Below are 115,343 nucleotides of genomic sequence, written 5' to 3'. Positions count from 1 at the left end.
CTGTATTTTCTGAAACAGGTGAACAACTTGGAGCGGTGGCCGTTGGTATTTCAGCAGATAATGTAAAAGAGAGAGTTAAGGAAAGTAGACATATCATTTACATTGGTGTCGGAGTTGGAGTACTAGTCGGAATTATAGGAGCAATATTGCTAGCTAGACATATAAAGAGGAGTTTATTCGGTCTTGAACCTCACAGGATAGCGAAAATTCTTGAAGAAAGAAATACGATGCTACAATCTGTAAAGGAAGGTATTATCGCTGTAGATAAAGAAGCCAATGTAACTTTAATAAATAATGAGGCAAAACGATTGTTTAAGAAAAGTGGTCTTGAAGAAGATTTTATCGGTAAAGATGTTGAGTTGTATATGCCTAATTCACGTATAAAAGAAGTATTACAAACGGGAGAGGTACAATTAAACGAAGAACAAAATATTTATGGAATTACGATTGTGACGAATCGTGTTCCTTTATATGTAAAAGGAGAAATAGTTGGTGCAATTGCAACATTTCGTGATAAAACAGAGATTAGAAAATTAGCAGAAGAATTAACTGGTATTAGGCTATATGCGGAAGCATTACGGGCACAATCGCATGAATTTATGAATAAAATGCATGTCGTATTAGGGCTTACACATATGAAGCAGTATGAAGAATTACAGAAGTATATAAGCGGTATGGTATCAGAGCATCAATATGAAATTGGTGGGATTATGAAAAGAATAAAAAGTCCAGTATTTGCTGGCTTTTTACTTGGAAAGCTTAGCTATGCTAGAGAGAAAAATATAAAATTAATCATAAGTGAAGATTCTTACATGCCAGAAATGGATGATGAAAGTATTACTCATGAACTGATTACGATTGTCGGAAATTTAATTGATAATGCATTAGAGGCAGTGATGAATTGTGAAAAGAAGCAAGTTGAAGTTGAGATACAATATGGGGATACATTAACTATTACAGTACAAGATACGGGAAAAGGTATACAAGAAGAAATAGGGGTATTATTTACGAAAGGTTATTCCACAAAGGGAGATAACCGCGGTTATGGTTTGTATCTTGTAAAAGAAAGTATACAGCGAATAAATGGGAAAATTCATATGCATTCATTAGTAGGAAAGGGAACAACGATAACAATTGAAATACCTAGAGGTAGGGATGAGAGGCAAATATGATTAAAGTTTTAATTGTAGAAGATGACCCGATGGTAGCAATGTTAAATACGCATTATTTAGAGCAAGTAGGAGGGTTTGAACTTGTTCAAGCAGTTAACTCCGTTAAAGAAGCGATAGAAGTATTAGAGGAATCACGAGTAGATTTAGTATTACTTGATATTTTTATGCCTGAAGAAACTGGATTTGAGCTTTTAATGTATATTCGCAACCAAGAAAAAGAAATCGATATTATGATGATTTCAGCTGTACATGATATGGGGAGTATTAAAAAAGCATTACAATATGGTGTAGTAGATTATTTAATTAAACCATTTACATTTGAACGATTTAAAAAGGCATTAACTATATATCGAGAAAAACTTACTTTCATGAAAGAACAAAAAAAAATTAGTCAATCGGAATTAGATTCGTTAATTTTGCAAAAAGAAAAAAGAGAGCCTACTGTCACTAAAGAGCTTCCGAAAGGATTAACAAAACAAACGATGCAATTAATTTGGCAAAAGATCGAGTCGCTGAATGGACGAGCGTTTACAACAGATGAAATGGCGCAATTAGTTGGAGTTTCAAGAGTTTCTATTCGAAAGTATGTAATGTTTTTGACTGAAGTTGGAGTATTAGAAAACGAAATGGTGTATCAACACGTAGGAAGACCAGTGAGTAAATTAAGATGTATTGACAAAAATAAAATAGAGTTTTACGTATAAGCGACTTATTATAAGTCGCTTATACTTTTTTTAATTACAAAATCAATTACAAAACTTACAAAAACTATTTTTACTATTGAAAGCGTTTTAATATTGTTATTAAGAAAACAAGGGGGTGCCATATGGGAATTCAAAAGAATGTGGAAGCGGTATCATTTTCTGAAGGAAATGAAGTACAAAGAGAATCTTTCGCTTCTAAAATTATGAATGTAAAAATCGGTGTTATACCTTTACCGTTATATGTAGTATTGGCTGCTATTATTTATGGGGCATCTGTATATAATAAATTGCCAGCAGATATGATTGGTGGATTTGCAGTTATTATGATCATGGGTATTTTCTTAGGCGACATTGGAATGAGAATTCCAATTTTAAAAAATATCGGCGGTCCGGCAATACTTTCGTTATTTATTCCATCATTACTTGTATTTTTTAACTGGATGAATCCAGCTTCAATGGAAGCTGCGACTATGTTAATGAAAAAATCGAACTTTTTATATTTATATATTTCTTGTTTAGTAGTCGGAAGTATTTTAGGAATGAATCGTAAAGTATTAGTACAAGGTTTTGTTCGTATGTTTATACCTTTAGTAGTAGGGACGTTAGCTTCTGTAGCAGTAGGATTATTGGTCGGTTCACTATTTGGGTTTGAAATGAAGCAAACATTTTTCTTTATCATCGTACCAATTGTGAGTGGTGGTATTGGGGAAGGGATTTTACCATTGTCGCTAGCGTATAGTGATATTTTAAATGAATCATCAGCAACGTTTGTATCACAGCTTATTCCAGCGGCTATTATTGGAAATATGTTCGCAATCGTGAGTGCAGGGTATATGAAGCGTTTAGGTGAGAAGAAACCGGAACTTAGTGGTAACGGTGTATTAGTGAAAACAGACAATCAAGCAGAGTTATTAAAAGAACAAAATACAGAGAAGCCAATTGACTTCTCATTAATGGGAGCAGGTTTATTAATTGCGTGTACGTTCTTCATCTTCGGAGGATTTGCTTCTAAGTTCATCGGTATTCCTGGGGCAATCATTATGATTTTCTCAGCAGCACTTGTGAAATACTTTAAATTAATGCCAGCAAAAATGGAGCAAGGAGTATTCCATTTATATAAATTCATTTCGAAGAATTTAACTTGGCCGTTAATGGTTGGACTAGGATTGCTATATATTCCGCTAAAAGACGTAGCAGCAGTTCTTTCAGTAGGATATGTTGTTGTGTGCGCATCAGTTGTTCTTACAATGGTAGCATCAGGTTTTCTTGTAGGGAAAGTGATGAAAATGTATCCAGTTGAATCAGCAATTGTAACGGGATGTCATAGTGGTTTAGGTGGAACTGGAGATGTTGCTATTTTATCAGCTTCAAATCGTATGGAATTAATGCCGTTTGCGCAAATTTCAACACGTTTAGGCGGGGCAGCAATGGTTGTAACAGCGACAATTTTATTAAAAATGTTTTCATGATCAAACAAGCTAGCTATATTCATATAGCTAGCTTGTCAAATTAAGGGGAGAATATAAGTATGTTAGAAAATCAAATTAATGAAAGATCATTGTTATTGCATAAAGAATTAGTAGGGAAAATTGAAATTACAAGTAAAGTAGAAGTAAATTCAGCGGATGATTTAAGCCTGACATATACACCAGGTGTAGCGGAGTCTTGCAAAGCAATTGCAGCAGATGAAGAAACAGTGTATGACTATACAGCACGTGGTAATATGGTGGCAGTTGTCTCAGATGGAACAGCGGTACTTGGTTTAGGGAACATTGGACCGAAAGCAGCTATGCCTGTTATGGAAGGGAAGAGTATTTTATTTAAGAAATTTGCGAATGTAGATGCTTTTCCGTTATGTTTAGGTACGACTGATGTGGATGAAATCGTTACCCTTGTGAAAAATTTAGAGCCTACGTTTGCAGGAATTAACTTAGAAGATATTGCGGCACCACGTTGTTTTGAAATTGAAAAGCGATTAAAAGCAGAAACAAATATTCCTGTATTCCATGATGATCAACATGGGACCGCTATTGTCGTCTTAGCAGCTGTTATTAATGCATTAAAAGTTGTTAGCAAACAAATGGATAATGTGAAAATTGTTATTAACGGTGCGGGTTCGGCAGGAATTGCAATTGGAAAATTATTATTAAAAGCTGGTGCAAAGCGCATTACGTTAGTTAGCTTAGAAGGTATTGTTTGTGAAGGTGAATCATGGATGAACGAAGCACAAATTGAAGTTTCCAAAAAGACAAATCGAGAATATGTGCGTGGAACGTTAAAAGAAGCGATTCATCAAGCTGATATTTTTATTGGCGTATCTGCTCCTAACGTATTAACGAAAGAACTTGTACAAACGATGAATGAGAAAGCAATTGTGTTTGCTATGGCGAATCCAATTCCAGAAATCTTCCCAGAGGATGCATTAAAGGCTGGGGCAGCTGTAGTAGGAACCGGGCGCTCAGATTATGCGAATCAAGTAAATAATGTATTGGCGTTCCCAGGGATATTCCGTGGTGCGTTAGATGTGCGCGCGACTGATATTACAGAAGAGATGAAATTAGCGGCAGCATATGGGATCGCTAACATCATTACGGACGAAGAACGTAATGTGAATTATGTAATCCCGAATCCGTTAGATAAAAGAGTTGTTCCAAGTGTTGCGGAAGCTGTAGCGAAAGCAGCCATTGATTCAGGTGTGGCGCAAATTATGAAAATACCAAGTTATTAATAGCTAAAAGCAGTGCCTAAAAAGGCACTGCTTTTTTGAGATAAGGAATTAAAATAAGGAGAGTGTGTTTTAGTTTTGTCACTTTACTCAGCAGTAATTACAAACTGATCATAATATTTTTCATTCACATATATATTTAAAACCCATAATCCAGAGGAAGGTAGCGACATAGTAAGCGGGAGTTCGTCTGTAGTAGAATCAATTGTATTTGAAGTAGTCCAAGTTGTTTTGGAAGTTTCTTGTTGAAAGAGTACTGGTGTTGGAGTTACTGATCCTTGTTTTAGTGCGATGATAGATAGTTTTCCAGTTGGTATTTCTGGATCTAAAAAGTACCACATTATTTCATTTTTTTCGTTTGCGATAATAGGCCTATCAGCCATTGCAATTTTTTCTTCAATTCCTTTTAAAGGTATTTTTTCTTGTATGAAGGAGGGTGTTTCTTCCCAATTTACATCTTTTAAAACGCTAAGGTGAAAGAATGAAGGTGCATTAACTTGAGTGGATGACGTTGCGATAGCTTCTTTTTTAGGTTTTTTTAAATCAGGTTGCGCTTGTGTACATCCAGCGATGAGAATGGAGAAAAGTAACATAGTTCCGATTTTTTTCATGGTGTCACACTCCTAATTTTGATTGTTAGTGTAATTGTATTTGCTAGAAAGCGGGACAATTCCTTTAAAGTATAAAAAGAGGTCGTAAGTTTTGTACGACCTCTTTTGACATTTTTTATATTTGTTCAGTTGTAAAGGTTGGTTCTCGCCCTTTTTGGGGCATCGTTAAGAAAATAACAGAAAGAACGATACATACGCCGCCTAATAGTTGATATGCTCCAAAGGATTCATTCAGCCAAGTGATTGAAACGATGGCAGCTACAAGTGGTTCAATGCTAGATAAAATGCTCGTTTCTGTTGCTGCTAAATATTTCAGACTACCGATATAAAGGAGGAAAGAAAGAGTGCCACTTAGGATGATAAGAATAAGCATAGAAAAAGTTTTTGGTGTAAAGGTTTGTGAAAGCTGATTCCATTCAAACGAGCGATTACAAATAAGCAGGGCAATGCCACCGATTAACATCCCCCAGCCAATTACTACAGTTGTTCCGCATTCTTTAATAAGAGAAGCTGGATGAAGGGTATAAAATGCAAAGCCAATTGCTGTTAATAGGCCGAAAATAATGGCTTCTTTCGATAAAACAATATTTTCAATTGAACCGTTTGTAATAATAAAGTACGTTCCCGTTAGGGCAGTTATAATTGCAAGTAGTTGCATAGAAGCAGGGAATTTTCTTTGTCCAAATGCGACATAAATGGTAATAAGAACAGGACCTAGAAATTGAAATAATGTCGCTGTGACCGCATTACTAATATGAACTGTTTCGATAAAGGCATATTGCGCACCGAGCATGCCGAGAATAGAGAAAATAATAAGTTGTATAGAATGTCTAGGATGTTTCCAAATTTGAAATATGTTTTGTTTCTTTATAAGCAAGAAAGATAAAATAAATATTCCCGCAAGCAACAAGCGAATTGTTAAAAAATCAATTGATGATACGTTAGTATGTTGAAATAGCCACTGAATCATCGGGCCAGATAATCCCCATAAGGTAGCTCCTGAAATAATCATAATGAGTCCAATCCGTCTATTGTTGTTCATAATCATGCATCCCCTCTCGAGTATTTGATTTTTTATGTGTGACATGATACAAGGAATTATATATAACTTCTGGTACTGTAAAAAGTATCAGATTTTAGTTTTTTTAAGGGGTCAGATATTATGTTAGAATTAACGCCTAATTTAAATACGAAAAGTAAAATAGCATTGTATGTGCAATTGTATGAGTATATAAAAAAAGAGATTAAAGATGGAACGATTCCGGCTTTTACAAAATTACCTGCTAAAAGAAAGCTGGCGAGCTATTTACAAGTGAGTAAGAATACAGTAGAAGCGGCTTACGAGCAATTACTTGCAGAAGGTTATATTGAATCGGCATCGAGAAAAGGTTATTTCGTATGTAAAATTGAACAAATGATTTATGTAGAAGGAAGCGAAGCGAAAGTAGAAGAAGTATCGTTTCGGGAGGAGAACTATACATTTGATTTCACCCAAACAGGGGTTGATATGGATACTTTTCCGTTCACTATGTACCGCAAGCTTATAAATGATGTATGGCAGCCACATAATAATGAGTTACTTTTTCTTGGACACCCTCAAGGGGAATTGAGCTTAAGGGAGGAAATTGCGAACTATTTGTATGAATCTAGAGGTGTGCGTTGTTCAGCTAGCCAGATCGTATTAGGAGCGGGTACACAAATATTAGTAAAGCTACTGTTTCAATTGTTAAAGGGAAGCAATTATGCAGTTGAAAACCCAGGTTATCATAGGAAAATGGTTGTTTTTGAACAGGGAGAAAAGAAGGTTCAAATATTGTCTTTAGATAGGGACGGAATTTGTATGGCAGATTTAGAAAATAGTGATGCAAATGTTGTATTTGTAACTCCTTCTCATCAGTTCCCATATGGAATGATTATGCCTATTACGAGAAGGACGCAGCTTTTACAATGGGCAAAGAAAGAAGAAGACAGGTATATTATTGAAGATGATTACGATAGTGAATTTCGCTATTCAGGAAAGCCAATTCCGGCACTACAAGGATTAGATACAGACGGGAAAGTTATTTATATGGGGACACTATCAAAAGCTTTGTTACCCTCATTACGGATGAGTTATATCGTATTACCGAAGAATGTAATTAAAAAATATCAAAAGGAATATTTATTTTATACGCAAAGTGTTTCAAGAATGGACCAAGAAGTGATAAGAAGGTTTTTAAATGAAGGATATTGGGAAAAACATATTCATAAAATGCGTGTCGTTTACCGAAAAAAGAGGGATCGACTTGTTTTTGAAATAGAGAAATATTTCTCTAATCGTGTTGAAGTGATAGGAGAAGATTCTGGATTACACATTTTATTACAAGTGCATAATGGAATGCGAGAAGAAGAGCTAATTAAAGAAGCAGCAAAATATAGTATTAAAATATATCCTGTTTCTACGTACTATAAAGACGGTACTGCGCCTGAAAATGTAGTTTTACTTGGGTTTGCGATTTTATCAGAAGAAGAAATTGCGAAAGCGATTCAATTATTACATAAGGCATGGTGTACAAGAAAGTAAAAAAAAACATCCTCCAAGCATGAGGATGTTTTTTATTATTTATTTTCATCTAAGAATAAGACCATATGCTCTTCGTCCCAATATTGTCCGTTATATTTTAATGAACGTTCTTGTACACCGAATGTTTTAAATCCTAATGATTCATAAAGTTTTTTTGCTCCATCGTTGCCAACAACAACATCAAGCATAACTTGTTCTACTTCTAAAGATTTAGCAAGTTCAAGACATTCTTTAATAAGTGCTTTTCCTGCTCCAAGTCCGCGTGCTTTTGGAGAAACATATACAGAACCGATTTTAGCTTTATGTTCTTGTTTTACATATGGTTTCGTTTCCAGTGTTGCAACCCCGATTAATTGTCCATCTTTAAATGCACCTAGCGTATAGTTTTCATCTTGTGCTAATTTTTGTGCTTTATATTCAATCGCACACTCTTTATTAATAATATCTTCATAAGAAGAGCTGAAAGCTTCAGGGTTTTGCTTTAATCCTTCTACACGAAGTTCTAAGTAAATTTCCGCTTCGTCTTTTGTTAATACATGGATATCCAATTGTATCACCCTCCAAATCTTTGCAAATGTACCTTTATTTTATATTGAAATAAGAATAATTTCAAAACCTTAGCTTATATGAGCTGATTTTATGAACAAAATAACACCAGTAGTGTTTACTACTACTGGTGTTTTCACACGCATCTTATTCAAAAGGTAGCTCGATTCTAAAGTTTGTTCCTACTCCTAATTGGCTTGTTACTACAATGGAGCCGTTATGCAATTCTACAATTTCTTTTGCAACAGCTAGCCCGATACCTTTTCCTCCAGTAGCTCTCGTTCTCGATTTATCAACACGATAAAAACGATCAAAAATATGCGGGATATCTTCTTCAGGAATACCTTCTCCTTCATCGGCTACACTTATTGTAAAAGAATCTGTTTCTGTGAGTACGCGTATCGTAATAGTAGTGTTTTCTGGCGAATGTTGATAAGCGTTGTGTAATAAATTTAACATAACTTGTTCCATACGTCTTTCGTCTATGCAAACTTCTAAATTATCTTTGCAATATACATGGAGTTGCATTTGTTTATTTGTTAATGTTGTTTTTGTTTTTTCAACCATTCGTTCTAAAAAAGGCCTAAGAATCACTTTTTGTTTTTTTATAACAAACTGGTGTTGTTCTAATTGCACCAGCATAAATAAATCTTGGACGAGATCGGTTACACTATCTGTTTCATCCTCAATGATTTGTAAGTATTCTTCACGTTCTTCTTTCGTTAAAGAGTCTCTCTTTGCTACCTTCGCATAACCTTTCATATAGGTTAATGGAGTTAATAGTTCATGGGCAACACTAGCGAGAAATTCATTGCGTTCTTTTTTCATATAAGCCAGTTCACTAGATAAATCTTCAATCGTTTTTGCTAAACTTCCAAGTTCATCATTCCGTTTAATACCTAATTGAATTGGCTTATTTAACTTTGACATTTTTTCTGTTGCCTTCTTCATTTTTATAAGCGGTTCTGTAATAACACGAGAAAAAACAAAGACAGAAATAGTCGTTAAAATAATTGTCAAAACACTAATGATAAGAAATTGATTCATGAGTTTAAGTAACATATTTTCTAAGAAAGATGTCTTTAATAACATATACAACTTACCTTGAAATCCTTGAAGTTCCAGCGGGCTTACCGTTGTGATGAATTTTGATTTTTTCCAGTTCTTTTCGACGATTAATCCACCTTCTGGGATAGTCTCTGTTTTACAAGTAAGTTGTTTTTGCATTTCTTTTGTTACAGGTTCTGAGGTAGAAATAATTTTGCCGTTATTGTCCGTTATAATGATGGCTATATCAGAGTTAGCAATTAATTCTGATTCTACTAAGTGTTCAGCTTCATCCGCGATATCGAACTCTGGATACACAGGACGGTTAGGATTTTTATTGTATTCAGCGCGTTCGAGGTATTTCTTTTCTTTAGCAATGGCACTCCACTTTGTGCGGTTTTTAATTTTGTTACTATAGCGATTACCTTTTTCTAAAAGAGCAAGTGTTTCTTCCTCAATGCGCATTGTTGAAATGCTTTTGTAAAAAGATACAAAAGCAATTGTTTCAATACATAAAGCTAATATTAAAAAGTATGTCCCAATTTTAAGTGAAAGTTTACTCATTTCCTCACCATACCTTATTTCATATAAAGGGTCAGTGGTATACTATTGTCCGCTGACCGAAGTAATTATTCACTTTTCCATTTATACCCGACTTTATAGACAGTTTCTAAGTAATCTTCAACAGGAAATCCTTTTTTACGTAATTTATCGCGGATATTACGAATATGTGAATCGATTGTTCTATATTCAATGTCTGTTTCATAACCCCAAATTTTTTCGATTAAATCATCTCGGCTATAAGCACGGTTTGTATTTTGTAAAAATAGTCCAAGTAACGAAAACTCGATAGGTGTCAGGGAGATTTTGTCATTATAAACTGTGACAGTATGTTTCGTTTTATCCCACTCGATACCATTGAAGCTAACAAATCCATCTTTCTTTGTACGACGTAATATAGCTTCGATTCTTGCGACTAATACATGCTCATCAAATGGTTTTGTAATATAGTCATCCGCGCCCATAGTGAGGCCTTTCACCATATCGTAATTTTGATTACGAGCTGTTAGCATAATGATTGGAACGTTGGAAATTTGACGGATTTGATAGCAAGTATCCCATCCATCCATATTCGGCATCATAACATCTAACAAAATAATATCGAAGTCTTTTTGTTCTATTAACTTTAGTGCTTCAAGGCCAGAAGTAGCTTTCATACAAAAATAGCCGCGAGGGCTTAAGAAAAGATCTAATAATCGTAACATACGTTCTTCATCGTCTACTAATAAAATTTTTACCATTATCTTGTGCACCCCAAACTGTTCATTCTACTTGTATAGTTTACATGAAAATAATAAAAAACTCTTTTTATGTGATTGAGTGGAAGAGTAATTTTTCGCTCAGAGTAATTGACATAAAAAATGCACTAGTTTTGCACAACTATTTTTTATAATAGAAAACGTAGCGACACAAAATACCCTATGTTGCGACATAACGTCATGTCATTTTATTTATAAAATGACAATTCCATTCTATTGTGTATGTGAGATAGAGAGGGTTTTCGTATTCACCTCGCATCGGATAAGAAAAATTTCCTATCTCACACTTTTTTTAAAAGGAGATCATACACATGAATCCAAATGAAGAAATTTCAAAAAAAGAAAAGCAAGATCGTAATACGGTTGTCATGTGCATTGCCGTATCTATGGTTATTATTATAAGTTGTGTAAATAAAATTTTGGGGATTTTATAATATAGAAAAAGCTTATTGCTTCTTAAGAAGCAATAAGCTTTTTTTCGTTATTAGGGGAATAGTTTTATATAATAAACCAAGGTAAAATTGCTAACCCAGAAGTTACAATTGCTGTAGTAAATATTAAAAGCATAGCTCGTTTGTTTTGTTTCATGTCACATTCTCCTCTACATATCAAGTACATGCGATCAGCGTGGGATGTAGTTCCCCACTGAGTAAAGTTTCACTTTATACTTTTAGTATAATGAATGGAAAGGTTTGGTACGATCGATAAAGGTGACATGAAGATTACATTGTTGTAATGAAAAAAGCACCTTTTTTAATCAAAAGGTGCTTTTGGAAAACTCCCCCGCATTAACGGGCAGTAACTCCCACCTTAAAATTCAGCAAATGCGAGGGAGTTACGTGGGCGATAACTGCCCGTAAAAGCCCGATTGGTTCAACTAATACTCAGTGGGGCATGAAAAACTCCCCCACTGAGTAAAGTTTCACTTTATATTGAAGTATTAATCATTTAAGAACAGAACCATATGTTCTTCGTCCCAATATTGACCGTTATGTTTTAAAGAACGTTCTTGTACGCCGTAAGTTTGGAAACCTAATGATTCATATAATTTTTTTGCAGCATCGTTACCAACTACAACATCGAGCATAAGTTGTTCTACATGTAGTTTATCGGCATTTTCAATAATTGCTTTAATGAGAGCTCGTCCTGCTCCAAGGCCACGCGCTTTTGGGGAAACAAAAACGGAACCGATTTTTGCTTTATGTTCTTGTTTAATGAAAGGCTTTGTTTCTAAAGTAGAAATGCCGATTAAATCGTTATCTTTGAAGACCCCTAGAGTATACTTATCCGGATTGCTTAATCGTTTTGCCATAGCAGCTACAGGATCCTCATGTTTAAGAACATCTTCATAAGAAGAGCTAAAAGCTTCTGGGTTCTTCGTTAAACCTTCCATACAAACTTTTAAATATATTTCTGCGTCCTCTGTCGTTAATAAGCGAATTTCCATAGTTATAACCTCCTTGGTCGAAATAAATCCATTACTTCTATAAGATTGTGTATGCGTTTTGTTAGCAGTCTCTTTTAATTTGTAAAAGAATGAAAAGATATATGCTACAATGTTTTGTTTTTAATATGTAATGAAATTATATATTAACTTTATTAACTATTCAAGTCTTTAATATATTACATTTTTATAACTAAAATAACTCCTCAACCGAGGAGTTATTTTAGTTATTCGATTGATAACCATCAATTCGATGTGGATGTGTGTAAATATTGCAAGATTCGTTTCTAATAAATCCTACGACTGTAATGCCTAAATCATGAGCGAGTTGTAATGCTAATTTTGTTGGAGCGGATTTAGATAGAACCATTTCACATCCGATTTTTGAAACTTTGAGTAAAATTTCGGATGAAATACGCCCACTAAATGCAATGATTTTTCCTTTAACAGATATATCGTTGCGCAAACAATGGCCATATATTTTATCTAATGCATTATGTCTTCCGATATCCATTCTTGATAGGAGGATATTATTTCGATCACATAGCGCGGTATTGTGAACCCCGCCGGTTTGGCGAAAGGTAGTGGACGATTGTTGTAAAGTATTCATTAAGTAAAAGCATTCTTCAGGAGTAATTTTTACATGTATATCATGTAAATCTTTTGCTTTTGCTGCATCGTTAACGAAAATGAAACCTTGTCTACCTTTTCCGCAGCAAGAAGTGATGTATCGTTTATTATATAAAGTTTGATAGAGTGGATTTACTTTTGATGATGTTACATGGACAATTCCGTTATCTTTTTGCACCCATAGTTCTTCAACATCTTTATAGGAAGCAATAATTCCTTCAGAAATTAAAAAACCAATTACCATATCTTCAATATAATTTGGTGTGCATACAACTGTTACATATTCTTCACCATTTAATTTAATAGTAATAGGAGATTCTGTAACAATCTCATCCAGTTGTTTTGAAAATGTACCAGATTGATAGCGTACAATTGTATAAGTCTCTTGCGTAGGCCCCATATTAAATTCCCCTTTTATATGTATTTCTCTCCCATATTTATCATAAAACAATGGGGAAATAAAAACACCTATTAGCAAGGAAATCACAGATTATTTTGGTTATTATTGTATATGTACGATATAATAGAACCGTAGAATAGTGATATTTTCAAGCTTTCGTAGTTATACCTTATAACATCTAGAATCGACTTCATAAGAAAAGTATTCGGGCAGAGCGTTTCAAAAATATGTACAGTAATGCGATTTTGAAAACGGATTCATAATTGTGTTGTACAGTTGGTTGTAAGGAGAGGGGAAACTATGGCAGAACAGACAGTCCGTGTAACCGTGGATGGTAAAGAATTTTCCACATCGGGTGAAAAGACGATACTACAATTATTTAACGAGAGTAATTTGGAACATCCTCAAATTTGTCATGTACCAGAAGTAGATCCAATTCAAACTTGTGATACGTGTATTGTAGAAGTAAATGGGAAGTTATTACGTGCTTGTTCAACGAAATTAGAGAACGGTATGCATATCGAAAGACAGTCCCAGCGTGCAAAAGAGGCACAGACTGAGGCAATGGATCGAATATTAGAGAATCATTTATTGTATTGTACCGTTTGTGATAACAATAATGGTAACTGTAAAGTCCATAACACGGTACATATGATGGGAATCGAAGAACAGAAATATCCGTATGAGCCGAAAGTAAGTGCTTGTGAAGTGGATATGTCACATCCATTTTATCGGTATGATCCAAATCAATGCATTGCTTGTGGACAGTGTGTAGAAGTATGTCAAAACTTACAGGTTAATGAAACTATATCGATAGACTGGAACTTAGATCGTCCACGTGTTATATGGGATCATGGTGTAAGCATAAATGACTCATCTTGTGTGAGTTGTGGGCAATGTGTAACAGTATGTCCATGTAATGCGTTAATGGAAAAATCAATGTTAGGTGAAGCTGGATTCATGACAGGATTAAAACCAGATGTGTTAGATCCGATGATTGATTTTGTAAAGGATGTAGAGCCTGGATATAGTAGTATTTTGGCAGTTTCAGAAGTAGAGGCTGCGATGCGTAAGACGAAAGTTAATAAAACAAAAACAGTTTGTACATTTTGTGGTGTCGGTTGTTCATTCGAAGTATGGACGAAAGATCGTCAAATTTTGAAAGTACAACCTGTTTCAGATGCACCTGTTAATGGTATTTCCACATGTGTAAAAGGTAAATTTGGATGGGACTTTGTAAATAGTGAAGATCGAATTACGAAGCCATTAATTCGCCAAGGAGATATGTTTGTTGAAGCTTCATGGGAAGAAGCATTAGAAGTTGTTGCTTCTAACATGCAGCATATTAAATCTGAATATGGAAGCGATGCATTTGGATTTATTTCTTCATCGAAAGTAACGAATGAAGAAAATTACCTTATGCAAAAACTAGCTCGACAAATATATGGAACGAATAATGTAGACAACTGTTCTCGTTACTGTCAGTCGCCAGCGACAGATGGTTTATTTAAAACTGTCGGTATGGGCGGGGATGCTGGAACAGTGAAAGATATAGCTGAAGCAGGACTTGTCATTATCGTTGGTGCGAATCCAACAGAAGGACATCCTGTACTTGCGACGCGTGTAAAACGTGCTCATAAATTACACGAGCAAAAACTAATTGTAGCAGACCTCCGTAAACATGAAATGGCAGAGCGTGCGGATTTATTTATTCATCCGAGCCAAGGAACGGATTACGTATGGCTTGCTGGTATTACGAAATATATTATTGATCAAGATTGGCATGATAAAAAGTTCATAGCTGAAAACGTAAAGAATTTTGATGAATATAGCAAAATGGTAGAGAAATATACGCTGGACTATACAGAGAAAATTACAGGGATTTCGAAAGAAAATCTGAAAGAAATGGCTCGTATGGTATATGAAGCAGATGGTACTTGTATACTTTGGGGAATGGGTGTAACTCAAAATACAGGAGGAAGTACGACATCAGCAGCAATTTCAAATTTACTACTTGTTACGGGTAACTACCGTCGTCCTGGTGCAGGTGCATATCCATTAAGAGGACATAATAACGTACAAGGTGCTTGTGATATGGCAACATTACCAAACTGGCTTCCAGGTTATCAAGCAGTATCAGATGATACGCTTCGTGCTAAGTTTGAAAAAGCATATGGTACAACTATTCCGAAAGCGCCAGGATTAAATAATATTGCAATGTTACTTGCGGCAGAAGAAGGAAAACTACGTGGTATGTATGTCATGGGTGAAGAAATGGCTTTAGTCGATTCAAATGCGAACCATGTACAACATATTTTAGCGAATTTAGATTTTCTTGTCGTTCAAGATATGTTCTTATCAAAAACAGCTCGTTTTGCTGATGTTATTTTACCGGCAGCACCAAGCTTAGAAAAAGAAGGAACGTTTACGAATACAGAGCGCCGTATTCAAAGATTATATGAAGTATTGAAACCGCTTGGTGATTCCAAACCAGATTGGTGGATTTTGCAAAAAGTTGCTCGTGCACTGGGCGGGGATTGGAATTACGAAAGTCCAAGTGAAATTATGGACGAAATCGCATCACTTGCACCGTTATACTCTCAAGCGACGTATGACCGTCTAGAAGGATGGAATAGTTTATGTTGGGGTAGTCATGATGGTAGCGATACACCGCTATTATATGTAGACGGATTTAACTTCCCAGATAAACTTGCTCGTTTATCATTAGATGAATGGGTACCACCGGTTGTAGCACCAGATGAGTATGATTTACTTTTAAATAATGGACGCATGCTCGAGCATTTCCATGAAGGGAATATGACGAATAAGTCGGCTGGTATTTTATCTAAAGTATCTGAAGTATTCGTTGAAATTTCACCGGAACTTGCTATAGAGCGCAATGTGAAAGATGGTGGTCTTGTGGAATTAGCATCACCATTTGGGAAAATTAAAGTACAAGCGCTTATTACAGATCGTGTAACGGGGAAAGAGCTATATTTACCGATGCATGCAACAGTAAATGAAGAAGCGATTAATATTTTAACTGGGACGGCAACAGACATTTATACGTGTACACCGGCGTATAAACAAACGATGGTGAAAATGCGTGTGTTACGTGAAAAAGGAAACCGCCCGTTACCATCTTCGAACCCGCGAGATAAAAAGCGTAATCCGCAAAATGGTGTTGAAATCGAGCAAAAGTGGCAAAGAAAACAATACGTATCACTTGTGGACTAGGGGGCGGAGATAGTGGCGAAAGAAATTACGTTAATTAAAAAGAAAGTTGTAACAGAGGAAGAACAGAAACAGCAAGTAGCAGATGAACTTCTAAATGAGCTATCTAATAATCGTGAAGCAGTAGAAGAAACAATGCAGCTTTTAGCACAGTTGCAAAAGGCTGGTATATTAGATGCGGCGATTAGTTTACTTGCTGCGAAGGAAGATGTTTCAAAGATCGCTGTGGAGCAATTAAATCGTGAACCAGTTAAAAATGCACTTAACAATATGATGGGAGCGGGGGAAGCACTATCCTCAGTTGACCCAGAAGTAACGAAGCAAATCACATCGAGTTTAGTCACTGGATTACAATTTGCAACAGATGAATTAAATAGTGGCAAAAAAACAAAAGTGATGGATTTCTTTAAAGTGTTAAAAGATCCAGATATCAATAGAGCCATTACATTCGGTTTTAGCTTCTTGAAAGCATTTGGACAAGGGTTAGAGAAAAAATAGAGTAGATGAAAAAAGTGATGGGGAGTAACCATCACTTTTTTCATTGTATGTATAAGAGTGTTCATGTTAAGCGGAATATATTATTATTAAAAAGATGGATTAGAAATGGAAATGTGGAATCCATCTCAAATATCGTTTTAGAATGTGGAGGAATATATGCAACACCGTAAAAGACTATCTATACCAGGAGTAATTGGACATTCCTTTCAAACAGTTAGATTTGCTTTTTGGAATGTATTAACCTTTCAACTTGCTTATAAATTATTAGCAGCGATTGTATTTGTCCCGCTATTTGGGATCATTTTTAATAAGTTATTGTATTTTGGTGGTTATGCAAATGCGACGAATGATGAATTATTAGCGTTTTTAAAGACGCCATACGGCATATTGGCAATCGTAATTTTATCATTGTTAGCACTGTTTCTTATCTTTACGGAATTTGCGGTGCTTATTATTATTTCGTACTTTGCTCATAAAAGGCAAAAGGTGAGATTACGTCCGATTTTGTATAAAACAGTAACGTATTTACCTTCCCTTTTTACATATTGCTTACCAGGATTTGTTTTGTACGCAGTTGTGTTATTACCACTATTAAGTACGGGGTATAAATCTGCATTGATTCCTGAGATTCAAATTCCTAATTTTATTACAGGTGAACTATTTAAGACAACAATGGGTCAAGTTGGATATTATACTTTCTTTGCTGTAGTTGCCTATTTAAATCTTCGTTGGATCTTTGTTTTACCTATTATTGTTTTAGAGGAAAAGCCGTTCCGCACCGCAGCACGAAAAAGTGCAAACTTAGTAAAAGAAAGCTTTTTTAAAGTATTATTCTTTTTAGTAGGTTTTTTCATATCTGTAGGAATTGTCTTTCTTTTATTTATAGGAATTTATTTACTTTGTCTGTGGGGAGTATATGAATTTACAAACCCAGCAGGGACATTTGCATTATTAGCGGAATCAACAATGTCTGTGTTTTTAACGAGTACATTGTATTTATTTAGCTTTATCGTGACACCATTTTATATTATGGCGATTACGCGATTGTATTTACAAAAGGTTCCAGTTGAAGATGTTTTATTAGAAGAAGGATTAGATTATTCGAAAACGAAAGCAGATAAATGTTTCTTCCAAAAACATCGTTGGAAATTTATTGGCGTATATATTGTAGGAATTATTACTGCGGGAATGGTTGTTGCCTTCATTGTGACCTTTATTACAAACACATATAAAGAACCAATTATTATGGCTCATCGTGGTTATATTTCAAAAGGTGTAGAGAATACGAAAGAAGCTGTGCAGGGGGCTATTGATGCGAAAGCAGACTATGCTGAAATTGATGTACTGCAAACGAAAGACGGTGAACTAGCAGTTATACATGATTTGAAGCTAAAACGTCTTGCTAATGCTAATGTTCATGTGTCAGATTTAACGATGGACGAGTTAAGACAGCTTACTCTTAGTCAAGATGGGTTTTCAGGACAAATAAGTACACTTGATGAGATTATTAAGCTGTCAAAGGACAAAATCAAACTTAATATTGAAGTGAAGCTTCATGGTGGCGAAAAAGATTTCGTAAACAAAGTATTAAAAGTGATTAAAGATAATGAATTTGAGAAGCAATGTGTCATTCAAACGTTACACTATCCGCTTATTAAAGAGTTTAAACGAGCAAATCCCAATATAAAAGTAGGATATATACTGTATGCAAGTAGAGCTAACTTAAAGAATGTGAAAGCTGATTTTTATGTAGCAGAAGAATACATGTTAAATAAGAAATTAGTAAAAGAAGCAAGAAAGTTAAACAAGCCGATTTACGTATGGACGGTAAATGATATGGAAAGTTTAAAGGGATATTATAAATTAAACGTAGATGGTATCATTACCGATTATCCTGAAGATGCACGTGAAACAATTAAGATGTTAAAAGAGCAAGAAGCGGAAGAAAGTGATTTGTTTGATAAAATTACTGAAACAACAGATGATTTATTTTCCAAGTTATTTATAAGTTACCCAGCTGCTGGCTAAATGCCTGCAGCTGTTTTTTTAGGAAAAGAATATATCTCTAAAGTATTGTGTACAGTAATAAGTGTATATGTATACGTCGATACTTAGGTTTCTTACATTGTTACATTATTGTCGAATAATAAATGATTGCTTCTTATTTTTAGGGCGTATAATAAAAATAGAGTGATAGATAATGAAATGGCACGAAGATGCTAATAGAATCAATGTTCCATATATTTACACTATTCTAAATATATAAACTTTAAAAAAAATGGTATGTTAGCGTTTTCATAACTTTTAAGTTATGCTAGAATAAGGACATAAGTTATTAATTATTACAAAAAGAAAAAAGAATCTCTTTTTTCTGTTAATTATAAGGGGGCATTTCATTATGCGTATTGGGGTACCAGCAGAAATTAAAAACAACGAAAACCGTGTGGCAATGACACCAGCAGGTGTTGTACATTTAATTCGTAACAATCACGAAGTATTCATTCAAAAGGGTGCAGGTTTAGGATCTGGTTTCACAGATGCTCAGTATGTTGAAGCGGGAGCAAAAATTGTTGATACAGCTGAAGAAGCTTGGAACATGGAAATGGTTATGAAAGTTAAGGAACCAGTTGAAAGCGAATACAAACACTTCAGCGAAGGTTTAATCTTATTCACATACTTACACTTAGCTCCAGAACCAGAATTAACAAAAGCATTAATCGAAAAGAAAGTTGTTTCTATTGCATATGAAACAGTACAATTAGAAAACCGTTCTCTACCATTACTTGCGCCTATGAGTGAAGTAGCTGGTCGTATGGCTGCACAAATTGGTGCACAATTCCTTGAGAAAAACAAAGGCGGTAAAGGTATCTTACTTGCAGGCGTTCCAGGGGTTAAACGCGGCAAAGTAACAATCATCGGTGGTGGACAAGCTGGTACAAATGCTGCTAAAATTGCAGTTGGACTAGGTGCGGATGTAACAATCATCGACTTAAGTGCAGAACGTCTTCGTCAATTAGATGACATTTTCGGAAACCAAGTAAAAACTTTAATGTCTAATCCTTACAATATTGCAGAAGCTGTAAAAGAGTCTGATCTTGTAATCGGTGCAGTATTAATCCCAGGTGCAAAAGCGCCAAAACTTGTAACAGAAGAAATGATTCAATCAATGGAACCAGGTTCTGTTGTTGTAGATATCGCGATTGACCAAGGTGGTATTTTCGAAACAACTGACCGTATTACAACTCATGATAACCCAACTTACGAAAAACACGGCGTTGTTCATTATGCAGTTGCAAACATGCCAGGTGCGGTTCCACGTACATCAACTCTTGCATTAACAAACGTAACAGTACCATATGCAGTACAAATTGCTAACAAAGGCTACAAAGAAGCTTGCCTAGGAAACGCTGCATTACTAAAAGGTATTAACACATTAGACGGCTATGTAACATTCGAAGCAGTTGCAGAAGCTCACGGTGTAGAGTACAAAGGTGCTAAAGAATTATTAGAAGCAGAAACAGTATCTTGCTAATAGCAGCATTATACAAAATAAAATCGAACAATATATAAACCAACATGATAAGAGCTAAGAGTGAAGATCTCTTAGCTCTTCTTGGCAAAAGGGGGCATACATCGTGGCCAACCTATTTAAAAAGAAATCCGTTACGCAATTGTTAGGGGAAAGTAAAAGTAAAACTTTAACGAAAACGCTAGGGGCATTTGACCTAACAATGCTAGGGATTGGTGCGATAATTGGTACAGGAGTTCTAGTATTAACTGGATTAGTAGCAGCAAGAGATGCTGGTCCAGCAGTTATTTTCTCATTCATGATTGCAGCAATTGTTTGTGGATTTGCAGCTTTATGTTACGCAGAAGTTGCATCTACACTTCCTGTTTCAGGTAGTGTGTACACATATTCATATGCAACAATTGGTGAGTTTGTTGCCCATTTAATGGGATGGACATTGTTATCCGTATATGTCGTAACGACTGCCGCAGTAGCCGGAGGATGGACGGGTTATTTCCATAATTTAGTGAGCGGATTAGGACTTGAAATTCCTAAAGCCTTGTTAACGATTCCATCGCAAGGTGGTATGGTAAACTTACCAGCAGTTATCGTTACGTTAGTGATAACTTGGTTATTATCACGAGGTACGAAAGAAAGTAAGCGTGTGAATAACATAATGGTATTAATTAAAATTGGTATTGTTGTTTTATTCATTGCAGTTGGTGTATTCTACGTGAAACCAGAAAACTGGATACCATTTGCACCGTACGGTTTAAGTGGAGTGTTCGCAGGGGGAGCAGCAGTATTCTTTGCTTTCTTAGGATTTGATGCATTAGCAACTTCTGCTGAAGAAGTAAAAAATCCGCAACGTGATCTACCGATTGGTATTATTGCTTCGTTAGTTATTTGTACAATCATTTATGTTGTAGTTTGTCTCGTTATGACAGGTATGGTTTCTTATAAAGAATTAGATGTACCAGAAGCTATGGCATATGTGTTAGAAGTTGTAGGACAAGACAAAGTAGCAGGTATAATCGCAATTGGAGCTGTAATTGGTATTATGGCTGTAATTTTCGCTTACATTTATGCAACAACTCGTGTATTCTTCGCAATGAGCCGTGACGGTTTATTGCCAAAATCTTTCGCGAAAATTAACAAGAAGACTGAAGCGCCAACATTTTCAGTTTGGTTAACAGGAATTGGTAGTGCTTTAATTGCTGGATTTATCGATTTAAAAGAATTGTCGAATTTAGCGAATATTGGAGCGTTATTAACATTCGCCATGGTTGGTGTAACTGTTATCATTCTTCGTAAAACGCATCCGAAATTACAACGTGGATTTATGGTACCACTTGTACCGATCTTACCGATTATTTCAGTTGCATGTTGTCTATTCTTAATGGTAAATTTACCGTTAAAAACATGGATATACTTCGGTGTTTGGTTAGCAATCGGAGTAGTTGTATACTTTGTTTATTCGAAAAAACATAGTCATTTAAAAGACGATGGAAGTTCGCAGGATAATTTAGAACAAGCTAATTAAAAGGGATATAAGTATAGTAAGCCTTGTGCGTCTAGGGAGCGCGCAAGGCTTTTTTCTTTTGGGCAAAATGTACATCCTTTTTTGTATGAGAATGTAATGGATGCGGAAAATATGTGTACGCCTTATTAAAATGTGAACAAAATGTTCGGAAAAATGTATGAGATTTTATTGACACATATGAATGGACGCTCATATAATAAGAGTATAAGATATATGAATAATTGTTCATATGTTCAAATGAAGAGGTGAGCTATAATGGCTGTAAATAAAGTAGAAACACCACAAGAGACATGTTCTCAAACGATAATTCATGAAGAAGTTGTTGATCAAGTAAAACAAACAATTCCAACTGATGAAAGTTTAAGTAAAGTAGCAGAATTATTTAAAGTATTAGGCGATCGTACACGGACGAGAATATTACATGCATTATTTGAAGCTGAAATGTGTGTTTGTGATTTAGCTTATTTATTAGGAATGACACAATCATCTATTTCGCATCAGCTTCGTGTGTTAAAGCAAGCGAAACTTGTAAAGAATCGTAAAGAAGGAAAGGTCGTTTATTATTCGTTAGCTGACCAGCACGTAATTCATATCTTCGAGCAAGCGTTTGAACACGTAAACGAGGAAGAATAAAAAGAACGCGAGGAGGGAGAACGATGGCTGAAGCATTAGTGAAAAAGAAACTGGTGTTAGAAGGTTTAGATTGTGCGAACTGTGCAATGAAAATTGAAAAAGGCGTTGGGAATATAGAAGGAGTAAATTCTTGCTCTGTAAATTTCGCGACAAAAACAATGGTTTTAGAAACAGCACAAAATACAGAAAGCGAAGTTGTTACAGAAGCAAAACAACTCGTTACAAAATTAGAACCGCACATTAAAGTGCAAGAAGAAAACAACAGAAAAGTAGCAAAAGAAGTGTTTATATTAGAAGGTTTAGATTGCGCGAACTGTGCGATGAAGATTGAAAATAAAGTGAAGGAAATGCCGTCTATTTCAGCAGCAACTGTTGATTTCGTATCAAAGAAATTAAGAGTTGAAGTAGCGAATAAAAGAGAATTAGAAGCGACTGTAGCAAATATAACAAATATCGTTCAAAAGTTAGAACCAGATGTGAAAGTTGTTCGTGAAGAAAAAGGTGGGCATGACCACGGACATAGTCACGACCATGGTGAAGCAAATGTGAAAAAGATGGTAGGACGATTAGTGGTCGGCGGAATTTTGACAGCAATTGCTGCATTAGCGGGCTTACCACAAATGATAACAATTCCGTTATTCGTCCTTGCGTATTTATTAATAGGCGGAGATATCGTTTGGAGAGCGGTAAGAAACATAACTCGCGGCCAAGTGTTCGATGAGAACTTCTTAATGGCAATTGCAACACTAGGAGCTTTTGCGATTCAACAATATTCAGAAGCTGTTGCGGTAATGCTATTCTATCAAGTAGGGGAATTATTCCAAAGTATTGCGGTCAATCGCTCCCGAAAGTCAATTACTTCATTAATGGATATCCGTCCTGATTATGCGAATGTGAAGGTTGGAAATGAAACGAAACAAGTATCACCAGAAGATGTACAAATCGGCGATTATATTATCGTGAAGCCTGGTGAGAAAGTACCATTAGACGGAAAAGTAGTTGAAGGAACATCAATGGTAGATACTTCAGCATTGACTGGTGAATCTGTACCACGTGAAGTCGAAGTTGGAAATGATGTATTAAGTGGTTTTGTGAACCAAAATGGTGTATTAACAATTGAAGTGACAAAAGAATTTGGTGAATCAACTGTATCAAAAATTTTAGATTTAGTTCAAAATGCAAGCAGTAAAAAAGCGCCAACAGAAAACTTTATTACGAAGTTCGCGCGTTACTACACTCCAGTTGTAGTTATTACAGCAGCGATCATGGCGTTTATTCCACCACTTATTTTAGAAGGAGCTACATTCTCAGAATGGATTTATAGAGCTTTAGTGTTCTTAGTAATCTCTTGTCCATGTGCGTTAGTTGTATCTATTCCTCTTGGATTCTTTGGAGGAATTGGTGGTGCATCTAAAAGTGGTGTGTTAATAAAAGGAAGTAACTATTTAGAAGCTTTAAATGATGTGAAATATATTGTTTTTGATAAAACAGGAACATTAACAAAAGGTGTCTTCAAAGTTACAAAAATGGAACCAAGCGAAGGTATTACAAATGAAGAATTATTAGAGTATGCAACATTTGCTGAAGTGTATTCTAATCATCCAATTGCACAATCTATTCGAAAGGCATACGGAAAATCAATTGATGAAAAAATAATCGATGAGTATAGCGAAATTTCTGGTCACGGTACAGTCGTAAAAGTACAAGGAAAAGAAATTTTTGCAGGTAATGCTAAATTAATGAAAAAAGAAAACATTACATTTAAGCAACCAGAAACGGTAGGTACATTAGTTCACGTTGCTGTAGATGGGGAATATGCAGGTTATATCGTTATCTCTGATGAGGTAAAAGAAGATTCAAAACAAGCAATTCAAAAATTAAAAGAACTAGGTATTAAGAAGACAGTCATGTTAACGGGTGATGCAAAATCCGTTGGTGAAGCTGTTGGTAAAGAATTAGGTTTAGATGAAGTTCACGCAGAACTATTACCGCAACAAAAAGTCGAAGAGATTGAAAAAATTGATGCGGCGAAGAACGGAAAAGAAAAAGTTGCTTTCGTTGGTGATGGTATTAATGACACACCGGTATTAGCAAGAGCAGATGTTGGTATTGCGATGGGTGGTTTAGGATCAGATGCAGCGATTGAGGCGGCAGACATTGTTATTATGACTGATGAGCCTTCAAAAATTGCAACAGCCTTAAATATTGCAAAACGCACACGACGCATTGTATGGCAGAATATCATCTTTGCATTAGGGGTAAAAGGATTAGTTTTATTACTTGGTGCTTTTGGTATTGCAACAATGTGGGAAGCTGTCTTCTCAGATGTTGGTGTGACACTACTTGCGGTGTTAAATGCAATGCGTGTACTACGAGTGAAAGATTTATAAAAAAGAGGACGCGACCTGCGTCCTCTTTTTTAGGTTATTTTGTTGAAATTGACTCAATAAAATAATAACAAATATTATTTTGTAATTGAATAACTTAATATTAAAATTTACGAATAAAAAATATTTGTCGTACTATTTTAATATATTTTCCACAAAGATACATATCGTATTGAAAAAACAGAGAAGGAAAAGCTTCTCTGTTTTATTTTTGTATATTTTTTTCAACTTGTTCTCGAACAGTTTGAATGTAATTCATTTTATGATCCCAACATTCTTGACTTAAATCGACAGGGTACTCTTCGGGATTTAAAGTTCGCATATATTCTTCCCAAAATAGTGCGAGACTCTGTTCATTATATTTTTGAATATCTAATATACCTGGTAGTTCATATGTTCTTTCGCCGTTAATGAAAATGTCTTTATGCAGTTCGCGTGCTTCAAAGTTTGTTACAAATTTACTTATATACGTGTGAACAGGATGAAACATTTTTAAACGTTCTTCTTTTCCTGGTTCTTCAGAATCTAATGCAATATAATCGCCTTCTGCATGATCGTTAACTCGATTGATAATGCGATAAATTCGTTTCAGTCCTGGAGTGGTAATTTTTTCAGGGTTAGATGAAATTTTAATTGTATCATTTAACTTTCCATCAGTATCTTCAATCGCAACTAGTTTATAGACAGCCCCTAACGCTGGTTGTTCAAAGGACGTAATTAATTTTGTTCCAACGCCCCATACATCAATTTTTGCGCCTTGAGATTTCAAGTGCATAATTGTGTATTCATCTAAATCGCTAGAAGCAATAATTTTTGTATTTGTAAACCCAGCTTCATCTAGTAGTTTTCTTGCCTTTTTAGATAAATAAGCCATATCACCACTATCAAGGCGAATTCCATAAAAATCGATACGATCCCCAAACTCTTTCGCGACGCGAATCGCATTTGGAACACCTGATTTTAAAGTGTCGTATGTATCAACGAGAAAGACACATTTTTTATGAGTTTCAGCGTATTTCTTAAACGCGACATATTCATCGCGATACGCTTGAACGAAAGAGTGAGCGTGTGTGCCTGCTACAGGTATTCCGAAGCGTTTCCCAGCTCGTACGTTACTCGTAGATGAGAAACCACCAATAAAGGCAGCGCGTGTGCCCCAAAGAGCTGCATCAAACTCGTGGGCACGTCTTGTACCAAATTCTAAAAGTTCATCATTATTTGCAGCGTGCTTCATACGAGCGGCTTTTGTTGCAATTAATGTTTGGTAATTCACAATGTTTAACAGAGCAGTTTCAATAATTTGTGCTTCACCGAGCGGTGCATCAACACGTAATAAAGGCTCGTTATTAAATACAACTTCACCTTCTTGCATACTTCGAACGGTCCCAGTGAATTTCATATTTTGTAAATAATGAAGAAATTCTTCTTCAAATTGTAATTCTGCTAAATAAGCGATATCGCTTTCGGTAAAGCTGAAGTTTTCTATGTACTCTACAATCTTTTCAAGGCCAGCAAAAACAGCATAACCGTTCTCGAATGGAAGCTTTCGAAAGTATAAATCAAACACCGAGCGGCGATTATGAATACCATCTTTCCAATATGTATAAGCCATATTAATTTGATATAAATCTGTATGTAAGGCATAGCTATCGTCTTTATAATAAGTCATCGCGAAAACACCTCCATAATTTGGTTATAGTATACCAATTTTTCACCGCTCGTAGCAAAGAATGGATATGAAAGTAGAGTCAAGAGGGAAAAAAATGAAATAATGCATATTTTTTAGAAAATTAACATTTATCAATTTATATTTCTCAAGATTTTATGTATTATTAGAGTAATGGGGGTAATGAGAATGGAGGAGGACAATGCAACAAACATTAGAAAAAATAGGCAAACAAGTCTTTTATAAACGGCTACAGCAAAAAATGACACAAGAAGAATTATGTCAGGGCATTTGTTCTGTCTCATACTTAAGCAAAATCGAAAATGGAAAGATCGAGGCATCAGAAGAAATTCTACAATTGCTCTGCACAAGGTTAGAAATTGCCGTGACGGATTTGAGAGATGTAGAAGAAGATGTGAAGGGGAAGCTAGATGAATGGTTGAATGCACTAGTTCATTTGGACAAGCCACAAGTAGAGCGCATATATGAAGAATTACAAGGTGAAATGAAGCATGTTTTGGATTTTGAAATTATAAATTATTATAAACTGCTGTATACACGTTATTTAATGATGAAGCGGGATCTCCCTGCTGTTGAAGAAGAATTGGACGGATTGAAGAAAGTGTATAAGAAATACTCGCCTTTTCAGAAGATGTTATATACGTATAATAAGGCATTATTATATTCTGTGCAGTACAAATATACGCAAGCATTAGAGTATTTGTTAAAAACAGAATCGATGGCGAAAGAGTTAGGATATTATGAAACAGGAATATATTATAATTTAGCATTGACATATAGTCAGATGGAAATAGATCATATGACATTATACTTTGCTAATGTGGCATTAGAAGGTTTTAAAAGCGAATATAAATTTAGAAATATAATTAATTGTAAGTTTTTAATTGCGTTTAGTTATACTAGAAAAAAACAATATAATGAAGCTATGGAAATCTATAATCATATCATAAGAGAAGCAACTTCTTTTGCTGATAAAGATAATATTCTTTCTATTGCTTTAAATAATATTGGTTATCTGTACTACCGACAAAAAAATTATGCCAAGGCGAAAGAGTATTATATAGAATGCTTAAAATATAAAAAAGAAGAGGATATGAACTATATTGATGCTATGTATGAGCTTTCGTTACAGTGTATTCAATTAGGAGAAATCGAGGAAGCGGCTAAATGGATTGAAAAAGGCATCATTGCCGCAAGGAAAGATGATAGATATAAAGGGATGCTATATTTATTATTAAGTTTACGATATAAGTATTTTGAAGAAAGAGATGTTTATAAAAAATTTCTAGAAATAGAAGTAGTTCCTTTCTTTAAAGCAGAGGAAAATATAAAAGATTTAAAGAAAATATACTTAGAACTAGCTGAATACTTAGAAGAATGTTCAGATTTTAAAGAAAGTAATCGCTACTATAAGTTAGCGATAAATTTATTAGAAGAATAAGGAGGAGAAATAGTATGAAAAAGTTAATTGCAGGAACATTTGTAGTTATGGCGATTGCGGCGGTGGTATTGGATATTCAGTATGCGTGGAAGCCAGATACTCTTGGTCAAGAAGCTAAAACAGTTCAACAAATTAATTCATAATTGAAAACCCCTTTCCAATCGGAAAGGGGTTTTTTCAATATTTGTTCCTCAAAATTCTACAAAACTTGAGAAAGTAATTATTTGAATTTTTAGTATATTAATAGTGGAAACATAGTGCTACGATAAAACTACTCTTTTTCAAAAAATAATTTATTAGGGGGAAGATTCATGAAAAAGAAAAGTTTAGCGTTAGTGTTAGCGGCAGGAATGGCAGTTACAACGTTTGGAGGGACAGGCTCTGCATTTGCGGATTCTAAAAATGTGCTCTCTACGAAGAAGTACAATGAAACGGTGCAATCACCTGAGTTTATTTCTGGTGATCTAACTGGAGCGACTGGTAAGAAAGCAGAATCTGTTGTGTTTGATTACTTAAACGCAGCAAAAGGTGATTATAAGTTAGGGGAAAAGAGTGCGCAAGATTCTTTCAAAGTAAAACAAGTGAAAAAAGATGCTGTAACTGATTCAACAGTAGTACGTATGCAACAAGTATATGAAGGAGTACCTGTATGGGGTTCTACGCAAGTAGCTCACGTAAGTAAAGATGGTTCTTTAAAAGTATTGTCTGGAACAGTTGCGCCTGATTTAGACAAAAAAGAAAAGTTGAAGAATAAAAATAAGATCGAGGGCGCAAAAGCAATTGAAATTGCGCAAAAAGATTTAGGTGTTACACCTAAGTATGAGGTAGAACCAAAAGCGGACTTATATGTATATCAAAATGGTGAAGAAACAACATATGCATACGTTGTAAATCTAAACTTCTTAGATCCAAGCCCAGGAAACTACTACTATTTCATTGAAGCAGAAAGCGGTAAAGTATTAAATAAGTTTAATACAATCGATCATGTGACGAATGATGATAAGTCACCAGTTAAACAAGAGGCTCCTAAGCAAGATGCAAAAGCAGTTGTAAAGCCTGTAACAGGAACAAATAAAGTAGGAACTGGTAAAGGGGTATTAGGAGATACGAAATCGCTTAATACAACGTTATCTGGATCATCTTATTACTTACAAGATAATACACGCGGGGCAACGATTTTCACATATGATGCGAAAAATCGTTCAACATTACCAGGAACATTATGGGCAGATGCAGATAATGTTTTCAATGCAGCGTATGATGCAGCGGCAGTAGATGCTCATTACTATGCAGGTAAAACATATGATTACTATAAAGCTACATTTAATAGAAATTCTATTAATGATGCAGGAGCGCCATTAAAATCAACAGTTCATTACGGAAGTAATTATAATAATGCATTCTGGAACGGATCGCAAATGGTATACGGAGATGGAGACGGTGTAACGTTTACTTCATTATCTGGTGGAATTGATGTAATTGGTCATGAATTAACGCATGCGGTTACGGAAAATAGCTCGAATTTAATTTATCAAAATGAATCAGGAGCATTAAATGAAGCAATTTCTGATATCTTTGGTACATTAGTAGAGTTCTATGATAACCGTAATCCAGATTGGGAGATTGGTGAAGATATTTACACGCCTGGTAAAGCAGGAGACGCGCTTCGCTCTATGAGTGATCCGGCGAAATATGGTGACCCGGACCATTATTCTAAGCGTTACACTGGTTCAAGTGATAACGGTGGAGTTCATACAAACAGTGGGATCATTAACAAACAAGCGTATTTATTAGCAAATGGTGGTACACATTCTGGTGTAACTGTAACTGGTATTGGTAAAGATAAGTTAGGTGCAATTTATTACCGTGCAAATACACAATATTTCACGCAATCTACTACATTTAGCCAAGCTCGTGCTGGTGCAGTACAAGCTGCAGCTGATTTATATGGTGCGACTTCTGCGGAAGTAGCAGCAGTGAAGCAATCATTTAGTGCTGTTGGTGTAAACTAAGGGTTTAAGAGAGTATTATTAATAAAATACTTCAAAAATAAAGAAGGAGCCTATGCTCCTTCTTTATTTTTTTCTCCATTTTTTCCACAAATAAAACAATCCAACACACCCCGCGATTGTTACAATCCACTTCGCTTCATTCGTTCCATTCATGACATGATAGGCAGAATATACTTCGATTAACAAAGCCGGTATTTTACCTATTGTGCTGGCAATACTGAAAGAGAGTAATGACATTTTGCCTAGAGCGGCAAATAAAGTAACGATACTGGACGGGATGAAAGGTATGAATCGAAACGATAGAACGAGTAGAAAGGCCTCTCTACCTTCTACATAAAGTAGGCGTTCTACCTTTGGATACTTATTTACTTTGTTGTGAGTGAATTTCTGAAGGCCTATACGATAAATATAAAACGAGATAATAGCCCCTAATGCCTCACCAGCGATCGAAATAATAGTTCCATTCGTTACACCAAATAGCTGTATGTTAATAGCGGTCAAAAAAATACTAGGGATAAAACCTAAAAGACTGATGATGACGTTAATTAAGATACTAAGTGGAATTGCGATTGAATAATAGTCTGTTAAGAAGTTTTGAATTGTTTCAGTCATTGTTTAAAATCCTTTATCTTTTTTTGCATTACACCATATTTCTATTGTGTAGGCAAGTGCAAATTTACATAATGTAGGAAAGCGTTGATAAAATACCGTATGTATACCTTATTCAGGTATTGGGTATATAAAATAAGGGGTATATTATTATAGTTTGGAAAACAACGAACAAACCCTGTATTTAAAAGGTTTGTTCGTTGTTTTTAAGTGGTAATTTAAGTCGGGAAATAATCAAAAAAACATAGGGGTATATTTTAGAGAGGGTCCAAAATAGTAGTTTGATGAAATTAGGGTGGTAATATGGCAAAATTGATGAGGAATTTTAAAAATGTATATGTTTTTTCGTTGTGAAATTGACTTTTAGTGAAGTTACGATAATAATCATGGAAGAGGTGATATGATGAAACGAATAAGTAGTCTTTTCTTGAGTAGTTTATTGGCATTAATGCTGATCTTAAGTGGATGTGCAGGAAAAGAACAAAAAACAGAGAAACAAACAGGGAATCAATCGACATCAGTAGAAAAAATTAGTGATAATATTTTAGATGAAATGGAAGGGCCACCTAAAAATGGTCATACAATTGAAAGACATGTAGGAAAATCAGAAGAGGATTTGAAGAATCGCTTGAAGACAGATAAAGTATCAGCGGCAAGTACATACTATGATAAGGAAACAGCGACGAAAGCTGTAAAAGATAGTTTGAAGCAGCATGATAAGGAAATTCAAGATTGGTTAAAAAATTCTAAAGAGGCTCGTCTCGTATTAAATACAACTCATTCATTCCCAGTTGGAAAAACGGTAATAAAGAAAAATATGAATGTAAAAGACAAGTTAGTAAAAACTGTTACTGTTTTGGCGAGAGATAAGTCAGGAGATTTAGGGTATAAGATCATTACTTCTTATCCATCTGATAAATAAGAAGGGGGAGTAAATATGTATACGACATTACAATATTTTTTCAAATCGTATTGTACGTTAAGTATCCATGAGGATGAAATAGTAGGCGTGATGGAAGAGTTTATAGAGCAAGAAGATGAAGAAATTGTTTTGAAATTACGCGATGAATTATTATATATGAAGAAAAAGAACGCTTGGGAAGAGGCGTGCGTATTAGTTGCGAAGCAAGGAAATCGTATGTGGTCTTTAGAGGAAACGAAAGACCATCTTGAAGCTTTTTTACTATTATTGCAAAAGAAAAAGGCGTGATCTATTCACGCCTTTTTTGTTTGCCAATTTGATGGTGTCTCATTGTGTTGGGGCACTTTTATATACGCTTTTGGAAATTTGTCCATTTGATACTACTTCACCGTTTTGTGTTACTTTTTTATACGTAACCGCTGTTATTTTATCATCAGTTCTACTAACTACTTGAGAAGAAACTTCAACATTTTTACCAGTATTTGTACCAAAAATGCGAGTAGTAATACTACCGCCGTTTGAAAATGCTTGAATATAAATATGATTGCCTGTATTGTTTTTAAATTTTAAATCCGGACCATAATCTGCCACTGCTGCATCTTGCCCAAGTGGTAAATAATTTACGGGCATAGAATGATTACTTCGAGAAACAATTCCTAAATCTGCTCTTAAAGCTGCGCTATATAAAGTACTACTAACTTGGCAAACGCCTCCGCCTGCACTTTGTATAACTTTACCTTGTGAAAATACTGCTGCGGATTTATAACCATGGGCAGCATCCGTTACGCCAACGCGGCCATTAAAACTAAACGTTTCATCAGGTGCGACAATAACTCCACTTAAAGTATTAGCTGACTTATTTACGTTATAGGACTGGTTTCCATTCCGACCAGCCATTGGAGTTGAATATTCAGCAATTACTTCTTTAATCCCCATTTTCTGTATATCTTCTGTAGAACGCTCAGGTTTTAAGAGTGTAACTGGTAATGTAACGTCCGATGAGCCAGAAGCAATGGCCTGCTGCGTTAAATCAGTTAATTTTCCTTTATCAATTTTTTCTCCATTTTGACTTTGGCTAATATTTACTGTAGAGCCTTCAACACTTAATTCTGCATTAACAGGATTTTTTAATGTGTCATTATATTTATCCTTCATAAAGCTTTCATAAGCAGTTGTATTTAATTGAGCTGTTAATTTATAGTCACGCTTTAATTCACCGTTTTCGGCCTGCTTCCGCATTTGGTAACGATTCATTGCGTTTCCTTCTTGCTCTTTAAAGATTTTGTCGATAATATCTTTTTCCTTATAATTTATCCCTAAATCTTTCCATGTGTACGTTTGTTTATCATTTTGGAATATGTAGGTAAGAGATTTTTGATCTAATTCAGTTACCTTTTGATTAATAATTGCTTGAATATCTTTTTTATTTTTTCCATCGAGAGAAATACCTTCAAATGTAGTATTTGGTAATGCAGTAGTATTTAATTGATTATTTAGTTTGGATACATATTGATATCCACCAACACCGCCTACACAAAGTAATATGCCTCCAGTAATTGCAGAACCGATCAGTATTTTACTTAGCTTCATTTATTTCCCCCCAGAAATTTTTGTATAAATATATGTATTACATTTTTTGTATAAAAATGATGAAAATAACATTATGTACGTACTAGTATACTATTATTTCCACTGTGTGTGTAATGTTTTTATAAAAAACGTTACACTGTTGTAATAATTGTCTCTTTTTGTCACAATATGTACGAGAAATAAGTTGAAAATTATAATAAAAAGGCTGTCTAGAAAGATCTAGCAGCCTTTTTATTATAATTTTTTATGTTCATTTTTATTCGTAACACCGAGATGTTCTTGTAGTGTTGTCGAAATATTATTGACGCTTTTTTCATTTGGAACGTAATAATAAATACCACCTATATATTTATCAGTACCTTCTACTTGCATTTTGTCCATTTTCAAATTTGAATCCATTGAATTTTTGGCAATTGTCATCATATCATCAAAAGTTAAATTTGTTTTTAAGTCTTTATCGACAGCGTCTAATAGGCCACCAATTTTATTAATGGAATTAAGAGATAGTGCTTTTGCAGCAATAGCTTCTAAAACAAGCTGTTGTCGTTGACCGCGCATATAATCACTATCGATATGACGAGTTCTAGCTAGTGCTAATGCCTCTTCTCCATTTAAATGTTGACGTCCTTTTTTGAGGTGAATTGCATCTGCTTCGTCTTTACTATTTTGTTCTGTAAACTCAACTGGAACATCGACAGTAATACCACCAAGAGAATCGACAATTTTGATAAATGATTTAAAGTTGAATTTTACATAGTAATCAACTGGAACATCTAAAAAGTTCTCGACCGTATCAATTGTACTGTCCACACCACCGAATACGTGCGCATGTGTAATTTTATCGTATTTATCACGTGATTTAATGTACACACGTGAGTCACGTGGAATACTGACAAGCTTAACAGATTTATCGTTTTTATTAATTGTAGCAAGTAATAGCGCATCCGTACGAGTTGCTTTTCCGTAATTTTTGTCCCTGATTTCACTTTCATCAACACCCATAATGAGTACAGAAATATTATCAGTCATAGGCTTAACGGCTTTTTCACGTTTGCTGGATTTATCCCCGCGACCCAGTCCAGAATAGGCATTACTTAATACAGATTTTGCTTTACTGTATATATGGAAGGAATAGCCCCCTGCTCCAAGTGCTACAACCAGTAATGGAATAAGCAGGAACCAAAGGAGGCGCTTTTTCTTTGGGCGTCCTTTTTTGGCTCGAGTATCTTTGTTCATATCGGATTTCATCATTTTTTCTCCTTTAAAACTATCAAAGTATATACATCTAGAAGCACATTCAAACACATAAAAAATATTGTACGCTAAATAAAAGCGATTGTACATGTATAAAAAATAGATGTCTTGATTATTTATAAAGACATCTATTCGTTATTGTATACAAAAGATAGGGATAAGAAAATGATAAAATTTTACCTGATTACAACATAATGCTTACGATAATTGCAGATAAAATGCTAACGAGAGTAGCTCCATATAGTAATTTAAGACCAAATCTGGCAACGACATTTCCTTGTTCTTCGTTTAGCCCTTTTACCGCACCTGAAATAATGCCGATAGAAGAAAAGTTGGCAAAAGAAACGAGGAAAACAGAAATAATACCAACTGTACGAGGAGAAAGGCTATTAGAAATTTTACTAAGGTCCATCATTGCTACAAATTCATTTGTTACAAGCTTCGTTGCCATAATGCTACCAGCTGTGACAATTTCAGAACTTGGTACACCGATAAGGAATGCAATAGGCGCAAAGACGTACCCAATTAATTGCTGGAAAGTAATGCCGAATATAATGAGGAATAGGTCATTTATGCAACTCATTAATGCGACGAATCCGATGAGCATAGCGCCGACAACGATTGCTACGCGGAAACCATCTAGAATGTATTCTCCAAGCATTTCAAAAAAGCTTTGCTTTTCTCCTTTAATTTCTAAAATATCCTCGTCATCTTTCACATCGTAAGGGTTAATGATGAGTACGATAATAAACCCGCTAAATAAATTGAGAACGAGTGCGGTTACTACATATTTAGGCTCGATCATTGTCATATAGGCACCTACGATAGACATAGATACGGTTGACATGGCAGAAGCGCAAAGTGTATAAAGGCGGTGTTTTGGAATTTGAGCTAATTGTTTTTTTACCGTAATAAATACTTCTGATTGGCCGACAATGGCAGAGGCGATAGCGTTGTAAGATTCTAATTTCCCAAGACCATTTATTTTGCTAAGGAAGTAACCAATCCAATGAATAAAAAATGGTAGTATTTTGAAATGTTGTAGTATACCAATTAAGACGGAAATGAAGACAATTGGTAATAATACAGTAAGGAAAAATGACATTTCACCTTTATTGGCAAGCCCCCCAAATACGAAGTTTATACCATCAGCGGCATACTCGAGTAGCTTTGTAAACAGACTGGAAATGACCCGAATAAGTATGAGGCCGATTTCTGTATTTAATAATAAATAGGTTAAAATTAACTGTATAATAAGCATGATGAAAATTGGTTTAAATTTAATATGTTTCTTATTGTTGCTAGCAATATAAGCAAGGAAGAAAACAACGATAAGTCCCACGAAAAAAGTAATAAATTTCATAGTAAGCCCCCTAAAAGAGATATTCTGCTATATATGTTTTTCATTTCAAGGGAGAATATGCATCTTTGGTAAAGAAAGGAATAGAGAGAGCATGAATATATGTAGAGTGCACCACGTTGCAATTATTTGTTCGAATTATGAACTGTCAAAGGATTTTTATACTCGGATATTAGGTTTTAAGGCGATAAATGAAGTATATAGAAAAGAACGAGATTCTTATAAGTTAGATTTATGTGTAGGGGAAGAGTATCAAATTGAATTATTTTCATTTCCAAGTCCACCTGAGCGCCCAAGTTTTCCAGAAGCAGCTGGACTTAGACATTTAGCATTTGCTGTTACAAATATAGAAGAAGCTGTAAACCATTTAAAACAGTGCGGTGTGGAGACTGAAGCGATACGTATGGATGAAATTACGGATAAAAAATTTGTCTTTTTCCAAGATCCTGATGGCTTGCCTTTAGAATTGTATGAGGCTTGAAATTGGTGAATTTTATATAGGGTTGCTTTCAAATAAATGAAGAAACTAAAGTGAAACTTCTTTTTTAAAGGAGGTGTAACTTTAGCTAAGAAAGCTAAAGGAAATATGTGGATATTTTAAAATTACTGATGGTAGTTATCCTTATTGCGTTAACAGCATTTTTTGTAGCTGTTGAGTTTGCAATTATTAAGGTACGTAGCAGTCGTATTGATCAACTCGTTAGTGAGAAACGACGAGGAGCATTGGCAGCTAAAAAAGTAACTTCGAATTTAGATGAGTATTTATCAGCATGTCAGTTAGGTATTACAATTACTGCTTTAGGGCTTGGGTGGTTAGGAGAGCCCACTATAAAACATATACTCGAGCCGTTGTTTTTAAAACTACACTTATCTCCTGCAATTGCAAGTACAGTTTCATTTATTATTGCCTTTGCAGTTATTACGTTTTTACATGTTGTCATTGGTGAACTTGCTCCGAAGACGCTCGCTATACAAAGGGCAGAACAAGTTAGCTTATTATTATCGAAGCCAATTATTTACTTTTACCGAGTAATGTATCCGTTTATTTGGGCTTTAAATGGTTCTGCAAGGCTTGTGACAGGGTTATTCGGATTACATCCGGCTTCTGAACATGAAGTTGCTCATTCAGAGGAAGAATTACGATTAATCTTATCCGAGAGTTATGAGAGCGGAGAGATTAATCAAAGGGAATTTAAATATGTAAATAATATTTTTGAATTCGATAATAGAGTCGCAAAGGAAATTATGGTACCTCGTACGGAAGTTGTAGGTTTATATGAGGACGAACCATTTGAAACACATATTAAAATAATCGCACAAGAAAAGTACACGAGATATCCCGTATTTGGTGAAGATAAAGATGAAATTATTGGGATGGTTAATGTAAAGGATTTATTTATTCGTTATATGGATGGTAATCGAGACGAGGAGTGCTCGATTAAACCATATACAAGACCAGTTATTGAAGTGTTAGAAAATATTCCTATTCATGATTTGCTATTACAAATGCAAAGAAAACAAATTCCATTAGCTGTATTATATGATGAATATGGTGGTACAGCGGGGATCGTTACACTAGAAGATATTTTAGAAGAAATTGTTGGAGAAATCCGAGATGAATACGATGAAGATGAACACCCGCCTATAGAGCATATAAGTGAAGGGTGTAAAATCGTAGAGGGCAAAGTGCTTATTAGTGAAGTAAATGATTTATTTGGCCTACATTTAATCGCTGATGATGTAGATACAATTGGTGGCTGGATTATGGTACAAAAGCAAATCGTTGCTGAAGGAGATATTATTGAAAAACACGGCTTTTCTTTTAAAGTTCTTGAAAAGGATATGCATCAAATTAAACGAGTGGAAATAAAGAAGGTAGAAGAATGATTTTCTATAAATTTTTATCCCGCATTAACGGGCAGTAAGACCCCTAACTCAAAATTCAGCGAAAGCGAAGAAGTTAGGTGGGGGATCAACAAAACCCCCACTGATTAAAGTTTCACTTTATAAAAGGTATATATAGAAAAATAAATGTTTGCGCTTTCAAAAAAGGTGCTATATAGTGAAGGTGGATACTGAAAAATTCTTCTGAATGATACTCGTTTTTTTAGAGGCGAATTTTTTAGATAAGGATTTAGAATGAAAAGTATAGGTGATGAAAATGATAGCAACGAAGGATATACGTATAGAGAAAGATTTTTTAGGTGAAAAGGAAGTACCGAGTGTAGCTTATTATGGGGTACAAACATTACGTGCTGTAGAAAATTTCCCGATTACAGGATATCGCATTCATCCGTCACTCATTACGGCAATGGCAATTGTGAAAAAAGCGGCGGCCCTTGCAAATATGGATACTGGTTACTTAGCTAAAGACATTGGATATGAAATTGTAGAGGCAGCGCAAGAAATTGTTGATGGAAAATTCCATGATCAATTTATCGTGGATCCAATCCAAGGCGGTGCTGGAACTTCTATTAATATGAATACAAATGAAGTAATCGCTAATCGAGCTTTAGAACGTATGGGATATGAAAAAGGCGAGTATGTGAAAATTAGCCCAAACACGCATGTGAACATGGCTCAATCAACGAATGATGCGTTTCCAACGGGAATTCATATTGCAACTCTTATGATGTTAGAAGAACTTCTTATTACAATGGAAGAACTTCATGCTGCTTTCCGTGAAAAAGCAAAAGAGTTCGATCACGTCATTAAAATGGGGCGTACACATTTACAAGATGCTGTTCCGATTCGTCTTGGACAAGAATTTGAAGCGTATAGCCGAGTGGTTGAACGTGATATAAAAAGAATTAAACAGTCTCGCCAACATTTATATGAAGTGAACATGGGGGCGACAGCTGTTGGTACGGGATTAAATGCAAACCCTACGTACATTGAACAAGTGGTTAAACACTTGCGAACATTTAGCGGATTTCCACTTGTTGGTGCAGAGCATTTAGTTGATGCAACGCAAAACACAGATGCATACACAGAAGTATCTGCCGCATTAAAAGTATGTATGATGAATATGTCTAAAATTGCGAACGACCTTCGTATTATGGCATCTGGACCGCGTGTTGGATTAGCTGAAATTCAATTGCCGGCTCGTCAACCAGGTTCATCTATTATGCCAGGTAAAGTAAATCCTGTTATGGCAGAAGTAATTAATCAAGTTGCTTTCCAAGTAATTGGTAATGATCATACAATTTGCTTAGCATCAGAAGCAGGACAATTAGAGTTAAACGTAATGGAGCCTGTACTCGTATTTAATTTAATTCAATCTATTAGTATTATGAATAACGGATTCCGTGTATTCCGGGAATATTGTATTAAAGGAATTACAGCAAATGAAGAATTGCTGAAGCAATATGTTGAGAAAAGTGTTGGAATTATTACAGCGGTGAACCCTCATATTGGTTACGAAGCAGCATCTCGTATTGCACGTGAAGCAATTGAAACAGGAAAATCTGTTAGGGAGCTATGTTTAGAACATGGTGTACTGACAGAAGAAGAATTGGATATTATTTTAGATCCGTTCGAAATGACGCATCCTGAAATTGCTGGTGCTTCTTTACTAAAGAATAAGAAGATGTAATATGAAAAAAACACCGATCCATTTGGATCGGTGTTTTTTTTAAAAGATATTAAATACAGAGTTTAATTGAAGTAAGCTAATGATAGCTAAGAAGATTAAACTGTATTTCATCGCTGTTTTAAATAGGGCAGATTCTTTACCAACTAGTCCAACTGCTGCACAAGCAACGGCTACAGATTGTGGTGAAACCATTTTTGCCATTGTACCACCTACTACGTTTAATGCAACAAGTGTAGAAGGAACGATGTTTAATTGATCTGCAGTTACTGCTTGAAGCGGTGCGAATAATGAACCACTTGATACTACTGAGCCTGTAATGAATACGCCAATCCATCCTAAGATTGGAGAAAGAACTGGGAATGCATTACCAGTAGAAGAGAATGCAAGTCCAAGTGTAGATGACATACCAGAGTAGTTCTCTACGTAAGCTAAAGCGATAACGCTACAGATTGTATATACTGGAGCTTTTAGTTCTTTCATTGTTTCCACTACTAATTCTTTAACCATTTTACCTTTTACGCGGTACACGATAAGTGAAACGATAATTGCTAATACGATTGCAGTAGTTGTAGATGAGAATACATCAAACTTGAAAACAGCTGCGAAAGGTGTATCAGCTTTTGTAATTGGTGTAGTTTTCATAACAGCATTATGAAGACCAGGGAACTGAATGTTAAATACTAAGTTTGCTAGTGCACCATCCGGAGCAAATAAAGCTTTAATTGGTTTTAAATTAAAGATTGTTACGAATGCAGTTAAGAATACGAATGGAGACCAAGCATATAAAATTTGATTAAATGTATGAGATACTTTTTCTTCTTGTTTTTCTTCTTGAGTAGAAGATTTTGGCTGCCAAACACGTAAGAATAATGCAAGAGAAACCATACTTACAACGGCTGCGAAAATATTAGTAAGTTCTGCACCTAAGAAGTAAGTTACAAGGAACTGAGTAACCGCGAAAGAAACACCACTTACAAGAATACCTTGCCAAGTCTCTTTAATACCTTTAATTCCATCAACCATTGATACAAGTAAGAAAGGTAAAACAATACTAATGAATGGTAAAATAAGAACAGTTTGACGACCGATAGTTAATGCGTCTAACTCAGTTAATTGTGCTGGTACTGTGACTGGGATACCCATAGCACCCATAGCACCGCCAGCGATGTTAGCTACTAAACAAATACCTGCTGCTTTTAATGGATTAAAGCCCATACCCACAAGTAATGCAGCTGTAATAGCAACTGGAACCCCTAAACCAGCTGCGCCTTCTAAGAAAGCACCGAAAGAATAAGCGATTAATAATACTTGTAAACGTTGATCATTTGTAATGCTTGAAATACTATCACGAATGATGTTGAATTGCTCTGTTTTAACAGTTAATTTGTAAAGGAAAATTGCTGCGATAACGATAGTACAAATTGGATAAAATCCAGATAAAACACCGAATCCGGCAGATGCTACAGCTACGGTTGCTGGCATTTTATAAACGAATATAGCAAGAATAATAGCGACAATCACACTGTAAAGACCAGCCATGTAACTTTTCATTTTCAGTCCCATTAAACAAATGATGAAGCAGAAAATTGGAAGTGCTGCGATTAGTGCAGATAACCAAATATTGTTTAATGGGTCATAAATTTGTGTCCAAGTACTCATAATAATGACAACTCCTATCTATTTTATGTGAAGAAATTCACATTATTTGTGAAACAATTCACAATCAACTTACATGCTTAGTATATTCTCCTTCAACACTATTGTCAACGTAAAAAAGTATAATTATTCCATAATAGTATTAAAAGAAATGCTTTGTTCATAAAGTAGACAAAAAGCGCACCCAAATGAATTTGAGTGCGCTTTTTGAAGTTATTTCCATATTGTTTTATTTGTTCGTATATCATTAATCTTATATGTTAGATGACGTCTTTGCATTAAGTATATAGGATGTTGAAATAGTTGAAATTTGATAGGTGTCACATGCTGGTCCAAGTTGATCTAGTAAGAAAGAGAAAGCAAATGCATTTAATAGGAAGTTTTGAATAACAGTCTGAGCAAGTACAATACGAATTAAAACAACAATAAGTCAATTTTTAATATTACATTATCTTTTTTGCTGAAAATTCCTTTTAGCATAACAAAGAGATTAAATATGACCCAAATACGTTACGATAGGTTATCAATTATAGACGGTATTTTACAATATCATTACTGTACGTTGCAGTGAGGTGAAAATATAACAAAAAGCCTGATAAAACAACGTTTGTAAGCAAAGTATTCATAGCCCTTACTTTTGCTTTTTCGTTATATCATATAGTATAATATTCAGAATCAGCAAGGATTTTTTCCTGAATTTTTTGCTGATAAAGATGGAAAAATTTTTCGGCTTTATAGGTTGATAAAGTTATGTCGTAACAGGAAATATAAGAACAGATATATAAATAAATAAAAAGAAAATAAAAACGAAAATGAGGGGAACTTTATGAGCCAAAATCAATTCGAATGTCGTATTTCAGAAGAAGATGTACAAATGTTAAGAGCGTTAGCGCATCCGTTACGTTTACGCCTAGTGATGGAACTAATGCAACGTGGAACTTGTAATGTAACACAATTACAGGAAGTGTTAGAAATTCCGCAATCAACGGTTTCGCAACATTTAACGAAATTAAAACAAAATAAAGTAGTACGCTTTGAAAGACGAGGACTAGAAGTGTATTATCAAATTCATAATGATAAAGTAAGTGAAGTTGTAAAAACATTATTTTCTTAAAATTTGAATATTATGGAAAAAGACGTGTGGAATATACGTCTTTTTTTATTTGTCAGAAAGGTAATACGAGAGTAAATATTAGCATGTAAGGAAGAAAAGGCTACCAATTAACATGCTACTGTATGGAATATATTCTAAAGGGAAAAGAAAAGATAGAAAGGAGTGTAGTAAGTAAAAGGAGGAATAGTAGTATGGATGTAAAACGTGTGAAACAAATTTTATCTTCTTCAAGTAGCATTGACGTTACATATGAGGGCGTACCAGTATGGATTGAGAGCTGTGACGAGCAGAGTGGAGTTGCTCAAGTGTATGATGTATCTAATCCTGGAGAAAGCGTTCACGTGAACGTGACGGCTTTAGAGGAGAAGTAATAGAAAAGACGCTTCTAAATGTTTAGAAGCGTCTTTTTATTTCCTATTCCATCATATGTGCGATTTTCTTAGAGAACATAAGAAGTACTAATCCTAGCACGATTACGATAACACCGATGCTTGCGAATACTTCTAAATATCCTAAAGATTGAGTGAAGGCAGCTAATTGTCCTGCTAATAAGTTTGCGAAGCCAGTACCAGCTAACCATACACCCATTAATAATGATGCTAATTTAACAGGAGCGATTGCACTTACCATAGATAATCCGATTGGTGATAAGAATAATTCACCGATTGTATGGAACATGTAAGTGAATACAATGAATAGTAAGTTTGCTTTTATTGCAATATTACCTTCATCGCTACCTGTTTTTAATACAGCTAAAGTTAGTACTAAATATCCAATCCCTAGTAAAATCATACCAAATGCCATTTTTGTTGGGATTTTTAAGTCACCATTTTTCGTTTTTGAAAGTTTAATCCATAATGCAGAAACCGGTAATGCTAGTAAGATAATGAATAGTGGGTTTACAGATTGGAACCAAGGTGTTGGAATTGTAAATCCACCAATTGTACGATCTACGAACTTATCTGTGTAAAGTGTTAAAGAACTACCAGCTTGTTCAAATCCTGCCCAGAAGAATACAACGAAACAAGTTAAAATTAAAATTGCAACTGTACGTTTTTTCTCTTGTGGTGTTAAAGGTTTTTTCTCAATTGCTTTTGCATTTTTTTCTTTAGATTGTTTACCTACAACAGTTGTTCCGATAGACCCTAAGTAACGAGGTGCTAAGAAATTAAAGGCAATCTGACCAATAATCATACCGATACAAGCTGTTAAGAAACCGTATCTATAATCTGCAAAGTAACCGCAAATGAATGGAGCGATAAGAGCTCCTAAGTTAATTCCCATGTAGAAGATAGTGAAGGCACTATCACGACGAGAATCGTTTTCGCTATATAATTGACCTAATAAAGTCGAAATATTTGGTTTGAAGAATCCGTTACCAATAACTAATAATCCTAATCCTAAAAATAGTCCAGTTTTAGTGTTCATTGAAAATAGTACAAAGTTACCAATCGCCATAATGATACCACCAATAGTAATGGCATGGCGTTTCGTAATGAAATGGTCAGTTAACCAACCACCGATAATTGGTGTGAAGTATACTAACATTGTGAAAATACCGTATATTTGTACAGCAACTGCTTTATCAAATCCTAAACCGCCGCTTACTAAGCTCGTTGTTAAATAAAGAACTAATAAGCCACGCATTCCGTAATAACTAAATCTTTCCCATGCCTCTGTAAAGAACAACAAATATAATCCTGGTGGATGTTTTTTTGGTGATTGTTGCTCTCCAGCTTTGTCTAATTTTAAAGCTGCATCCATTTTTGTTTCCCCCTAATCCTGTATAACGGATATTTATGTAATCATTTTAATTTACAAAATATTTAGAAGTCAATAGAATTATATAGAAATAGAAAGAAAATTTCTAAAAAAGTTCTATTTTACTTCGACCGTTACTGTATTTTGCCCTGAAAACGAGATGATAAGCGTTTTCAAATGTAATAATTGAATTCTAAAAGAAAATAAAATAGTGACTAATCAGAAAATTTAGATTAAAATATTTATTCTGATATAGAGAAAATACATTCTATTTACTTTTATAATATAACATATTGGGAATAAAAATACAAAACGAAATAATGTGACATTTAAGTGAATTGAAAAATAACCAGCTCCATAGAAGGGGAGCTGGTTAAGGAAATATTATTTAACAAAGCGTTTTTCGATATCATCTAATAGTAGGTTAGCAGCCATTACACCACCAGCTGTATTCCAAATAACGTCGTCAACTTTGTATGCTTTACCATTTTTCACTGCATTTAAGTTTTTAAATAGTGGATCATTGATATATTCTTTTTCTAATTCAGAGCCTTTTTTCTCGTTTCCTTTATCGAATGTGAAGTAGAATAATACATCGCCATCCATTGCAGAAATACGTTCTTTAGATACGTTACGCTCTGCGAAGTCATCTTTATTTTGATCGCCAGGACGTTTAAATCCAAGTTCTTTTAAAATAACACCAGAGAATGTATCACCGTGATAAATACGAACATCACCAGGCATGAAGCGAACCATAGAGATTTCTTGATTTACTTTATCGCCTAGTTTGGCTTTTAAATCTTTCATACGTGTATCGTAATCAGTTAAAACCTTTTGCCCCTCTTTTTCTTTATTTAATGCTTTTGCATAAAATTTGAAGTTATCTTTCCATTCACCACGTAGTGTTTCAGAGAACACAGTAGGTGCAATTGCTGTTAGTTGCTCGTACACTTTTTCGTGACGCATTTTGTTACCGATAATTAAGTCTGGTTTTAAAGAAGCGATTGTTTCCACGTTCACTTGTCCTTCATCACCAACAACTTTTACATCTTTCATTTTATCTTTAATATGTGGATACCATGGGTCACCAGTCCAAGATTTTACAGCTCCAACTGGTTTCACACCTAATTCAAGTAAAGCTTCAGTACCTTCATTTGTTAAAATGACTACACGTTTTGGATTAGCAGGAACTTCTGTTTTACCCATTGCATGTTCCACAGTCATCATTTCTTTTTTCGTATTTTCTTTTGATTCTTCTTTCGTATTTGACTTTCCACAAGCACTTAAAAGTAATGAAAAGGCTAGTAAAAATACAAATACTGTAAACGATTTCTTTTGCACGAATTTCATTATGTACCCCCTACATACTGAGAAGTTTTTTCAATAGCAAGCATGATATTAAGCTTTTATCTTTTGATTGTCAATACATATGGTTGAAAATAATTCTCATTTCCGTTGACAATGCGAATTAAGTTGAAATACACTTACAACGTATCATTATACATTGAAGGGGAAACGCTGCATGTTATTAAAAACAAATCAAGCAAAATGGATTGGATTATTTGTTGGAATCATTGCAGTCGTTATTTGTATTTGGGGAAGTATTATTTTCGGATATACAAATACGAGTTGGAAATTAGCGTTAGATGCTTTTTTTCATTTTAATGGTTCCAATGAACATATTATTATTCAAAATGTGCGTCTACCAAGGGCATTAATTGCAGCTAGTGTTGGTGCTAGTTTAGCCATTGCCGGTTGTCTTATGCAAACTTTAACGAAGAATCCACTTGCTTCTCCAGACTTTATTGGATTAAATTCAGGTGCTGCTTTCTTCATAGTTGTAGCAATTGTTATTTTTTCCGTGACATCATTATCAGCTTTCACGTGGATTGCCTTTTTAGGGGCAGCAATTGCAGCTGTACTTGTATTTGCTTCTAGTTCTTTAGGAAAAGAAGGGACGACGCCTCTTAAGTTGACGTTAGCAGGGGTCGCAATTAGTGCGTTATTTTCATCATTAACACAAGGATTACTTGTGTTAAATGAAAAAGCGCTTGAAGAAGTATTGTTTTGGCTTGCCGGATCTGTGCAAGGAAGAAAGTTAGAAATTTTACAATCTGTATTCCCATATTTATTAGTAGGTTGGATTGCATCTATTATGATGGCAGGGAAAGTAAATACATTGATGATGGGGGAAGACGTCGCGAAAGGACTTGGACAACGAACAATTTTAATGAAATCATTCGTGTTACTTATTATTGTTCTGTTATCTGGTGGTTCGGTTGCGGTTGCTGGTCCAATTGGATTTATTGGAATTATTATCCCGCATTTTGCCAGATTTCTTGTTGGGGTCGATCACAGATGGAGAGTACCATATAGCGGGTTGTTAGGTGCAATACTATTAATCTTAGCTGATATAGCAGCAAGATATGTCATTATGCCACAAGAAGTACCAGTAGGAGTTATGACAGCATTTATTGGTGCACCGTTCTTTATTTATATTGCACGTAAGAGAGGGCTTAGCAAATGAAGAAGTATATTCCGTTTCGTATAGGAAAAGGCAGGCTCTCGTTTTTAATGTATAAACGAGCTTGTCTCGTCTTATTTAGTTTACTAGTTGTTTTAATAGGATTATTTTTTGCGAGTGCAGGTATGGGAGACATGAAAATTGCTCCTTATGATGTATGGCAAGCGATTACTGGAAATGGCGATGCGATGTCAAATATGGTTGTAAATAAGTTTCGTATGCCGCGTATTTTAATTGCTATCCTTGTAGGAATTGCGCTTGCTATAGCAGGCTGTATTTTACAAGGGCTCGTTCGAAATCCACTTGCTTCTCCAGATATCATCGGAATTACAGGTGGTGCAAGTGTCGCAGTTGTACTCTTTTTAGCTATATTTAGTGATAAAAACAATGCGCTAACTGTAAGCATTCATTATATGCCGTTAGCAGCCTTTGCTGGGGCAACGATTGTAGCGCTTTTTGTATATTTATTTGCATGGAGAAATGATGGGTTATCACCAATTAGTCTTGTTTTAATTGGTGTGGGGTTTTGGGCATTAACGAAAGCGGCAACGACGTTGTTTATGTTGTTAGCGCCAATTTATCAAGCGAGTCAAGCAAATGTATGGATTACAGGTACTGTTTACGGTTCTTCATGGCAAAACGTTATGGTACTTGCACCGTGGGTTCTCATTTTAACGGTAATATCGTTTATAGCTGCTAGACATTTAAATACGCAAGAGCTAGGGGATGATATTGCGGTAGGACTTGGTGTTCCTTTAACGAAGTCACGCGTATTTATGTTATTACTGAGTACAGCTTTAATTGGTGGAGCAGTTGCCTTTGCCGGAGGAATTGGATTTGTCGGTTTAATGGCACCTCATATTTCACGAAGACTAGTTGGTTCTTTATACGGTGCATTACTCCCAGTTGCAGCAATTGTTGGTGCAATTTTAGTGCTCGCAGCAGATTTAATTGGGCGTACAGTTTTCACACCACTTGAAATTCCAGCAGGGGTATTTACGTCAGCAATTGGTGCACCTTATTTTATTTATTTACTTTATAAAAGTCGGAATTCATAAAGGGAGATGAATATGCAAAAAGCATTGGAGACGAAACGTTTGACGTTGTCTTATGGTGAAGCAATTATTATTGATGAGTTGAATTTAGAAATTCCAAAAGGCGAAATTACAATCTTTATCGGTTCTAACGGTTGCGGGAAATCAACTTTATTACGTTCACTAGCTAGATTGTTAAAGCCAACAACGGGTGACATTTTGTTAGATAATCAAGCCATTCAAAGTATGCAAACGAAGCAAATTGCTCGTCAAATGGCAATTTTACCGCAAGGACCGCAAGCGCCAGAAGGACTTACAGTATTGCAACTTGTAAAGCAAGGACGTTATCCATATCAAACATGGCTGAAGCAATGGTCAGAAAAAGATGAAGAAATGGTACAAAGAGCACTTGCAGCAACAGGTATGACAGAATTTGCTGAGCGTGATGTGCATGCTCTTTCAGGTGGACAACGTCAACGTGCTTGGATTGCAATGACGCTTGCACAAGATACAGATATTATTTTACTGGATGAGCCTACTACATATTTAGATATGACTCACCAAATTGAAGTGCTAGATTTATTATTCGAATTAAATGAAACAGAACAAAGAACAATTGTTATGGTATTACACGATTTAAATTTAGCATGCCGCTATGCAGACAATATTGTAGCCATTCAAGATAAACAAATATATGCACAAGGTAAGCCGGAAGAAGTAGTAGATGAGAAGCTAGTACGTGATGTATTCCGAATGGAATGTCAAATCAGTACGGATCCGTTATTTGGCACGCCACTTTGTATCCCGCATGGAAAAGGAAGACGTGTACGTAAAGAGGTTGCTCAGGCAATGAGTTAATGAAAAAAGACGATGAGGATTCATCGTCTTTTTTATTTTTCGCAAGAGAATAAGAGGAAGAGGGGAATTCGTAAACGTCGTTCATATTCTTCTTCGCTCTGAAAATAAGCTTGATTTGGTGTAGCTTCTTTTATATTTGTAATCGTAAATCCGGCTTGTTGTAACAATGTAAAATATTCTTCCGTTGTACGATGATATTTAATAACTTCTTGGTCAATCCAAGGTTCAACGCGTTTTCCCATTTTAAAATAATCATCGACGAGCCAGCTCGTTCTTTTTCCGCTCGTTTGCAAGCTTTCAAATGAAGAAGTAATAACAGGGTGTTGAACGCTAAAAGTAAAGGTTCCATTTGTTTTTAAAGTTTTGTACACATTTTGAAAAATGATAGGAAGATGTTCAATATAATGTAAGGCGAGTCTAGACGTTACTAAATCAAAAGTAGAAGGAGGGTATGTGTAGTCTTTGAGGTTTAAACGATGGACGATTCCATTTTTATTTTCTAGTTGTTTTTTAGCTTTTTCATACATAAGTTCGGAGCCTTCAATACCAGTATAAGAGTGGCAGCCATTCTCTAATAATTCCTCGCCAAACTTGGCGTCACCGCAGCCTAAATCGAGGATTTTCTTTCCTTTCACATCACCAATGAGTTGAAAGAAGGCTGGCTTTTCAAGTGATTCATTTGGGCTATTTTCTCGGTATCTTCGTTTCATATATTGTTCAAAAAATGCTTCGTTATTATATACATCAGATTCAGTAAATGCCATAATTGAAGCCCCCCTTAAATATTTTTTTATTCTACCAAATATGAAAAGTAAATGATAGATTTCTTGTAATGAATCATATATAATCTAGAATTGTAAGCGGTTACTTTAAACTATTTTTCTATAATAAATTCTGAAAACGTGTTAAGCTAGTAGAGGGATTATTAGAACTATTAAGACAATAATCCGCTTACATGAACGATGGGAGGCTTCACGATGTCTAGTAAAACACTTGCGAAATTTTTAGAAGAAAATTTAGAGGATTTAAAATCAAAGGGGCTTTATAACGTAATTGATCCGCTTGAGAGTTCAAATGGACCGATCATTACAATTGGCGGAAAAGAATATATTAACTTATCTTCAAACAACTATCTTGGATTAGCAACAGATAGCCGTTTGCAAGAAGCAGCAATTGGTGCAATTCATAAGTACGGCGTTGGAGCAGGAGCTGTTCGTACAATTAACGGTACTTTAGATTTGCATATTAAATTAGAAGAGACAATTGCAAAGTTTAAACATACAGAAGCAGCAATTGCTTACCAATCAGGATTTAACTGTAATATGGCAGCGATTTCAGCCGTTATGGATAAAAATGATGCGATTCTTTCAGACGAATTAAACCATGCTTCTATTATTGATGGTAGTCGTTTATCAAGAGCGAAAATCATCGTTTATAAACATTCTGATATGGAAGATTTACGCCAAAAAGCAATCGCAGCGAAAGAATCAGGTCTTTACAATAAATTAATGGTAATTACAGACGGTGTCTTCTCAATGGATGGAGATGTTGCAAAATTACCAGAGATTGTTGAGATTGCAGAAGAATTAGATTTAATGACATATGTAGACGATGCACACGGTTCAGGTGTACTTGGAAAAGGTGCAGGAACTGTAAAGCATTTCGGTCTATCTGATAAAGTTGATTTCCAAATTGGTACATTATCAAAAGCAATTGGGGTAATTGGTGGATATGTAGCAGGGAAACAAAACTTAATTGACTGGTTAAAAGTTCGCTCACGTCCATTCTTATTCTCCACAGCATTAACACCAGCTGATGCAGCTGCATGTATGCGATCAATTGAAATTTTAATGGAAAGCACAGAGTTACATGATCGTCTATGGGAAAATGGCCGCTATTTAAAACAAGGGTTAAAAGAACTTGGCTTTAACATTGGGGAAAGTGAAACGCCAATTACACCTTGTATTATTGGTGACGAAGTATTAACACAAGAATTTAGTAAACGTCTAAATGAAGAAGGCGTATATGCAAAATCTATCGTGTTCCCAACTGTAGCTAAAGGAACAGGACGCGTTCGTAATATGCCTACAGCAGCTCATACGAAAGAAATGTTAGATGAAGCAATTCGTAAGTATGAAAAAGTAGGGAAAGAAATGGGCATCATTTAAGTAACGACATCTTTTGAATAGCTTGCAAATGAGGAGTGGGGAAAATGAAAAAAATTCTAGTAACCGGTTCTTTAGGGCAAATTGGTTCTGAATTAGTAATGAAACTTCGTGATGTATACGGTGCATCAAATGTTATTGCAACAGATATTCGTGAAACAGATAGTGAAGTAGTAACGTCTGGTCCATTTGAAACGTTAGATGTAACAGATGGACAAAAACTACATGATATTGCAAAGCGTAATGAAGTAGATACAATTATTCATTTAGCAGCTTTACTTTCAGCAACAGCAGAAAAAAATCCGTTATTTGCTTGGAATTTAAATATGGGTGGACTTGTAAATGCATTAGAAGCAGCTCGTGAATTAAACTGTAAGTTTTTCACGCCAAGTTCTATCGGTGCATTCGGTCCATCAACACCGAAAGATAATACGCCACAAGATACAATTCAGCGTCCTACTACGATGTATGGGGTAAACAAAGTAGCAGGAGAATTACTATGTGATTATTATCATCAAAAGTTTGGTGTTGATACGCGCGGTGTACGTTTCCCTGGTTTAATTTCTTACGTAGCTCCTCCAGGAGGCGGAACAACTGATTATGCGGTTGAAATTTATTATGAGGCGATTAAAAAAGGCACATACACCTCATACATTGCAGAAGGAACATACATGGATATGATGTATATGCCAGATGCTTTACAAGCGATCATTTCATTAATGGAAGCTGATCCAAGTAAACTTGTGCATAGAAACGCGTTCAATATTACAGCAATGAGCTTTGAGCCAGAGCAAATCGCAGCATCAATTCGTAAACACATCCCGACGTTTACAATGGATTACGCTGTAGATCCTGCTCGTCAAACAATCGCTGATAGCTGGCCAAACTCTATTGATGCAACAGCAGCAATGAAAGAGTGGGGCTTTAAAGCAGAATACGATTTAGACAAAATGACAACTGACATGTTGGCTAAGTTAAAAAAAAAGCTCACAGCTGAGTTAGTGATAAATTAATAGGAAGGGTCGATTCTTAGGAATCGACCCTTTTATTTGTATTTTAGGAATATACAAATAATTACAAGTGTGATAGAATGAGTTAATTTGTGCATAAAGGGGAGAGAAACAATGGAGAAATGGGAGTTAGCAAAGGGAATTTATAATACGTCACGTTTAACAGGAATATTTAAACTTCGATCAGGACAAGTATCAAATCAATACTTTGATAAGTACTTATTTGAATCTAATCCAGTACTGTTATTAGAAATTGCTAAACAGTTGAAAGAGCTCATTCCCTCTGATACAGAAGTACTCGCAGGTTTAGAAATGGGAGGAATTCCAGTAGCAACAGCATTATCTTTACAAACAGGTATACCAGTTGTATTTGTAAGAAAAGAAGCGAAGAAGTACGGTACATGTAAGTTAGCAGAAGGCGTTAATATTGCTGGGAAAAATGTTTGTGTTGTTGAGGATGTTATTACGACAGGTGGTCAAATATTATTAAGCACGAAAGATTTAAGAGAATTAGGTGCGAAAGTACATCATGTTCTAGGTGTAATTGAACGAACGAAAGAGGGAAAAGCAAACTTATTAAAAGATGGCTTACAGCTACATTCTTTATTTACAATGGATGAGTTAATTGAAGGAGAAAAGGAACATGCAAAGAGTTGACGTCGTATACGCACTAATACATGATGAAGAAACAGATAAAATATTAATGGTACATAATGTAGAACAAAACGTTTGGTCATTGCCAGGCGGGGCTGTGGAAAAAGGTGAAATATTAGAGGAAGCACTAATAAGAGAAGTAAAAGAAGAGACAGGTTTAACTGCTGTGGCAAGTGGACTTGTTGCGATCAATGAAAAATTCTTTGAAGAATCAGGGAATCATGCGCTATTTTTTACATTCCGAGCAAATGTAGTGACAGGTGAACTTATTGCAGAAGATGAAGATGAAATTTCCGCAATAGAGTGGGTGGATCGAACAATCGCAAATGAACGATTCCCATTCTACGATGGCGGATTCGAGGCATTATTAGAAGTAGCTATTCCATACAAGTTTCAACCAGAAACAAAGTGATTGAAAGAAAAAAAACAGGAGCGATAACGCTCCTGTTTTTCTATTCAATCGTCTTCAGTAATAACTTTTTCAATAGTGGTTTAATCTTCAGACGTAAATCTTCAGCATGATTTGCAACTAAGAAGTGATGGTTATAAATGTTCTTCATTAATTGATAAGTTGCTTCTTTTGCTTCGCCTTCTTCGATGAAGATTCCGATTACTTCCATACCACTTTTACGAGCAAGTTTGACAGCTTCATGCGTATCTAAAATACCGTCTTGTTGATAGTCTAGCGCAGAAGGCTCACCGTCTGTAAAGACAAGTAAGAATTTATGTTTTTCTGGTCTTTTTGCAAGCTTTTCAGAAACGATACGAATAATATATCCGTCGCGGTTATCTTCTTCCTCGCGAAGCTGCATAATTTCTGGACCGACGTTTGGTAACGTTGAGTTTTTATACGTTACAACTTCATGGATAACGTTTGGCTTATCTTCAGGCTTAGCACTAGAAGCATCTTCCCAAAATCCGCTAATAGCGTGCGGGATTTTTAAAGATTTCAACGCTTCATGGAATAGGACCACACTTTTTTTCGTTTCTTCCATTTTGTTATACATAGAACCAGAGCAGTCCACTAGTAGTTGGAATGCAACGTCAAGTTCTTGTGATTCTTGTCCTTTTTTATAAAACATGCGCGGCTGCTTTTCAGTATAAATACGAAGGAATTTCTTACGAAGTCTTCCGTAATATTTATCACTATTTGCATTCGTTTTATTTTCAATCGTTTTTTCGATAATTTTCTTTAATTCTTTTACATCTTTATTAACGACTGATTTGATAGCTTGGTAATCCTTTTTTTCATCAGGATTTGATTTGCGGGCTTCTTTAAATATATGAGAAGCACCAACGTTATACTTACCGTATGCACCCTCGTTTTGGCTAGAAGCGTGTGAAGCTCTTGCTTCTTCTGTATCAGCACCATCAAAGTTGGATTGTGTACTCTTTTGAGAAGTACCTTGTACAGAACCAAGTGCTTGGTCGCCATCTTCTGATTCACGAGCAGTATCGCCCATCATGTTTGTTTTTGTTCCGCTTTCTAATTCAAAGCGTAAAAAGTTCTCGTTTTCGTTATTTTTATTTTCACGATGCCATGTGGAGAAACTTTCATCCATTTTGTTTTTATTTTCATCGTCATCTATGAGCTGCGTATCATCATTTGCTAAATCTTCGACGCGACAGTTCTTTTCGTCTGCAATGACAGATAAATAAAGCGGAGCATGTCCGAAATAATTGTTAAGCATATCACTTTCAAGAAGTCCTTCTAAACGATAGCGAATTTTTTCAACGATATACATAATGTCTTCTGTATTACGAGCTTGGAATGTTTCATGCAAAATTGCTTCAATTTGCTCGAAATATTCATTATTAAACATTTCATATTTATCGCTCGTTAATGAAAGATAGCAGAGACAAAATAGACGATCACCGTGATAGTTACGAACACGATTGATTTCATTTTGTGAACCAAAGTAATTGCGATACATTTCTTTTCTTCTTTTAAAAACATGCTTTGTGCCAGGGCGTAAGTTTTTTACGATTTCCTCAACACGTAAATCTTCTAATAGAACAAATAATTGTGTTAAAAACTTTTTTAAGGGTGATTCTTGTAATTCAATCGCATAAGAACGAATTAAAGTCATGTCCGAGTAATGTTTATTACCAAGTGCTTTTAAAAACACTTCGCTTTTTAATCCGATTACTGTATCCTCTTCTTTTCGATCATCCCAAAAGTGACTAATGACAACCTTTTTTTCAATTTCGTCGTAGTATGCTTTATAGCCATACTCAAGGTAGGCATCGTCTTCTTTTAGAAGAGCATACATTAAGTTTTCCATTTGTAGAAACAGCGACGCATCAATTTTTTTGTCACTAAAAATTTGTCTCATGAATTATCCCTCAAAGAAATAACTTTCTGCTAATTCACGGACAGTCATTTGTTCTGTTTCATCGTTTAATTTTGCGATAATACTACGTTCAATTGCACGCATAACAGGAATATATACACCTAAATCACATGCGTCGATAATGCCACGAATACTTGCTGCTTCTTCACTTACACGTCCATCACGAGCTAAAGGCATAAGGTCGCTTGCAAATGCAACGAACTTTTCAATTGTTGCAACATCATTTAATTTTGATTCAGATAGTAATAGTTCTTTTAATGTGTCACCTTGAATGTATGGAACTTCAATAATAACGAAACGGTTTTTTAATGCTTCGTTTAGTTCACTTGTTCCAACGTAACCTTCATTAATTGCTGCAATTACACGATACTCGTCATCGCCATATACAACCTCTTGTGTAAATGGATTTGTAATCATTTTACGGTAATCTAATGCACCGTGAAGAAGTGGTAACGTTTCAGGCTTTGCCATATTGATTTCATCAATATATAGGAAATGACCGCTCTTCATTGCTTTCATAAGAGGACCGTTAATGAATGAAACTTCAGATGCGCCATCTTTCGTTTGTAGTGTGTTGTATCCTAAAATACCTTCTACATCTAGGTCAACAGAACAGTTAATGCTATGCATTGGTTTTTGGAATAAAGAAGAAAGAGTTTCAGCTAGTACTGTTTTACCACTACCAGTCGGCCCTTTTAATAGAATGTTTTTACCAAGAAGAAGCGCTGTAATAGCATCTTCAATAATGCTGTTATCAGATGCTTTATATATTTTCTTTCCAATTAAATATGCATTTTCACCAGCTTCTTTTTTATTTTTTTCGTGAATGGTTGAGAGCTGTTGTTTTAAATCAGCATGTATATGAAATTGTTCTAACATGTATTTCCCACCTAACATTATTTTCATAAAGTAATACATCTTATGATAACTTGTTTTAATATGGTATGCAAAGAAAAGGAGAAAGGGGAAATGGAAAAGAAAAAGCAATCAATATTACATTGATTGCTTACAGTAAAGGAGAAATGAGTCGCATGAAAGACTCTAATATTCGTTTTTTGATACTTCTTTTTTGGAATGCGTTCCATTTAATTTCAGTGGAATGCTTAAAGTCGTCTTCAAAATCATGTTTAATATCATGAACGGTTTCTGATTCATATAGTACGCTAATAAGTTCATAATTTAATTCAAAGCTGCGTACGTCCATATTTGCCGTTCCAATTGTCGCGATCTTATCATCAACGAGTACAATTTTTGCATGCATAAAACCATCTTTATAACTATAAATGGAAGCACCAGCTTTTAAAAGCGGAGTGAAGTAGGACTGAGATGCTTGATCACTAATAATACTATCACTTTTACCAGGATATAAAATGCGTACATCTATGCCAGATATTGCACTTAAACGTAATAATGTTAAAGTTTCTTGATCTGGAATAAAGTAAGGTGTAGCAATCCAAATCGATTTTTTTGCAGATCCCATAACAGCTAATAGTGTATTGCGAATGCTTTTATCATCTGAGCTAGGCCCGCTCGCTACAATTTGCACAGCACCTTCTGCACTTGAAATTTCTTTACCTGGGAAGTATTGTCTATTCATAAATTGATCCCAAGAATAAGTATTCAATCCACTAGATGCATAGAGCCAATCCTCTAGAAAGATTGCTTGTAATTTATATAACGCTTTTCCTTCTATTTTTAAATGACTATCACGCCAAACGGGAAATTTTTTTGAACGGCCAAGATATTCATCACCGACGTTGAGTCCACCAGTAAAACCGATTTCTCCATCTACAATAACGATTTTTCGATGGTTACGATAATTAACAGTTTCAAGTAACCAAGCTGAAAAAATAGGGTCAAATTCTACAATTTCAATACCAGCTTCTTTCATAGGTTTTAAAAAGCGTCTTCTTAACGTATTACTTCCGAGTCCATCATAAAGAAAGCGTACAATAACACCAGATTTTGCTTTTTTTATTAAAGCATCTCGAACTTTCGTACCAATCTCATCAGATTTATAAATATAGTATTGAATATGTATGTGATGTTTTGCTTGCTCGATAGCTTGCAAAATTTCTGAGAATGTTTGATCTCCGTTTGTTAAAAGCTTTGTCGTCGTTCTATCTGCGGCAGGACCGCCTCCAAATTTTTGTACGACTTCTGTTAAATGTACAGAACGTTCATGTAAGGGGACTGTGAGTGATAATTCTAGTCGTCTGCCTTCTAATATTTCACGGAATAATTTTCTTTGTTCTTCTGAACGATGGAGATGTTTTTTCCTTCTCCAACGGCTACGACCAAAAATAGAGTATAAAAGCACACCTACAACAGGAAGAAGTGCTAATACTAAAAACCACGCTAAGGTGCTTTGAGGAGATCTATTTTCGATGAAAATAACGAATGAAATTCCTACGATTGTAATAGACCATAGGGCACCGACAAATGTATATAAAGAAATAAACGATGTATTTAATAGGAAAAGAACGATAGATATAATTGTAAATATTAATAGTAATTGAACGATAGGCTTTTTCATTTCTATAAAATTCCTCTAATCTTTCTTAAATATAGAATTCTTATATAAAAGGTATAATCCGACATTCTTATTATAAAGTGTTTTGTTTTTTTTACAAAATATAGACATTTTCCCCATGCTTTCCGCATTTGTCCTACATACAGTATATTGTTACGTTATTATCCTGCTATTTGCTGGTTAATAAACAGTGTAGGGGGGACAAAACATTTGTCCTTTATATAGGAATGGGGATAACCATATCATGGATTTGTAACAGGTGCATGATGAAGCCGAGGATATGGTTATTCGTATTATACGGATTCTTCTTATTATATAGGTTACTAACAAAGTCCGTACTATTCATACAATACCTATTAAGATGAGAAAATGGAAAAGGAGAGGGGAATAATGAATTATATAGAAAATAACGGATTGTATTATCGTCATAATCATGGAGGTCACCATCATAATGGCGGGCATAACCACCATGGAGGTCACCATCATAATGGCGGACATCACCATCATGGAGGGCACAATCACTATGATCATCACCACCATCACGGAGGCGGATGGGGCTGGGGTGGCGGCTCATGGGGCGGCGGATTTTTCCCAGGAAGTTTTGCTGGAGGCGTGTTAGGTGGACTTACAGCTGGCGCATTAACGGGTGCAGCAAGTGGAGGCTACTATCCAGCACCGTACCCAGTAACTTATCCAGCGCCATACCCAGCACCATATCCAACTCCATATCCGGGGTATCAGCAAATACCATATCCGTATTAAACTAAAAAAGAGGCTTGCCTCTTTTTTAGTTTAATAAAGTATTTATAAAATATTTCCAAAATAAAGGTGAAAATATGTTAATATTTTGTTATTGTAATTTAAAAACATATATACTAATTTTAACTTTTATATTATTATCCGTGAATCGTTGCATAGTGTGCTCGAAATTCTATTTCGCTAGTAAAGTAAAGAGGTTAGATATGAGCGGGATTAATAGGGAATAGGCGTTGTATAGAGCTAGCTATAAAGGAATGTAAGAGAATGAATAATGTATAATAAAGTAAGCTAATTATAGCGATAAGAAACTACTATTTATAATTGAAACGGTATTATATTGCTTTTTATTACAAATAATATTATGTTATTTTAATCGGCATATTTCAAAATGTGATGAATGCAAATAGCTATTATTAAGAAATGAAATATCTCTATTTCTATGAAGAGAAACAAGTTGTGTTTTAGTCAGATAGGAAGCAAGGAGAGATGCGCATGCTAGAACAAAGAGGTCATGCATTATATGACTCTTCATTGCGAGATTTAAAGTTAGCATTAGATGAGTCTTCAATTGTTGCGATTACAGACCGAAATGGTCTTATTACATATGTAAATGATAAGTTTTGTGAAATCTCCAAATATACACGAGAAGAGTTAATAGGGAAAGATCATCGTATTTTAAATTCAGGGTATCACCCGAAAACATTTTTTCAAATTCTATGGAAGCGCATTTTGAACGGAAAAGTATGGAGAGGTGAGATTCGAAATCAAGCAAAAGATGGGACGTATTATTGGGTTAAAACAACAATTGTTCCGTTTTTAAATGAAAAAGGAGAGCCGTATCAATTTATCGCGATCCGAAATGATATTAGTAGTAGGAAAGAAGCGGAACAGAGGTTGCGGTTAAGTGAAAGTCGTTATAGGGAGCTTGCGTATCATGATGCTTTAACGAGTTTACCGAACCGATTGCAGCTAATAACGACTGTAAACGAGATGATTGCAGGAAAAAAAGAATTTGGTATGATTTACTTTGATTTGGATCGTTTTAAATTAGTAAACGATACGCTAGGTCATATGATAGGGGATTTACTTTTAAGCGAAGTTGCTTCACGGTTGCATTATGTGCTAGGAGAGAAAGACGTTCTGGCTAGGCTGGGTGGCGACGAATTTGTGCTGTTAACAAAAAATCATAAACAAGATGAAATGAGGCAGTTAGCAACATCTGTGTTGTCATGTTTTCAGGCCCCATTTATGCTTGAAGGTCATGAAGTATACATTTCAGCTAGTCTAGGACTGTGTGCATATCCGCAAGACGGACAAGATGTAGAAACTCTATTGAAAAATTCGGATTTAGCCATGTATAGTGCGAAAGAACAAGGCAGAAATGCCGCGTGTTTCTTTACAGATGAGTTACGTGCGAAAATAAATCGTAGAATGAAAATTGAATTCGCTTTGCAAAAGGCAATCCGTGATGAAGAATTAGATGTGGTACTGCAGCCTATTATTGATTTGAAAACGAAGAAATATACCGGTATTGAGGCTTTAGCACGTTGTTCGACAGAAGAAGGGCCTATTTCGCCAGGCGAATTTATTCCAGTAGCTGAAGAATCTGGACTTATTATAAAATTAGGAGACTGGGTATTAGAAAAGTCATGTCGCTTGTTTAAAACATTGCCAGATTACGAAGAAGGATTAAAGTTATCTGTTAATTTATCCATACAACAATTAATGCAAAAGCGTTTTATTATATCTGTACGTAGCATTTTAAGGAGAACTGGCTTTCCACCGAATCGTTTAATTTTGGAAGTAACGGAAAGTATCGCTGTTCGCCATTTTGATTATATTATTGCTACATTACAAGAATTAAGAAATATGGGTATTTTAATTGCTTTAGATGACTTTGGAACAGGTTATTCTTCCTTATATTATTTAAAGCAACTGCCACTGGATATAGTGAAAATTGATCGTAACTTTATTCGTGAATTTCATTATGATCACGCACAGCCAGAGCGAACGATTGTAAAATCTGTTATTGAAATTGCCCATAGCTTAAATTTAGCAGTAGTTGCTGAAGGAGTAGAAACAGTAGAGCAAGAAAGTTTATTACAATCTATGGGCTGTGATTACGTCCAAGGATTTTATTATGCGAAACCTTTATCTGTAGGAGAGTTAAAAGAAAAGTTAATTACAGATTTTTAATAAAAAAGAGAAGCTGGTAGCTTCTCTTTTTTTAATTCGTTTTTTGTGAGTTTTTCATTAGTACTGGATAAAGAATAAGACCTAATACGAACAATCCAATTCCTAAGAAGAACGTTTTTAAATCAGCAGTTCCGGTTTTGATAACCCAAATAGAGTATACAAATGCTAATGTGGTAATAATCCCATCCTTTATTCGAGAGCCAGGCTTTATATCATACGTTTCTCCTGTAATAACCAATTTGAATTGGTACAGCGTAGAAACAAGGTATGGAATTAAATAAGCTAATGTTGCTACAACGATAGCGAAATTATAAGCTTCTGATACGGTACCAGAAATCGTTGAGAATAAGAAAATTTGGGTCATCACATTTGTAATAAATAATGATTTTGAAGGACTACCTTTTTTATTTGTTTTCGCGAAAAACTTAGGGAAAAGTCCATTCTTGGCTGCCTGGTAAGGTACTTCTGAACTAACAACGATCCAGCCAACTGTAGATCCAAATAAAGATACAAGTGCAAGTAAAGCCATGATATAGGCGCCTTTATTGCCAATTGCTAAATTTAATGCGTCTACTAATGGTTTTTGAGATTCTTTTAAAGCATCTTGGGAGAGAGCTCCCATTGTAAGTAAAGTAATTGACATGTAAATAAGAAGAGCGATAATCAACCCGAAAATGGTAGCTTTTTTTACATCGCGCTGAGATTTTGCGCGGTTAGAAAGCATTACAGCAGATTCAATACCGATAAATGCCCAAAGTGTTGCGATAGCAGCTGAATTGATTTGTCCACCTAACGAAATTGATTGTCCTGCTTCATTCATAAATGTTTGACCGTCTCCGAAATTAGAGGCATTGAAAATGAATAATGTGATTACAATAAACATTGTAAATCCAATAATTTTTGCAATGGTAGCAAGAAGATTCATATTTCCAGCTCGGTCAATATTTTGAGAAAGAATATATTGAATTCCCCATAACATAAGGCTACATACGAGGAAAGTTAGTCCTTTTCCGAGTTCTAGTGAAAATCCGTTCGTTGAAAAAAGAATTTGCTTACTTTGTAACACTGGAAAGAATGTTGATAAATATCCAGCAAAGGAAATAATAACAGATGCGGTTGCAGCCCAGTTCGCAGCCCAATAGCCCCATGCCATACTATATCCTGCAACTTTACCCGCTTTTTTTGAAGGGAACATCGCTTGAGCATAACTTTGTGGTCCAGCTTTTAATTCTGGTTTTCGGATTGCTAAATTTCCAAATACGAGTGCAATCATAAATACGCCAAGGCCTGTAATACTCCATGCGAGTGTAGAACCCATTGGACCTGATACGTGTGCTAAATTTGCTGGGAGCATAAATACGCCACCGCCAACCATATTTCCGATTACAAAAGCTGTTAAAATCCATAATCCCCATTTTTTCGTTTCCATTTTTGGTAACTCCTTTGTAGTAAGTTTTGCTTAAACATCATTTTTTACTAGCTTTTTGGCAATAAAAAAAGAGCCATGTAGATAAAAAATACCTACATGGCTCTTTGCCAAAGCGTAGGTACAACGGGAATAACCCTTGTACCTACGCGTAATTTTTCCGCTAGGTTTCAAGGGTTACGTATGATGATGATGTTTTTGTGCAAATGTAACTACAATTGTTGTATAAGTAAGCATAGTTCTTTGCTCCCTTTCTCCTCTGATTTTGAAGTTAGTATACTACATGTTTTTTTGAATGAAAAGAAAAATATAAAAATTTTTATAAAAATACGTTTTAGAGATTAAATATTTACCTGTATTTTTCCTATAATGGAAAATAAGTGAGAGATTGGCAGAAGAGTGTAGCATGGTATAATACATATAGAATTAGAAGGTGACAAGGGGCTATTGTAGATGATGAGTAAGTATGAACAAATTTATACAGCAATCAGCAAGTCTATTGATAATAAACAATTAAAAGAGGGATGCAAAATCCCATCCGAAACTGAATTAATGAAGCAATATGAAGCGAGCCGAGGTACGGTAAGAAAAGCTGTAGATTTATTACAAGAGCGTGGATATGTTCAAAAAATACATGGAAAAGGTGTCTTTGTTTTAAAGCGAAAAAACATTGAATTTAACTTTGGTGGTATTGTAAGCTTCCAAGAAGAAAATGAACGTTTAGGACGCCATTGTATTACAGAAGTCGTGGAAATGGAGAAAGTAAAAGCGACAAAAGAGGTTGCAAAGCTATTAAATGTGAAAGAGAAAACAGAAATAGATCATATTAAACGCGTACGAAATATTGATGGAGAAAAAGTAATTTTGGATATCAATCATTTTGTATCGGAATATATTCCTGGATTAACGAGTGAAATTGCAGCGGAATCCATTTATAAATACATTGAGAAAGAATTAAATCTTCATATTAGTTACTCACAGAGGGTAATTGAAGTGCAGCCATGTACAGAGGACGATAGAGAGTATTTAGATTTAAATGGAACAGACTATGTTGTCGTTGTGAAAAACTTTACGCATTTTTATGATGGAAGTCAGTTCGAATATACAGAATCACGCCATCGTTTAGATATTTTTCATTTTTCGGATGTGGCGCGGAGAAAATAAGGAGATGGAACGAAATAACGTTTCATCTCTTTTTTTATAAAAAAATCACAAACTCGTATATACGAGTGTTGACTAACTTATATATACGAGTTAATATGTAATTGTAAACGGTATCAAAAAAAGAAAAGAGGGACGGGAATATGGGGAAAGACTATCGTCAAACAGCAGAGGAAGTGTTGCAGTATATTGGTGGAAAAGACAATATTGAACAAGCTGCGCACTGTGTAACGAGACTCCGTATCGCTTTAAAAGATGAAAGTAAAATAGATAACGATAAATTACAATCTGTTTCATTAGTGAAGGGAGCGTTTCATAACGCTGGGGTATTTCAAATTGTAATTGGTCCAGGAGATGTTGATCGAGTTTATGCCGAATTGATAACGCTTGCAGGTATGAAGGAAGCGACAGTAGCTGATGTAAAAGATTCTGGAAACCAAAAGTTAAATCCAGCTCAAAAGTTTGTAAAGGTATTTTCAGATGTATTTATGCCGATATTACCAGCCATCGTAACAGCTGGTTTACTAATGGGAATTAACAATCTATTAGGGGCAAAGGACTTATTTTTTGAAGGTAAAAATTTATTAGATGTCTATCCAAACTTAAGTGGGCTTTGGGATTTAATTAATATGATGGCGAATACAGCATTCGTATTCTTACCAGCACTTGTCGGTTGGTCAGCAACGAAGCGTTTTGGTGGTAGCCCGATATTAGGGATTGTTATGGGATTAATGCTTGTGCATCCAGCCTTATTAAACGCGTGGGATTATGGTAAAGCAGCGACTGGTTTAGATGGACAAAAGATTGAGTACTTCGATATTTTAGGATTATTTCAAATTGAAAAGGTAGGGTATCAAGGTCAAATTCTACCGGTTTTAGTAGCAGCATTTGTATTAAGTAAAGTGGAAATCTTCTTAAAGAAACATGTACCAAATGCAATTCAATTATTAGTTGTACCAATTACAACGATTGTCGTAACAGGTGTGTTAGCATTAGGAATTATTGGTCCAGTTACACGTCATATTGGAGATTTATTAACAGCTGGATTAGTAGGTGTATATGAAACAGTACCAGTAGTTGGAGCAATATTGTTTGGAGCATTATATGCACCGCTTGTAATTACAGGTATGCATCATATGTTTATTGCTATCGACTTACAATTAATTGCACAGCACGGTGGTACATTCATTTGGCCAATGATTGCTCTTTCTAACATTGCGCAAGGTAGTGCGGCACTTGCGATGTTCTGGATTTCTAAAAATCAAAATGATAAAAGCATGGCATCTACATCAGCAATCTCCGCATATTTCGGTATTACAGAGCCAGCTATGTTTGGTGTAAACTTACGAAATAAATTCCCGTTCTATGCAGCGATTATAGGATCGGCTATTGCAGCTATATTTATTACGTTAAATGGTGTATTAGCACCTGCTATTGGAATTGGCGGATTACCAGCATTTATTTCTATCATTCCGAAATCGATTCCAATATTTATTGTAGGAATGATTATCGCAGTTGTAATCCCATTTACGTTAACATGGTTATTTGCAAAACGAGTAAAACAGAAGTAGGAGGAAGTTAAACATGAAGGATTGGCATACAAGTGTAGTTTATCAAATTTATCCGAAGAGCTTTAATAGCTATTACAATAAAGAAACCGGTGATATAAAAGGGGTTACAGAGAAACTAGATTATTTAAAAGAACTCGGAGTAGATTATATTTGGTTAACACCGATATACCAATCACCACAAAATGATAATGGATACGATGTAAGTGATTACTACAGTATTGATCCATCTTACGGAACGATGGAAGAGTTTGAAGAGCTTTTAGAAGAAGCAAAGGCACGTAATATTGAAATTATGCTGGATATCGTTGTAAATCATAGTTCGACGGAGCATAAGTGGTTTAAGGAAGCGAAGGAAGATAAAAATAGTCCATATCGTAATTACTATATTTGGCGTGATGAAAAAAATAATTGGCAATCTAAGTTTGGCGGGTCTGCTTGGAAATATGATGAGAAGACAGAGCAATATTTTTTACATTTATTTGATGAGACGCAAGCTGATTTAAATTGGGAAAATAAAAAACTTCGTGAAGAAGTATATGATATGATGCGTTTTTGGCTTGATAAAGGGGTAACTGGATTCCGATTAGATGTTATTAATTTAATTTCAAAAGATCAACAGTTCTTAAATGATGACGGAAGTACGGCGACAAGCGATGGGCGTAAATATTATACAGATGGCCCGCGCGTTCATGAATATTTACAAGAGATGAACCGAAATGTTTTTGAAGGGAAAGATGTAATTACAGTTGGAGAAATGTCATCTACGACAATTGATAATTGTATTAAATATTCAAACCCTGAGCGTAATGAATTAAGTATGACGTTTAGTTTCCATCATTTAAAAGTAGATTATCCGAATGGAGATAAGTGGACGAAAGCGGATTTTGATTTCATTAAATTAAAAGAGATTATGTCTAATTGGCAAATTGAAATGCAAAAGGGCGGAGGATGGAATGCGTTGTTCTGGTGTAATCATGACCAACCTCGCATAGTGTCACGCTTTGGTGATGATGGAAAGTACCGAAATGAATCTGAGAAAATGTTAGCGACAGCTATGCATATGTTGCAAGGCACACCTTACATTTATCAAGGCGAAGAAATCGGTATGACGAATCCTAAATTCGAGTCCATTGAGCAATATCGTGATGTGGAATCGTTAAATATATACGATATAAAGCTAGAAGAAGGATTATCAAAAGAAGAGATTATCGGGATTTTAAAACAAAAATCTCGTGACAATTCCCGTACTCCGATGCAGTGGAATGAAAAGGTGAACAGTGGTTTTACAACAAGTACACCTTGGATTTCAGTTGCTGAGAATTATAAAGAGATTAATGTAGAAAAAGCATTAGAAGATAAAGATTCTGTATTTTATCATTATAAAAAGTTAATAGAACTTAGAAAAACGTATGATGTAATTACAGAAGGAGAATATGCTATTTTAGATGAAAATCATGCTAAGATTTGGGCATATACTCGTACTACAGAGAGTGAAGTGCTACTTGTTATCAACAACTTCTATGGAGAAGAAATAACGTACTCTGTACCAACACATGTTCAATTAGATGGAATGAAACAAGAAATACTACTGTCGAATTATAAAGATTCCAGCAAGGATATTACAAAACTTAACTTAAGACCATATGAATCAATTGTCTATCGATATACGAAATAAAAGGTTGTATGCCCACGTGGCATACAACCTTTTATTTTAAGACACCACTATACAAAATGCTTACTTCTACCTCAGGTTTGAATTTTACTTTTGCATAATCTTTATTCCAATTTTTTTTCTTCCATAAGTCAGGATGATAAGCGATAAGATGTCTTCCAATCCCGAAAGCATCACAATTTGCTTTTTGTAACTTTTTCGTTATCTTTTTAGCTTCTTTCGTAAGCTGTTTAGACAATTCTTTGTTTAGTTTGGCTCTTTCATCCATTTTGTAAAGATTATCTCTCGGAGCTTCAAGCGCTATAACTTTTAATTGAAGCTTAATGTGAGCATAAACATTTCCTTTTTTATCCGTTGTTATTTTTAAGTCTCGTTTTAATTTTCGATTGCTAATTTCCATTGTTAAATAATCAGATGTCTTCTCTGATTCATCGCTAGTAAGTTTTTGGGTTATACGGGCACTTGTTCCCATTTTTCCGGTTAATAACACGAATAAAACAGAGTGTTTCAAAGGTAAATGCCCAGTTAATTTATCATTATTAAATAAAGCTAATCCGTTTGTAATTACTTCTTTTCCTTTTATTTTTATAGAGGGGAGGGTAAAGTCTTTACCGGGATCTAGCATTTTTGTAGCAGCTGTTTCTAAAGTTTCTTTTGGAAATACACTCATATCTTCTAAGCTTTTCACTTTTTTCTTTAGAAAATCTCCAATTAGTAAATTTCCTACTTTCTTTTTTTCAAGTATCTCGGATGTTTCACCATCTACTGCAATAAGTTTTACTAAAGCAGTTGGGTTTGTCGGGTCACGAAAGCTGACATCTAAATAGGGTAGTATACCTTTTTTTAGAATTTTGGTTCCTAGTAATTGAACACCATATTTGAAATAACGAATATTACCAGTCACATTTTTTTTTAGGGCATCGCTTGTATCCCTTATGTTATGCCCGGTTGCTGAATGTATTTCATTTTCGAATGAAGATTGCTCTCCGCTGGAACTTTTTACGAGCTCGATTGTTTGCTGGAGTTTATTCTCTTCCGTAATATCAGATCCAATACTATAAGCTAACCTTGCCTCCCTTAATGGTTCTTGATCCCAACAGCCAGAAAGGAGGGAACTAGTACATAATATAAAAAGTAATTTAACTCTTTTTTTGAACATACTGTTCTCCTTTCTTCTTTCTTATTACTGAATAAAGTAGAAATAAAAAAGGGAGGACAACGATGAAAATATAGGTGAACTTATCAGTGAAAGTTGCAATTACTTTTAATTCTTCAGGTGTATCTATAAATAGGGCTACACTAAAAGTAATAATACCAACGATTGGAACAGCCTTTTTATGATTAGCAAGATTGAAGATATGTCTAATTCCGATTGAAGCAGCGCAATAATAACTCGCAATAGAAGCCACAACTGTTATCATCCATATTGGAATGAATAGTAAATCAGTCCGGTCTATAATCCCGATATGCAAGGAGCGTAATAAGTAAGCGACTGGCTCTGGGATAAGTTCAATTTGTTTTGGACTAAATACGATAAAGCAAATCCAAACAGTAAAAGTATAAAAAAGAGTTACAAGTCCATTAGCGATAGAAATGGCCTTTAGTTTTGCAACAGCAGTCCCATTTACTTTAGGAAATGCAATGAGAAAGATTTCAAACCCATACATGGCTGTAATTGTTTCTTTCGATGCTTGAATAATATTCCACCATCCAGCCTCTGTAATGGGGAAAATATAAGAAAAATCAGCCCGCGAGAGCCCAAGTGCAATTAAAAGTGCCATGGGGATAATAAGAATAGAAGCCATGACATAAAATCGTACAATCACTTTAAATGTATTATAGGCTACGTAGCAACAAGCTATTGTAAATAGTATGAGAATGGCATACCAAGGAGTTGCTTGTAATATCCAAACTTTAATGACATTACAAGCATTTAACATAACCGTCATACCGATAAGGGTAAAATAAAAAACATAAGCAAAACCTAACAGTTTTCCAAACTTATTACCAAATAGCATACAAACACTTTCATACATATCAGCATCAGGAAATCGTTTTAAGAAAAGCCACATAAGTAAAATAATAAGTTGAATTGCAAGACCAGCGATGAGTGCAGAAATCCATCCACCACCTTTAGCAATTGGGTGAAGACGGTTAGGGAGAGAAAGTATACCAACTCCGATTTGGCATTGAATAACGAAAAAGGTAAATTGAACTAGCGAGATTTTACTTTGCGTGTTTGTCACCGTCCTCATCCTCTCTCGTTACATGTTGTCGTTGCATTTTTTTCGGTTTTGGATCATGTGGTCGTTCCCCAAATGACCAAATTGGAAGTCTGACAAAAGAATCTTTCATATCTTTTATCCGCATTGGAGCAATAGGAGAAAGATATGGTGTATGAAAAGAATGAAGCTGACATAAGTGAACGAAAGTTATAATTAAACCAAATGAAATTCCTACATATCCAAATATGGCAGCAAGGAGCATTAATGGAAAACGAAGAATTCGAACTGCTGAACTCATATCGTTTGATGGAACGAGAAAAGATGAAATTGCAGTTAAAGCTACAACGATAATCATTGTGTAAGAAACGAGTCCGGCTTTTACAATTGCATCACCAATTACTAAACCACCTACAATACCGATTGTTTGTCCCACTCGGCTCGGTAGACGAATACCAGCTTCTCGTAATAACTCGAAAATCAATTCCATTAAGAGAGCTTCAAAAATAGGAGGAAGCGGTACTTTCTCTAATGAAGCTTTAATTGTATACACAAGTTCGAGCGGCAACACATCAGGATGAAAAGCGACAGTTGCAATATATATAGCTGGTAAGAGAAAGGCAATTAAAAAACTTACTAAGCGAATCATTCGGATGAAAGAACCGACAATCCAGCGGTTATTATAATCATCTGGTGATTGATAGAAAGCGAATAATGTAACAGGTACGATGAGCGCTGTTGGATCTCCGTCAGATAAAATAGCAACTCGTCCCTCCATTAAATTGGCAGCCGTTCTATCTGGGCGCTCTGTATTTAATTGCTGCGGAAATGGCGAGAAAGACGTATCTTCTATAAATTCTTGTATGTATCCTGGTGACATAAGTGCATCCGTTTTAATCGTTTCTAATCTTCTTTTCACTTCTGTAACCAAATCGTCATTCGCTATATTTTGCATATAAGCAATTGCCACTTTCGTGTGCATTTCTTCACCGATTGTAAAATACTTAACAACTAAATTTGGACTCTTAATGAGTTTACGAATAGAGGTTAAATTAGTTGCTAGATCCTCTACAAAACCAGTATGTGGACCGCGCACAATCCCTTCATTATCAGGCTCCGCTATATCTCTCTTTAAAGATAAAGCTGTTTCGAAAATACAAAAACTATCGACGTATTCATGAAAATATAAGGATTTACCTTGTAATAAAACCTGTACTCCATAATTTAAATTCGCTTCTTTTTTCATATTTAACGTAGAAAAAGCTTTATCTAAAGACAAATCTGACCGAGTTAATAAAGGCTCAAGAGCTAATTGATGAATTAAATTTGGGTCTGCTAAAGATTCAATATATATGATCGTTCCTTTTCCGTTTTGAAAAGGGAGATCTAATTTTTTTATATCATCTGAGTGGCAGAGCTTATTTTCAATGTAATTAATATTGTCCGGAAGTGATGGAAACATATGCTTTTGGTTTTTACTCTCTTGTTGTTCTTTTTGCTCTGTCATAATTTCCACCTCTATTAGAATAAAGTTACTTCTGTTAATTTTTGCTTTTTGTGAGAAATTTATGCTTGGATTATTTGGGAAATAGGCTTGAAGGTTATGTTCCGTCATCTTCTACGTACTATTCAATTTCATAGCAGTATTTCTCACTTTTGTGTCGAATTAAGAAGATATATAGGAGGGATACATATGGAAATAGTAGTAGAACGAGTTTTTACAAAAGAAATTTTAGCAAGAGCAGCAAAGGCATTTCATGTAACAGTGGAAGAAAAGCCAATTGGAGATTTTGAAAATTATATTTTTAAGGCAAAGGGTGATCGTGGCGAAGATTACGTATTGCGTTTAACTCACTCTTCTCATCGTTCCAAAAAAGAGGTAGAGGCCGAACTAGATTTTTTACGATATGTTGCGGAGCATGGGGCAAAGGTAGCGGGGCCTCTTTATTCAACGTCTCAAAATCTTGTAGAAGAAATTGGAGCAGAGGATGGAACTTTCTTTTTCGCTTCCTTATTTACATATGCAAAAGGTGAGCAAGTAAAAGGAGAAGGATCGCCTTATTGGGGAGATGCTTATTTTGAAGCATGGGGAAAAGCGATTGGGCAACTACATCGCCTAACAATGAACTATCCTAAAACAGATTATCGTGATACGTGGGAAGAAAACGAGAGTGGGATTGTTAATGAATTAGAAGATGATCAAGTGAAAAAAATCGCTGCGGTATTAATGGATGAGATAAAGGCTCTTCCAATTGAAAGAGAAACGTTCGGCCTTATGCATGGTGATATTCATCCAGGTAATTTTCATTATGATGGTAAAGAGTTAACAATCTTTGATTTTGATGATGCGGCTTATAATTACTTTATACATGATTTAGCGATGGTTCTCTATTACTCTGTTCTATTTACACCGTGGACAGCGGAAGAGAAGACAGACTTTGCTCGTAAACAGCTACAAGTGTTACGAAAAGGCTATGAGTATGAGCACAGACTAGCGGATAGTTGGTATGAATCGTTACCGTTGTTCTTACGTCTACGTGATGTTGGTTTATACGGTACACTTCAAAAGAAGTTTAAGGGGAAAGATATGCCAGATAACTTCCGAGAATTATCAGAAGAGCTATATGAAAGAATTATAAAAAGAGAAGCAATTGTGAATATATAATACATTTTTGTGAAAACAAAGTATACAGAATAAATGTATGCTTTGTTTTTTTATACAAAAATATGTTTGTTTTATTAAAATAATATTGTTATAGATTCGGTATACACTTATAATTTTATATATATTCTGAATATTCTTTATAAAGAAGGAGGGGGAATGTTGGAAGCTTTCGTAAATTGGTTAAATAATATTGTTTGGAGTCCAGCACTTGTTTATTTATGTTTAGGAGTAGGTTTATATTTTTCCATTCGAACGAGGTTTTTACAAGTAAGGCATGTAGGCGAAATGGTTAAGCTGACATTTCAAGGTGAAAAATCAGAGGCTGGTGTTTCTTCATTCCAAGCGTTAGCACTTTCGTTATCAGGGCGCGTTGGGACAGGGAATATAGCTGGGGTAGCAACAGCGGTTGCATTCGGTGGACCAGGAGCTGTATTTTGGATGTGGGCAGTGGCCTTTTTAGGAGCAGGATCAGCTTATGTAGAATCTACCTTAGCACAAATATATAAGACGAAACATCAAGGGCAGTTTCGTGGTGGACCTGCTTATTACATTGAAAAAGGTTTAGGTGTGAAATGGTATGCGTTAGTATTCGTTGCAGCGACAATTCTTGCAACGGGGCTTTTACTACCAGGCGTGCAAGCAAATAGTATTGCTGTAAGTCTAGAAACAGCTTTTGGTATTAATACTTCTGTATCTGGTGCGGTATTAGTAGCGGCATTAGCACTTATTATTTTTGGTGGAGTTAAGCGAATTGTTAACGTAGCGCAAGTTGTAGTACCGTTTATGGCGCTTGGCTATATTTTAGTAGCCTGTGTAATTGTTGCTATGAATATTGAAAAGTTGCCAGAAGCATTTATGTTAATTATAAGAAGTGCTTTTGCATTAGAGGCGGCTTTCGGTGGTATTATCGGTTTAGCAATTTCTTGGGGAGTAAAACGTGGTATTTATTCCAATGAAGCAGGGCAAGGAACTGGGCCACATGCAGCGGCAGCAGCTGAAGTATCACATCCAGCTAAGCAAGGTTTAGTGCAAGCATTTTCCGTTTACATTGATACATTATTTGTTTGTTCAGCAACAGCATTTATGATGATTATTACAGGCATGTATAATGTATTTGATGCAAGCGGAAAAAACTTTATCGTAAATAAATTAAATGGTGCACAGCCAGGACCGGGATATACACAGGCAGCAGTAGAATCTGTTTTCCCTGGATTTGGAAACGGTTTCGTTGCCATTTCGTTACTATTCTTTGCATTTACAACAATTATGGCGTATTACTACATTGCAGAAACGAATATCGCGTACTTAAATCGTGATAAAGACCGCCCTTGGTTGTCTATGGTACTAAAATTTGTCTTTTTAGGTGCTGTATTCTACGGCTGTATAAAAACAGCAGCCACGGCTTGGGCTTTAGGTGACATCGGTGTAGGGATTATGGCATGGGTAAATATCATTGCGATTTTACTATTACAAAAACCTGCATTAGTTGCATTAAAGGATTATGAAAAGCAGAAAAAAGAAGGAAAAGATCCAGTATTCGATCCAGGGCCATTAGGCATTAAAAATGCTGATTTCTGGGAGCATGAATACGGAAAAGATAAGAAGGAAGAAGTATCTTAACTTAATAGAATAGAAATGAAAAAGCAAAGGGAAAATGCCTTTGCTTTTTTTATGGACAAAATGAGGCTGGAAGTTATTTTTTTGCCTATTTTTGAATATAAAAAGAATGTACATGCTTTGTTAGGGGAAGGAGGGGGAGAGTATGTTGATAGAGTTTCGTAATGTAAATGAATATTATGGCAACTTTCAAGTTTTAAAAGATATTAATGTGCAAGTGAAAAAAGGTGAAGTGGTAGTAGTTGTTGGTCCTTCAGGATCAGGAAAAAGCACGTTGCTTCGGTGTATAAATCAGCTAGAGACAATTACAGATGGAGAGTTACTTGTACAAAATACGGAGGTACACAATACAAAAACAGATATGAATGAATTACGCCGGAATATTGGGATGGTCTTTCAACATTTTTATTTATATCCACATAAAACGGTTCTTCAAAATATTACACTAGCACCGATTAAAGTAAATAAAGTTTCAAAAGAGGAAGCTGAGAAAACAGCGATGTTTTATTTAGAGAAAGTAGGAATTCCGGAGAAGGCTAGTGTATACCCGCATCAATTATCCGGAGGACAACAGCAAAGGGTAGCGATTGCTAGGGGATTGGCAATGCAGCCGGAAATTATGCTATTCGATGAGCCTACGTCTGCTCTTGATCCGGAGATGATTGGGGAAGTACTTGATGTTATGAAAACACTAGCTAAAGAAGGAATGACAATGGTCGTTGTCACGCATGAAATGGGATTTGCGCGAGAAGTAGCAGATCGGATCTTATTTATGGATGATGGTCAAATTATTGAAGATACGACACCAACACAATTTTTTGCAAATCCTGAACAGGAAAGAGCTCGTCTATTTTTAAGCCGAGTGTTAAATCATTAAAGGAGGAATTTCATGCTTAAAATAAAAAAGCTATTTATGTTAATCGTATTTTCATGTTTATTCGTACTTGTCGTTGCCGGATGCGGAAGTAAAAAAGATGAGGCGAAAGAAACGAATACGAAGCAAGGCGGAGCTGTGGAGCAAATTAAAAAGCGCGGGAAACTAGTAGTTGGGGTGAAGAATGATACGAACTTATTTGGATTAAAAAATCCTTCCACTGGGCAGGTAGAAGGATTTGATGTTGATGTCGCGAAAGCACTTGCGAAAAAAATTCTCGGAGATGAAAAGAAACTAGAATTAAAAGAAGTAACATCTAAAACGCGTATTCCACTATTGAAAAACGGTGATATTGATGCAATTATCGCAACAATGACAATTACAGAAGAACGTAAAAAAGAAGTGGATTTTTCAGATGTATATTTTAAAGCGGGGCAATCGTTACTTGTGAAAAAAGGGAGCGATATTAAAAGTATTGATGATGTGAAAAAGGGTGTGAAAGTGTTAGCTGTAAAAGGTTCAACGTCTACAAATAATATTCGTCAAAAGTCACCAGAAGCGACTGTATTAGAATTTGAAAATTACAGTGAGGCATTTACGGCGTTAAAAGCGGGGAAAGGCGATGTTTTAACGACAGATAATGCAATTCTTTATGGCATGGCAAAACAAGATTCAAATTATGAAGTTGTAGGGAAAATTTTTACGGATGAACCGTACGGAATTGCAGTGCAAAAAGGTGCAAATGATTTGACGAAAGAGATTAATAGCTTACTAAAAGATATGAAAGCGAATGGGGAATACGATAAATTATATGAGAAATGGATTGGACAAAAACAAGAGAAGTAAAGTGAAACTTTAATTAGTGGGGCTTTATTTCTAGTGAATAGTAACAGTGAGAGGATGAGGGATGCTCATCCTCTTCTTGTAAAGAAAGAGGGGAGAATATGTGCCTGATTTTTCTATATTAACGAATAACATTGATATGTATTTAGAAGGCTTTAAGTATACAGTGATGTCTAGTGTAATTGCATTAATAGGAAGCTTTATTTTAGGAGTAATTTTGGCTGTAATGCGTATTGCGCCTATTCGTATTTTAAATTGGATAGGGTCAGCTTTTGTGGAGTTTGTAAGAAATATTCCACTTGTATTAATTGCATTTATATTTTATTTCGCTTTACCTGTAATAGGAATTACTTTAAATGGGTTTGTAGCAGGAACAGTTACGCTTACCGTATATACGGCAGCGTTTATTGCGGAAGTTATTCGCGCTGGTATTTTATCAGTCGCAAAAGGTCAAATGGAAGCAGCACGTTCCTCAGGATTGACTTATACGCAAGCAATGTACCATATCGTTTTACCCCAAGCGATGAAAATCGTAATTCCTCCTCTAGGAAATCAATTTCTCAATTTAGTAAAAAACTCTTCCATACTCGGAATTATCGCTGGTACGGATTTAATGTATCAAGGAGACTTAATTTCAACGAAGACGTTAGTTACGTTTGATGTCTATATATTTGTCGGGATGTTTTATTTAATATTAACAATTCCGCTCAGTATGCTAGTGCGTTATTTAGAAAAACGCTTAGCAAAGGAGGCGGTGTAAATGGATTTTAAGGGAGCAATTACAGGAGATCATATTCTGTTTTTATTAAAAGGATTACTCATAACATTAGAGGTAGCGCTCGTAGCGATTGTACTTAGCTTTATTATTGGTAGTATAATAGGGATATTGCGGTATATGAAAATACCTATCGTCTCACAAGTATTAGGAATTATCGTTGAAGTAATTCGAAATTTACCACTACTTTTAATTATATTTTTCACGTATTTTGCACTTCCAGAAGCAGGCTTGAAATTAGAAATTATAACAGCTACAATTGTTGCTTTAACAATATTTGAAGCAGCAATGATATCTGAAATTGTTCGAAGTGGTTTATTATCTATTGAAAAAGGACAGATTGAGGCCGCAAGATCTTCAGGATTAACGTATGTTCAAGCACTGTGGCATATCATTTTACCACAAGCATTAAGAAGAATGGTCCCGCCGCTTGTCAGTCAGTTTATTTCATTGTTGAAAGATACATCATTAGCAGTTGTTATATCACTGCCAGAGCTTATGCATAATGCTCAAATTATTAGCGGGCAGAATGTAAATTATATGATTCCAACGTTTATAGTAGTAGCTTGTATGTACTTTATCATAAATTATAGTTTATCAATTTTATCGAGAAGATTAGAAATCCGTTAACCTTTACAATATATGTAAAGGTTTTTCCTTGTTTCTCCTTATTTTCCTTTAATTATAATCTAAATCTCGCGATAATTCGATTTTTTATATTGTTTTATCAGAAAAGTTTTAATTTTATATAGAAATTGTAATCGCTTTCGTGTATATTTTTATTATCAGAAAATTTTAACAAGATATAGGGGTATCGGTAGGGGGAGAATTTAGATGCAGCAACCAACGAATGAGAAATTACATCGTACGATGAAGAGTAGACATTTATTTATGATCGCACTAGGTGGTGTAATCGGGACTGGTTTTTTCTTAGGTTCAGGTTATACCATTAATCAGGCTGGACCAGGGGGAGCCATCCTTTCATATTTAGTGGGCGGATTTATTATGTATTTAACAATGCTTTGTCTTGGAGAGTTAACGGTAGCAATGCCGGTTTCAGGTTCTTTCCAAAAGTATGCGACGAAGTTTATTGGGCCAGGAACGGGCTTTATGATTGGCTGGCTATATTGGCTTGGCTGGGCAGTGACAGTAGGACTAGAATTAACGTCAATCGGTTTAATGATGAAAAGATGGTTTCCGAATGTTGATGTTTGGGTATGGTGTCTCGTATTCGGCGTTATTCTATATGCGTCAAACGCAATTTCGGCGAAAAGTTATGCTGAATTAGAATTTTGGTTTTCTAGTATTAAAGTAGTGACAATTCTTGCGTTTGTTGTTCTTGGTGGTGGTGCATTATTAGGGTTTATATCATATGACGGAAAAGAAGCAGCACCTCTTTTCTCTAACTTTGTAAGCGATGGTGGATTATTCCCGAATGGACTAGCTGCCGTATTACTTACAATGATTACGGTTAACTTCTCATTCCAAGGAACAGAGTTAATCGGGATTGCAGCGGGAGAAAGTGAAAATCCAGAAAAAACAATTCCACGTGCAATTCGTAATACAGTATGGCGCATTATGCTATTCTTCATTTTAACAATGACGATTTTAGTAGGATTAATTTCTTGGAAAGAAGCAGGGGTAATTGAAAGTCCATTCGTAGTCGTATTTGATAAAATCGGTATTCCATACGCAGCTGATATTATGAACTTCGTTATTATTACAGCGTTACTATCTGTAGCGAATTCAGGATTATATGCGGCAACTCGTATATTATGGTCACTTGCAAATGAAGGAATGGCACCAACATCGTTCAAGAAAGTAAATAAACGAGGTATTCCAATTACAGCGTTAGTCGTAACGATTGCGGTAGCAGGGTTATCTTTATTCACAAGCTTCCTTGCAGAAGATACAGTATACATGTACTTATTATCTATAGCTGGTTTATCGGCTGTTTCAAGTTGGATCATTATTGCTCTATCTCAACTTCGCTTTAGAAGTCAGTATATAAAAGGTGGAGGAAAGTTAGAGGACTTAAAGTATAGAACACCGTTATATCCAATTGTTCCTATTTTAGCTTTAATTACAAATAGCATCGTTGTTATTAGTTTAGCGTTTATTCCAGAACAAAGAATGGCGTTATACTGTGGTATTCCATTTATCATTTTCTGCTATATATATTATTATATGAGTAAGAAACGGAAGAAACCGATGAAAGTGGAGATGGAAGCGAAGTATGAAAATAAAAATTAAGCATGATGGTATAGAGGCAGATTTATCGTATGGTCCATTAGCGATTGGAAAAGAAAATGGGTATTCACCGTTACAATTACTCGTTTCTTCTATCGCAGGATGTAGTGCAATTGTCTTTCGAACAATTTTAGAAAAGAAACGTATTACATACGATACGTTTACAATTGAAACTGAAACTGGTAGAAGTGAAGCTTTATCAAAACCAGTTGAAAGTGTTCATTTGCACTATAAAATTAAAGCCCAAAACATTACAAAAGAGCAATTGGATAAGGCACTACAACTTGCAGTGAAAAATTGCACGATTGTTCAATCGGTAAAAGATAGTATAAAAGTTACGGAAACAATTGAACTAATAAAGTGAAACATAAAAACGTGAGAATACGGCTCTCACGTTTTTATGTTTTAGAGAGAGGAGAAAGTGTAATGGAATGTTTAGGATGTAAATTAGCCAACGAACAAGAAATTATATATCAAATATATGAAGATGACTATGTAACATGTTTTTTAGATCATGAACCTTTTTATCCAGGTCATACTTTAATTGTGCCAAAGCAGCATGTTGTAGAAGTGGACGAATTAGATGATATTGTAGCAAAAGCGATTATGGATGCTTCTAAGCTGATTGCAAAAGCGATTAAGTCATTATATAAACCTGACGGAATTACAATTTGCCAAAATGGTGGAGTATTTAACGAGTTAACACATTACCATATGCATGTCGTCCCAAGATATAAAGAGCGTTCGTTTGCTGAGTTTTATACGGTACAACCGGGAGAATAGCAGAATCATAACTTAGAAGAGACAAAGAATTTGTTAAAAGAAGCGATAGAGCAAATACCGCCTACTGAAAAGGCATAAGAGGGATGTTCTTAATGGAACAGTCAGGAAAATTCTAATAAACAAAAGCCCAATTTCTTAGTTACAATAGAGAAATTGGGCTTTTGTTTATTCTATTATTAAATTTTATCTATAAAAAGATTTTGCAGTGTCACAAAGTATAGCGCTCATTCGTTATATAGAGTGAGAGGAGGAATTATATGAAAGTTACAAACAACGATTATGAAAAGATGGAAGAGCTATATGAGTTGTTCGAACAAAAAATTTATTATGTAGCGTATTCTATTTTAAATAATATTCAGCAGGCTGAAGATGCGGTTCAAGAGACGTTTATTACTCTTTATAAGAACTTGGAAAAGCTCCATAGCTTGAGCACAGAAGAGCTTAAACGCTACATTTTGAGGGTCGCGAAAAACAAGGCGATTGATAGTTACCGGAAAAATAAAAGACATGAAACATTTTTAGAAGAATATGAAAGAGAATCAATAGAAGCAGTAGATGAAAATATTGAAGAGTGGGAAAAACGTAAAATGTCTGAAGTTCAAATTGATACATTGCTAACAGAATTAAGTGAATCTAACAGACAAGTGTTTAAGTACAAAGTCTTCTATAACTTAACGTATCAAGAAATTTCAAGTGTCATGGGGATAACGGAGGCTAATGTCCGCAAGCAGTTTGAACGCGCTCGAAAACGAGTCCAAAATATGATGGGAGGTATACAACATGACGAATTCAAAGAACTCCAAAGAAATATATGAACTTGCTGAAAAAATTGCTTTAGATGATTTTGATAAATCCGAAGAACAACATAAATTTTCACATACATATACGCGCAAAAAGAAATTGTTTATGGAGGAAATGAAGTTGAAAGATGGACAACCGCAGAAAAAGCGTAAAAAACATCGTATGTTAATCGCTGCTGCTTGTTTATTGATTGGTATGCCGACAACCGTTTTTGGTGCAGTAAAAGTCTACAATATGATTGTTCAAAAACAAAATTACGAAGTAAATGTTTCAGTAATAAATAAGGATTCGAAAAAGGATAATAAGTGGTATAAGTTGAAGGTTGGTAAATTGCCAGAAAATATGGAAGCAATTGATGACTCTGCAATGAAATATTCATTTAAAGATAACGACGCAAATGGAGGCTTTTCATTTGCTCTTTGGAGAGTAGGGGAAAATGCGGACTTTCAAACTTTATATTCAAAAAGCTACGAAGAAAAAGAGATAAGTGGCAAGAAAGCAGTAATTGTTCATAAAGAAACTGGAAACAACAATGTAATGTTTGATAGGAAGGTCTTTCTCTTTTTTGAGAAAGAAGGGATTATGTTAGAAAGTTTTATTGGATCAGATGTAAATGAAGAACAAATGATGGATGTGTTAGGGAACATTTCACTTGAGCCTACGTCAAAAGGAAAGGCAGCACATATAACAGATTATGATAAAAAGTATTTTAGCGAAGCGGATGAACCTAAAAAAAATAAGGTGATTCCTTTGAAAAAAGATAGTAAACGACTATTTCATATAGGACAAAAGATTCCAGTAACGATATCTATGGATAACAGCCAAATTGAATATATGATAGAAAAAGTTGAAGTTTTTGATTCAATTAAAGATTTTAAACAAGAGAACTTTAATGAATTTGGCTTAGGGATATTAAGCAAGAAGAAGGCTTTAGATCACACGGGAAAATTGCTATCGTACAGACGGGATGTATATAAATTAGGGAATGGTAAAGATTCAATTGATACATTAGTAGATTCAAAATTAGTTAATGTTAAATTTGTCTACCTGACAACAACAGTGAAAAATATAGGTAAACAGGCGACAGAAGAAATCTATATGCATCCATCTATAAAGCTGCTTAAATCTGAAGGTAGTGCATGGAAATACGCTAAAGAAGAGGGAATGGACGCAACGCGTATTATGACGGGAGAAGTTGATTATTTAGAGCCTCACGGAGATGGGAAAAGCTTCTACAATATTGGCAGTATCCAACCAGGAGAAACGGTAAAAGTTAAATTAGGTTATTTTGTAGATGAGGATAAACTAGATTCAATCTTCCTGGATGCTTTCCATTACAGAGGGAATGGAAGTACTGAAAATATGAATGCATCATATCGTTGGTGGATTGATATTCGTCAACAGTCAAAACAATAGGAACAAATACACAAAAAGCTGCTTATATTTAGCAGCTTTTTTCGTCTTCATACATATGTAAAACTTCTTTTGCACGTATACGTAAACCATCTATCAATTCTTTCGGTTCTAAAACTCTTGCATCTTTTCCAAGTCTATAAAATAAAGGAGTAATAAAGTTAATTTCACCTTTATCAATTGTTGAATGTATATATCCTGTCCCGTCTTCGTTTACTACCACGAATTCTTCAAGGTAAGGAACGCTTTTACATTGGCGCACGCCTTCTGCTGTTAATGAGACATGTAACTGGGTAGGAATATGCACTACGTTAGAGCTAGAGGCAAACCATTCTTCTAAATTCATGAACGTATTTTTATTTTCTTCTGTTGATAATATAGAAAGAATACGATCAACGCGATACAGTAAAACTTTTTTTCTACTGAAGTCATAGGATGGTAAGTACCATAGCCCGTCATGAGCATATACACCGATAGGGTGAACATGTTTTGTTTTTATTCCCGATTTAGATTCGTATTGAAAGTGTAAATTTTTATTTTCAATAGCCGCAGTTAACACTTCGTTTAAAAGTGGTGTCTCAATTGTTCTCTTCGGATTCCAAAAAGTGATATAAGAACGTATTTTAGCAACTTTCGCTTTCGCATCATGTTGTAGAGAACTATACAGTTTATGTGTAACGGAATTGATTTCTGCGTTGAAGGGCAAGTCTCGGTAGTAGCTTAAAGATTGAAATGCAAAAAAGATGGATACTGCTTCTTCTTCCGTAAATAAAATAGGGGGAATGACTTTATTCGTTAATACTTTATATCCTCCGTTACGACCTTGTTCTGCGTAAAGGGGTAATCCCATATCACTTAAATCTAAAATATATCTATGGACAGTACGAACAGAAATGTTAAATTCATCAGCTATTTCCTGAGCTGTAAATGTTCTTTTCGCAGAAGCGAATATAAGAATGTCTAGTAAACGTTTTGCTTTTGACAACTATCTCACTCGTTTCTTTTTTAACATGACATGAATTGTCATGTTTTAAGGTTAGTATAGTGTGTATAAGGTCATTTTATCAATATACGTTGTAAGGAGGAAAAGAGATGTCACGTGAAATTGTTTTATTTATAGCCGCTAGTTTGGATGGATATATTGCGAAAGAAAATGATGATTTAGAGTGGTTAATGGAAACGGAAGGAGAGGGAGATAACGGTTATACAGAAATGTATGAAACGATTGATACAATAATTATGGGAAAAAGAACGTACGATTATGTAGTAGAGCATATAGAACCATTCCCGTATGTAGATAAAAAATGTTTTGTTTTCTCTAACTCAGAAAAAGGTTCAAACGAACATGTGGAGTTTGTAAATGAAGATGTAGTGGAGTTTACGAAAAGGTTGAAAGAGCAAGAAGGATCTAAAATATGGATGGTCGGTGGAGGGAGTCTACTAAGAGAATTCTTTAAGAATAATTTAATTGATGAATATGTTGTTACGATTACACCGCATATATTAGGTTCTGGAGTTCCGTTATTTCAAGACAAGAATCCAGAAATTAATTTAACTTTAACGGATACGAAACGTTTTGGGCAATTTGTAAATTTATATTATAAGGAAAAGAAATAGCATACTAATGAACGGACCAAATTACATCTGATTTGGTCTGTTCGTATTCTTAGTTATAGTAAGGTTTATCTGTCCTTAACATATCAATTAGTATAAGGGATAACATATTGATTTGGATAATTCAAAAGGAAAATTGTAATTTTATGTTGAAATGAACATGGAAAGTATAAAGAAATGTACTTAGATTAATAAGGTGGTTGTCTTGAACAAAGGGAGTGAAGAATTGGATGAAAAGAAACTATTAAAATTAGTTTTAGAAATTCAAGAGCTACAAGATTTTGGGGAAGATTTTGAACATAAACTCATTGTATTTGAAAATAGTGTTCCTTATCCAAATGCAAAAGAATTATTTTTTGCTGATTACGGTGCAGAATATATTGTAAAAAGGGCTATTAATCATAAAAATATAAAATTAGGTGAGTTAAATAAAGAGGAGTTAGTTACCTTGGTTCAAAAACTTATGGATACGGAAGGAGAAGAATGGGAACAGGCAATTTGGTTGGACATGGTTGAATCGTCTGTTATTGACCCTAAAATAGGTGATTATATTTTCTGGAGCGATGACGAATTAACCGCCAGAGAAATTATAGATAAAGCATTGGCTTATAAACCATTAAAATTATAAAGTGTGTTGCTTTAAGTAGAATTAAAGGTTTATTTTAGAATAGATTGTATAAAATTAAGAGGTTTAGAAATTTGTTTAAGTTTTGTCTTTAATTTGATTTAAGCTAAAGGAGAATTTAGTTCAATAAGACAATAAAAGACGCCTAGAGTTTTTGAACTCTGGGCGTTTTCATATGCTAATTATGATGTGATTTTGTAAATCAAAACTGAACTTGTTAATTGATAATAGTTGTATTTCTATATAGATGGCAATGAAATGATAAAGCAAGACCCATGATCGACTTCGCTCGTTACAGTAATATTCCCGCCGTGTAGTTCTACAATTTCTTTCACGATAGATAGTCCTAAACCAGTTCCGCCTGTAGCTCGTGATCTTGCTTTATCAACTCGATAAAAACGGTCGAAAATGTGAGGGAGGTCTTCAGGCGGAATACCTTCGCCTTCATCTTCAATTGTAATGGAAATACGTTTATGTTCTTCTGTAACAGAAATATTTATATGAGAATGCTTTTGTGAATGTCTATAAGCGTTATTTAAAATGTTTACCACAACTTGTTCAAATCGCTGTTCATCTAAGTTTATTAGCAGTGTAGGAGGACAAGAGAAAGAAACTTTAATGTATCTTTCTTTATACATGGCATTTACTTTTTCGGCTATGCGAGTAAGGAAGGTGTGTAAATATACGTCCTTTACTTGAATAGAAAAGTTATGTTGTTCCATTTGTGCAAGTGAAAATAAATCTTGAACTAAGTTCGTAATATAATCAGACTCATCTTTTATAATAGATAAATATCGCAAACGTTGCTCAGGAGATGTGTTTTCCTTTAAAGCAATGTCAGCATAACCTCTTACGTATGTTAACGGTGTTCGTAATTCGTGAGCAACACTTGCTAGAAATTCACTTCGCTCTGTTTTCATATAATGTAAATCATTAGCAAGCGTTTGAATAGATGAGGCTAGTTCACCAATTTCGTCATTTCGAGTAGTCGTTAACGAAACGGATAAATCGCCTTTACTCATTTTTTCAGTGGCATGTTTCATGTGTAACAATGGCTTTGTTAACAACCGTGATAATAGAAAGATAGTGATGACTGTTAATAGAAACGTAATGACTCCGGCAATAATGAATTGTCTTGTTAGCCCGTTAACCATTTCCTCGATTGATTCTGTTCCGAGAAACATATATACGTAGCCTTCCGTTTTTTCAGCCACTACAATGGGGCTAACTGTACATATATAATTAGATGTTTTCCAATGATTCTCTATAATTGCTCCGTCATGATCTGTCCGTGTTTGCATTTTTTCAATATGCTTTTTTATCGTAGTATTTATTTCGTTGGATTTAGCTAGTACATCCTTATTTGCATTTGTAATAACGACAGTGGTTTCGGCTTCGGATTCCATTAGTGCAACATGGGAGATTGTTTGCTTATCAAAATACTTTTCAAGGACATCTCGGTGACTATTTCCGCGCTTTAATAAAGCTGTCATTTCTTCATTTACTCTATTGTTGACAAGGCTATAATAAAGCAAGACAAATAGAACACTTTCGATTAAAAGTGTAACAATTAAAAAATAAAATCCGAGTTGAATAGATATTCGCTTCATCGTTTTGCTCCTTAATCTAGAGTATCAATCCACCGATATCCGACTCCGTAAACAGTTTTTAAATGATGATCAATAGGAAAATTTACTTTTCGTAATTTATCACGCAAATTACGAATATGTGAATCGACTGTTCTATCTTCTGTATTTGTATTTAATCCCCAAATTCGTTCAATGAGCTGATCGCGGCTTAACACGTAGTTCACATGACGTAAAAATAACCCGATTAAGGAAAATTCGATTGGAGTGAGAAGAAGTTCTTCATTATAGACAGAAACGAAATGCTTTGCCTCATCCCATAAAATGCCGTGATATTGGATTTGCGCGTGTTGATTCGTTCGCCTTAAAACAGCTTCAATTCTTGCGAAAAGCTCTTCTTCATGGAAAGGTTTGGTTACATAATCATCCGCTCCAAGTTTTAACCCTTGGATGACATCTACCGTTTGATCACGAGCCGTTACCATAATGATAGGAACGTTACTAAAGGATCGAATTCTTTTGCACGTTTCCCACCCATCCATCTTTGGCATCATAATATCGAGTAAAACAAATTTGAAGTTTCGATTTTCTATATGTGAAATAGCTTCTTCCCCAGATACTGCACATATGCAATTGTATCCGATTGGAGTAAGATAAAGCGTTAATAATTCAAGCATTCTCGGCTCATCATCTACGAGTAGTATATCGACCATAGAGTACCTCCGCATTTGTAGTTATTAATTAAATTGTAAGTCAAAATCATGAAGAAATGGTGCAGATTATCATGCATCTGCATAATTTCTTCAGAATTGCTTGTTATTGTAAAGTTGAAATTCTATTTTAGGTAATCATATTGGCTCGAAAACGATTTATACGGAGGCGGTATAGTGAAACAGATGACCCGAATCTTTGGGATAACAATAATTACAGCAGTTGGTCTTGCTGCATGTGGACAAACGAACACGGATCATAAAAACCATGAATCTAAAGAAGAGAAAAAAACAGAGCAAACGAAAATGAAAATGAATCAGGAGGTAACTGCGCCGAAAGAAATGAACGAAGGTGCATCGAATGATTTATTAACGACAAGCTTAAAAAATGTAACGAGATTAAACACAAACGATCCTCTGCAAATGGCAGTAGTAACTTCGCAAACGATATGGCCAGCAACGCATAAAGAGAATCAGCCAGGCGCTATTATTTTAGTACCAGTAAACGAGTGGCAATTAGGTATTGCGAGTGCGGATCTTATTCACCATCCGAATAACGGGCCGATTTTATTTATAGAAAAAGAAAAGGTACCCGAAGTGACGTTAAAAGAAATAAAACGATTAAATCCGCTCGGAACGAAAGATGGAACACAAATTATGGTGATGGGGGATGTAGGTGAATCTACCCTTGAGCAATTAAAAGAATATAAAGTAAAGCAAATAAAAGAAACGGATCCAGCTACATTTGCTAAAGAAGTGGATAAAGAATATGCCGATATAACAGGAAGCTACCCGAATAGTGTTATTATCGGTTCGTCTGAAGAAGAAGGACGTTTATATACAACACCAGCTGTAAATTGGATTTCTCACATGCCAGAACCGCTTTTATATACAGAAAAAGATAAGGTGCCAGAAGCGACGATAGAGGCATTAAAAATGAGAAAAGATAAAGCGAATATATATGTATTAGGACCAGAAAAAATTATTTCAAAAGCAGTAGAAAAAGAGTTAAGTAAATACGGGAAAGTAACGCGTATTAGTGGGGAGACTCCAACAGAAAATTCGGTTGCATTTGCGAAGTTTAAAGATGAAAAAACGAAATTTGGTTGGGGGTTCACAAAACCAGGTCACGGTTTATCATTTGTTTCAAGCAAAACACCAGATTTAGCAGTTGCAGGAGCACCATTTTCACATATGGGTAAACACGCACCTGTTGTATTGTTAGGAGAAGGTAAAGCTTCACAACCAGTGTATGACTTCCTTGCTACTATTCAACCGAAGTTTAAAGATGACCCAACACTTGGACCGTATAACCATGGCTTCCTATTAGGAAGTACGAGTGATATTTCATTTGAAACACAAGGAATATTAGATGAAAGATTAGAGATTGTGCAAGAAGGTGGTCAAGGGCACGGTGGACATTAATAAAATGAGCAAAGGCGCTACTAAGGTAGCGTCTTTTTCTGTAGGAAACTTTTACATAGCAAAAATCTCTCTACTCGTTATATAATATCCTTCGTGCAGTCGGCTTAGATTTTCTTATGGAGAAAATCAAATGATAAAGTGAAACTTTAATCAGTGGGGGTGTTCATCCCCCACTGATTATTAGTTGAACCAATCGGGCTTTTATGGGCAGTTGATCCCCACCCAACTTCTTTGCTTCCGCTGAATTTTGAGGTGGGGGTCTTACTGCCCGTTAATGCGGGATAAAAGAGTAGAGGAGTGGTATTTTGTTTCAAACGATAAAAAATGACTGGTTCTCCAATGTGAGAGGAGACGTGCTATCGGGAATTGTCGTTGCTTTAGCGTTAATTCCTGAAGCGATTGCTTTCTCAGTTATTGCAGGCGTGGACCCGACCGTTGGGTTATACGCAGCCTTTTGTATTGCAGTTACCATTTCATTTGTTGGCGGACGAACTGGGATGATTTCAGCTGCAACAGGTGCAATGGCATTATTAATGGTCACGCTCGTTAAGGATCATGGTTTGCAATACTTATTTGCTACAACAATATTAACCGGTATTGTCCAAATTATTTTTGGCGTGTTCAAACTGAGCTCATTTATGAAGTTTGTTCCTAAATCTGTTATGAGTGGTTTTTTAAATTCACTTGGAATTTTAGTTTTTACAGCGCAATTGCCACATTTTAAAAATGCAACTTGGCAAATGTATGCACTTGTCGCATTAGGACTTGCAATTATATATGTATTTCCACGTATTACGACAGCTGTACCGTCTACACTTATTTCCATTATTATTGTGACAAGTATTGCACTTATGAGCGGATTACAGTTAAAAACAGTAGGGGATATGGGAAGCCTGCCGAAAGAATTACCGTTCTTTAGCATGCCTGACGTGCCTTTTACACTTGAGACATTAGGGATTATTTTACCGTACGCAGTTATGCTTGCAATTATCGGTTTACTAGAGTCTTTATTAACAGCTTCAGTTTTAGATGATATGACGCATACGGAAAGTAATAAACATAAAGAGGCACGTGGTCAAGGTATCGCAAACATTGTCGTTGGTTTCTTCGGAGGAATGGCAGGATGTGCAATGATTGGACAATCTGTTATTAATATTAAATCAGGTGGACGAGGTCGTTTATCAACATTTGTAGCGGGTGGATTTCTAATCGTATTACTGTTCGTTTTAGGTGACTATGTCGTTCATATTCCAATGGCAGCTTTAGTTGCAGTTATGATTATGGTTTCAATTGGAACATTTGATTGGAACTCTGTGACAACGATTCATAAAGTACCAAAAGGGAATGCATTTGTTATGATCGTAACAGTTGTGATTGTCCTAATTACACATAATTTAGCATTAGGTGTAATTATCGGAACAGTAATTAGTGCGGTTTTATTTGCATTCAATATGGCAAAGATTCACGTGAAACATTTATATATTGAAAATAAGAAAATATACGAAATTCATGGTCAACTTTTCTTCGCATCTACAGCAGACTTTATAAATAATTTTTCATTCAATGAAGATGTAAAAGAAATTGAGTTGAACTTTACTTATGCGCATATATGGGATGATTCAGCAGTAGCCGCAATTGATAAAGTGATTATGAAGTATGAACAAAGTGACGTGAAAGTAAGTATAACGGGATTAAATGAACGAAGCTCGAAAATTATTTCAAATTTAGCTACTTATAATAAAAGAATTGCAAGTTAGAAGCCTCCTTTTTAGGGGGCTTTAATATATAATACGAGTAGGATAACGAAAAGGGGATTCAGCATATGTACAAACAAATTATATTAGCATGTGATGGTTCTGAACATGCACTTCGAGCAGCGGAACATGCAACATATATTGCGAAATGTAGCGAAGAAACAAATGTTGAAGTTGTGTACGTAGTAGATAATAGAACGGCAAAATCAGATATTATACAAGGCCAAACAGATTTAGAAACAATATCGGCTAGTCGAAAAGATAAATTAAAAGAGATTGAAGGTTTATTAAAGAAAGAGAACATTTCTTATACAATTACGATATTACATGGCGATCCAGGAGATACGATTGTTCAATATGTAAATACAGGGGATATAGATCTCGTTATCGCTGGCAGTAGAGGGTTAAATACATTGCAAGAGATGGTACTTGGTAGTGTCAGTCATAAAATAGCAAAGCGTGTAAAATGCCCGGTGATGATTATAAAGTAAATTGAATGAGATATTTTGTAGTGTAAGCAAGACCTTGATGTAATTCGAGGTCTTTTTTGACGTATAAAGGGAGAGAGCTTGGACATACTAGATATATAAGTTTAAAGGGAAATTATTAACTTACAAATTTGTAAGTTAGTTGTTAGTAAAATCGATGTTATGAAAATTTTCCCATTGGTAAAATAAGAGTATCAAAGGGGAGATAGGGAGGATGGAAGCAATGAAATCATTTCAAAATTTATCATACAGTCAAGGGGTAAGCTTAATTTGTTTAGGAGGATTTGCTGCATCTGTTACGTTAGCTGTTGTAATAAAGATGATTCATCAAATCTTTTAATCTTACAGTAGGAAAGGAATTGGTTGTTATTAATAGCGAGAGAAGGGTTATAAATAAAAAATAGCTCCTAGCATGTACCTCAGTGCTAGGAGCTATTTTCTTATTTCTCTGTTTCTGCTTTATCGCTTGTTACGCTAACTTTACCCCATTTGTATTGATCTTCTGGTGTATATTTATAATCTTTTACGCGATTATTTACACCTTTTAAATCAAATTTATAATGAAGTGGAATTAATGGTACTTCGTCATGAACTAATTTTTGCCATTTATCGTATACATCTTTACGGTACTTTTCATCAGCAGCTTCTGGAGAAATACCTTGTTTTAATAATTCTGTGTTTTTTTCAGTAGCCCAACGTGGGTAATTGAACGCTGTATCTTTAGCCCAAATACCAGAAGGATCTGGATCAGATGCAGTTCCCCAAGCGGCAGCGAAAAGATCAACTTTTGGATCATCTTTTTTAATCATATCGTAGAAGGAGTTGAATTCGTGTAAGCGACCATCAAGAAGTTCTACTTTTAGGCCGATGTCTTTCCAAGATTGAATAAAGAATTTTGCAAGTGGTTCACTTACATCGCTACCACTCATTGATAAGAAATTAGCTTTAAATTCTTTACCATTCGGATCTTCACGGAATCCATCTCCGTTCGTATCTTTATAGCCAGCTTCATCTAATAACTTTTTAGCTTTTTCTACATCTTTATCATAGGCACCAACTTTATTGTTATGATATTTTGGTAGAGATGGTGGGATTGGTGAGTTAGCTGGATAACGTAGGCCATGATATAATTTTTCACCAATTTCTTTTCTATCAATAGCATAAGCCATTGCTTGACGTACACGAACATCTTTAAATTTCTCCTTATCCATCACTACTTCTTCTTTTTCTTTATCCATATGGCCTAACTTAAAGCCGATATAGCTATAGTATAAATCGGTTTTACCGACTAATTGTGCATTTTTTAATTTACTTACATTTGGATACTGATCTGCACTTACTTCAGCAATGTCAATATCACCATTTTTTAAGGACGCGTTAACAACGGAAGGGTTAACAACTTTTAAAACCATGCTTTTCAGCTTTGGTTTTCCGCCATAATAGTCATCAAAACGTTCAAATTCAACGGATTCTCCAGGAGTAATTTTCTTCACTTTAAAAGGTCCGAAACCAATTGGGTTTTTACGGATTTTATCAGACTCTGCTAATTTATCGATTGGTACATCTCCTAAGTATTTTTTATGAAGAGGATATGCCCAAAGTCCAGTTTTCACTGAAGGATTCGGTTCTTTAAACGTAATCGAAATTGTTTTTGGATCCGTTACCTTGATACCTGAAATTTTTTCGGCTTTTCCATTGTGGTAATCTTCCATACCTTCAATCATTTGCATTTGAGTGTCATAGCGAGAACCAGCATATTGTTTGCTACCAATTACTAGATAAGAGTATTCTAAATCCTCAGCAGTAACAGGGTTTCCATCATGCCATTTTACATTATCTTTAATTTTTAGTGTAATTGTCTTTTTATCTTTAGAAATTTCATATGTAGCAGCACCATCATTCGTGTATTCCCAGTTTTCGTCATTTGATAATAAAGATTCATCAAAAATTGTAATGACCTGGTTATCAGGATCTCCTTCATATACAGCGAAGTTCAAAAGTCCTTCAAATGGTGTGTTAGAAACAAGACCATATGTTAATGAACCATCTTTAATTTCCTTTTTATCATTTTTAACAGATGCACTAAATTTATTTGTATCTACTTTTTTTGTGCTGCTCGTTTTTTCACTACCACCACTGCCCCCACATGCTGAAAGTAGTAATGTTGAAACTGCAAGTGTACTTAATACTTTGAAAAACTTTGGCTTATTTGTCATTTCTTCCACCCCTTATCCTTTTCTTTGTCTTGCGTCGGCCGAACGGCGTAGCGCTTGACCAATAAAATTTATACACAGCATCAATGTTAAAATCATGATTGATGCGGGTAACCAAATCCACCATTTCTCTTGTAATACATCTGGATTTCTAGCATAACTAACAAGTGTACCAAGGCTTGGTGTACTTTCTGGTAGACCAAATCCTAAGAAGGTTAGACCAGATTCAATACCGATGTTTCCAGCAAGGTTTAATGTAACGCTAACAATGATAATGGAACTTAAGTTAGGTAGTACTTGGAAAAGAATGATCTTCCAGTTTGGTGTTCCTAAAGTTTTTGATGCAGAGACATAATCGAGTTCTTTTTCAGTTAATACTTTTGAGCGAATTAATCTTGCCTTTCCTGTCCATAAGAACACGCTCATAATTAAAATGAAAGTGAAGATATTGAATGTAGGAACAAGTGTAATAAATACAATTACAAGCATTAAAAATGGTAAAACCATAACAAAGTCGATAATGCGCATAATGATATTATCAATTGCTCCTCCAAAATAACCGGCAATTAATCCAATTGAAAGGCCAATTACACAAGAAAGAATAGTAATTGCTAATCCAATTGTAAAGGAGTTACGTGTACCAATAATAAGTTGGCCGAAAATGTCGCGTCCTCCGTAATCTGTTCCTAACCAATGTTCAGCAGAGGGAGGAGCATAAATAGCGAATAAATCAACTCGTACAATATCTTCTTGTTTCATAATAAAAGATGTTGCGTAGACTGCTACTAATAAGATTGCTAGGAAAATAAGTGAAAACATTGCTAATTTATCTTTACGAAGTTCTCGCCACATAATAGAGAAACCAGAAGGGCTTTTTTCGTAATGAATAACTTCAGTTTGTTTTTCAGGGTTTGCTAACATAACGTCATCTCCTTTCTTTAATCAATACGAATACGTGGATCGACGATGCTTAGAATAATATCTGAAAGGAGAGTTCCAAGTAACGTTGCAAATCCAGTAAACATAACGAGTGCAGTTATTACACTAAAATCACGCTGAGAGATAGATTGTATAAATAGTTGTCCAATTCCTGGATAGCTAAAAATACTTTCTAAAAAGATGGCACCGCCAACTAATCCTGTAATTTCATAGCCTAAGAAGGCTGCAATTGGTAAGAATGAATTTCGTAAAATATGTCTAGAATAGATTTTTGATTCTGGAACACCTTTTGCTCTTACTGTACGCACAAAATCTTTATGTTTCGTATCAATAATTTCGCTTCGTAAATATTGAACCGTACCAACTGTCGCAATTAATGCACCAGATAAAGCTGGTAATAGCATGTGATTCAATTTGCTTAAATAGTAAGCAAATGTACCTGTTGCAACTTGAGGATCAACGCTACCGCCGGTTGGGAATATTGCAAACTTAAATCCGAATAGGAAGAGCATAATTAATGCAAATATAAATAGTGGTGTAGCAAAACCTAGATAGTTGTAAATGGTAATGAGTCGATCAGCCCATGTATCATTCCACCGCCCACTTATAACTCCTAGTGGTATGGCAATTAAATAGGTAAGGATAAGAATAACAAGTGCTAAAGATACTGTATTTCCAAGTCGTTCTCCAATTAAATCGGTTACTTTCATTTTATGTGCATAGGAAATACCGAAGTCACCTTGGGCTGCATTTTTAATCCAGCGAACATATTGTGTTGCAACTGGGTCATTTAATCCAAGCTTTTCACGTTGTTCTTCAATCACTTTTGGATCCGCTTTTGGATTCATTGCTCTGCCGGTTAAGGCATCGCCTGGCATTGCCTTAGCTAATAGAAAGACAAGTACACTTAACACGAATAATTGCGGGATCATCACTAAAAATCTCCGTAATATAAACTTCCACATGTTTTATCACTCCCTTATGGTAATGCCACCCGGTGCGTTGGCGAGATTGCTTTTAAGTCATAAGCACGACCGTTTTCATTGAAATAATTTTCGTATGATTTCTCGTATTCAGAGCTTACTTGTTGACGGAGCTTACGCTGTCTCTCTCTGTTTTCAGGACGAATATCAGGAATTGCTGATATTAGGCGCTTCGTATAAATATGTTGCGGATTACTATAAATTTCTGCACTAGTTGCTTCTTCGACAATGCGTCCGCGATACATAACACCGATACGATCACACATATGACGAATTACACCTAAATCATGACTAATGAATAAGTATGTTAGTCCGAGCTCAGCTTGTAAATCTTGCAAGAAGTTTAATACTTGTGCTTGTACAGAGACGTCAAGCGCAGATACTGGCTCATCAGCAATAATAAGCTTCGGTTTTAATGTAAGAGCACGTGCAATACCAATCCGCTGCCTTTGCCCGCCGGAAAATTCATGTGGATATTTATAAATTGACTCTGGATTTAGACCAACTTTATCAAGATATTCTTGAACCGCTCTACGTTCTTCATCAGGTGAGAGCTTCTCAAAATTTCGAAGAGGCTCAGCAATAATGTCGAGAACACGTTTCTTCGGATTTAATGATGAATAAGGATCTTGGAAAATCATTTGAATATCTTTTCGTTGTTCACGTAGCTCGGAGCGACTTAATTTTGTTAAATCTCTATTATTAAAATGAATGCTACCCTCTGTTGCTTTCGTTAAATGCATAATTGCTTTACCCGTTGTTGATTTGCCACTTCCAGATTCACCAACGATCCCGTATGTTTCACCCGGTTGTAATTCAAAACTTACACCATCGACAGCACGCACGTAATCTAATGTGCGGCCGAAGAAACCACCTTTAATTGGAAAATGTACTTTTAAATCTTCTACTTTAAGCAGTGCCATGAGCTACGTCATCTCCTTTCTTATCTTGGAAGTTGAAATGCTTGTAGCAAGTACAACGTACCCAATGGTCTGGTTTTACTTCATGTAAAATTGGATTTTCCTCGTGTTGATCAGGTCTAATCCATGGAATTCGAGCTTGGAAGCGACAACCTGTGCGAGGAAGCTTCGCTAACGAAGGAACGACCCCTTGAATTACATGCAATTTTTCTTTTTCACCATACGCAGATGGAATGGAGTTTAATAGAGAACGAGTATATGGGTGAAGAGGGTTGTTAAAAATCTCTTCAACTTTTCCTGTCTCTACAACTTGTCCAGCGTACATAACGACGATACGATCTGCTGTTTCTGCGACAACACTTAAATCATGAGTAATTAAAATGATGCCCATTTTCGTTTGTTCTTGAATAGATTTTAGTAAGTCTAAAATTTGTGCTTGGATGGTTACGTCAAGAGCCGTTGTTGGCTCATCCGCAATAATGAGTGCTGGGTTACAAGCAATTGCAATTGCGATAACAATTCTTTGTCTCATTCCGCCAGATAATTCGTGTGGGTATTGTTTATATGTAAGTTCTGGTTTTGGAATACCAACTTGATGAAGTAGTTCTAAGGTGCGTTCTTTTTTTTCAACTTTTGAAAGGCTTGTGTGGTAGTCTAAGTTTTCTTCGATTTGTTTTCCAACTGTCATAAGAGGATCGAGTGCTGTAAGAGGTTCTTGGAAAATCATACCGATGTTTGATCCGCGTACTTTATTCATCTCTGCGGCTGACATAGTTAGTAGATCCTTATCTCTATAGTTAAGCTGCCCTTGTAATTTTGTATTTGCTTCATTATGCAGTCGCATAATAGAAAGGGCAAGTGCACTTTTTCCGCAACCTGATTCACCAACTATCGCGACAATTTCATTTTCATGGACAGTTAACGAAACATCATCAACTGCGGCATGATAGTGATCTTGTATGCGAAAGGAAGTCTGTAAGTTTTCAATGCGAAGAAGTGGATTCTTCATGGCTATCCCTCCATCTTTTCTGAAAAGACTAAATATTTTGTATGTTGTTGTTATTTTAATATAAATTGACAATGTTTGACAAGCATAAGTTGAGAAAATATTCAAAAATCTTTTTATACAGAGATTGAATGCTGTTATATAAGGGATTGAAGTTAGTTGAAAACGCTAACATATAAAAAGAGGAGAATAAATCTTTTGTAAGAAAAAAGATTTATATGTAGAAAAAAGAGAGGTGTTCTGGAAAGAACAGCCTCTCTTTTTTTGATAAGAATAATATTAGTACTTAAGCTTGTTTTGGTTTTGCAGATCCTGTCTTTAAAGTAAGAGCAAGGAAGAACATTGCAAGTACACAAGATACAAGTAATAAGATGAATCCGCCATCCCATCCGAATGCATCTACGATAAAGCCCATAGCTGCGCTAGCAAAAGTAGCTCCACCTAGGTAACCGAAGAACCCAGTTAAACCAGCGGCAGTTCCAGCAGCTTTTTTTGGTGCTAAGTCTAGTGCGTGTAGGCCGATTAACATAACAGGTCCGTAAATTAAAAATCCAATCGCGACAAGTGCGATACTATCAACCATTGGATTACCAGGAGGGTTTAGCCAGTAAACAAGAACGGCGATAAATACACCAACCATAAATAAAATACCAGCAGGTGCGCGGCGCCCTTTAAATAGTTTATCACTCATCCATCCGCAAAGAAGTGTACCTGGAATACCAGCCCATTCATATAGAGCGTAAGCTGTACGGGAGCTACTATGAGTGAAACTTTTTTCCTCTACTAAATAGGTAGGAGCCCAGTCTACAACGCCGTAACGTACGAAATAAACGAAAACGTTCGCGATAGCGATGTACCATAAAAATTTATTGTTTAGTACGTATGTAAATAAAATTTCTTTTACTGAAAGTTCGCGTTCTCGATCTTTTACTTTTTCATCTGATGGATATTCTCCAGTATGTTCTTCGATAGAAGGTAATCCACAAGATTGAGGTGTATCTCTCATCGTAATTAATACATAAATACCAACTAAAATTGAAAGAATACCTGGGAAGTAAAAAATACTCTTCCAGTCATTTGCGAAGAAGTATAAGCCTAATGTCACAAGAGAAGGCATAAGCGCGCCACCGACATTATGAGCAACGTTCCAAATAGACATTTTTGTACCACGTTCACTAATAGAGAACCAGTGAACCATCGTACGACCACAAGGAGGCCATCCCATACCTTGTACCCATCCATTTAAAAACTGAAGGACAAACATAAGTATAATGCTCGTTGTAATGAAAGAAAATGAGCCGAAAATAATATTAATGATACCTGATAAAAATAGCCCAGCTGCTAAAAAGTAGCGAGGATTACAACGGTCGGATACGATACCCATAAGAAATTTACTTAATCCGTAAGCGATAGATACTGCTGAAAGGATAACCCCAAGTTCCCCTTTACTAAAGCCTTGTTCGATTAAGTATGGCATCGCTAGTGAAAAGTTTTTTCGAACAAAGTAGTAACCTGCGTAGCCGATGAAGATACCTAAGAATACTTGTAAACGTAATTTACGGTATTCGCTATCAACGCGATCAGCTGGTAAGCGTTCCGCGTGGGGCGCAGGCTTAAATAATTGTGTGAAAAACATAAAATGAAAATCCTCCCCTAATGAATTCGAAATGTTGTAAGTCAGAGAGAATATAAAAAGGCCATGAAATATAAAAAAGTTTCCTTTTTTATGATTCATAGCCGTATACTCCAATTCTCCGTGACTGTCAATATTAACTTCGTCGAAAATTATACAACTTTGTGGCAGAAATGTAAACGTTTTTATAAATAAAAAGTGTTGACGGATTTTGTTTGTGGTATTAATATTTAAATACGTTAAATATTTTATTACTTAAATAAGAGGTGGATAACATGCCAAATGATATGACGCATATCGATAAAATTCAAGCTCTTGCCTTTTCGATTGGAAAGAAAATGCAGACGGAGTTATTAGAACAAATGCAAGCAACAGGACTTACACCACCGCAGTTTTATATTTTAAAGATTTTAGATCATTATGGTGCTTCAAGAGCGACAAAATTAGCAAAAAAGATGTATGTAAAGCCTAGTGCAATTACAGTGATGATTGATCGCCTAATTGACCAAGAGCTTGTAGAACGCTATCACGACAAAGATGACCGTCGTGTTGTCATCATTGAGTTAACAAAAAAGGGAAAAGCTAGAGTAGAAGAGGCAATGACCGCTCGTAATGAGCATATTGCAAAATACTTCTCACACTTAGAATTACAAGAGAGGGAAGATTTGTTACGCCTCTTTGAAAAGCTAGAAACAATTATTTGCGGGACACAAGAGAAAAAAGAGAAAAACTAAGAGGAATTGAGGAGATTACATGGAGCAACAAGAAAATCAGAATAGAAAGTTGTTGTTAATCGGCTTAGTAATCGCAATGCTATTTGCTGCATTGGACGGAACAATCGTTGGTACAGCAATGCCGCGTATCGTCGGTGAACTAGGCGGATTAAGTTTAATGACGTGGTTAACAACAGCTTATATGTTAACATCAACGACAGTTGTACCAATTGCAGGTAAATTAGCGGATTTACTTGGCCGTCGTAACGTATATATTACAGGACTAGTTATCTTTATGGTTGGTTCAGCGTTATGTGGTATGGCAAACGGTATGACAGAATTAATTATTTTCCGTGGTATTCAAGGTCTTGGTGGCGGTATTATGATGCCAATGGCTATGATTATTATCGGAGATATGTTTACGGGAAAAGAACGTGCGAAATGGCAAGGTATTTTTGGTGCGTTATACGGTCTTGCTTCTGTAATTGGACCACAAGTTGGTGGTTGGATTGTAGACGCAGTGGACTGGAGATGGGTATTCTATATTAACTTACCAGTTGGTATTTTAGCAACAATCTTTATTGCAATGGGATTAAAAGCACATAAACAAACAGGACCAATTAAAATTGATATCGCTGGAATCTTCACGATGATTCTCGGTGTTGTAAGTTTATTACTTGCATTAACGTTTGGCGGAAAAGACTATCCATGGGATTCTTGGCAAATTATCGGTTTATTTGCATTAGCTCTAATTGGTATTATTAGCTTTGTTATTGTTGAAACGAAGGCTGAAGAACCAATTTTACCGATGCACTTCTTTAAAAACCGCACATTTACACTACTGAATGCGATCGGTTTCTTTATGAGTATCGGAATGTTTGGAGCAATTATGTTCGTACCGTTCTTTATGCAAGGAATTGTAGGCGTAAGTGCTGCTGAATCAGGAACGATTATGACACCGATGATGATCACAATGATCGTTATGAGTATTATCGGTGGTCAACTTGTATTAAAAGTTGGTGTGAAACCACAAATTATTACAGGGATGCTTATTATGGCTAGTGGTTTCTGGTTATTAACAACGATGGATATGCACACAACTAAGCTTACCGCTACTTCTTATATGATGATTATCGGTTTAGGAATGGGCCTTGTTATGCCGATATTAACATTAGCATTACAAGAAAGCTTCCCGAAAAAAGATCTTGGTGTTGTAACATCATCAAGTCAATTCTTCCGTCAAATCGGTGGAACGTTTGGGATTACAATTTTAGGGTCAATTATGAATAACACTTCAGGTACAACATTAACAAAGAATTTAGTACCTGTATTAGATACGTTCCCGAAAGAAGCGGGACAAATGGTAACGAAATTTAAAGATATGATTCATACAGATCCACAAAGTTTATATTCTATGCTATTTAGTCCAGAGGCTTTAAAACAAATGCCAGAAGCATTTTCTAATAGCATCGTACCGGTTTTGAAAAGTTCTTTAGTAGATTCGCTGCATACTGTATTTTTAACAGGATTAGTATTTATCGTAGTAGGTGCAATCTTTACGATTTTCTTACAGAAGATTAAACTATCAGATCGTAAAAAAAGCGCTGAAGAGCCTGCTGCACAGGAAAAAGAACAAACTGTATCATATTCGTAATGAAAAAGCATCGCCTTATGGCGATGCTTTTTTTGAGTATAACCTTAAAAGCTTTTTCGTGAGAAATGATTGACGTATTTCTAGAAATACGTTATATTGTTTTCTGTAAACGGTTACATGGGATGGAGAGGAAAGAGAATGAGTACGATTAAAGACGTTGCAAAATTAGCGGGAGTATCTGTGGCGACCGTTTCCAGAGTGTTAAATAAAAATGGATATGTTCATGAAGATACATTAAAGAAAGTAGAACGAGCGATTGAGATGCTAGATTATAAACCTAGTACAGTAGCGCGTTCATTGTATAATAAAAAATCACGTTTAATTGGCTTAGTTGTTCCAAATATCGTGAATCCATTCTTTCCAGAAGTTGCACGTGCCGTAGAAGATGTAGCGCATAAGCAAGGATACACAGTTGTCCTTTGTAACTCTGATGAGAGTTTAGAGAAAGAAAAGCAATATATTGATGTACTTAGGCAAAATAATGTGGATGGATTTATTGTAGCAACGAATCCACAAAATAGTGTTAATTACATGAAGTTGTCTGTTCCAGTTGTTGCAATTGACCGTATGTTTAATGAGCGTATCCCTACTGTATATGCAGATAACTATGCAGGGAGTCAGGCAGCGACAAAGCTATTAATAGATAAAGGCTGTAAACATATTGCACATATTCGCGGACCGCGTGATGTAAGCACTGCTAATGAACGTTTTGAAGGTTTTGTAGACGTTATTACGCAAAATAATCTTTCTTATATGATTGCAGAGAGTACATTTGATCCAGCTAATAGTGAGCGTGTAGCAGTGGAATTATTAGAAGAATACCCACATATTGATGGAATTGTTGCTGGAAATGATTTAATCGCAATAGGTATTGTAAAGGCTGCACTCCAAAAGGGGATTTCTATTCCAGATGATTTACAAATTATCGGATTCGATGGAATTTCTTTAACAGAAATGATGTATCCATCTATTACAACTGTTGCACAGCCAATTTATGAAATGGGGAAAATTGCAACAGAGCTGTTATTAGAGCAGATGGAAGGAAACGTATTAGAAGAGAAACACTATCGTTTACCGATTGAAATTATAGAACGAAATACAACGAAGTAAGGAGATGAGACAGATGCCAAATATTGCAGTGGTAGGTAGTATTTCAATGGACTTAGTGGCTGTTTCAAAAAAACGTCCGAAAGCAGGAGAAACAGTAATTGGTGAAGCATTTCATACAATCCCAGGAGGGAAAGGAGCCAACCAGGCAGTTGCTGCAGCTAGATTAGGCGCAAATGTAGCGATGGTTGGAGCGGTTGGAAACGATAATTATGGAACTGTAGTTAGGAACAATTTAGAGAACGAACGCGTTTTTATCGACTATGTGGTACCGGTTACAGATACGGCGACAGGAATTGCTCATATCGTTTTAGCAGAAGAGGATAACAGTATTGTTGTCGTGCAAGGGGCGAATGCTCTTGTCAATGAGTCGGTTGTAGATCGTTCAAAAGATCTTCTTATAAAAGCAGATATGGTTGTTCTTCAACTAGAGATTCCACTTGAAACAGTAAAATACGTATTAGCTATTTGTGAGGAACACAAAATCCCGGTTATGCTAAATCCAGCGCCAGCACAAGTGTTATCAGAAGATGTTTTAGAAAAGGCAACTTATATTACACCAAATGAACATGAGTGCCGCATCGTATTAGATGATTTCATATCGCCAATTGAAGATTTACTGGCTAAATATCCAAATAAACTATTGATGACAGAAGGTTCTAAAGGTGTTCGTTTCCATAATGGTACGGAGATTGTACATGTTCCTAGCATCGCTGTTGATGTAATAGATACGACTGGAGCTGGTGATACATTCAATGGTGCATTAGCAGTTGCGCTTTCTGAAGGAGAAACACTTCAAAAAGCAATTCGTTTTGCGAATATTGCTGGTGGCCTTTCTGTAACGAAACTTGGAGCACAGGGCGGTATGCCAACAAGAGATAGAGTACGTGAAGTACAGGTGATTGTCGGATGAAAAAGCACGGTGTATTAAACAGTGAGATTGCATCAGTCCTTGCTTCACTTGGACATACAGATACGATTGTAATTGCAGACTGCGGGTTACCAATTCCTGACGGAGTAAAACGAATTGATTTAGCTGTTGAGATTGGAAAACCTAGCTTTTTAGACGTATTGCAAGTGGTATCTGATGATATGGCAATTGAAAAAGTAACGTTAGCAGAAGAAGTCATTAACAATAATGCGGAAGTAAATAAAGAAATCGAGCTGAAATTAATAGAGCCAGCGTTTGAATATGTATCGCATGAACAATTTAAAGAGCACACGAAGAAAGCGAAAGCAATTATTCGTACAGGAGAGGCTACTCCTTATGCCAATGTAATTTTACATGCAGGCGTGATTTTTTAATAAAAGGAAGTGATGGGAATGCGTATTGAAATGAAAAATATTTCAAAGGCGTTCAATGGCAATCCTGTTTTGAAGCATGCACAGTTTATGATTGAAACAGGGGAAGTCCATGCATTGATGGGGGAAAATGGAGCGGGTAAATCAACGCTCATGAAGATTTTAACAGGTGTATACAAAAAAGATGGTGGAACAATCACGATTGATGGACAAGAACGAACTTTTAAAAATGCGAAAGAAGCAGAAGAGTACGGTATTGCATTTATACATCAAGAATTGAACATATTATCGAACTTAACAGTAGCTGAAAATATGTTTCTCGGTAAAGAGTTAATGTATGGGAAGACAGGTATTTTACGTACGCGTCAAATGAACGCGATTGCGCAGCAGCAACTAGCGGAGTTAGGGTTACATGTAAAAGGCGCTATGTTGGCAGGAGAGTTATCGGTTGGACAACAGCAAATTATCGAAATTGCGAAAGCGTTAATGACAAACGCGAGCGTTATTATTATGGATGAACCTACAGCTGCATTAACAGATCGCGAAATTGAAACGTTGTTTACTGTCATTAATAAATTACGTAAAGAAGGTGTTTCGTTCGTTTATATCTCACACCGAATGGAAGAAATTTTTTCAATATGTGATGCCATTACGATTTTACGTGATGGGGAATACGTAGGAAAGAGACTTATTCCGGAAACATCATTTGATGAAGTAGTGAGTATGATGGTGGGGCGCAGCATTGGTGAACGTTACCCAGAGCGAAATAGTCAAATTGGCGATGTCATTTTTGAGATGCGTAACGGAACGAAAAAAGGGAAGTTTGAAAATGTTTCGTTTCAAGTGAGAAAAGGTGAGATCCTTGGTGTTGCTGGCTTGATGGGAGCTGGCCGTACAGATATTATGAAAGCGATATTTGGATATGAACCTTTAGATTCTGGCCAAATTTTTATAAATGGACAAAAAGTAAAGATTGATAGTCCGATAGATGCGATTAGACAAAGAATAGCTTTTATTACAGAGGATAGAAAATCTGAAGGGTTAGTTTTAGATTTCTCAATTCGAGAAAATTTAGCTTTACCAAATTTAGAAAGTCTTTCAAAGGGAAGTGTCCTTAGTAATGAACTAGAACAACAGTTTACAGCGGATATGATGAAACTTCTTAATGTGAAAGCAGCTAGTGGAGAGCAAGCGGTGAAATCTCTTTCTGGTGGAAATCAGCAAAAGGTTGTTATTGCAAAATGGCTAGGTATCCACCCGCAGCTACTCATTTTAGATGAGCCAACAAGGGGTGTCGATGTTGGAGCGAAAAAAGAAATTTACTCTATTATGAATAAGCTTACCGAGCAAGGCGATGCCGTTATTATGGTATCATCTGAGCTTCCAGAAGTTTTAGGAATGAGTGATCGCGTTCTTGTTATTCATGAAGGCAAAGTTGGCGGCATTTTAGGGAAAGATGCGGCATCACAAGAGTCTATTATGGCACTAGCTACAGGGGGAGAGTAAGGATGGCTAAGAAGGGGAATGTATTACAACAACTCGGTTCTTTAATCGGTTTAGTATTAATTATCGTCGTAATTACAGCTTTAAATCCAGCATTTATTGAGATTCCAAATTTATTTAATATACTGCGTCAAGTATCGATTAATGCGCTTATTGCATTCGGAATGACCTTTGTAATTTTAACAGGGGGTATTGACTTATCGGTAGGTTCTATTTTAGCATTATCAAGTGCACTTGTTGCTGGAATGATGGCAAGTGGCATGGACCCGTTCCTTGCGATGGCAGTTGGATTATTAGCTGGTCTTGTAATGGGGATTGTAAACGGTATCATCATAGCGAAGGGAAAAGTAGCTCCATTTATTGCAACTTTAGCAACAATGACTATTTTTCGTGGGTTGACGCTTGTTTATATGGACGGACGTCCGATCACTGGTCTTGGTGATCATTTAATGTTCCAAATGTTTGGCCGCGGTTATTTTCTCGGTATTCCGGTACCAGCTGTTACAATGATGATCGCTTTCGCAGTACTTTACTTCATTTTGAAGAAAACGACATTTGGTCGCCGTACATTTGCAATTGGTGGAAATGAAGAAGCAGCAGCATTATCAGGTATTAATGTTACGAGAATTAAAGTAATGATTTATGGTCTTTCCGGAATTTTGGCAGCGCTTGCAGGCATTGTCTTAACATCACGACTAGATTCTGCACAGCCGACTGCAGGTACTTCTTACGAACTAGATGCAATTGCAGCAGTTGTATTAGGTGGAACAAGTCTTTCTGGGGGAAGAGGTTGGATTGTTGGTACATTCATCGGTGTACTTATTATCGGTGTACTAAATAACGGTTTAAATTTATTAGGTGTATCTTCTTTCTTCCAACAAGTTGTAAAAGGACTTGTAATCTTACTAGCTGTATTAATTGATCGTCGAAAAGAAGCGTAATGGAGGGACAGTTCATGAAGAAATGGTTACTTATACTCGTTGCATGTATTATGGTCATTACTGCTGGTTGTTCAATGGAACCACCAGAATGGGCAAAGGATTCTAGCGATAAAGGTCGAAATAAAACTATTAAAGTTGGATTCTCTGTTTCAACTTTAAACAATCCATTTTTTGTGACTTTGAAAAAAGGGGCAGAAAAGAAAGCGAAAGAAAGCGGCATTGAATTGATTGCTGTTGATGCACAAAATGATGCAGCAAAGCAAACGAACGATGTTGAAGATTTAATTCAAAAAGGTGTCGATGTAGTTGTTATTAATCCAACCGATTCAGATGCTGTTGCTTCAGCAGTAAGTGCGGCAAATGCAGCGAATGTCCCTGTTATTACTGTAGACCGCGTTGCAAATTCAGGTAAAGTTGTTTCTCACATTGCCTCTAATAATATTGAAGGTGGTCAAATGGCTAGTGATTACATTCGTGAATTAGTTGGCGGGGGAGCAAATGTTGCTGAATTAGAAGGAATCCCTGGCTCTTCTGCTGCTCGTGAGCGCGGGAAAGGATTCCATAACGTAGCGGATAAGTCTTTAAAAGTAGTTGCCAAACAAGCAGCTGATTTTGATAGAGCAAAAGGATTATCTGTTATGGAAAACATTTTGCAAGCAAATGGTGATATTAAAGCTGTGTTTGCGCATAACGACGAAATGGCATTAGGGGCACTTGAAGCATTGAAGTCTGCTGGAAAAACAGATGTAGTCGTTGTTGGTTTTGATGCAACAGAAGATGCTGTAAAAGCGGTTAACGATGGGCGTATGGCTGCAACAGTTGCTCAAAAACCGGAATTAATCGGGGAGAAGGCGATGCAAACAGCAAAAGAGATAACACAAGGTAAAAAAGTGGACAAATCTATTCCGATTGAATTAGAGCTTATTAAGAAAAACAAATAAATATAAAATGAAAATCAGGAAGGAAGAATAACAAATGAAATTCTTTATTGATACAGCAAACATTAACGAAATTAAAGAGGCAAATGCATTAGGCGTATTAGCTGGAGTAACGACAAATCCATCACTTGTAGCAAAAGAAGGTGTAGATTTCCACGAGCGTATTCGTGAAATTTGCAACGTTGTAGAAGGACCTGTAAGTGCAGAAGTAATTAGCTTAGAAGCTGATAAAATGATCGAAGAAGGAAAAGAGTTAGCGAAAATTGCTCCAAACGTTGTTGTAAAAGTTCCAATGACAACAGAAGGTTTAAAAGCAGTAAAAGCATTCTCTGACTTAGGAATTCGTACAAACGTTACATTAGTATTCTCAGCAGTTCAAGCATTACTTGCAGCTCGTGCTGGTGCCACATACGTTTCACCATTCTTAGGTCGCTTAGACGATATCGGTCATAACGGTATGGACCTAATCCGTCAAATCGCAGAAATCTTTGCAATTCACGGTATTGAAACAGAAATCATTGCAGCATCTGTACGTCACAGTGTTCACGTAACAGAAGCAGCATTAAACGGTTCACATATTGCAACAATCCCAGCAAACGTAATTGCTTCATTAGTGAAGCACCCATTAACAGATCAAGGAATTGAGAAGTTCTTAGCTGATTGGGAAAAAACACAAGAGAAATAATAGAAAATCAAGAATCCTAGTTTAATTGACTAGGGTTCTTTTTTTATTTGAAAGAATTTTCATGCAATTTTGCATATTATCTTTTAAATTTGTTATATAAGCTATTTAATATATATCAAATCACTTTTTATTTTTCATATTTCGACATAAAAAGGTAGAGGTTCTGACCAAAAAACTGGAGGGGCATGATTCTATAACAGAAAGCTTAACGTTTATAGAATTATGCCTTTTTGTCCCGCATTAACGGTCAGTAAGATTCCCACCTCAAAATTCAGCTAGAGCAAAGAAGTTAGGTGGGAAATCAACTGCCCGTAAATGCCCGATTGGTTCAACTAATAATCAGTGGGGATGGACAAACTCCCCACTGATTAAAGTTTCACTGTATATAGGGAGGGCAGAAAGTAGGGATTTCGATTTAAACGCACTAATTTATCTGAATTTTAAGTTTTATAAAAGGAGAGAAATAGAATGAGAAGAAAAACGCCATTTAAAGTGTTGTCATCATTAGCAATTGCGGCAATTATCGGATGCACATCTGTCATGAGTACTCCGCTAGCATACGCAGAAACGCCAGCAAAAGAGAAAGAAAATGTATCTACAACACCAATTGATTACAATTTAATTCAAGAGGATCGTTTAGCGGAAGCGTTGAAAGAAAGAGGAACAATTAATCCAGCATCTTCTAAAGAAGAGACGAAAAAAGCTGTAGAAAAGTATATTGAAAAGAAACAAGGCGATCAGGCAAATAAAGAAATTCTTCCAGCGGATACTGCTAAAGAGGCATCTGATTTCGTGAAAAAAGTAAAAGAGAAGAAAATGGAGGAAAAGGAGAAAGTAAAGAAACCTGAAAAAAATGTTAGTCCTGAGCAAAAACCAGAACCAAATAAAAAGCAATTGAATGGACAAGTCCCAACTTCTAAAGCAAAGCAAGCGCCATATAAAGGGTCTGTTCGAACTGATAAAGTATTAGTATTACTCGTTGAATTTAGTGATTATAAACATAATAATATTGATCAAACACCAGGGTATATGTATTCGAATGACTTTAGTAGAGAGCATTATCAAAAAATGTTATTTGGTAATGAACCGTACACATTATTTGATGGTTCAAAAGTAAAAACGTTTAAACAATATTATGAAGAGCAGTCTGGTGGAAGTTATACGACAGATGGATATGTAACGGAATGGCTAACTGTTCCAGGAAAAGCGTCTGACTACGGTGCTGATGGTAGTAGTGGTCACGATAATAAAGGACCAAAAGGCGCACGTGATTTAGTGAAAGAAGCTTTACATGCAGCTGCTGAGAAAGGGTTAGATTTATCTCAATTTGATCAATTCGATAGATATGATACAAATGGTGATGGAAATCAAAATGAACCTGATGGTGTAATTGATCATTTAATGGTAATCCATGCTGGTGTTGGTCAAGAAGCTGGTGGCGGTAAATTAGGTGATGATGCAATTTGGTCACATCGTTCAAAATTAGCAATAGATCCAGTAGCGGTTGAGGGTACAAAATCAAAGGTAGATTACTTTGGTGGAAAAGTAGCGGCACATGATTATACAATTGAACCAGAAGATGGAGCAGTAGGTGTATTTGCGCATGAATTTGGACATGATCTTGGCTTACCAGATGAATATGACACGAAATATACTGGAACTGGTTCACCTGTCGAAGCGTGGTCATTAATGAGTGGAGGTAGTTGGACAGGGAAAATTGCAGGAACAGAGCCAACTAGTTTCTCACCACAAAATAAAGACTTCTTACAAAAGAATATGGGCGGCAACTGGGCAAAAATTTTAGAAGTAGATTACGATAAAATTAAGCGTGGAGTAGGAATTCCTACATATATTGATCAAAGTGTTACGAAATCCAATCGTCCAGGCGTTGTACGTGTTAACTTACCGGGTAAGAGTGTTGAAACGATTAAACCGGAGTTTGGAAAGCATGCATATTATAGTACAAGAGGAGATGATATGCATACAACACTAGAGACACCATTCTTTGATTTAACAAAAGGAACAAATGCAAAATTCGATTATAAAGCAAATTATGAGTTAGAAGCAGAGTGCGATTTTGTGGAAGTGCATGCAGTAACAGAAGATGGAACGAAAACGTTAATTGATAGACTTGGAGAAAAAGTAGTCCAAGAAGATAAAGATACAACAGATGGAAAATGGATGGATAAATCATATGATTTAAGTCAATTTAAAGGGAAAAAAGTGAAACTGCAATTCGATTATATTACAGATCCAGCTGTAACATATAAAGGTTTCGCGATGGATAATGTAAATGTAACTGTTGATGGACAAGTTGTATTTTCTGATGATACAGAAGGACAGGCTAAAATGAATTTAAATGGTTTTGTTGTTTCTGATGGGACAGAAAAGAAAGCTCATTATTACTACTTAGAGTGGAGAAACTATGCGGGATCAGATAATGGATTAAAAGCAGGAAAAGGTCCAGTATATAATACAGGTCTTGTCGTTTGGTATGCAGATGATAGCTTCAAAGATAACTGGGTTGGGGTGCATCCAGGTGAAGGATTCCTTGGTGTTGTGGATTCGCATCCAGAGGCATTTGTTGGCAATTTAAACGGAAGACCAACTTACGGTAATACAGGTATGCAAATTGCAGATGCAGCATTTTCATTTGATCAAACACCAGCATGGAGTGCAAATTCATTAACACGTGGACAGTTTAACTATTCTGGATTACAAGGTGTTACAACTTTTGATGATTCAAAAGCATATAGTAACAAACAAATTGCAGATGCAGGAAGAAAAGTTCCAAACCTTGGACTTAAATTCCAAGTTGTTGGACAGGCAGAGGATAAATCGGCAGGCGCTGTTTGGATTAAACGTTAATAACATAAAAGCACATTCTTCATATGAAGAGTGTGCTTTTCAATTTGTACAGTAAGTTATTATTTTAGTTTATGTAATACAAGTGTCTGTTCATATGTAGTGTATCAAATTATGTGGGGAAAGGAAATATTTCCGAGGAAATTGTCGAAGTATCGTTGGTATTTATACACTTTTTTTGTAAAAAAAGAACTGCAGTATTGCCTTTACAGTTTAATTTATTTACATTGTTACTTGGCTATATACAAAAGTAATATATTCGGCAATAAAAGAGCACTATTGGATAGTGCTCTTTTTTATGGATAGAAAGGAGTGAGCTAAATGAAAGAAATAATTGAATGTCCACAGTGTGAAGGGAATATTACTACGCAACATATTATTGATCTCCCGCATCCTTTTTCATTCAGATGTCCACACTGTAAGGTGAAATTAAAAGAAATGCGGATCACACCATGCTTAATATTAGCGGCAATTTGTATCATTCCAGTGCTTATTATGATTGGAGAGAGTATTAAGGAATTACTAGTAAAATATTTTTCTATTATAGACGATGTACCAACTGTACTTATTTTCTTCTTATTTTGTTATCCATTGTATTATCTCTATGAAAAATATAATGCCATATTGTTTATTAAATACGGCTTATTGAAAGTTAAAAGTTGAATAGGAGTTTATCATTAAAAAAAGACAATGATGGAATTAACCCATCATTGTCTTTTTTACTTTGCTTTTTGCTTTACTTTTTATTTTGCTTCTTACATAAATCATTCCAGCGAATGTTAATAAAAATGCAGTTCCGATAACGAAGCTGACGCTAGGGGATGCCCCGATTGCACCAACTGTAAAGGATCCAGCAACAACTCCTAATGAGAAGAAAGCATAAAACAATCCGAATGCTTTTCCGCGCTTATCATCTGTCGTATTTTCAACAAGTAATGCATTTATCGATGGGAAAAGGATAGCGAATCCAATGCCATAAATCATCATAACGATAAAGAGCATACCTTTTGTTGCGAATAATCCAAGTAATGATAACGCAAATGCCATTACTGCAATACCAATTAGCATGAGTTTTGAACGATTAAATCGATCATAAATACGGTTTGTTGGCAGCAAGAAGAAGAGGATAGCGGTAATGCCGAATACACTTAACATCATGCCTGTTGTAGATGCTTTAAGTGCTAATGCCTCAACTTTCACTGGTAGCATATAAGTGACAATTCCTTGTGAAAACATTAGCGTGAAAGCACCAATATATGCTTGCAATAACGGTTCTGATTTCAATAGTTCAATCATATCTTCTTTGTTCATCATTTGTGTTCTTGAAGTATCTTTTCTTGATACGTTATTTGGTAAGAAGAATAGAGATACGATTGTACCAAGGACCATTAAAATAGAAATGGTAATGAACACCCACTCTATACCAGCAGTTGCTTTCATAATTCCACTGAAAGCCGGTCCTACAATTGCCGCCGTTCCAACAGCAGCACCAGATAGAGCCATTGCCTTACCTTGTCTTGCTGCATTTGTTTGTTTTGATAAAAACGTAAAGGCAGCAGGAATTAAAAATCCGTCACTAAAGCCGTGCATAAAGCGCACAACTAATAGTTGTTCACCACTTTGAACAACGGTGTATAACAAGACTATGAAACTCGTAAGTCCCATGCTTATATAAAGTATTTTTTTTGCACCAAATTTATCGACAGCAGCGCCAGCAATAATATTACCGATCATATTAGCGAATGAGTACATACCGACAACTAGCCCAATAATAAGAGGGGATCCTCCAAGACTTTGAGCGAACGTACTCATAATAGGTAATTGTGAAAATGTATCTAGAAACGCTACGATAACAATAAAGTAAATAAAATATTTCAAGCGATATTCACCTCTCCTATGCTATTATGGCATAATGCTAATTTCAACCGCAATGAAATTAGCATTAACAGATGTGGAAAAAAGTACAAAGTGACAAAACATTGAACGTTATTTGTTAAAATTTAGTGGAAATGAGATTGTTTTTTTGAAATATATGGATAGAAGTATTATAATAGATTTGTAAACTTCACCAGGTTAAGTATATACGTAGAGAGGGATGTATAAAATGAAAGCATTACTTTGGCATAATCAACGCGATGTACGAGTAGAAGAAGTACCAGAACCAACTGTAAGACCAGGAGCAGTTAAGATTAAAGTGAAATGGTGTGGTATCTGCGGCACAGACTTGCATGAATATTTAGCAGGACCTATTTTTATTCCAACAGAAGAGCACCCATTAACACACGTAAAAGCACCGGTTATTTTAGGTCATGAGTTTAGTGGTGAGGTAGTTGAAATCGGTGAAGGCGTTACTTCTCATAAAGTGGGAGATCGCGTCGTTGTAGAACCAATTTATTCTTGTGGTAAATGTGAAGCTTGTAAACATGGACATTACAATGTTTGTGAACAACTTGTTTTCCACGGTCTTGGCGGAGACGGCGGCGGTTTCTCTGAATATACAGTAGTACCAGAAGATATGGTTCACCATATTCCAGATGAAATGACGTATGAACAAGGTGCACTTGTAGAACCAGCAGCGGTAGCAGTTCATGCAGTACGTCAAAGTAAATTAAAAGAAGGGGAAGCTGTAGCAGTATTTGGTTGTGGTCCAATTGGACTTCTTGTCATTCAAGCAGCTAAAGCAGCAGGAGCAACTCCTGTTATTGCAGTAGAACTTTCTAAAGAACGTCAAGAGTTAGCAAAATTAGCAGGTGCGGATTATGTATTAAATCCAGCTACTCAAGATGTACTAGCAGAAATTCGTAACTTAACAAATGGTTTAGGTGTAAATGTGAGCTTTGAAGTAACAGGTGTCGAAGTAGTACTTCGTCAAGCGATTGAAAGTACAAGCTTTGAAGGACAAACTGTAATTGTTAGTGTGTGGGAAAAAGATGCGACAATTACGCCAAACAACCTTGTATTAAAAGAAAAAGAAGTTATCGGTATTCTTGGATACCGTCATATCTTCCCAGCTGTTATTAAATTAATTAGCTCTGGCCAAATTCAAGCAGAGAAATTAATTACGAAAAAAATCACAGTGGATCAAGTTGTTGAAGAAGGATTTGAAGCACTTGTAAAAGATAAAACACAAGTGAAAATTCTTGTTTCACCTAAATAATAGGGAATAGTAAAAAGTAGCCCTTTTCTAGAAATAGAAGAGGGCTACTTTTTTTCTATACAGAAAGGTGATAGACTTTCCTTTAACTACAGGGATTTTGTTTGGAAGGGGAAGTCGAATGCTTTCATTTATGTTGACATTGAAACGAATGCTAAAAGCTTGTTTACGAGCGTGGAAAGATAAAGAATTTCAAGTATTATTCGTATTAACATTTTTAACATTAACATCTGGTACGATTTTTTATAGTACAGTTGAAGGATTACGTCCTCTTGACGCTTTATATTTTAGTGTGGTCACGTTGACGACTGTCGGTGATGGGCAGTTTAGTCCTCAAACTGATTTTGGAAAGGTATTTACGATAATATATAAATTTATAGGGATTGGATTAGTGTTTGGATTTATTCATAAGTTGGCAGTTAATGTACAACTGCCAAGTATATTATCGAATAGAAAAAAAGAGTAAAGCATGTGGATGCTTTACTCTTTTTTTACATTAGTTTAGACAATCATTCGTAGTAGCTTAACAATACTTTATTACAATATAAGTGCATTCATTCATTATATTCACTATGTATAAAGTTATAATGATATGAACATTTGCATATTTTAATTTATTGATAGAAATTTCATGAAAGGTGGGATATTCTAGTCATAGGTTAACCGGACGATATCATAGGATCCTAACAAAAAGTTTACAATAATTCAATTATAAAATGGAGGATTTCAGATGAAAAAGAAAGTACTTGCTTTAGCAGCAGCTATTACATTAGTAGCGCCGTTACAAAGTGTTGCATTTGCTCATGAAAACGATGGGGGAAGTAAAATAAAAATAGTTCATCGTTGGTCTGCTGAAGATAAACATAAAGAAGGCGTAAACTCTCATTTATGGATTGTAAACCGCGCCATTGATATTATGTCTCGCAATACAACACTTGTAAAACAAGATCGAGTTGCACAATTAAATGAATGGCGTACGGAATTAGAAAATGGTATTTATGCTGCTGACTATGAAAATCCTTATTATGATAATAGCACATTTGCTTCACATTTCTATGATCCAGACAATGGAAAAACATATATTCCATTTGCAAAGCAGGCAAAAGAAACTGGCGCTAAATATTTTAAATTAGCTGGTGAATCATATAAAAATAAAGATATGAAACAAGCATTCTTCTATTTAGGATTATCTCTTCATTATTTAGGAGATGTAAACCAACCGATGCATGCGGCAAACTTTACAAATCTTTCGTACCCACAAGGATTCCATTCTAAATATGAAAACTTTGTAGATACGATAAAAGATAATTATAAAGTAACGGATGGAAATGGATATTGGAACTGGAAAGGTACAAATCCAGAAGAGTGGATTCACGGAGCGGCAGTAGCAGCGAAACAAGATTACGCTGGCATTGTAAATGATAATACGAAAGATTGGTTCGTAAAAGCAGCTGTATCACAAGAATATGCAGATAAATGGCGCGCTGAAGTTACACCAATGACAGGTAAGCGATTAATGGATGCACAACGTGTTACTGCCGGATACATTCAGCTTTGGTTTGATACGTACGGAGATCGTTAAGTATTAAAAAAGGTCAAATCTCACAATAGAGTATTTGGCCTTTTTATAACTAATACGTGGAGGTATGAAACGTGAAAGGAAAATTGCTAAAAGGTGTACTTAGCTTTGGGATTGGTTTAGGAGTTTTATACGGAGGATCTTCAGCTCAAGCAGAAACGTCTACAAATCAAAATAATACTTTGAAAGTGATGACGCATAACGTGTACATGCTATCAACAAATTTATATCCGAACTGGGGACAAAGTGAGCGTGCTGATTTAATTGGGGCGGCAGATTATATAAAGAATCAAGACGTTGTTATATTAAATGAAGTGTTTGATAATAGCGCATCAGATCGTTTGTTAGGGAATTTGAAGAAAGAATATCCAAATCAAACAGCGGTATTAGGTCGTAGTAACGGAAATGAATGGGATAAAACGTTAGGTAGCTATTCATCTTCAACTCCTGAAGATGGGGGCGTTGCAATCGTGAGTAAATGGCCGATCGTTGAAAAGATTCAATATGTATTTGCAAAAGGATGCGGGCCAGATAATTTATCGAATAAAGGATTTGTATACACGAAAATTAAGAAAAATGATCGTTTCGTTCATGTAATCGGGACGCATTTGCAGGCTGAAGATAGTATGTGCGGGAAAACTTCACCTGCATCTGTACGTACAAATCAGTTAAAAGAAATTCAAGACTTTATTAAAAATAAGAATATACCAAATGACGAGTACGTCCTATTTGGTGGTGATATGAACGTGAATAAAATAAATGCAGAGAACAATAGTGACTCAGAGTACGCATCCATGTTCAAAACATTGCACGCTTCTATTCCATCTTATACAGGACATACAGCAACTTGGGATGCGACGACAAACAGTATAGCAAAATATAATTTCCCTGATAGCCCTGCCGAGTATTTAGATTATATTATCGCAAGTAAAGACCATGCGAATCCGTCATTTATAGAGAATAAAGTATTACAACCGAAATCTCCACAGTGGACTGTTACATCATGGCTTAAAAAATATACATATAATGATTACTCTGATCATTATCCAGTAGAGGCAACTATTTCTATGAAATAGTCCTAAAAAAGTTTCTTCTTAATAGGAAGAAACTTTTTTATTTTGTAGAGGAAATTTCAACTTTCTTTCCAATATGTATAAGACATATTGAAAAGAGGAGAGAAAAATGTGGATCGAGGAATTTTTAAAGAGGTTCCATTACCGTGTGCATTTTTGGATGAAGTGGCTTTAGATGGAAATATTCAATCGATTATAGAATTAAGTAGGAATAAGAAGATTCGTATAGCGAGTAAATCGTTACGCTCTGTTCCAGTTATGCAAAAGATTTTAGCTACAAATGATCGATTTCAAGGTATTATGTGTTTTTCACCTAGAGAGGCTTTGTTTTTAATTAAACAAGGATTCAATGATTTATTGCTCGGATATCCTGCTTATGATAAAAGGGCTTTACATGAAATAAGTTTGCTAACAAAGCAAGGCCTCATTATAACTTGTATGGTGGATTGTGAAGACCATATTGTTTATTTAGAAAAAATTGCTGAGGAGTCTAAAGGGTGTTTTCGTGTTTGTTTGGATATTGATATGAGTAGTCGTTTTTTTCAATTTCATTTTGGGGTAAACAGATCACCGGTAAAAGATGTGCAAGGTGCTTTGAAAATAGTAAAAAGGGTAAAAGAATCATCATTTTTAATACTAGATGGTGTAATGGGATATGAAGCTCAAATTGCTGGGGTAGGAGATCACATACCGAATCAAAGAGTGAAAAGTAAAGTAATTTCGTATTTAAAGAAGAAGTCAGTGTTAGAAGTTAAAGAAAGAAGAGGACATATCGTAAAAGAAATACAAAATCTAGGTATTGAACTAAGGTTTGTAAATGGGGGAGGCACAGGAAGTATAAAAACAACTGAGCAAGATAATTCAGTTTCAGAGATTACAATAGGTTCTGCTTTTTATGCCCCGAAGCTGTTCGATTATTATAAAGAGGTGCAATTTCATCCAGCTATCGGATTTGCTTTACCAGTTGTGCGTAAACCAGCCCCGTTTATTTACACTTGTTTAGGTGGTGGATATATTGCCTCAGGTGCAATCGGGAAAGATAAAGAACCTGAGATTTGGAGACCAAATGGTGCCAAACTATTAGCTTTAGAAGGCGCTGGCGAAGTGCAAACACCGATTTTTTATAACGGTAAGGAACGAGTAGAGATAGGAGATTCTATCTTGTTTCGCCATAGTAAAGCTGGAGAGTTATGTGAGCGTTTTCCTTTTTTATATCGTGTGAAAGAAGGAGAGATTGTTGGGGAGTATTCAACATATCGGGGGGATGGCCAATGCTTTCTATAAAGGGACAAAAATGGAGAAATTGGACAGGGAATGTAGAAGGAACGCCGCATTATACGATGTATCCAGAAAGTATACAAGATGTAGTAGAAGTTGTAGAGCTTGCTCGAAAAAAAGGGAAGAAAATTCGTGTTGTCGGTTCAGGACACTCGTTTACACCTCTTGTGCAAACGGAAGAAATTTTAGTTTCTTTAGATGAATTGAAAGGTATTTTGGATATGGATGCAGAGAAGATGGTTGCCGAAGTATGGGCAGGAACAAAGTTACATGATTTAGGGAAGTTACTTGAAGAAAAAGGTTATGCACAAGAAAATTTAGGGGATATTGATTCGCAATCGATTGCAGGAGCGATTAGTACAGGGACTCATGGAACGGGTATTACCTTTGGAAGTTTATCAACACAAGTTATAGAGATTACCGCAGTTTTATCTACAGGTGAGAGTATAGTTTGTTCGGAAACTGAGAATGTGGAATATTGGAGAGCCTTTCAGTTGTCGCTTGGAATGTTAGGTATCATTGTAAAAATA

Annotated in this window: 101 protein-coding genes and 1 pseudogene (2 of these 102 cut by a window edge); 69 read left to right on the top strand and 33 right to left on the bottom strand. The window is 35.5% G+C overall.

Features of this window, described 5'->3' with window-relative positions; translation table 11 throughout:
* The 4 genes from ACUN0F_RS30725 to ACUN0F_RS30710 form a co-directional block, all read left to right on the top strand.
* On the top strand, positions 1 to 1,172 hold the 3' portion of the coding sequence (locus ACUN0F_RS30725; protein WP_000746410.1) for a sensor histidine kinase. The gene continues 430 nt to the left of window position 1, outside the view; the window shows 1,172 of its 1,602 coding nt (coding positions 431-1,602); its start codon lies beyond the left edge, outside the window; it ends in the stop codon at positions 1,170 to 1,172.
* Positions 1,169 to 1,876, top strand: coding sequence for a response regulator (locus ACUN0F_RS30720; protein WP_000598659.1), 708 nt, complete (start codon positions 1,169 to 1,171; stop codon positions 1,874 to 1,876). Before ACUN0F_RS30725 ends, ACUN0F_RS30720 begins: the two co-directional genes overlap by 4 nt.
* A gap of 122 nt (positions 1,877 to 1,998) precedes the next feature.
* The gene (locus ACUN0F_RS30715; RefSeq protein ID WP_445540723.1) at positions 1,999 to 3,345 is read left to right on the top strand and encodes a 2-hydroxycarboxylate transporter family protein; all 1,347 of its coding nucleotides are present in this window, start codon (positions 1,999 to 2,001) and stop codon (positions 3,343 to 3,345) included.
* Between the two features lie 59 nt (positions 3,346 to 3,404).
* A complete protein-coding gene (locus ACUN0F_RS30710; RefSeq protein WP_445540722.1) occupies positions 3,405 to 4,604 on the top strand; it encodes an NAD(P)-dependent malic enzyme in 1,200 nt (399 codons plus the stop codon).
* An 83-nt stretch (positions 4,605 to 4,687) separates the two neighbouring features.
* Here the strand turns inward: ACUN0F_RS30710 and ACUN0F_RS30705 are convergent, their stop codons facing one another.
* Positions 4,688 to 5,212 (bottom strand): DUF4871 domain-containing protein, encoded by a 525-nt coding sequence (locus tag ACUN0F_RS30705; protein WP_264462953.1) that lies wholly within the window; start codon positions 5,210 to 5,212, stop codon positions 4,688 to 4,690.
* A gap of 115 nt (positions 5,213 to 5,327) precedes the next feature.
* Positions 5,328 to 6,254, bottom strand: a complete 927-nt coding sequence (locus ACUN0F_RS30700; RefSeq protein WP_445540721.1) for a DMT family transporter — start codon at positions 6,252 to 6,254, stop codon at positions 5,328 to 5,330.
* Between the two features lie 120 nt (positions 6,255 to 6,374).
* On the opposite strand from ACUN0F_RS30700, the gene pdxR reads away from it, so the two are divergent.
* Complete coding sequence (gene pdxR, locus ACUN0F_RS30695) at positions 6,375 to 7,775, top strand: MocR-like pyridoxine biosynthesis transcription factor PdxR (protein ID WP_264462955.1); 1,401 nt, start codon at positions 6,375 to 6,377, stop codon at positions 7,773 to 7,775.
* A gap of 35 nt (positions 7,776 to 7,810) precedes the next feature.
* Here the strand turns inward: pdxR and ACUN0F_RS30690 are convergent, their stop codons facing one another.
* The 3 genes from ACUN0F_RS30690 to ACUN0F_RS30680 all read right to left on the bottom strand — a co-directional run bounded on the left by ACUN0F_RS30690 (position 7,811) and on the right by ACUN0F_RS30680 (position 10,669).
* Positions 7,811 to 8,323 carry a GNAT family N-acetyltransferase gene (locus ACUN0F_RS30690; RefSeq protein ID WP_000351216.1) on the bottom strand — a complete coding sequence of 171 codons (513 nt, stop codon included), beginning with the start codon at positions 8,321 to 8,323 and terminating at the stop codon, positions 7,811 to 7,813.
* A gap of 145 nt (positions 8,324 to 8,468) precedes the next feature.
* The gene (locus ACUN0F_RS30685; protein ID WP_264462956.1) at positions 8,469 to 9,932 is read right to left on the bottom strand and encodes a HAMP domain-containing sensor histidine kinase; all 1,464 of its coding nucleotides are present in this window, start codon (positions 9,930 to 9,932) and stop codon (positions 8,469 to 8,471) included.
* 65 nt (positions 9,933 to 9,997) lie between these two features.
* Positions 9,998 to 10,669 carry a response regulator transcription factor gene (locus ACUN0F_RS30680; protein ID WP_199713996.1) on the bottom strand — a complete coding sequence of 224 codons (672 nt, stop codon included), beginning with the start codon at positions 10,667 to 10,669 and terminating at the stop codon, positions 9,998 to 10,000.
* A 329-nt stretch (positions 10,670 to 10,998) separates the two neighbouring features.
* Here ACUN0F_RS30680 and ACUN0F_RS30675 point away from each other — a divergent pair, with 329 nt between their 5' ends.
* On the top strand, positions 10,999 to 11,121 hold the full coding sequence (locus tag ACUN0F_RS30675) for a hypothetical protein (RefSeq protein WP_001069013.1): 123 nt from the start codon (positions 10,999 to 11,001) through the stop codon (positions 11,119 to 11,121).
* Between the two features lie 506 nt (positions 11,122 to 11,627).
* On the opposite strand, the gene ACUN0F_RS30670 is transcribed toward ACUN0F_RS30675, so the two are convergent.
* Entirely contained in the window at positions 11,628 to 12,134 is a 507-nt protein-coding gene (locus ACUN0F_RS30670) for a GNAT family N-acetyltransferase (protein ID WP_000405878.1), read from the bottom strand.
* Between the two features lie 220 nt (positions 12,135 to 12,354).
* Positions 12,355 to 13,161: a formate dehydrogenase accessory sulfurtransferase FdhD gene (fdhD, locus tag ACUN0F_RS30665; RefSeq protein WP_000529227.1), complete on the bottom strand. Its 807-nt coding sequence runs from the start codon at positions 13,159 to 13,161 to the stop codon at positions 12,355 to 12,357.
* Positions 13,162 to 13,461: 300 nt separating this feature from the next.
* On the opposite strand from fdhD, the gene fdhF reads away from it, so the two are divergent.
* The 7 genes from fdhF to ACUN0F_RS30630 all read left to right on the top strand — a co-directional run bounded on the left by fdhF (position 13,462) and on the right by ACUN0F_RS30630 (position 24,967).
* Positions 13,462 to 16,398 carry a formate dehydrogenase subunit alpha gene (fdhF, locus tag ACUN0F_RS30660; protein WP_046953837.1) on the top strand — a complete coding sequence of 979 codons (2,937 nt, stop codon included), beginning with the start codon at positions 13,462 to 13,464 and terminating at the stop codon, positions 16,396 to 16,398.
* A gap of 12 nt (positions 16,399 to 16,410) precedes the next feature.
* Positions 16,411 to 16,893: a DUF1641 domain-containing protein gene (locus ACUN0F_RS30655; protein ID WP_001040529.1), complete on the top strand. Its 483-nt coding sequence runs from the start codon at positions 16,411 to 16,413 to the stop codon at positions 16,891 to 16,893.
* A gap of 156 nt (positions 16,894 to 17,049) precedes the next feature.
* A complete protein-coding gene (locus ACUN0F_RS30650) occupies positions 17,050 to 18,921 on the top strand; it encodes a glycerophosphoryl diester phosphodiesterase membrane domain-containing protein (protein ID WP_001164727.1) in 1,872 nt (623 codons plus the stop codon).
* Positions 18,922 to 19,291: 370 nt separating this feature from the next.
* Complete coding sequence (ald, locus tag ACUN0F_RS30645; RefSeq protein WP_001219752.1) at positions 19,292 to 20,425, top strand: alanine dehydrogenase; 1,134 nt, start codon at positions 19,292 to 19,294, stop codon at positions 20,423 to 20,425.
* A 103-nt stretch (positions 20,426 to 20,528) separates the two neighbouring features.
* Positions 20,529 to 21,944, top strand: a complete 1,416-nt coding sequence (locus ACUN0F_RS30640; protein WP_001284892.1) for an amino acid permease — start codon at positions 20,529 to 20,531, stop codon at positions 21,942 to 21,944.
* Between the two features lie 255 nt (positions 21,945 to 22,199).
* Positions 22,200 to 22,577 (top strand): ArsR/SmtB family transcription factor, encoded by a 378-nt coding sequence (locus ACUN0F_RS30635; RefSeq protein WP_000290207.1) that lies wholly within the window; start codon positions 22,200 to 22,202, stop codon positions 22,575 to 22,577.
* 23 nt (positions 22,578 to 22,600) lie between these two features.
* Positions 22,601 to 24,967 (top strand): heavy metal translocating P-type ATPase, encoded by a 2,367-nt coding sequence (locus ACUN0F_RS30630; protein WP_445540720.1) that lies wholly within the window; start codon positions 22,601 to 22,603, stop codon positions 24,965 to 24,967.
* 202 nt (positions 24,968 to 25,169) lie between these two features.
* Here the strand turns inward: ACUN0F_RS30630 and ACUN0F_RS30625 are convergent, their stop codons facing one another.
* Positions 25,170 to 26,633 (bottom strand): nicotinate phosphoribosyltransferase, encoded by a 1,464-nt coding sequence (locus ACUN0F_RS30625; RefSeq protein ID WP_048541651.1) that lies wholly within the window; start codon positions 26,631 to 26,633, stop codon positions 25,170 to 25,172.
* A gap of 199 nt (positions 26,634 to 26,832) precedes the next feature.
* On the opposite strand from ACUN0F_RS30625, the gene ACUN0F_RS30620 reads away from it, so the two are divergent.
* The 3 genes from ACUN0F_RS30620 (at position 26,833) to ACUN0F_RS30610 (ending at position 30,104) form a co-directional block, all read left to right on the top strand.
* Positions 26,833 to 28,092, top strand: a complete 1,260-nt coding sequence (locus ACUN0F_RS30620) for a tetratricopeptide repeat protein (RefSeq protein ID WP_240588863.1) — start codon at positions 26,833 to 26,835, stop codon at positions 28,090 to 28,092.
* A 14-nt stretch (positions 28,093 to 28,106) separates the two neighbouring features.
* The gene (locus tag ACUN0F_RS30615) at positions 28,107 to 28,235 is read left to right on the top strand and encodes an NprX family peptide pheromone (RefSeq protein ID WP_000733137.1); all 129 of its coding nucleotides are present in this window, start codon (positions 28,107 to 28,109) and stop codon (positions 28,233 to 28,235) included.
* Positions 28,236 to 28,403: 168 nt separating this feature from the next.
* Positions 28,404 to 30,104: a M4 family metallopeptidase gene (locus tag ACUN0F_RS30610; RefSeq protein WP_088061807.1), complete on the top strand. Its 1,701-nt coding sequence runs from the start codon at positions 28,404 to 28,406 to the stop codon at positions 30,102 to 30,104.
* 63 nt (positions 30,105 to 30,167) lie between these two features.
* Here the strand turns inward: ACUN0F_RS30610 and ACUN0F_RS30605 are convergent, their stop codons facing one another.
* Positions 30,168 to 30,716: a TVP38/TMEM64 family protein gene (locus ACUN0F_RS30605; RefSeq protein WP_445540719.1), complete on the bottom strand. Its 549-nt coding sequence runs from the start codon at positions 30,714 to 30,716 to the stop codon at positions 30,168 to 30,170.
* A gap of 400 nt (positions 30,717 to 31,116) precedes the next feature.
* Between ACUN0F_RS30605 and ACUN0F_RS30600 the strand changes: the two genes are divergently transcribed.
* Positions 31,117 to 31,635, top strand: coding sequence for an RNase A-like domain-containing lipoprotein (locus tag ACUN0F_RS30600; protein ID WP_000822712.1), 519 nt, complete (start codon positions 31,117 to 31,119; stop codon positions 31,633 to 31,635).
* A 15-nt stretch (positions 31,636 to 31,650) separates the two neighbouring features.
* Positions 31,651 to 31,923, top strand: coding sequence for a hypothetical protein (locus ACUN0F_RS30595; RefSeq protein WP_046953833.1), 273 nt, complete (start codon positions 31,651 to 31,653; stop codon positions 31,921 to 31,923).
* Between the two features lie 39 nt (positions 31,924 to 31,962).
* Here the strand turns inward: ACUN0F_RS30595 and ACUN0F_RS30590 are convergent, their stop codons facing one another.
* The 3 genes from ACUN0F_RS30590 to ACUN0F_RS30580 form a co-directional block, all read right to left on the bottom strand.
* Positions 31,963 to 33,225 (bottom strand): VanW family protein, encoded by a 1,263-nt coding sequence (locus tag ACUN0F_RS30590; RefSeq protein ID WP_445540718.1) that lies wholly within the window; start codon positions 33,223 to 33,225, stop codon positions 31,963 to 31,965.
* 234 nt (positions 33,226 to 33,459) lie between these two features.
* Positions 33,460 to 34,476: an LCP family protein gene (locus tag ACUN0F_RS30585; protein ID WP_445540717.1), complete on the bottom strand. Its 1,017-nt coding sequence runs from the start codon at positions 34,474 to 34,476 to the stop codon at positions 33,460 to 33,462.
* Positions 34,477 to 34,663: 187 nt separating this feature from the next.
* On the bottom strand, positions 34,664 to 35,842 hold the full coding sequence (locus tag ACUN0F_RS30580; RefSeq protein WP_046957355.1) for a NupC/NupG family nucleoside CNT transporter: 1,179 nt from the start codon (positions 35,840 to 35,842) through the stop codon (positions 34,664 to 34,666).
* 91 nt (positions 35,843 to 35,933) lie between these two features.
* Here ACUN0F_RS30580 and gloA2 point away from each other — a divergent pair, with 91 nt between their 5' ends.
* The 3 genes from gloA2 (at position 35,934) to aspA (ending at position 39,434) form a co-directional block, all read left to right on the top strand.
* Positions 35,934 to 36,320 (top strand): SMU1112c/YaeR family gloxylase I-like metalloprotein, encoded by a 387-nt coding sequence (gene gloA2 / locus ACUN0F_RS30575; RefSeq protein WP_001017670.1) that lies wholly within the window; start codon positions 35,934 to 35,936, stop codon positions 36,318 to 36,320.
* A 107-nt stretch (positions 36,321 to 36,427) separates the two neighbouring features.
* On the top strand, positions 36,428 to 37,726 hold the full coding sequence (locus ACUN0F_RS30570) for a hemolysin family protein (protein WP_445540716.1): 1,299 nt from the start codon (positions 36,428 to 36,430) through the stop codon (positions 37,724 to 37,726).
* 274 nt (positions 37,727 to 38,000) lie between these two features.
* On the top strand, positions 38,001 to 39,434 hold the full coding sequence (gene aspA, locus ACUN0F_RS30565; protein ID WP_264462328.1) for an aspartate ammonia-lyase: 1,434 nt from the start codon (positions 38,001 to 38,003) through the stop codon (positions 39,432 to 39,434).
* A 39-nt stretch (positions 39,435 to 39,473) separates the two neighbouring features.
* Here aspA and ACUN0F_RS30560 read toward each other — a convergent pair whose 3' ends face one another.
* A complete protein-coding gene (locus ACUN0F_RS30560) occupies positions 39,474 to 41,093 on the bottom strand; it encodes an L-lactate permease (protein ID WP_445540715.1) in 1,620 nt (539 codons plus the stop codon).
* An 823-nt stretch (positions 41,094 to 41,916) separates the two neighbouring features.
* On the opposite strand from ACUN0F_RS30560, the gene ACUN0F_RS30555 reads away from it, so the two are divergent.
* The gene (locus ACUN0F_RS30555; protein ID WP_000081429.1) at positions 41,917 to 42,204 is read left to right on the top strand and encodes an ArsR/SmtB family transcription factor; all 288 of its coding nucleotides are present in this window, start codon (positions 41,917 to 41,919) and stop codon (positions 42,202 to 42,204) included.
* A gap of 191 nt (positions 42,205 to 42,395) precedes the next feature.
* Complete coding sequence (locus ACUN0F_RS30550) at positions 42,396 to 42,575, top strand: acid-soluble spore protein H (RefSeq protein ID WP_000382688.1); 180 nt, start codon at positions 42,396 to 42,398, stop codon at positions 42,573 to 42,575.
* 43 nt (positions 42,576 to 42,618) lie between these two features.
* On the opposite strand, the gene ACUN0F_RS30545 is transcribed toward ACUN0F_RS30550, so the two are convergent.
* Positions 42,619 to 43,968, bottom strand: a complete 1,350-nt coding sequence (locus tag ACUN0F_RS30545) for a peptide MFS transporter (RefSeq protein WP_445540714.1) — start codon at positions 43,966 to 43,968, stop codon at positions 42,619 to 42,621.
* A gap of 381 nt (positions 43,969 to 44,349) precedes the next feature.
* Positions 44,350 to 45,315, bottom strand: coding sequence for an ABC transporter substrate-binding protein (locus tag ACUN0F_RS30540; protein ID WP_327974853.1), 966 nt, complete (start codon positions 45,313 to 45,315; stop codon positions 44,350 to 44,352).
* A gap of 172 nt (positions 45,316 to 45,487) precedes the next feature.
* On the opposite strand from ACUN0F_RS30540, the gene ACUN0F_RS30535 reads away from it, so the two are divergent.
* Genes ACUN0F_RS30535 through ACUN0F_RS30525 form a run of 3 tightly spaced genes read left to right on the top strand, consistent with a single transcriptional unit; the run spans position 45,488 to position 48,381 of the window.
* Positions 45,488 to 46,492, top strand: a complete 1,005-nt coding sequence (locus ACUN0F_RS30535; protein ID WP_445540713.1) for a FecCD family ABC transporter permease — start codon at positions 45,488 to 45,490, stop codon at positions 46,490 to 46,492.
* Positions 46,489 to 47,547 carry a FecCD family ABC transporter permease gene (locus ACUN0F_RS30530; protein WP_215562632.1) on the top strand — a complete coding sequence of 353 codons (1,059 nt, stop codon included), beginning with the start codon at positions 46,489 to 46,491 and terminating at the stop codon, positions 47,545 to 47,547. Before ACUN0F_RS30535 ends, ACUN0F_RS30530 begins: the two co-directional genes overlap by 4 nt.
* A gap of 12 nt (positions 47,548 to 47,559) precedes the next feature.
* A complete protein-coding gene (locus ACUN0F_RS30525) occupies positions 47,560 to 48,381 on the top strand; it encodes an ABC transporter ATP-binding protein (RefSeq protein ID WP_445540712.1) in 822 nt (273 codons plus the stop codon).
* Between the two features lie 32 nt (positions 48,382 to 48,413).
* On the opposite strand, the gene ACUN0F_RS30520 is transcribed toward ACUN0F_RS30525, so the two are convergent.
* Positions 48,414 to 49,145 (bottom strand): class I SAM-dependent DNA methyltransferase, encoded by a 732-nt coding sequence (locus ACUN0F_RS30520; RefSeq protein ID WP_445540711.1) that lies wholly within the window; start codon positions 49,143 to 49,145, stop codon positions 48,414 to 48,416.
* Between the two features lie 213 nt (positions 49,146 to 49,358).
* Between ACUN0F_RS30520 and ACUN0F_RS30515 the strand changes: the two genes are divergently transcribed.
* The 4 genes from ACUN0F_RS30515 (at position 49,359) to ACUN0F_RS30500 (ending at position 52,622) form a co-directional block, all read left to right on the top strand.
* The gene (locus ACUN0F_RS30515; RefSeq protein ID WP_000095914.1) at positions 49,359 to 50,549 is read left to right on the top strand and encodes a glycine C-acetyltransferase; all 1,191 of its coding nucleotides are present in this window, start codon (positions 49,359 to 49,361) and stop codon (positions 50,547 to 50,549) included.
* Positions 50,550 to 50,593: 44 nt separating this feature from the next.
* Positions 50,594 to 51,559, top strand: coding sequence for an L-threonine 3-dehydrogenase (locus tag ACUN0F_RS30510; RefSeq protein ID WP_000723138.1), 966 nt, complete (start codon positions 50,594 to 50,596; stop codon positions 51,557 to 51,559).
* Positions 51,560 to 51,670: 111 nt separating this feature from the next.
* Complete coding sequence (pyrE, locus tag ACUN0F_RS30505) at positions 51,671 to 52,213, top strand: orotate phosphoribosyltransferase (RefSeq protein ID WP_000417038.1); 543 nt, start codon at positions 51,671 to 51,673, stop codon at positions 52,211 to 52,213.
* Positions 52,200 to 52,622: an NUDIX hydrolase gene (locus tag ACUN0F_RS30500; RefSeq protein ID WP_445540710.1), complete on the top strand. Its 423-nt coding sequence runs from the start codon at positions 52,200 to 52,202 to the stop codon at positions 52,620 to 52,622. Before pyrE ends, ACUN0F_RS30500 begins: the two co-directional genes overlap by 14 nt.
* Before the next feature lie 40 nt (positions 52,623 to 52,662).
* Here the strand turns inward: ACUN0F_RS30500 and ACUN0F_RS30495 are convergent, their stop codons facing one another.
* The 3 genes from ACUN0F_RS30495 to ACUN0F_RS30485 form a co-directional block, all read right to left on the bottom strand.
* On the bottom strand, positions 52,663 to 54,546 hold the full coding sequence (locus tag ACUN0F_RS30495) for a vWA domain-containing protein (protein WP_088608964.1): 1,884 nt from the start codon (positions 54,544 to 54,546) through the stop codon (positions 52,663 to 52,665).
* A gap of 3 nt (positions 54,547 to 54,549) precedes the next feature.
* A complete protein-coding gene (locus tag ACUN0F_RS30490; protein WP_445540709.1) occupies positions 54,550 to 55,443 on the bottom strand; it encodes an AAA family ATPase in 894 nt (297 codons plus the stop codon).
* A 127-nt stretch (positions 55,444 to 55,570) separates the two neighbouring features.
* On the bottom strand, positions 55,571 to 57,100 hold the full coding sequence (locus ACUN0F_RS30485) for a cardiolipin synthase (RefSeq protein WP_000743019.1): 1,530 nt from the start codon (positions 57,098 to 57,100) through the stop codon (positions 55,571 to 55,573).
* Between the two features lie 387 nt (positions 57,101 to 57,487).
* Between ACUN0F_RS30485 and ACUN0F_RS30480 the strand changes: the two genes are divergently transcribed.
* Together ACUN0F_RS30480 and ACUN0F_RS30475 are read left to right on the top strand one after the other, a co-directional pair.
* Positions 57,488 to 57,859, top strand: coding sequence for a cobalt transporter (locus ACUN0F_RS30480; protein WP_264462336.1), 372 nt, complete (start codon positions 57,488 to 57,490; stop codon positions 57,857 to 57,859).
* Positions 57,860 to 58,348: 489 nt separating this feature from the next.
* Entirely contained in the window at positions 58,349 to 60,052 is a 1,704-nt protein-coding gene (locus ACUN0F_RS30475; protein WP_087983374.1) for a putative bifunctional diguanylate cyclase/phosphodiesterase, read from the top strand.
* A gap of 31 nt (positions 60,053 to 60,083) precedes the next feature.
* Here the strand turns inward: ACUN0F_RS30475 and ACUN0F_RS30470 are convergent, their stop codons facing one another.
* Entirely contained in the window at positions 60,084 to 61,481 is a 1,398-nt protein-coding gene (locus ACUN0F_RS30470; RefSeq protein WP_193673760.1) for an amino acid permease, read from the bottom strand.
* Between the two features lie 450 nt (positions 61,482 to 61,931).
* On the opposite strand from ACUN0F_RS30470, the gene treR reads away from it, so the two are divergent.
* The 3 genes from treR to treC all read left to right on the top strand — a co-directional run bounded on the left by treR (position 61,932) and on the right by treC (position 65,885).
* Positions 61,932 to 62,642: a trehalose operon repressor gene (gene treR / locus ACUN0F_RS30465; protein WP_445540708.1), complete on the top strand. Its 711-nt coding sequence runs from the start codon at positions 61,932 to 61,934 to the stop codon at positions 62,640 to 62,642.
* A 140-nt stretch (positions 62,643 to 62,782) separates the two neighbouring features.
* Positions 62,783 to 64,210 carry a PTS system trehalose-specific EIIBC component gene (gene treP / locus ACUN0F_RS30460; protein WP_445540707.1) on the top strand — a complete coding sequence of 476 codons (1,428 nt, stop codon included), beginning with the start codon at positions 62,783 to 62,785 and terminating at the stop codon, positions 64,208 to 64,210.
* A gap of 13 nt (positions 64,211 to 64,223) precedes the next feature.
* Positions 64,224 to 65,885, top strand: coding sequence for an alpha,alpha-phosphotrehalase (gene treC / locus ACUN0F_RS30455; protein WP_445540706.1), 1,662 nt, complete (start codon positions 64,224 to 64,226; stop codon positions 65,883 to 65,885).
* A 31-nt stretch (positions 65,886 to 65,916) separates the two neighbouring features.
* Here treC and gerKC read toward each other — a convergent pair whose 3' ends face one another.
* From gerKC to gerKA, 3 genes are read right to left on the bottom strand one after another with little or no spacing between them, the layout of a single operon-like run.
* Positions 65,917 to 67,041, bottom strand: coding sequence for a spore germination protein GerKC (gene gerKC / locus ACUN0F_RS30450; RefSeq protein WP_000474032.1), 1,125 nt, complete (start codon positions 67,039 to 67,041; stop codon positions 65,917 to 65,919).
* Positions 67,022 to 68,128 (bottom strand): GerAB/ArcD/ProY family transporter, encoded by a 1,107-nt coding sequence (locus ACUN0F_RS30445; RefSeq protein ID WP_445540705.1) that lies wholly within the window; start codon positions 68,126 to 68,128, stop codon positions 67,022 to 67,024. The genes gerKC and ACUN0F_RS30445 overlap by 20 nt, the downstream gene beginning before the upstream one ends.
* A complete protein-coding gene (gene gerKA / locus ACUN0F_RS30440) occupies positions 68,109 to 69,611 on the bottom strand; it encodes a spore germination protein GerKA (protein WP_445540704.1) in 1,503 nt (500 codons plus the stop codon). The genes ACUN0F_RS30445 and gerKA overlap by 20 nt, the downstream gene beginning before the upstream one ends.
* Positions 69,612 to 69,797: 186 nt before the next feature.
* Between gerKA and ACUN0F_RS30435 the strand changes: the two genes are divergently transcribed.
* From ACUN0F_RS30435 to ACUN0F_RS30385, 11 genes and pseudogenes are all read left to right on the top strand, one after another.
* The gene (locus ACUN0F_RS30435; protein ID WP_445540703.1) at positions 69,798 to 70,769 is read left to right on the top strand and encodes a phosphotransferase enzyme family protein; all 972 of its coding nucleotides are present in this window, start codon (positions 69,798 to 69,800) and stop codon (positions 70,767 to 70,769) included.
* Between the two features lie 159 nt (positions 70,770 to 70,928).
* The gene (locus ACUN0F_RS30430; protein WP_264462342.1) at positions 70,929 to 72,389 is read left to right on the top strand and encodes an alanine/glycine:cation symporter family protein; all 1,461 of its coding nucleotides are present in this window, start codon (positions 70,929 to 70,931) and stop codon (positions 72,387 to 72,389) included.
* 142 nt (positions 72,390 to 72,531) lie between these two features.
* Positions 72,532 to 73,263, top strand: coding sequence for an amino acid ABC transporter ATP-binding protein (locus ACUN0F_RS30425; protein WP_445540702.1), 732 nt, complete (start codon positions 72,532 to 72,534; stop codon positions 73,261 to 73,263).
* A gap of 12 nt (positions 73,264 to 73,275) precedes the next feature.
* Complete coding sequence (glnH, locus tag ACUN0F_RS30420; RefSeq protein ID WP_193673769.1) at positions 73,276 to 74,106, top strand: glutamine ABC transporter substrate-binding protein GlnH; 831 nt, start codon at positions 73,276 to 73,278, stop codon at positions 74,104 to 74,106.
* Between the two features lie 100 nt (positions 74,107 to 74,206).
* Positions 74,207 to 74,863 (top strand): amino acid ABC transporter permease, encoded by a 657-nt coding sequence (locus ACUN0F_RS30415; RefSeq protein ID WP_048541718.1) that lies wholly within the window; start codon positions 74,207 to 74,209, stop codon positions 74,861 to 74,863.
* A complete protein-coding gene (locus ACUN0F_RS30410; RefSeq protein WP_193673770.1) occupies positions 74,864 to 75,508 on the top strand; it encodes an amino acid ABC transporter permease in 645 nt (214 codons plus the stop codon).
* 204 nt (positions 75,509 to 75,712) lie between these two features.
* On the top strand, positions 75,713 to 77,131 hold the full coding sequence (locus ACUN0F_RS30405; RefSeq protein ID WP_046953813.1) for an amino acid permease: 1,419 nt from the start codon (positions 75,713 to 75,715) through the stop codon (positions 77,129 to 77,131).
* Positions 77,115 to 77,492 carry an OsmC family protein gene (locus ACUN0F_RS30400; RefSeq protein WP_445540701.1) on the top strand — a complete coding sequence of 126 codons (378 nt, stop codon included), beginning with the start codon at positions 77,115 to 77,117 and terminating at the stop codon, positions 77,490 to 77,492. The genes ACUN0F_RS30405 and ACUN0F_RS30400 overlap by 17 nt, the downstream gene beginning before the upstream one ends.
* Before the next feature lie 62 nt (positions 77,493 to 77,554).
* Positions 77,555 to 77,989, top strand: a pseudogene (locus ACUN0F_RS30395) (HIT family protein).
* A gap of 179 nt (positions 77,990 to 78,168) precedes the next feature.
* On the top strand, positions 78,169 to 78,726 hold the full coding sequence (locus tag ACUN0F_RS30390; RefSeq protein ID WP_445540700.1) for an RNA polymerase sigma factor: 558 nt from the start codon (positions 78,169 to 78,171) through the stop codon (positions 78,724 to 78,726).
* Positions 78,692 to 80,128, top strand: a complete 1,437-nt coding sequence (locus tag ACUN0F_RS30385; RefSeq protein WP_445540699.1) for a DUF4367 domain-containing protein — start codon at positions 78,692 to 78,694, stop codon at positions 80,126 to 80,128. The genes ACUN0F_RS30390 and ACUN0F_RS30385 overlap by 35 nt, the downstream gene beginning before the upstream one ends.
* Before the next feature lie 28 nt (positions 80,129 to 80,156).
* On the opposite strand, the gene ACUN0F_RS30380 is transcribed toward ACUN0F_RS30385, so the two are convergent.
* Positions 80,157 to 81,110 carry a helix-turn-helix transcriptional regulator gene (locus ACUN0F_RS30380; protein ID WP_106102433.1) on the bottom strand — a complete coding sequence of 318 codons (954 nt, stop codon included), beginning with the start codon at positions 81,108 to 81,110 and terminating at the stop codon, positions 80,157 to 80,159.
* Positions 81,111 to 81,217: 107 nt separating this feature from the next.
* Between ACUN0F_RS30380 and ACUN0F_RS30375 the strand changes: the two genes are divergently transcribed.
* Complete coding sequence (locus ACUN0F_RS30375; RefSeq protein ID WP_445540698.1) at positions 81,218 to 81,742, top strand: dihydrofolate reductase family protein; 525 nt, start codon at positions 81,218 to 81,220, stop codon at positions 81,740 to 81,742.
* Between the two features lie 202 nt (positions 81,743 to 81,944).
* The gene (locus ACUN0F_RS30370; RefSeq protein WP_001032607.1) at positions 81,945 to 82,367 is read left to right on the top strand and encodes a hypothetical protein; all 423 of its coding nucleotides are present in this window, start codon (positions 81,945 to 81,947) and stop codon (positions 82,365 to 82,367) included.
* Between the two features lie 236 nt (positions 82,368 to 82,603).
* On the opposite strand, the gene ACUN0F_RS30365 is transcribed toward ACUN0F_RS30370, so the two are convergent.
* Together ACUN0F_RS30365 and ACUN0F_RS30360 are read right to left on the bottom strand one after the other, a co-directional pair.
* Positions 82,604 to 83,974, bottom strand: a complete 1,371-nt coding sequence (locus ACUN0F_RS30365) for a sensor histidine kinase (RefSeq protein ID WP_327987972.1) — start codon at positions 83,972 to 83,974, stop codon at positions 82,604 to 82,606.
* Between the two features lie 11 nt (positions 83,975 to 83,985).
* Positions 83,986 to 84,663, bottom strand: coding sequence for a response regulator transcription factor (locus ACUN0F_RS30360; RefSeq protein ID WP_445540697.1), 678 nt, complete (start codon positions 84,661 to 84,663; stop codon positions 83,986 to 83,988).
* Positions 84,664 to 84,837: 174 nt separating this feature from the next.
* Between ACUN0F_RS30360 and ACUN0F_RS30355 the strand changes: the two genes are divergently transcribed.
* The 4 genes from ACUN0F_RS30355 to ACUN0F_RS30340 all read left to right on the top strand — a co-directional run bounded on the left by ACUN0F_RS30355 (position 84,838) and on the right by ACUN0F_RS30340 (position 88,667).
* Positions 84,838 to 86,085 carry a cell wall-binding repeat-containing protein gene (locus tag ACUN0F_RS30355; RefSeq protein ID WP_445540696.1) on the top strand — a complete coding sequence of 416 codons (1,248 nt, stop codon included), beginning with the start codon at positions 84,838 to 84,840 and terminating at the stop codon, positions 86,083 to 86,085.
* A 305-nt stretch (positions 86,086 to 86,390) separates the two neighbouring features.
* Entirely contained in the window at positions 86,391 to 87,842 is a 1,452-nt protein-coding gene (locus ACUN0F_RS30350; protein ID WP_445540695.1) for a SulP family inorganic anion transporter, read from the top strand.
* 65 nt (positions 87,843 to 87,907) lie between these two features.
* Positions 87,908 to 88,330: a universal stress protein gene (locus ACUN0F_RS30345; RefSeq protein WP_000277998.1), complete on the top strand. Its 423-nt coding sequence runs from the start codon at positions 87,908 to 87,910 to the stop codon at positions 88,328 to 88,330.
* A 211-nt stretch (positions 88,331 to 88,541) separates the two neighbouring features.
* The gene (locus tag ACUN0F_RS30340; protein WP_082181333.1) at positions 88,542 to 88,667 is read left to right on the top strand and encodes a DUF4027 family protein; all 126 of its coding nucleotides are present in this window, start codon (positions 88,542 to 88,544) and stop codon (positions 88,665 to 88,667) included.
* A 100-nt stretch (positions 88,668 to 88,767) separates the two neighbouring features.
* On the opposite strand, the gene opp4A is transcribed toward ACUN0F_RS30340, so the two are convergent.
* From opp4A to glpT, 6 genes are all read right to left on the bottom strand, one after another.
* Entirely contained in the window at positions 88,768 to 90,543 is a 1,776-nt protein-coding gene (opp4A, locus tag ACUN0F_RS30335) for an oligopeptide ABC transporter substrate-binding protein (protein WP_445540694.1), read from the bottom strand.
* Positions 90,544 to 90,555: 12 nt separating this feature from the next.
* Positions 90,556 to 91,461 (bottom strand): ABC transporter permease, encoded by a 906-nt coding sequence (locus ACUN0F_RS30330; RefSeq protein ID WP_327987975.1) that lies wholly within the window; start codon positions 91,459 to 91,461, stop codon positions 90,556 to 90,558.
* A gap of 17 nt (positions 91,462 to 91,478) precedes the next feature.
* Complete coding sequence (gene opp4B, locus ACUN0F_RS30325) at positions 91,479 to 92,444, bottom strand: oligopeptide ABC transporter permease (protein WP_088061882.1); 966 nt, start codon at positions 92,442 to 92,444, stop codon at positions 91,479 to 91,481.
* Between the two features lie 14 nt (positions 92,445 to 92,458).
* Positions 92,459 to 93,385, bottom strand: coding sequence for an ABC transporter ATP-binding protein (locus ACUN0F_RS30320; protein WP_001196372.1), 927 nt, complete (start codon positions 93,383 to 93,385; stop codon positions 92,459 to 92,461).
* Positions 93,372 to 94,391 (bottom strand): ABC transporter ATP-binding protein, encoded by a 1,020-nt coding sequence (locus tag ACUN0F_RS30315; RefSeq protein ID WP_000795363.1) that lies wholly within the window; start codon positions 94,389 to 94,391, stop codon positions 93,372 to 93,374. Before ACUN0F_RS30315 ends, ACUN0F_RS30320 begins: the two co-directional genes overlap by 14 nt.
* Before the next feature lie 283 nt (positions 94,392 to 94,674).
* Positions 94,675 to 96,024, bottom strand: coding sequence for a glycerol-3-phosphate transporter (gene glpT, locus ACUN0F_RS30310; protein ID WP_060486986.1), 1,350 nt, complete (start codon positions 96,022 to 96,024; stop codon positions 94,675 to 94,677).
* A gap of 272 nt (positions 96,025 to 96,296) precedes the next feature.
* Between glpT and ACUN0F_RS30305 the strand changes: the two genes are divergently transcribed.
* From ACUN0F_RS30305 to ACUN0F_RS30255, 11 genes are all read left to right on the top strand, one after another.
* Complete coding sequence (locus ACUN0F_RS30305; protein WP_193673787.1) at positions 96,297 to 96,755, top strand: MarR family winged helix-turn-helix transcriptional regulator; 459 nt, start codon at positions 96,297 to 96,299, stop codon at positions 96,753 to 96,755.
* 19 nt (positions 96,756 to 96,774) lie between these two features.
* Positions 96,775 to 98,388 (top strand): MDR family MFS transporter, encoded by a 1,614-nt coding sequence (locus ACUN0F_RS30300; protein ID WP_445540693.1) that lies wholly within the window; start codon positions 96,775 to 96,777, stop codon positions 98,386 to 98,388.
* 138 nt (positions 98,389 to 98,526) lie between these two features.
* Positions 98,527 to 99,498, top strand: coding sequence for a ribose operon transcriptional repressor RbsR (gene rbsR / locus ACUN0F_RS30295; protein WP_029437473.1), 972 nt, complete (start codon positions 98,527 to 98,529; stop codon positions 99,496 to 99,498).
* A 13-nt stretch (positions 99,499 to 99,511) separates the two neighbouring features.
* On the top strand, positions 99,512 to 100,408 hold the full coding sequence (gene rbsK, locus ACUN0F_RS30290) for a ribokinase (protein ID WP_445540692.1): 897 nt from the start codon (positions 99,512 to 99,514) through the stop codon (positions 100,406 to 100,408).
* A complete protein-coding gene (gene rbsD, locus ACUN0F_RS30285) occupies positions 100,405 to 100,800 on the top strand; it encodes a D-ribose pyranase (protein ID WP_000716164.1) in 396 nt (131 codons plus the stop codon). Before rbsK ends, rbsD begins: the two co-directional genes overlap by 4 nt.
* 18 nt (positions 100,801 to 100,818) lie before the next feature.
* Positions 100,819 to 102,303 carry a ribose ABC transporter ATP-binding protein RbsA gene (rbsA, locus tag ACUN0F_RS30280; protein WP_445540691.1) on the top strand — a complete coding sequence of 495 codons (1,485 nt, stop codon included), beginning with the start codon at positions 100,819 to 100,821 and terminating at the stop codon, positions 102,301 to 102,303.
* A 2-nt stretch (positions 102,304 to 102,305) separates the two neighbouring features.
* Entirely contained in the window at positions 102,306 to 103,241 is a 936-nt protein-coding gene (locus tag ACUN0F_RS30275) for an ABC transporter permease subunit (RefSeq protein ID WP_001074641.1), read from the top strand.
* A gap of 14 nt (positions 103,242 to 103,255) precedes the next feature.
* Positions 103,256 to 104,182 (top strand): ribose ABC transporter substrate-binding protein RbsB, encoded by a 927-nt coding sequence (gene rbsB, locus ACUN0F_RS30270; protein ID WP_000758990.1) that lies wholly within the window; start codon positions 103,256 to 103,258, stop codon positions 104,180 to 104,182.
* Positions 104,183 to 104,216: 34 nt separating this feature from the next.
* A complete protein-coding gene (gene fsa / locus ACUN0F_RS30265; RefSeq protein WP_000667662.1) occupies positions 104,217 to 104,864 on the top strand; it encodes a fructose-6-phosphate aldolase in 648 nt (215 codons plus the stop codon).
* 468 nt (positions 104,865 to 105,332) lie between these two features.
* Positions 105,333 to 107,732 (top strand): M6 family metalloprotease immune inhibitor InhA2, encoded by a 2,400-nt coding sequence (gene inhA2 / locus ACUN0F_RS30260; protein ID WP_431098616.1) that lies wholly within the window; start codon positions 105,333 to 105,335, stop codon positions 107,730 to 107,732.
* Positions 107,733 to 108,050: 318 nt separating this feature from the next.
* Entirely contained in the window at positions 108,051 to 108,392 is a 342-nt protein-coding gene (locus ACUN0F_RS30255) for a hypothetical protein (protein ID WP_000658670.1), read from the top strand.
* A 36-nt stretch (positions 108,393 to 108,428) separates the two neighbouring features.
* Here the strand turns inward: ACUN0F_RS30255 and ACUN0F_RS30250 are convergent, their stop codons facing one another.
* Entirely contained in the window at positions 108,429 to 109,607 is a 1,179-nt protein-coding gene (locus tag ACUN0F_RS30250; protein ID WP_076542427.1) for an MFS transporter, read from the bottom strand.
* 226 nt (positions 109,608 to 109,833) lie between these two features.
* Here ACUN0F_RS30250 and bdhA point away from each other — a divergent pair, with 226 nt between their 5' ends.
* From bdhA to ACUN0F_RS30220, 6 genes are all read left to right on the top strand, one after another.
* Positions 109,834 to 110,886, top strand: coding sequence for a (R,R)-butanediol dehydrogenase (bdhA, locus tag ACUN0F_RS30245; protein ID WP_000645832.1), 1,053 nt, complete (start codon positions 109,834 to 109,836; stop codon positions 110,884 to 110,886).
* Between the two features lie 118 nt (positions 110,887 to 111,004).
* Positions 111,005 to 111,349, top strand: a complete 345-nt coding sequence (locus ACUN0F_RS30240; RefSeq protein ID WP_445540690.1) for a potassium channel family protein — start codon at positions 111,005 to 111,007, stop codon at positions 111,347 to 111,349.
* Positions 111,350 to 111,613: 264 nt separating this feature from the next.
* Positions 111,614 to 112,465 carry a phospholipase CerA gene (gene cerA / locus ACUN0F_RS30235; protein ID WP_000731008.1) on the top strand — a complete coding sequence of 284 codons (852 nt, stop codon included), beginning with the start codon at positions 111,614 to 111,616 and terminating at the stop codon, positions 112,463 to 112,465.
* Positions 112,466 to 112,536: 71 nt separating this feature from the next.
* Entirely contained in the window at positions 112,537 to 113,538 is a 1,002-nt protein-coding gene (sph, locus tag ACUN0F_RS30230) for a sphingomyelinase C (protein ID WP_000676775.1), read from the top strand.
* 108 nt (positions 113,539 to 113,646) lie between these two features.
* Positions 113,647 to 114,819, top strand: coding sequence for an amino acid deaminase/aldolase (locus tag ACUN0F_RS30225; protein ID WP_445540689.1), 1,173 nt, complete (start codon positions 113,647 to 113,649; stop codon positions 114,817 to 114,819).
* Positions 114,807 to 115,343 carry the 5' end (the start) of a D-arabinono-1,4-lactone oxidase gene (locus ACUN0F_RS30220; protein WP_445540688.1) on the top strand. Its footprint extends 777 nt past the window's final position, so 537 of the gene's 1,314 nt are visible here — the first part of the coding sequence; the start codon lies at positions 114,807 to 114,809; its stop codon lies off the right edge, out of view. The genes ACUN0F_RS30225 and ACUN0F_RS30220 overlap by 13 nt, the downstream gene beginning before the upstream one ends.

The sequence above is a fragment of the Bacillus sp. 1A genome, assembly GCF_052682215.1.
Note: the sequence above shows the minus strand (reverse complement) of the source record. Positions and strands in the feature narration are given on the sequence as shown.

Coding starts and splice junctions, on each gene's coding strand:
- ACUN0F_RS30720 (WP_000598659.1), top strand. CDS start 1,169: ATGATTAAAGTTTTAATTGTAGAAGATGACCCGATGGTAGCAATGTTA.
- ACUN0F_RS30715 (WP_445540723.1), top strand. CDS start 1,999: ATGGGAATTCAAAAGAATGTGGAAGCGGTATCATTTTCTGAAGGAAAT.
- ACUN0F_RS30710 (WP_445540722.1), top strand. CDS start 3,405: ATGTTAGAAAATCAAATTAATGAAAGATCATTGTTATTGCATAAAGAA.
- ACUN0F_RS30705 (WP_264462953.1), bottom strand. CDS start 5,212: ATGAAAAAAATCGGAACTATGTTACTTTTCTCCATTCTCATCGCTGGA.
- ACUN0F_RS30700 (WP_445540721.1), bottom strand. CDS start 6,254: ATGAACAACAATAGACGGATTGGACTCATTATGATTATTTCAGGAGCT.
- pdxR (WP_264462955.1), top strand. CDS start 6,375: ATGTTAGAATTAACGCCTAATTTAAATACGAAAAGTAAAATAGCATTG.
- ACUN0F_RS30685 (WP_264462956.1), bottom strand. CDS start 9,932: ATGAGTAAACTTTCACTTAAAATTGGGACATACTTTTTAATATTAGCT.
- ACUN0F_RS30680 (WP_199713996.1), bottom strand. CDS start 10,669: ATGGTAAAAATTTTATTAGTAGACGATGAAGAACGTATGTTACGATTA.
- ACUN0F_RS30675 (WP_001069013.1), top strand. CDS start 10,999: ATGAATCCAAATGAAGAAATTTCAAAAAAAGAAAAGCAAGATCGTAAT.
- ACUN0F_RS30670 (WP_000405878.1), bottom strand. CDS start 12,134: ATGGAAATTCGCTTATTAACGACAGAGGACGCAGAAATATATTTAAAA.
- fdhD (WP_000529227.1), bottom strand. CDS start 13,161: ATGGGGCCTACGCAAGAGACTTATACAATTGTACGCTATCAATCTGGT.
- fdhF (WP_046953837.1), top strand. CDS start 13,462: ATGGCAGAACAGACAGTCCGTGTAACCGTGGATGGTAAAGAATTTTCC.
- ACUN0F_RS30650 (WP_001164727.1), top strand. CDS start 17,050: ATGCAACACCGTAAAAGACTATCTATACCAGGAGTAATTGGACATTCC.
- ald (WP_001219752.1), top strand. CDS start 19,292: ATGCGTATTGGGGTACCAGCAGAAATTAAAAACAACGAAAACCGTGTG.
- ACUN0F_RS30635 (WP_000290207.1), top strand. CDS start 22,200: ATGGCTGTAAATAAAGTAGAAACACCACAAGAGACATGTTCTCAAACG.
- ACUN0F_RS30630 (WP_445540720.1), top strand. CDS start 22,601: ATGGCTGAAGCATTAGTGAAAAAGAAACTGGTGTTAGAAGGTTTAGAT.
- ACUN0F_RS30625 (WP_048541651.1), bottom strand. CDS start 26,633: ATGACTTATTATAAAGACGATAGCTATGCCTTACATACAGATTTATAT.
- ACUN0F_RS30620 (WP_240588863.1), top strand. CDS start 26,833: ATGCAACAAACATTAGAAAAAATAGGCAAACAAGTCTTTTATAAACGG.
- ACUN0F_RS30615 (WP_000733137.1), top strand. CDS start 28,107: ATGAAAAAGTTAATTGCAGGAACATTTGTAGTTATGGCGATTGCGGCG.
- ACUN0F_RS30610 (WP_088061807.1), top strand. CDS start 28,404: ATGAAAAAGAAAAGTTTAGCGTTAGTGTTAGCGGCAGGAATGGCAGTT.
- ACUN0F_RS30605 (WP_445540719.1), bottom strand. CDS start 30,716: ATGACTGAAACAATTCAAAACTTCTTAACAGACTATTATTCAATCGCA.
- ACUN0F_RS30600 (WP_000822712.1), top strand. CDS start 31,117: ATGAAACGAATAAGTAGTCTTTTCTTGAGTAGTTTATTGGCATTAATG.
- ACUN0F_RS30595 (WP_046953833.1), top strand. CDS start 31,651: ATGTATACGACATTACAATATTTTTTCAAATCGTATTGTACGTTAAGT.
- ACUN0F_RS30590 (WP_445540718.1), bottom strand. CDS start 33,225: ATGAAGCTAAGTAAAATACTGATCGGTTCTGCAATTACTGGAGGCATA.
- ACUN0F_RS30585 (WP_445540717.1), bottom strand. CDS start 34,476: ATGATGAAATCCGATATGAACAAAGATACTCGAGCCAAAAAAGGACGC.
- ACUN0F_RS30580 (WP_046957355.1), bottom strand. CDS start 35,842: ATGAAATTTATTACTTTTTTCGTGGGACTTATCGTTGTTTTCTTCCTT.
- gloA2 (WP_001017670.1), top strand. CDS start 35,934: ATGAATATATGTAGAGTGCACCACGTTGCAATTATTTGTTCGAATTAT.
- aspA (WP_264462328.1), top strand. CDS start 38,001: ATGATAGCAACGAAGGATATACGTATAGAGAAAGATTTTTTAGGTGAA.
- ACUN0F_RS30560 (WP_445540715.1), bottom strand. CDS start 41,093: ATGAGTACTTGGACACAAATTTATGACCCATTAAACAATATTTGGTTA.
- ACUN0F_RS30555 (WP_000081429.1), top strand. CDS start 41,917: ATGAGCCAAAATCAATTCGAATGTCGTATTTCAGAAGAAGATGTACAA.
- ACUN0F_RS30550 (WP_000382688.1), top strand. CDS start 42,396: ATGGATGTAAAACGTGTGAAACAAATTTTATCTTCTTCAAGTAGCATT.
- ACUN0F_RS30545 (WP_445540714.1), bottom strand. CDS start 43,968: ATGGATGCAGCTTTAAAATTAGACAAAGCTGGAGAGCAACAATCACCA.
- ACUN0F_RS30540 (WP_327974853.1), bottom strand. CDS start 45,315: ATGAAATTCGTGCAAAAGAAATCGTTTACAGTATTTGTATTTTTACTA.
- ACUN0F_RS30535 (WP_445540713.1), top strand. CDS start 45,488: ATGTTATTAAAAACAAATCAAGCAAAATGGATTGGATTATTTGTTGGA.
- ACUN0F_RS30530 (WP_215562632.1), top strand. CDS start 46,489: ATGAAGAAGTATATTCCGTTTCGTATAGGAAAAGGCAGGCTCTCGTTT.
- ACUN0F_RS30525 (WP_445540712.1), top strand. CDS start 47,560: ATGCAAAAAGCATTGGAGACGAAACGTTTGACGTTGTCTTATGGTGAA.
- ACUN0F_RS30520 (WP_445540711.1), bottom strand. CDS start 49,145: ATGGCATTTACTGAATCTGATGTATATAATAACGAAGCATTTTTTGAA.
- ACUN0F_RS30515 (WP_000095914.1), top strand. CDS start 49,359: ATGTCTAGTAAAACACTTGCGAAATTTTTAGAAGAAAATTTAGAGGAT.
- ACUN0F_RS30510 (WP_000723138.1), top strand. CDS start 50,594: ATGAAAAAAATTCTAGTAACCGGTTCTTTAGGGCAAATTGGTTCTGAA.
- pyrE (WP_000417038.1), top strand. CDS start 51,671: ATGGAGAAATGGGAGTTAGCAAAGGGAATTTATAATACGTCACGTTTA.
- ACUN0F_RS30500 (WP_445540710.1), top strand. CDS start 52,200: ATGCAAAGAGTTGACGTCGTATACGCACTAATACATGATGAAGAAACA.
- ACUN0F_RS30495 (WP_088608964.1), bottom strand. CDS start 54,546: ATGAGACAAATTTTTAGTGACAAAAAAATTGATGCGTCGCTGTTTCTA.
- ACUN0F_RS30490 (WP_445540709.1), bottom strand. CDS start 55,443: ATGTTAGAACAATTTCATATACATGCTGATTTAAAACAACAGCTCTCA.
- ACUN0F_RS30485 (WP_000743019.1), bottom strand. CDS start 57,100: ATGAAAAAGCCTATCGTTCAATTACTATTAATATTTACAATTATATCT.
- ACUN0F_RS30480 (WP_264462336.1), top strand. CDS start 57,488: ATGAATTATATAGAAAATAACGGATTGTATTATCGTCATAATCATGGA.
- ACUN0F_RS30475 (WP_087983374.1), top strand. CDS start 58,349: ATGCTAGAACAAAGAGGTCATGCATTATATGACTCTTCATTGCGAGAT.
- ACUN0F_RS30470 (WP_193673760.1), bottom strand. CDS start 61,481: ATGGAAACGAAAAAATGGGGATTATGGATTTTAACAGCTTTTGTAATC.
- treR (WP_445540708.1), top strand. CDS start 61,932: ATGATGAGTAAGTATGAACAAATTTATACAGCAATCAGCAAGTCTATT.
- treP (WP_445540707.1), top strand. CDS start 62,783: ATGGGGAAAGACTATCGTCAAACAGCAGAGGAAGTGTTGCAGTATATT.
- treC (WP_445540706.1), top strand. CDS start 64,224: ATGAAGGATTGGCATACAAGTGTAGTTTATCAAATTTATCCGAAGAGC.
- gerKC (WP_000474032.1), bottom strand. CDS start 67,041: ATGTTCAAAAAAAGAGTTAAATTACTTTTTATATTATGTACTAGTTCC.
- gerKA (WP_445540704.1), bottom strand. CDS start 69,611: ATGACAGAGCAAAAAGAACAACAAGAGAGTAAAAACCAAAAGCATATG.
- ACUN0F_RS30435 (WP_445540703.1), top strand. CDS start 69,798: ATGGAAATAGTAGTAGAACGAGTTTTTACAAAAGAAATTTTAGCAAGA.
- ACUN0F_RS30425 (WP_445540702.1), top strand. CDS start 72,532: ATGTTGATAGAGTTTCGTAATGTAAATGAATATTATGGCAACTTTCAA.
- glnH (WP_193673769.1), top strand. CDS start 73,276: ATGCTTAAAATAAAAAAGCTATTTATGTTAATCGTATTTTCATGTTTA.
- ACUN0F_RS30410 (WP_193673770.1), top strand. CDS start 74,864: ATGGATTTTAAGGGAGCAATTACAGGAGATCATATTCTGTTTTTATTA.
- ACUN0F_RS30405 (WP_046953813.1), top strand. CDS start 75,713: ATGCAGCAACCAACGAATGAGAAATTACATCGTACGATGAAGAGTAGA.
- ACUN0F_RS30400 (WP_445540701.1), top strand. CDS start 77,115: ATGAAAATAAAAATTAAGCATGATGGTATAGAGGCAGATTTATCGTAT.
- ACUN0F_RS30390 (WP_445540700.1), top strand. CDS start 78,169: ATGAAAGTTACAAACAACGATTATGAAAAGATGGAAGAGCTATATGAG.
- ACUN0F_RS30385 (WP_445540699.1), top strand. CDS start 78,692: ATGACGAATTCAAAGAACTCCAAAGAAATATATGAACTTGCTGAAAAA.
- ACUN0F_RS30375 (WP_445540698.1), top strand. CDS start 81,218: ATGTCACGTGAAATTGTTTTATTTATAGCCGCTAGTTTGGATGGATAT.
- ACUN0F_RS30365 (WP_327987972.1), bottom strand. CDS start 83,974: ATGAAGCGAATATCTATTCAACTCGGATTTTATTTTTTAATTGTTACA.
- ACUN0F_RS30360 (WP_445540697.1), bottom strand. CDS start 84,663: ATGGTCGATATACTACTCGTAGATGATGAGCCGAGAATGCTTGAATTA.
- ACUN0F_RS30345 (WP_000277998.1), top strand. CDS start 87,908: ATGTACAAACAAATTATATTAGCATGTGATGGTTCTGAACATGCACTT.
- ACUN0F_RS30340 (WP_082181333.1), top strand. CDS start 88,542: ATGGAAGCAATGAAATCATTTCAAAATTTATCATACAGTCAAGGGGTA.
- opp4A (WP_445540694.1), bottom strand. CDS start 90,543: ATGACAAATAAGCCAAAGTTTTTCAAAGTATTAAGTACACTTGCAGTT.
- ACUN0F_RS30330 (WP_327987975.1), bottom strand. CDS start 91,461: ATGTTAGCAAACCCTGAAAAACAAACTGAAGTTATTCATTACGAAAAA.
- opp4B (WP_088061882.1), bottom strand. CDS start 92,444: ATGTGGAAGTTTATATTACGGAGATTTTTAGTGATGATCCCGCAATTA.
- ACUN0F_RS30320 (WP_001196372.1), bottom strand. CDS start 93,385: ATGGCACTGCTTAAAGTAGAAGATTTAAAAGTACATTTTCCAATTAAA.
- ACUN0F_RS30315 (WP_000795363.1), bottom strand. CDS start 94,391: ATGAAGAATCCACTTCTTCGCATTGAAAACTTACAGACTTCCTTTCGC.
- glpT (WP_060486986.1), bottom strand. CDS start 96,024: ATGTTTTTCACACAATTATTTAAGCCTGCGCCCCACGCGGAACGCTTA.
- ACUN0F_RS30305 (WP_193673787.1), top strand. CDS start 96,297: ATGCCAAATGATATGACGCATATCGATAAAATTCAAGCTCTTGCCTTT.
- ACUN0F_RS30300 (WP_445540693.1), top strand. CDS start 96,775: ATGGAGCAACAAGAAAATCAGAATAGAAAGTTGTTGTTAATCGGCTTA.
- rbsR (WP_029437473.1), top strand. CDS start 98,527: ATGAGTACGATTAAAGACGTTGCAAAATTAGCGGGAGTATCTGTGGCG.
- rbsK (WP_445540692.1), top strand. CDS start 99,512: ATGCCAAATATTGCAGTGGTAGGTAGTATTTCAATGGACTTAGTGGCT.
- rbsD (WP_000716164.1), top strand. CDS start 100,405: ATGAAAAAGCACGGTGTATTAAACAGTGAGATTGCATCAGTCCTTGCT.
- rbsA (WP_445540691.1), top strand. CDS start 100,819: ATGCGTATTGAAATGAAAAATATTTCAAAGGCGTTCAATGGCAATCCT.
- ACUN0F_RS30275 (WP_001074641.1), top strand. CDS start 102,306: ATGGCTAAGAAGGGGAATGTATTACAACAACTCGGTTCTTTAATCGGT.
- rbsB (WP_000758990.1), top strand. CDS start 103,256: ATGAAGAAATGGTTACTTATACTCGTTGCATGTATTATGGTCATTACT.
- fsa (WP_000667662.1), top strand. CDS start 104,217: ATGAAATTCTTTATTGATACAGCAAACATTAACGAAATTAAAGAGGCA.
- inhA2 (WP_431098616.1), top strand. CDS start 105,333: ATGAGAAGAAAAACGCCATTTAAAGTGTTGTCATCATTAGCAATTGCG.
- ACUN0F_RS30255 (WP_000658670.1), top strand. CDS start 108,051: ATGAAAGAAATAATTGAATGTCCACAGTGTGAAGGGAATATTACTACG.
- bdhA (WP_000645832.1), top strand. CDS start 109,834: ATGAAAGCATTACTTTGGCATAATCAACGCGATGTACGAGTAGAAGAA.
- ACUN0F_RS30240 (WP_445540690.1), top strand. CDS start 111,005: ATGCTTTCATTTATGTTGACATTGAAACGAATGCTAAAAGCTTGTTTA.
- cerA (WP_000731008.1), top strand. CDS start 111,614: ATGAAAAAGAAAGTACTTGCTTTAGCAGCAGCTATTACATTAGTAGCG.